We start from the raw sequence: 115,343 nt of genomic DNA on the forward strand, positions 1-115,343 counted from the left end.
GCAATCCCGGAAATCAGCTCCACGATTCTGCCGATTTCATCCGAGCTCTTCGCCAGTTCCTTAATGGAGTTTTTCACCGTAGTGGTACTGTCACTGATGGCATTCATGGATTCCACCACATTCTGAATGGAATCGCGCCCCGTATTGACACTACCTACGGTTTGTTCCGTAACAATGGCAATCGCATCGGCACTATTGGCCACCAGCGTAGTGCGCTCAGCAATTTCCACAGCCGTTCTATCTGCATCGGCTGCCGAATCCGACTGCGTGGCAATACCTGCAGCAATATCCGTAATCTGCTGCGCAGCCTGCGTAGCTGCATCAGCGGACTGATGGGATGCTGCAGAAAGTTCTTCTGCCGAAGCCGAAACCCTCTCCGCATTCTTCTGAATATGACCGATAAGTTCCCGAATGGTGCGGCGCATCTCCTTGAAGCCCCGGGCCAAATCGCCCAGCTCATCATTGCTGTCAACAGCCAGCGGACGGGAACGCAAATCGCCGGTGTTGATGATGTTGCATTCTTCCCGCAAAGCCTCCACAGGAGCGCAGAGCTTCTTCCCCAGGAACCAGATGATGCCGCTGATAATCAGCACCATGACAACGGCCACGGCGCTCATAATCTTCATCAGCGAATAGGCATCGGCCCGCACTTCAGAAATCGGCGCTACCGATACTGCCACCCAGGTACGATGGGCCAGATGCACCGGCGTGAACACAGCCTGTGATGCTTCTCCTCTGGAGGTGGTATATTCCGTTGAAACCTGCTTATCCTGCTGTATAGCACTGGTAAAACCATTGACTAGCGCAATATCGATTTTCTTACTGGAAACCTCCTTGGTCAAATCCATCTTGCCCACTTCCTCGGGAAGCTGCGCATAAGCGATGCAAAGACCATCCTGGTCGGCCAGATATACACGGCCGGTTTCCTTATACTTAATCTTGCCAACCAGTTCCGTCAAATCATCCAGTTCAACGGTACCATAGACAATACCCGTAAGCTGGCCGTTTTCCAATACCGGGTAAGCCAGAATGGTGATGAGCTTGCCACTGGTGCCCGATACGGATGGTCCCGTCATAACCGGCTTCTTGGTCTCCCGCACCTGCTTGATATAATCGCGGGTAGTACGGTCCATATCCTTATTCTTGTCGCTGATAGCATGGCCTTCCGGGTCTGAATAAGCCAGCATGGTAAAGTTCTTGCGCTTGGCCAAAGTATCAGCCAATACCTTTACCCGTTCTTCCCGCGTACCGCGCATGATAATCGGGTTACTGGCCAGATACTCCACCGTGAGCTCTCGCTGCTGATAGAGTTTTTCCAGCTGCTCGGATGTACTCTTGCCGATTTCCTGTGCCAGCAAATCCGTATTACGGGTCAATGCCGAACTGGACATATAATAGCTGATGGCAAAGAATACCGCAAAACTTCCCACGAACAGAGGTATGAATCCTGCCAGAAACTTAAAGCGTAAACTGTTAAAGTTCATGTTCTCCTCCTTGTTATATAAAATCCCATAAATCCTACATCTGAAAAAAGCATTGCACACATAGAGGTTGCGTACAATGCTAATTTCACTTTAGTATAACTTTATTGTTGTTCGACTGCGATATCTAATTCTACGACGTGACCCGCTAAATCCATTTCCACCGTGAGATAATTATCATCGCTGATCTTCACCTGGAAATTCTCACCGATGGACAGGGATGGTGTGGAAATATCCACTTCAAGCCCCATACCGGTAAGGTTGGTTGCGGCATTAGCTGTAAGCATGTTACTCATTTCCGAGATAGCACTTTGGGCCATAGCATCAAATTCTGCTACAGGCATACCCATCATCATGGTCGATGCAATAAATTTAGCGGTGTCTTCTGACATGTTGTAAACAACGTTGCCACGAATCTGTTTGGTGAAGCCCACGATAACCGAAACCCCCAGGCTCACCGCATTCTTTGTCTTTACTCCCATCTTCAGCCGCTTAGGCTCCGGAAAGCCCATCTGCGGCATTACGGACGTGAATGCATCGACGAACGGATTAACTAATTTTGCATCCATCTTATCATTCTCCTTCCGCAAATCCCACACTCATATTAATATCCCCTAACCGTGTTCTGGCGCATATACGGAAGGTCGTAAGTTTGGGGCTGGCAATGCGGATTTTGCTGCCCACAATAGTCCCCGGCGGCGTAATGCGCATTTCCTTATCCTTGAACACATCATTAATATTGGATACCCCACGGCCCACAATGATGTTCACCGCTTCTTCTACGGATTCACTTGCTTCATCTTCCGTAATCTCGTCATTTTCCTCGGCATCCAGCATCACCGTGGCAAAATCCTTCATGGTTTTGTCATCCATGTACACGATAGCCCGGCCATTGGGAATCCCCGTCAGGCCTACAATGACAGCGATACCGCTGATGTCCAGAAAACTGCGTTCCTCTTCCTGCAGTTCCACTTCACTGTGTACACCGGTCATGCTGAAAATGCCCTGCTGCAATGCCTTCACAAACGGTTTTGCGTAGGACTCACGCAGGACAGCCACCTTCCCTGCCTTGCTCTGGCAAAGAATCATCAATGTATCGATAAGTTCATTGATGCTGACCGGTTTTTGCAAGAAGGCACTGATGCCCACTTCACGGCCCCGGGCCACAAGGCTGGCATCCTTCATGGCACTGATCATAACGATCTTGGCTTCAGGATCCACAGCACGAATCCGGCGGCTGCATTCAAGGCCATCAGCATCCGGAAGATTCATATCCATGGTAACCACAGCCGGCTTGAATTGCTCATAGAGCTCCACTGCTTCAGCAGCATTTTTGGCTTGCGCGCATACTTCGAAGTTCGTCCTTGCCAGATTCCCTTCAATCATCGCACGGCTGACCTTCGAATCATCGACGATCATTACTTTGACTTTCTCCACAAATGCTCACCTGCTTCTCTACATTCCTTACATTTGCCAACACTTAAAAATAGGAACTCGTTACTGTTACAATTTTCATAACTTAACTTTTCGCTATAGTGTGAGAAAATCCCTGCCTGCCAAAAAAATAATTTTAGATTTCGCTTTTGCCTACGGCATCAAAAGTTTTCACGATGGAAGCTGCCGGTTCCTTATCCATTTTGCTGACCACATAAACGGCCAGCAGCGAGAGCAGGAATCCCGGCACGATTTCATAAAGCCCCAGCCAGTCAATCTGCTTCCAGACGAGCACCGTAATGCCCCCCACGATGATACCGGCCAGCACCCCATTGCGGGTGGTACGGCGCCAGAAGAGAGCACACAGCAGAGCCGGCCCGAAGGCAGCACCAAATCCCGCCCAGGCATAGGCCACCATGTCTAAAATAAAGCTGGAAGGATTCAAACCGATAAAAATCGCCAGTGAGGCGATAATCAAAACCGAAGCCCGGCTGATCCAGATAAGTTCCGTAGTCTCCGCTTCCTTGCGCAAAAGCGTGCGGTAAAAATCCTGAGCAAAGGCAGATGCCGCTACCAGAAGCTGTGCCGAAGCCGTACTCATAATGGCTGCCAGTACAGCCGAGAGAATCAAGCCTGCCACAATCGGCGGGAAAAGTTCATTGGTCATCACCAAAAATACCGTTTCCGACTCCGTGCCCGCCAGTTCATGGGACAGGAACACGCGGCCCACCATACCCACAGCGACTGCCGCAGCCAGAGAGAGCACCACCCAGGTCATGGCAATGCGGGTGGCCTGTTTGATTTCCTTGGAACTGGAAATCGCCATAAAACGCACGAGAATATGCGGCTGGCCGAAGTAGCCAATGCCCCAGGCCAGCAGGGAAATCAGTTCAATCGTGCCCAAGGTCGAACCATCCGGTTTGGTGAAAGGTTCCAGCATGGAATGGCTTACGTTGTCAATGGCATTTACCGTAGCCGTATAACCTCCCATCTCCATAGCCGCCGTAATGGGCACCACCAAGATGGCGAAGAACATCATAACACCCTGAATAAAATCCGTGCGGGACACAGCCAAGAAACCGCCCACCAGCGTATAGAACACCACCGAACCGGCACCGATAAAGATGGCATACTCATAAGGCAAACCGAACACCGTTTCAAAGAGACGGCCGGAAGACACAAACCCCGAGGATGTATATATAGTAAAGAAAATCAAAATAAACACCGCCGGGATGGTGCGCAGCAAGCCGCTGTTATCCTCAAAGCGGTTCTCCAAAAATTGGGGCACCGTCAGGGAATTCTTGGCCAGCTCCGTGTACTTTCTAAGGCGGGCCGCCACAAAATGCCAGTTGGCCCAGGTACCGAGGGCAATGCCCACCGCAATCCATCCGGCATTAAGTCCGGCCAGATACGCAAAGCCCGGCACGCCCATAAGCATCCAACCGCTCATGTCGGAAGCCTCGGCACTCATGGAAGTAACCCAGGCTCCTAATTTACGGTTGCCCAAAAAATAATCGCTCATATTGCGGGTACGGCGGTAATAATAAACACCAATGGCCATCATCAGGCCAATGTAGAGAATAAAGGTATTGATAATCGCTAATTGACTTGTCAAAAAGTTTCCTCCTCCTGCTTTCAGGTTTTCAAGTTTACAATAACAGCTTAAATTATACTTGCTTTTACCCCCATTTGGCAACTTTATTTTTATAGGAGCTATAATATTATCGTTATAGTTGACAAAATGCGTCCGATTTTTTCGCGATTTTTTTCATTTTGCAGGAAAAAACACTTGCATTATCGAAAATCTTCCCGTATAATAGCTAAGGTTTTTCGGAAAACGCTAGGAATAAACGCAGATAGCCTTAGTCTAAGTATATCTTGGTACAGGCTGAATCTGCGCTCTTTTCGTGTGTGTAAAATTAGGAGGAAGTACCTATGAAGAAGTATGATGTTGTGATTGTGGGCGGTGGCCCCGCCGGTATCTTTGCCGCTTATGAACTGGCAGAAAAAAGCCCCGAGCTCAAAGTATTGCTGCTCGAGAGCGGTAAGGATATCTATACCCGTGTCTGCCCCATTTCCGCAGGCAAAGTGAAAGGCTGCATTGGCTGCAAGCCCTGCAGCATCATGCGCGGCTTCGGTGGTGCCGGTGCTTTCTCCGATGGCAAATACAACTTCACCACTCAGTTCGGCGGCTGGCTCAATGAATACCTGTCTGACGAAGAAGTCATGGACCTCATCTATTATGTAGATAAAATCAACATGAAGCACGGCGCTCCGGCTCAGGTATTCAGCACGGAAAACAGCGACATCGGCTACAAGGCCATTCAGCATGATTTGCACCTGTTGGCTGCCAGCGTCCGCCATCTGGGCACGGAAAACAATCTGGAAATGCTCAAGGCTACCTATGAATACCTCAAGGACAAAGTGGAATTCCGCTTTGAATGTCCCGTAGCCCATATCCATTCGGACGGTCAGGGTGAAAACGAAGTGGAACTTACGGACGGCGAAAAAATTGCCGCCGAATACCTGATTGTCGCTCCCGGCCGCGCCGGTGCCGAGTGGTTCTCCACGGAATGTGACACCCTTGGCCTCAAGCAGGAAAACAACCGCGTAGATGTCGGTGTCCGTGTGGAAGTTCCCGATGAAATTTGGAACCCCATCACGAGTCAGGTTTATGAAGCCAAGCTCGTATACCGCACCAAACGTTACGGCGACCAGGTGCGCACCTTCTGCATGAACCCGCACGGTCATGTCGTTATGGAAAACACCGACGGCATCATCACCGTCAACGGCCACTCCTACAGCGACCCGAAACTGCAGAGCAAGAACACCAACTTCGCCCTGCTGGTCAGCAACCGCTTCACGGAGCCCTTCCACTCCCCGCATCAGTACGGCAAGCGCATTGCCTCCTTCTCCAACCTCTTAGGCGGCGGCATTATCGTGCAGCGCTTCGGCGATTTGATGAAGGGACGCCGCTCCAACGCCCATCGCATGAGCAAGAGCTTCACCCGTCCGACCCTGCAGGCAACGCCGGGCGACCTTTCTCTGGTTCTGCCCAAGCGCCATGTGGACAACCTCATTGAAATGATTCAGGCGCTCGACAACATCGCGCCGGGCATGACCAATGACGATACCCTGCTCTACGGTGTAGAAGTAAAATTCTACAGCTCCCGCGTAAAACTCACGAATCAGCTGGAAACGGAACTCAAAAACGTCTTCGCCATTGGCGATGGCGCTGGCGTAACCCGCGGTCTTTCTCAGGCAGGTGCCAGCGGTGTCTATGTAGCCCGCCAGATTATTGAACGCAGCAAGAAATAAATTAGCGACAATATGTAAGACATACGAAAACAGCCCGGTGGCTGATGATGCTTTCCCATCTATCAGCCACCGGGCGTCTTTTATTGCACGTTATTCATCTATCTCGTCTTCCTGTCCGGCCAGGAACGCATTCACTGCCCGATAAATCGCCGAGCTCTGATAGCCCCGCCGAAACAGGGCCGCCATGAGTTTCTGCTTATCCTGGCTGCGCTTATACTTGCTCGTAAGTACCCGAAGCGCTTTTTCGTATTCGCGCTCACCAACCGCTTCCCGATCATCGGGAATGCAGGACTTCACCAATGCGGAAGGATAGCCCTTCTGCTTGAGCTTTTCGCAAATCTGCCGCACGGAATAGCTGCTGTCCATGTAGAGATAGTTAAAGCGCCGCGGGCAGGATTCGGCATCATTTAGGTAATGCTTTTCCTGCAGGCGGGCAATGGCTGCAGATGCCTCTTCTTCCTCATAGCCCTTGGCCATGAGTTTTTCAAAGAGACGTTTCTCGCTGTACTCCTGCCGGGCCAGCATATCCACAGCGGTCACGAGGGCAGGTTTCACAGGCTTGCGTTTGGGCTGCCCATAACCTTGGTTTCCCCACATGGATTATTCCTCGTCCATATCGCCACTGGCCTCAGTGGGTGCTGCTTTTTCCAATGCCTCGGCATCGCTGACCAGCTTTTCGCGAACCTTGCGCTCGATTTCTTCGACCATGGCCGGATTGGCTTCGAGTTCCACCTTGGCTTTTTCCTTGCCCTGGCCTAAGCGCGTACCTTCATAGGAATACCAGGCACCGCTCTTGTCCACGATTTCCAGTTCCACGCCCATGTCGATAAGCGTCCCCAGACGGGAAACACCTTCGCCGTACATGATGTCAAATTCTGCGGTCTTGAACGGCGGCGCAATCTTATTCTTGACGATTTTAACTTTGGTACGGTTACCTACCACATCAGCCCCCTGCGTAATCTTTTCACCCTTGCGCACTTCCATGCGTACGGAAGAATAGAACTTCAGCGCACGACCGCCGGTGGTTACTTCCGGGTTACCGTAGGTCACGCCCACTTTTTCACGAATCTGGTTGATGAAAATGGCCACGGTCTGGGACTTATTGATGACACCGGTGAGCTTTCTCATAGCCTGGCTCATGAGGCGGGCATGAAGGCCCACATGACTGTCACCCATTTCGCCGTCAATTTCCGCCTTGGGCACGAGTGCCGCTACGGAGTCCACTACGATGATGTCAATGGCGCCACTGCGCACCAGAGCATCCACAATGTCCAGCGCCTGTTCACCAGTATCCGGCTGAGAAATCAGCAGTTCGTCAATATCGACCCCCAGCTTCTGCGCATATACCGGGTCTAATGCGTGTTCCGCATCGATGAAAGCGGCAATACCGCCATTTCTCTGCGCTTCGGCAATCATATGCAGAGTTACCGTCGTCTTACCGGAAGATTCCGGGCCATAAATCTCAATGATACGGCCGCGGGGAATGCCGCCAGTACCCAAAGCAATATCTATGGGCAAAATCCCTGTGGGGATGACGGACACATTCATCTGGGCCCGGGCATCACCCAAGCGCATGATGGAACCTTTACCAAAATCCTTCTCAATTTTTTTCATGGCGTTAGCCAATGCTAATTTTTTGTTATCATCTACAGCCTTGCGGTCAGTTTTCTCTGCTGCCATTCTATCTGCATCCTTTCTTACATTTCATTACCTGTCACAACAGTTTTTATTATATTAGAAATATCCTTTTTTGACAATACACCATGTGTGAAATATTATTTCACAGTATTTTTTATAATGCGCGCAAAACGAGGCCATCAGCTCTTGTCAGCTGACGACCTCGTTCTTTAACGTTCAATTATTTCTGGTGACGAACCACTTCGACCTCTACATAGTCAATGGGGCCGGAGATGGGTACAGACGGTTTGCGGATTCTGGCCATAGCGGTTTTGAAATGCGGATATTTTGCCAACAGTTTATCACCAATGGCTGCGGACAGGGAGCCCAGCATGGTATAGCGTTTGTTTTCCGTAATATCCTTAACGATGTCATAGACAGCTGCCGTATCAACGCCATCTTTGAGCTCGTCCGACTCTACCAGCTTGTCGTCCTTGGTTTCAATTTCGACATCAATGTAGAATTTCTGCCCCTGCTCACGTTCATACTCGTAAACACCATGGAACCCATAAAACATCATGTTGAGAATTCTCACTTTTGCCATTGTGGTCACTCCTATCACTTGTAATTCAGCTGAACCTGTATCGTTTATTACAGGGCTTTCTACATGTGTATTTCGCTAACCTGTGGCAAAATCCTGCCGAATACGCAAAATATTCTCGTTAATCGTTAAACATTTCTTCCCACATGCCATACGCACAGACTAAAAAAATCAATAACACTACAAATAAGTCACCCATTTGCCTATCCCTCATCATATAGAAAAAGAGGAGAGGCTAAGCCTCTCCCTAAAAGCTCATTACATCACCCGACGGGCACCCAGGTAGCAGCCACCCCAATAGGAGCTGTCCAAAGATGCTACGCTGACCCCGATGCTGGAGGACGCATGAATAAACTGACGGTCGCCGAGGTATATGCCCACATGGGACGCTCCCGGTGCATACGTCGAAAAGAACACTAAATCTCCAGGCATGAGTTCACCAGCAGGCGAACCTACTTCATACTGAACATCTGCCGTACGCGGAAGATGTACACCAGCATGAGCAAATACATACTGTACATAGCCAGAGCAGTCAAAACCGCTAGGGCTGGTACCACCGAATACATACGGTACACCAAGGTACTGCATGGATTCCGAAATGATGGTACGGTTGATGTAGTTGCTGCCATGAGATACCACCGGCATGGATTTGCCGAGAAGCGCCGTATAGGTGGACGGCCCTACCTGTCCATCTGCAGCCATCCCATGGGAAGACTGGAATACCTTAACTGCCTCAGCCGTGGCCGGACCGAAATCCCCATCAGCCGATACATCGTAACCAAGACGGACCAATTGTCCCTGAATCTCGGCTACTTCCGTGCCCTGGTCCCCTACGCGGAATGCAGACGCACTACACACAGAAAACATGGACATAAGGATCATGGACAGCGCAAATACACGCTTTGTTGCTTTTTTGAACAAAAAAGCCAACTCCTCTCTCTGTTCGCTTACGAGGTTAGCTGCCGGGCTCGGGTAGAGAAGACCACCCGCTACAATCCTTACACTGTCAAATAATGTAATCTTGAAGTTCGCCCCGAAAAATTGGTTCCCCCGCTCCTGGGCTGGATTCAGCTTAATCCTATGTATTTTTGAATACCCATTTTATATAATACGACAAAAGTCGTCGTATTCCTGCAAATTTTTTAATAAGATTTTAATTTTTGCACAATTCTAAATCAACTCCGATTTTTTCAGTTTCTTTTCAGAATTCATGCTGACATGAAAAGTGGCTGTCGTGACGACAGCCATCTTATTTACATTTAGGTTGAATAAGCAATCAATAAGCCGAGTTTTGTTCCATCCGCAAGCGGAGGCGACAATCATTTATCTAGGCACGGCAGTTGCCTGCCGGCTCAAGCGACTCAACCCGGAAGGTTCCGCGGGCCGCATCATCCCTTCCCTATTTGGTCTTGCTCCGTGTGGGGTTTACCCAAGCCAGCCAGTCACCTGACTGCTGGTGCGCTCTTACCGCACCTTTCCACCCTTACCTGACATGTCAGGCGGTCTAAATCTCTATGGCACTATCCCTAAGGTCACCCTCGCTGGACGTTATCCAGCACACTGCCCTATGGAGCCCGGACTTTCCTCATCTGGTGTCTAGCACCAGCCGCGATTGTCTTGACAACTTATTTCAACACGAAAAAGTATAACACTTTAAGAGGACTCTGTCAAATCAGGTGCTAATTTGACATTTGTTGCTTTGTCCATGGTAAGTTCATCCCAGGAAATTTCATGCATCATAAGCAGTGGCTGCATTCCCAGCAGGGCGGCCGACAGCATATAATTGCCAAGGTTGAGACTGCAAATCCCATACGCCTTTCCCGCATATTCTATTAACTTTTTTTCAGCCACAGGCATGGTACTGATTTCCCCAGGCGATAACGAAAAACCGTGTCCCTCGCATTTTACCAGACTTTCCTTTCTTGTCCATAAGCGATAAAACCGTTCCTGTCGCTCGCTTTCATCTTTTCCCCGCAGCATCCATTCATATTCCGAGGAAGTCAGTGCCTCCCGTACCCAATCGCCATAGGAAACCATTTTCTCGATATCCACGCCCACAGAGCTGTCTGCCTCAGCCAGCACAGCATATGCTCCACTATGCGATAGATTGAAAAACTTTCCCTCTGCCAAAGGTTTTCCTTCTTCATTATAGGAAATACTGCGACCCTGAGCTGCTTTTTGCAGCAACAGGGAAGACGCAAAGCACCTAAGCCTGTCCTCTTCCTGCCGATAACGCATCATCTTTTCATAGCGCGCTGCCGGCAAAAGTCTTGCAGCATCCCCCAGATGGGAACGCAGACAGTCCACCGGCAAGAGCGTTATCATCACTTCGCGCATACTTCTTCCCCACAATCTTTACTATGCTTCATCAAAATATCCCAAACCGTTCAGCGCGCGCATGAACCTTTGCAAATAATCCCAGGAAGTAACCGGCCAAGCCATCCCCCAGCGATAAAGAACCTGTAGCGTATACTCCCGGCTCATGTTTAAGGATTTCCTTTATTTTTTCGCTATCCAAGATATATTTCCTGCCGTAAAATCCATCTTGCGCCCGCAAAAGCTATTTGCTACAATTTACTATGAGACTGACGGTCAGATGACCTTTTCTTGTTTGTTATTTTTTCTTATAATAACATTATCGTTTGTAATTCATTTCAAAGAAAGAAGGAACTCAACATGGCAACTCCTCATATTGCAGCAGAAAAAGGCGACGTAGCAGAACGCATCCTGCTCCCCGGCGACCCCCTGCGCGCTAAATTCATCGCAGAAAACTTTTTGGAAGATGTAAAGCAGTACACCTCCGTTCGCAATATCCTGGGCTACACGGGTAAGTACAAAGGCGTGCCCGTTTCTGTACAGGGCACGGGCATGGGCATGCCCTCCATCTCCATCTATGTCCATGAGCTCATTCACAGCTTCGGCTGCAAAAAGCTGTTCCGCGTAGGCACCTGCGGCGGCATGCATCCGGATGTTAAGCTCCGTGACGTGCTCATCGCTCAGGCTGCCAGCACGGATTCTTCCATGATTCGCAATATCTTCGGCGGCAACATCAATTACTGCCCCATCGCTGACTACGAGCTGCTGTCCAAGGCCGTTGCCAATACCAAAAAGCTGAACCTCAAAGCCACGGTCGGCAATATCATTTCCGTTGACCGCTTCTATGATGAAGAAATCGACAACGACAAGCTGCGCAAGTACGGCATCCTCGCTGTGGAAATGGAAGCTGCTGCTCTCTACACGCTAGCTGCTGAAGCCCATGTACAGGCACTGGCCCTCTTCACGGTCAGCGACCACCTCGTAACCGGCGAATCCTGCACGGCAGAAGAACGCCAGACCACCTTCAACGATATGATTAAGATTGCCCTCGAAACGGCTATCGAAGATTAAGATTAAAAAGCCCGGACGAACTGCGCTAGAAACAGTTCGTCCGGGCTTTTTCTATTTCTTTAACCAAACGCAATCAATCTTCTTCCGTTCCCAGCAGCGGCATTTTCTTTATCAGGAAAGCCGTGCCAAGAATAGCTCCGACCACCGTAGCCGCCGGGGCAGCGTACCAGATATTGTCCGCACCGAACAGCACCGGGAACAAGTAGATGAAGATAATCGGCGCAATCAGCGACTGACAGACGGCAATGACTGCCGAAATCGTTCCCCGGTCCAGCCCCGTAAAAAAGCCTGAGGTTACAAGGCAAAAACCATACAGGAAAAATTCCAGTGCGCAAATTCTGAGGGCTCTAGTCGCAAAAGCATGTGCTTCCGGGTCGTAGCCGAGATACAAGGTGGCAATGTCATCGGCCAAGGAAACACCGACAGCGGTCATGACGAAGCCCAATCCCAGCGTCAAAACGATGTTCTTCTTCATCAAATCTCTTATGCCGTCAAAATCCCCTGCACCATACTTGTAACCGACCACCGTCACCGTCGTCGTATTGATGGCAAAGAAAACGGATAAAAACACCTCGCCGACATAGCTGTGCACACCGATAGCGGCCACGCCCAATTGTCCCAGCAGCAGCATGAGCTGCAGATTGTAGACAAGCTCCAGAATGTTGACCGAAACGGCATCGACCATCTCGGATATGCCATTGTAGCAAATCTTCGCCAGACGATAGAGGTCAAAGCGGAAACGCACAAAATGCAAGCCGGAGGCATTGGGACGGGAGAAATACCACAAGGTAATGAGCGTGTTCACGATAGTTGCCAGACCGGTTGCCGTCGCCGCTCCCTCAATCTCATATTCCAGCACGACGATGAACAGCCAGTCCAGAATAACATGTGTCACGCCCTGCACCACCGAAAGATAAAAACCTGTCTCCGATTTCTCGGCCATGACCCACAGACTTTGAAATGACGTGGTTATGAGGAGTGGCGCAATGAACAGGAACAGAATGCGCCCATATCGCAGACAATAGGGCACAAGTTCTTCCGATGCCCCCAGCATGCGGACAATCTCCGGCAGGAAGATAACCATCAGGGTACTAAAGAAAGCGCCCCAGATAAATATCACCGCCACCAGCAGCGTAAAATACTGCCGGGCTTTTTCGATATTGCCCTCCCCCTTGAGCTTGGAGATAAAGGCACTGCCGCCCTCACCAATCATGAAGCCCGGCGCCACCAGCATCATCAACAGCGGAAATACCAGATTGACAGCCGCAAAGGAGCTTACCCCCAGCCAGTTGGATACGAAAAAACCATCTGCCATCTGAAACGAAGTAATCGCCAGCATGGTGCCGATATTCGGCAGGCTGTAAAGTAAGATTTTTTTATACGTAAAATGTTCGGAAAGCTCTATTTTCATCCAGCGGTCCCCCTCCCATCATCCATTTACCAACTGTTTGAAATGCTTGATGTAGATATCCAGGAATTTCCGGATACTGCCCTCAGCATAAGCATGGGCCAAATACTCGATATGGATATTGACCTTGCCGTTTTTCTCCTGCAGATAGAGATCGGCATGTCCCATCATGGATTCATCCACACCGGCCAAAGGAACTTCCGTCGGTTCAAAGCCTTCCATATTGGAGGCATCACCCAACTGGGCAACGTAATTGACCACGATGGCATCTTCCTCGGCGATGTTTTCCTTGGCGCTATAGTCGCAAATACTGTTGGCAAAACTCTCAATGACCTGACGGTTCACTTCCTGCAGCAACACTTCCAGGGAAGAATATTGCTGCAAATCCACAGCCAGAGGCAGCATCTTGAAGACCAGTCCTACCGTATTCTGCAGGTATTTTTCCGTACGGTTGCTGTTTAGATAATCGACATTGATTTCGTCCTTATGACAGTATTCCTGCAGGGCGAGCATGGCTGCCGTAATGGCCAAAACAGTACGGGAATAGCCCCGGCGTTTTTCTGCCGCGTCCACCTGCTGAACGGTCACGACGCCATCCTCTGCCTCTATAAGCGATTCCGTCTCCCATGTCTCGAAATCCGGGGTAGGAATCCTGCACCAGTCATGACCGGCCAGGAGATTCTGGAAATAGGCCTTGGCCTCATCAAATTCCTTGGTTCCCTGGGCTTCCCATTCCTGCCGCAGATAGCTGTAATAGTAATCGCGCGCCAGTGGTTTTCCCCAATAGGCCTTGGCAATATCTGCCAGCAATACGCCCTGCGAAGTGCCATCAGAAATCATGTGATGTACATCCATGAAGAGATACAACTTTTCACCGCAGCGGAAAATCTGTGAGCGGAAAAGCGGTGCATTGAAGATACGGAACGGCTGCACCAGCGTTTGGGTAAGCTGTTCCAGTTCCTCTTCTGTAACATCCTTAACAGTCGTTTTTGGCAGAATTCCCGGCTCTATATGCTGTCTGATTTCCCCTTCCCCATCCAAATCTATGGTAAACACGGAGTTGAGGGCGGGATGATGGCTTACCGCCTCATCCACCGCCTTGGCCAGCTTTTCTGCATCCAGTTTTGCATTCAGACGATAGAACACGGGAATATTGTACATAGGCGAACGTACGTCCATGAATTGGTCATCCACCATCAACATCTGCGCCAGTGTTGCCGGGATGGCCTTGCTCCGCGCCTCTTCATCGTATTCCTGCAGATTCCCGAGCATCTGTCCGGAAAGTTCTTCTGCAATACGCCGTGCTGTCTTACACTTGAAGATGGTCTTGGCACTCAATCCTTCAATATCCGCCGTTGCCATGACCCGCATGGATTTTATAGAGTCACCGCCCAAAAGATAGAAATCATCATTTCTACCCACACTGTTTTCTTCCAAGCCTAAGACTTTGGCAAAGACTTCACAGAGTTTTTTCTCTATTTCGTTGGTCGGTGCCTCATAGGCAACGTGCTGGCCCTGCAAGTCCGGCACAGGCAGGATTTTGCGGTTGATTTTGCCATTGGGCGTCAGGGGCATGACTTCAAGCGGTATATAGACGGTTGGCACCATATATTCCGTAAGTGTCCCAGACAGGAAGTGCTTAAACTGTTCTACATCTATCTTGGTACCCTCTGTCTGCGTGTAATAAAGGACAAGCTGCTCCTTTACCACAGCTGCCACGACCTGTTCAATGCCATCATACTGGCTGGCGCAGTTCTCAATCTCACCGAGTTCAATGCGGAAGCCGCGCAGTTTGACCTGATGGTCTATGCGGCCTAAATATTCCAGAACCCCGTCTTCATTGTAGCGAGCCAAATCGCCTGTGCGGTACATCTTCTCACCCTTCAGGAAAGGACAAGGCACAAAGCTTCTGGCCGTGATTTCCGGCTTGTTCCAGTAGCCATCCGCAATCTGGTTTCCGGCCAGACACAGTTCGCCTGCCATGCCCTGTGGCAGCAGATGGCCATAGGCGTCACAGATAAAGGAATAAGTGTTGGGCACGGGACGGCCGATGGGAATATCGATGTCTTTTTCCTGGTCTACCCAGTGGCAGGACGAACAAACGGTGAATTCCGTGGGGCCATAGCCATTGACAATCTGGATATCCGTCTTTCTGCAGGGCAGCATCTTTTCACCGCCCATCAACATATAACGCATGGGCAGTTCCGGATACTGATTAAGCATAGCCATGCCCATCTGCGTGGAAAACGAGGCATGGACGATGCCATGCTCGATGATGTAGTCCTTCATCTCCTCCATATTGCGGCGCAATTCCTCCGACAGGATATGAATTTCAGCCCCAGCGGCGATTGGACAGAGCAAATCCTCCAAAGATGCATCAAAGGAAAAACTCGGATGCACAGCATGAACGCTCTTTTCGGTGATAGCAAAATCAATCAACCGCCATTCCACATAGGCACGCAGGGAACGGTGACTCTGCACGACTCCCTTGGGACGTCCCGTGGAGCCGGAAGTATAAATCATATAGGCGCGCCCCTGCGGCACTGCGCGGTTAACCGACTCTGCCTTTGGATATTTTGCTATGGCCTCCGCCACCGCTTCTTCGGTCAAAACAGCCCGCGCAGCCGAGTCCTCGAGCATGTAAGCAATACGGTCCTCCGGATATGTCGGGTCGATGGGCACATAAGCTGCCCCGAGTTTTTCCACAGCAATCACGCCGGCCAGGAATTCCTTCACACGGTCCATGCGCAGAGCTACAAAGTCGCCCGCTTTTGTCCCCTTTTCACTCAGCCAGGCTGCTATGCTGTTGGACACCTGCTCCAATTCCCCGTAGGTATACTTTCCTGTGCTGTCCACAACGGCCGTATGTTCCGGTCTTTCTTTCACCTGCTTGAGGAACATATCCACCCATGTTTCGGACATATCATACACATAGGTCGGCCCTTTGGACAGAGCTATAAGCTCCGCTTCCTGTTCCTTGTCTAAAAGCGGCATGGAATGAAGTGAACGTTGAGGCTGCTCCACCATGCAGGCAATGTAATGTTCCATAAGGGCAAAGATGCGTTCCATCTCAATCTTGCGGTAACGCTGCGGGTCGAAGGACAGAATCACCTCGATGCTACCATCGGCCAACGCCGTTGCATCAATGCCGACATAACTGCCCACATGCTCTTCCTTGACGAGCATGGGCTTCAGCATGGACAAACCATCCTCATCATCCCCGTAGTTTTCAAAAGAGAGAATGGAATAGACCAAGCCCTCGGACATGCCAATCGCTTTTTGTACATCAGCCAGCGGACAGAAATCAAACGGATTGCCCTCCAGAGACTGTTCATGAAGATTCTGCAGAAGTTCTGCCGCGGTAGAATCCTTGCCCGCCTTGAGCCGTACGGGAACCGTATTGATGAACAGGCCGACCAGGTCGGACACATCGGCGGAGGTATTATCCCTGCCGGAAACCACCTTGCCAAACACCACATCATCCAGACGGCAGACGGTCTGCAGCACCATCCCCCAGGCCAGTTCCATACCACTGGAAAGTGTTGCGCCCGCATTGCGGCACATCTGCTCAAACTGCCCAATCAGCCCGGCATCCAGATGCCTGATAATCCGATTGTCCTTATACCGCTCATGTTCGGCAATCTTGCCATAAGCAGGAATCTCCGCCTGATTCTCATACCCCTCCAAGAGATTGGCAAAGTACTTTGTAGCTGCTTTCCTATCCTTGGCGATGAGTTCCCTGACCATGGTCTCATAAAGCCCAGTCTTGTCGGATAGAATCTCCGGCTGCGCTATACCTTCTCTTGCCATCTGCAGGAAATGCTCGAAGTCTTTCAGATACGTGCCTACACACCAGCCATCGACGATAATATGATGAACTGCCGTAATCAGGCAGGCAGTATTCTCCGAAGTTTTGGCACAGATAATCTGGAACAAAGGTTTTCTCTGCAGGTCAAAGCCCTCATGAAGCATTTTCTCCCGCAGCTTGTTTGCGGCGGCAAAGTTGTCCTGCTCTTTGCTGATATCCACCAGCGAAAGGCCAAGTTTCCTGTCTGTGATGGCCTGGCGATGCACCGCTACCCCCTCATGGATGATGGCCGTACGCAGGACTTCATGCCTCTCAGCCAGTGCATCCAGAGCCAGACGCAGTTCTTTTTCCGTGGGCAGGAAGTTCAGGGCATAGATATCCACCAGACGATAGGCGGAATCATGGGGGTCCATCACATGGGACAGCAGCATCCCTTCCTGCAGCGGCGTCAACGGATAAATCCGCTCGATATGCTCACCTCGTGCGGCGAATTCCTCCACAACAGCGTTGAATTCTTCCTCGCTCCAGGAAGTTTCCCCTAAATCCGAGGCCGTGACCACAGGTTCACGGACACTGTCCAGATGAGCTGTCAGTTCCCCAATCTCCTTCAGAATTCCCTGTGCAAAGGCCTGTGCTGTTTTTTCATCATACAGCCCCGTATTATAATCCAAATAAAGGTTGAAACACCCTCCGTCAATCAGACAGTTAACCGCCAAATCCGGGCCGTCACAATTCTTCACCGCTTGATAGTCCAAGCCCGTGGAAAAACCATCCTTGCTGTCCGGGGCAAAATACGTTCTGTTTTCCTCAGCACCTGCCACATCACCGAGATAGTTGAACACCATTTTCGGGATGAGATTCTTTTCCCAAGCGAGCTTATGCTGCCCCTCCACAAACGCGAGGACATTATAGCCGACACCTTTGTTGGGAATGCGATGCAGAGTCTCCTTCACCCGAATGAGGTCATGCTGCGCTTCCCCATTCAGCTTTTCCAACACGACAGGAAAGATGGAGGTAAACCAACCAATGGTGCGGTCGGTCAAAAGTTCCTTGCCGATGTATTCACGGCCATGACCTTCGAGCTGCAAAGACAGGGAGTCCTTGCCAAAAGTCTGCCGATAGCTTCTGCCGACAGCCGTCAGCAAAAGGTCATTAATTTCCAGCTGATAGGCGGAAAGTTTTGCCGCGAGCATTTTGTCTGTCCCGGGCTTGTCCATAGAGACGGTAAGGTGCGCAAAATGACGGCTGTAGTCTTTCCCCTTGGAGGTCTCCATCGCCAGAACCTTGCGAACCGTTTCCTGCCAATAGGGAATCTCCAGCGACAGGGCATAGCTGTCCCGATACTCCTTCATAGCCTGGGCATAATCCTGATAAGTATGCGTCTTTTCCGGCAGCTTCACGCTTTCTTTTGCCAAAGCCTGCCCATAAGCCGTCTCCAAATCCTCCAGCAGGATACGCCAGGAAATGCCGTCCACAATCGTATGATGCGCCGTAATGAAGAAGAGGTCCCTTGCGCCTGCATGCAGGAGAGCCGCCCGCACTAACGCTTTGTCCACCACCAGATGAGACTGGATATCCTCGCAGAGTTCCTTTATCTTGTCGGTATCATCAGTTAGTGTATACTCTTCCAGCGTCACGCCATGTTCGCCGGCCACTGCAGGCTTTACAAAGAGATGGCCCTGCTCAAACCTAGTGCGGAGCATATCATGCTGGAAGGTGATGCCATCAAAGGCCGCCTGCAAGACTGCCAAATCGGCCTTGCCCTTCCACTCCAACAGGGTGGACTGATTGAAATAGGCACTTTCCGGATAATCAAGGTCCTTGTAGAAGAGGAAGATGCCGCTATCCTCAACCAAGCCTTCTATCGGCTCCTGACTTACCTGCATTTCTTCAGCGCCATATTTGGCAAACTGGGCAATCTTTTCCACCACACGGTGTTTTAATACATCATTAGCCTTCAGCAAAATTCCCTGTGCCCGCAGGAAGCTGACCATACGGATAGCCTTGATGGAGTCGCCGCCAATCTCGAAGAAATTATCGAGCGCGCCAATCTTCACATCTCTTTCCAAAGCCTTCTTCATGCAATCGGCTATCGCCTGCTCCAGTTCATTACGCGGTGCGATGTACTCTACAGAACGCTCCATCACAGGCTCCGGCAGGGCTTTGCGGTCCAATTTACCATTAGGCGTTTCCGGCATCTTATCGAGACGGATGAAGCAGCCGGGAATCATATAATCCGTCAGGCTTTCTTCCATGGCAGACTTCCAGGCCTGTTCGTCGATATCCGTTTCCGCCGTGTAGTAAAGGCAAAGGGTATCGTGCTTCACTTCCGCTGCCACCTGAATGATGCCTGGATATTTCAGCGCCGCACTCTCCACTTCCCCAAGTTCGATGCGGAACCCCCGCAGCTTCACCTGAAAGTCGATGCGTCCGAAGAATTCCAGCTGGCCCTCCTCATTGTAACGGGCCAAATCCCCCGTGCGATAGACGCGCCGCACATCATCATCCGCAATCTTGATGTCAATGAATTTTTCCGCCGTAAGTTCCGGCCGCTTCCAATAGCCCTTGGCCAGCTGCGGGCCGGACAGGCAGAGTTCACCCACTTCCCCTAGCGGCAGCAGTTCCTGTTTTTCGCCTAAGATAAATGCCGCGCAATTGAAAAGCGGACGGCCAATGGGGATGGGATTATATTCTTTCCCCTTCTCCAATTCAAAATACGTAGCATCCACCGTAAATTCCGTGGGGCCATAGGTGTTGTAAACTGCACCGCGCGCTTTGACAGTGCTCGTCATGGCCTCGCCGCCCAGCACAATGTAGTCCACATTCAGCGGCTCATCTCCTGCCAGCATCTGGCCAAAACGGGTCGTATAACAGCCGCCGGTGATACCGTGCTTTTCGATGAACTTTTTCATTTCAAAGATGTCCCGCCGTGCTTCCTCGGGAACAATATAGACACAGCCGCCAGCCGTAAGGGCAGGATACAAATCCTCCACCGAAGCATCAAAAGCAAAATTCGAGTGGCAGGCAATCCGGCTCTTTTCCGTCAAATGCCAGCGTTCCCGAATGAAGTGGACAAAGTTTACGAGCGCCTTGTGCTGTATCATGACTCCTTTGGGCTTTCCCGTGGAGCCGGAGGTATAAATCATATAAGCAAGGCCCTCAGGGGATTGCTTATAATCCTGTGGGGCAAGGGGCGGACACGTTTCTACGGCCTGTTTTACCGTTTTTTCCGTGATGACCATCTTGGCCTCGGAATCTTCCAGCATATAGGTCACACGGCCGGCCGGATAATCCAGGTCAAGAGGAACATAAGCCCCGCCTGCCTTATGCACGCCCAGAGCAGCCGCGATGAATTCCTTGGAGCGTCCCATGCGGATGGCCACAAAGGTATTTTCCTTAAGGCCCTCATCCATGAGATACTTGGCCACCCGGTCAGATGCTTCATCCAGTTCCTTATATGTCATGCCGCCGTTTTCATCAGCCACGGCCATTCCGTCAGGATATTTCTCTGCTTGTTTGCGAAATAAATCCACCCAAGTCTCAGAAGTATCATAAACATACTGCTCCCCTTCTGACACTGCCAAAATTTTTTCCACTTGTATATCCATCTTCATTCCTCCGTTAATCATCCTTCAGAAATCAACGGCCTTACAGTTACTGCTGCAAGTTATTCCTTATTTCTTCTTTTTTCGACATTCCCCGTCTTTCTCCTCTAAATTATCGCCTCACTGCTTCTTTCCTATTTCCGATTAGCAAAAAAGCGGGCGAATTGACATGTCAAATTTGACAGGTCAAACCACCCGCTTTGCGTTTTGCGTATTTAATTATGCTTCCTGCAGGAAGGCCATATAGCCTTTCTTCACTTCGTATACGTCAATCTTGCTGGTCACTTCCCAAGGTGCATGCATACTCATTACACCCACGCCACTGTCAATAACCTGCATGCCATAGAGGCTCATGATGTAGGCGATAGTGCCGCCGCCGCCCAGGTCAACCTTGCCGAGTTCTGCCAGCTGGTAATGGACATTGTGCTTGTCCATCATGGCGCGCAGTTCACCGAGGTATTCCGCATTGGCATCGTTGGAGCCGGATTTGCCACGGGCACCGGTGAACTTGTTGAACACCATGCCCTTGCCCAAGTAGGCCACGTTCTTCTTGTCGTAAGAGCCGACATAGAGCGCATCATAAGCACTGGATACATCCGAGGAGAGCATCTTGCAGTTGGCAAGCAGACGGCGCAGGCCCAATTCGCTGTATGCACCGCAGGCATTCATAACCTCTGCTACCGTGTTCTCAAAGAAGCGGGACTGCATGCCCGTAGCACCGACGCTGCCGATTTCTTCCTTGTCTACAAGTAAGCAGCAAGCCGTGCGCTTAACATCTTTCATATCGAGCATTGCCCGCAGGGAAGTATAAGAGCATACACGGTCATCCTGTCCATAAGCCAAAGTCATGCTGCGGTCAAAGCCGAGTTCTCTGGCTTTGCCTGCCGGCACTAGGCAGAGTTCTGCGGACTGGAAGTCGGCTTCTTCCAAACCGTATTTATCCTTAATCAACTGCAGGACGCCGTCTTTGACACTTTCCTTATCGTCCTTTTTCAGCGGGTAATTGCCCACGAGAATATCGAGGCTTTCCCCTTCAATAACCTTAGCGGCATTTTTCTTCATCTGTTCCTGCGAAAGATGGATGAGCAAATCCGTGACGCAGAATACCGGGTCGTTTTCGTCTTCACCAATGCAGATTTCCACCACAGAGCCGTCTTTTTTCGCTACGACACCATGCATAGCGAGCGGAATCGTCACCCACTGATACTTTTTGATGCCACCGTAATAATGCGTATCCAGGTAAGCCAGGCCGCCATCTTCATAGAGCGGATTCTGCTTGACATCCAGACGGCAGGTGTCGATATGGGCACCTAAGATATTCATGCCCTGTTCCAGCGGTTCCGTACCGATATTGAAGAGGACCAGTGCCTTTTCCATATTGACGGCATAGACCTTGGCGCCTGCCGTGAGTTTTTCGCCGCTTTTGATGATGTCCGTCAGATTGCGGTAGCCAGCAGCTTCCGCCTGCTTTACCGCCTCTTTGACACTTTCCCGCTCGGTCTTGCAGGTGGTCAAAAATTCCCGATAGCCTTTATTCAGGGCTTCTAATTCCTGTTTTTCTGCATCGCTGTACTGGCTCCAGAGGGAGTCTTTTTTTTCGTCGCTCATTTCGATTTCTCCTTATCTTTATGCTTTCAGCAGATATTCGTTGATGATATGGATAAAGTCTTCGCGTTTTTCAGCCTTGTTGAATTTATCGCGGAGAATGGCGCCGTGAGTTATGCCGCGCGTATACCAGGTGGCATGCTTGCGCATTTCCCGCGGGCCGATATAATCGCCCTTGTATTTTAGGAGCAGGTCCAGATGGCGGATAATGACCTCCGCCCGCTCCTGCATGGTCGGTTTGGGCAGAATTTCGCCCGTGCGCAGGAAATGGGTGAGCTGTTTGAAAATCCAGGGATTGCCCTGCGCGCCGCGGCCAATCATCACACCGTCTGCGGAGGTTTCGTCAAGAATCTTTTGCAAATCCTGACAGGTGCGCACATCGCCATTGGCAATGACCGGCACCTTGACCGTCTTTTTGACCTCAGCGATGATATCCCAGTCCGCCTTGCCGCTATAAAACTGTTCACGGGTACGGCCATGAACGGCGATGGCATCAACGCCTGCCGCTTCAGCGATTTTGGCAATTTCCAGCACATTGACGTGTTCATCATCCCAACCCTTGCGCATCTTCACCGTAAAGGGCATTTTCACCGCCTTGCGGATGGCCGAGAGAATAGCATAGGCCTTATCCGGGTCACGCATCAGCGCCGAGCCTTCGCCATTCTTGACGATTTTCGGTGCAGGACAGCCCATATTGAAGTCCAGAATATCCGCCGTGCCCAAATCTTCCACGTATTTTGCCGCTTCCGCCGCCATTTCCGGCGTGTTGGCAAAAATCTGCATGGCCAAGGGGCGTTCACCCGGCTCCGACTCCAACATAGTCAGCGTGCGCTCATTGCGGAAGTGAATGCCCTGCGAGCTAACCATTTCCGCATAGCAGAGCGGACAGCCCATATCGTGGGCGATAATGCGGTAAGCCGTGTCCGTAACGCCCGCCATGGGCGCCAAAAATACCGGCTCGTTGAATGTAAACTTTCCTATCTGCATGTTTTAAGCGTTCCTCTCAGCCGGTTCGCGCTTGTCGGCATTGCGCTCGTAGAGTGCCTGCAGGCCCGTCAGCGTCAGGAAGTGGTCAACCTTGTCAATGGTCGAGGATTCCTTGGCAATCATGCGGGCAAGGCCGCCTGTGGCGATGACCTTCATATCCTTGCCGAACTCGGCCTTGATGCGGCGCACGATTTCATCAATCTGGCCCACATAGCCGAAGATAATCCCGGCCTGCATGCCCTGAATGGTGTTGCGGCAGATAATCTGTCGGGGCGGAACCAGCTCGATACGCGGCAGCTGCGCCGCCGTCTGGAACAGGGCATCGGCGCTCGTGCCGATACCGGGCGCAATCACGCCGCCCATAAAGTCGCCATCATCCCCCACCACATCATAGGTGGTCGCCGTACCGATATCAATGACAATCAACGGGCCACCGTACTGCTCATAAGCACCGACCACGTTCACGATACGGTCAGCACCAATGGAACGGGGATTTTCGTAGTGCAGCTTAATACCCGTCTTAATGCCGGGGCCTACGACCAGCGGCTTTAAGTGGAAGTAACGCTCGCACATCTTGACCATCGGCACCACGAGCGGCGGCACAACCGAGGAAATGATAATCGCATGAATATCGCTCATGCTGATGCCTTGATAGCGGAACAAATCATTCATCAACATGCCGTATTCATCCCCGGTCTTTTGCCTGTCCGTGGAAATACGCCAGTGCTTCATCAACTTCTTGCCTTCATAGGTGCCCATGACAATATTGCTATTGCCGATATCCAAAACTAATAACAAAGGATTTCCTCCTAATAAAATTCACTTACCACTTGCCACTGCGGGGACGAATGGATACATCACCGGCCAACACTTTTTTCCGGCCGTCTTCCGTATCCACGAGCAAAGCGCCATCTTCATCAATATCGACCGCCTTGCCAAAATAAACCTCGCCGTCCCGCACGCCGATAACCTTGACTTCCTGCCCGAGCGTGATGCTGTACTTGCGCCATTCCTGCAGCACCGGTGCAAAGCCTTGTGCCTGCACCTGCGCATATAAATCATCCATAGCCCTGAGCACCGCCTGAAAGAACTTCACGCGCGGCAAAGGTTCGCCCTTCATCATGCACAGCGATGTTGCCACGTCGCGAATATCCTCGGGAAAATCCAACTGGTCAATATTGACGTTAATACCCGTACCGATGACGATGTAATTGATGCCGTCCATCTCAGCACTCATTTCCGTCAAAATGCCCACAAGCTTTTTATTCTCATAAAGCAGGTCATTGGGCCATTTGATGCCCGGTTCAAGGCCAAACTCCTCCATGGCTCTGGCCACGGCTACCGCTGCCATCAACGTGCATTTCGGCGCTTCCTGCGGCAGGAACTTAGGCCGCAGGATGACGGAAAACCAAATGCCCTTGCCCTTGGGCGAAAAGAACTGACGTTCGAGCCGGCCCTTTCCCCCGGTCTGACATTCGGCCACCACCACTGTTCCTTCTGCTGCGCCCTCACGCGCCAGCCGTTTGGCTTCGTTGTTGGTGGAGTCAATTTCCTCATGGCAGATGATGTTCTGCCCGATAACATTTGTCTGCAAATCGTGAGCGATTTCCCCAGTAAGCAGCGCATCCGGCGCTTCTTTCAGCACATAGCCTTTACGGGCATGACTTTCGATATCGTAGCCCTGCGCCCGCATTTCCTTGATGTGCTTCCAGACCGCCGTCCGGGAAACACCCAACTTATCAGCCATTTCCTCGCCGGATATATAATTATCCCTGCTTTCCCGCAGGATTTGCAAAATCTTATTTCGCACAGCAATCCCCCTCGGATTGGTCAATTTTTCACACTATACGATTATACCGCCAATAGGCAAATTTTGCCATAGGCAAAAAAAGAGGAATGTAGAGAATCTCATGGCCGCACGAGCTTCTCTACATTCCCTATAAAATATTTATGGTCAGGATTTCTTCAATCCTTTTTGACTAAGCGTGATATTGGCGGGCAGATTTTCCACCGTATGTGCCTTGATTAACATCGCGCCAATTTTACTCTGAAATTTCTTGGCCTTTGCCGATTGCTGATACTGTTCATAGGCTGCCTTGTCCCGATAGAGCTCCATCGTATGGATGATGTTCGGATTATCGTGCTCAGCCGTCACAAACATGCCCATGACACCGGCATCTTCCCTTACGGCGCGAACCGCCTCTGCCGTTGCCAAATGCTGATATTCCGCCAGCTTTTCCGGTGCCACTTCATAACGGTGCATATAGGCGACAGTCGCTATACCGCTGTCTTTCTGTTCCAAGGCAATGCCGTTAGCTTCCATAATCCGCAAACTCTTTAACATCGGCAACCTTGCCGCCCGGTATTCCTGAAAAGCCTCACTGGTGCTGTGAATACGATAGGCTTCATAGCTTTCGTAAATTTCCAGCAGACGCATTAAGTCATGGTTCTTCACATCAATAGCGCCATAAAGCGCATAAGTACCCGCCTCCTTGGCTGTCTGCGGGCCAACGGTCTTGGCGCCGATTGCGCCCATGGCCTGCATAGTGCCCGGCGTGGATTCCAGTACAGCCCAATGTACCATTGGCATATTGCCTTCCGGCGTGCGGATGGGATGTGCACCAACAACTGAACTAGCCATTAACATTCCTCCCAGACAGAACAGTAAACCTTTTTCCCATACATTCTTCATTTTCCCGTCCTCCTTACTCCATCTTCTTTTCCCATTCGCGAATGGTCGAAACCTCTGCCTTGTCAGCCAGTGTTTCCAACCGCTCGATTTCTTCTGCCGTGAGCACAGCACTTGCTGCTTGTGCCGCATCTTCAACATACTGCACCTTGGTCACGCCAATGATGGGCAGCGTTCCTTTGGCAATGGCCCATGCCGTTCCTACCTGCGCGACCGAAAGCCCATGTTCAGCACAAGCCCCAGCACATACGAAAGCAGCCGCCTGCGTCCGGAAAAATGTTCCATGCGCTTACTTGGCCTCGTAAACTTCCTTTGCCATGCGGAAAGCTCCCCAAGCCTTCGGCCAGCCCGCATAGAAGCCCAACTGGGTGATAGCTTCCACCATCTCGGCCTTGGTCACGCCGTTCGCTTTAGCGGTCTGAATATGGTACTTCAAAGAACTGTCAATGATACCACTGGCTACTAATGCCGAAATCGTAATCAGGCTGCGGTCATGCAGGGAAAGAACATCATTCCGCGACCATACCTCACCAAATAAAATATCATCATTGTAACGGGCAAAATCCGGTGCAAAATCCCCCAACGCATCACGTCCTGCTGTCTGTACGATTTTCTTTGCCATATTTTTTTCTCCTTCCTGATTTGCTGCCATATGCTTACCAGTCACCGCCATCATCATAGGAATCACTGCCCCAGTCGGAGCTGCTGTCATAGCTGTCATCCTCATAGCCTGTGTAATCGTCATCATCATAACTATTGTAGCTGTCATCATCATCCTCGTCGTAAGCCAGCATATCATAGTCATCATCCCAATCCACATCCTCATCCTGTGCCAGATGCTCATGGTCATAGTAGTCATTGTAGACATTGTAATTGTTAACCGTCTCATGAGCCTCCGTCTTGTGGTCACCGCTAAGCATATGCCCCAGGACAGCTCCCGCCACCATTCCGCCTGCTACGTTGCGCAAGGTGTGGTTGCCGCTATTGTTCTCTCTGTGCTGCAGAACAGATGCCACCTGTGGTCTTTGACCAGTCGCCATCTGCTGTTTCGTCTGTTGTTGTTTTGTCAGTTGTTGTTTCTGCGGTAAATCAGCCGAACTCATACGCCTGTTATCATTTTTCGGCCGAAACATCAACCAGCCCAAAAACACACCAATGCCAATCAGCGCTATCGTTCCCATAGAAAGTCCCCCCAAAAACACCATGCTGTAACGTTTATTATTTCGACCTTTCTATCTCATTTCCCTGCAAAAAAATAACCGCGCACCATACTGTACGCGGTTAGAAAAATCATATTTACATGTAATCGGCGGAAGTTTTCTTCTTCTGCTGCTTAAACATACCGAGCTTCGCGGCAATCCATTCCATGGCTACGAAGAACACCGGAATCAGGAAGATACCGAGAGCGGTTGCAAAGAGCATACCACCGACAACGGCCACGCCCATACCATTACGGGCAGCCGCACCGGCACCACTGGCCACAGCCAGCGGCAGGCAGCCGATGATGAACGCAAAGGATGTCATGAGGATAGGACGCAGACGCAGGCCGGCTGCTTCAATAGCGGCCTTGACCGGCTCCATGCCTCTGTCCACACGAACCTTGGCGAACTCTACAATCAGAATAGCGTTCTTGGCTGCCAGACCGATAATCATGATGATACCAATCTGCATGTAAACGCTGTTCTGCAGGCCAGCATTCTGAATGCCGAACATCCCTTCCAGCATGGACAGGCCATACTCGGAGATAAGAGCACCCATAATACCAGTCGGCACCGTCAGTAGGACGGCGAACGGAACACTCCAGCTTTCATAAAGTGCTGCCAGGCACAGGAATACGAATACCAGTGCAAGTGCCAGCACCTGGAAGGTGGAGCTGGTTGCCTTAGCTTCCTCACGGCTCTGGCCGGACCATTCGATGTTGAAGCCGTTGGGCGCATTCTGCTCAACCACTTCTTTGATGGCTGCCATGGCCTGACCGGAGGAATAACCTTCACCGGCATTACCCTGAATGTTGATGGCGCGTGCACCGTTGAAACGGGAAATCGACGTCGGGCCGGAACTTACACGCGGTTTTAAGAGCGTATCGAGCGGCACCATCGTGTTATTGGAGGATTCCACATACACAAACTTCATGCCTTCGGCTTCACTGCGGTAGCTTACATCCGACTGCAGCATAACCTTGTAGGTACGGCCGAACTGGTTGAAGTCGTTGACCTGGGCACCACCGAAGTTCACCTGCATAGCCGTGAACACATCAGACATCTTGACGCCCAACTGCTTGACCTTTTCACGGTCAATATCGTATTCATAGGTCGGTGCCGTCATCTTAAAGGTCGTACGCACGCCCTTAAGTTCCGGACGCTGGTTGGCTGCGGCCACGATTTTGCCCGTGATATCAGCCAATTCTTCATCGGTATGACCGGACATATCCTGCAGCTGCAGGCTCCAGCCGCCTACTGCACCCAAACCAGGCAGAGCCGGCGGGTTCATGGCGATAACCGTAGCTTCCGGTGCCAGTTTTGCCCCGATGCCGAACATAGCACCAACCGCTGCCCCAACGGATTCATCACCGCCGGGACGCTGTGACCAGTCCTTCATGCCCAAAACCACAAGGCCGGCACTCGGCTTAGCGCCGCCGCCCAAGATATCAAAGCCCGTGATGGCCATGACATTTTCTACACCCTTGACGTCTTTAGCTGCCGCAGCCACCTTGTCGATGGACTGCTGGGTGACATTCATGGATGTACCTTCCGGCAGCTGTACTACCGCAAAGAGATAGCCCTGGTCTTCGTCCGGAACGAAGGTGGACGGAAGGACCTTGTAAAGTGCACCGGAAATGATGCACACAATGACCATAAAGAGTATAGCCAGGCGGGTGCGGCGGATAAACTTAGCCACAATGCCCATATAACCACGCTTCGTGCGTTCAAACCAGTTGTTGAACTTCACGAAGAACTGACCGAGAACACCTTCATCATCCTTGGCTTCATGACGCTTCAGAATCATAGCACAGAGCGCCGGTGTCAGCGTCAGAGCCACAAAGGCGGAAAGCGCCATGGACACCGCAATGGTCAAAGCGAACTGACGGTAAAGGATACCCGTCATGCCGCCTAAGAAAGCAACCGGGACGAACACGGCGGCTAGAACGAAGGCGATAGCCACAACCGGGCCCTGCACTTCGGCCATGGCACGCTCGGTGGCATCAATCGGCGTCAAGCCTTCTTCCATGTGCTTTTCGACGTTTTCGATTACGACGATAGCATCATCGACGACAAGGCCGATAGCCAATACCATGGCGAAAAGGGTCAGTGTGTTAATGGAGAACCCTAGCACCACAAACGCCGCTAGAGTACCGATAAGGGATACCGGCACAGCCAACAGCGGAATCAGCGTTGCACGCCAGCTCTGGAGGAACAGGAAGATAACCAGCACCACCAGCAGCAGGGCTTCGACGAAGGTTTCCACTACTTCCTTGATGGAAGCGTTGATATAGTTCGTGGAGTCGAAAATCTGCGCCATTTCAAGTTTCGGCGGCAGGGTCGGCTTAGCTTTTTCAAGCACTTCACGCACACCGGCTACCGTCTGCATGGCGTTGGCATCACTGGTCAGGTTGATACCGAAACCAACGGAAGGATAGCCGTTGAACTTGGAGATAATCGCACTGGATTTTTCCCCGGTTTCCACACGGGCTACGTCCTTCAGGCGGACAAATTTACCTTTATCGGAACGCAGCACAATATTACCGAATTCCTCAGCCGTTACCAGGCGGCCGGAAATCTTACCCGTGTACTGCTTTTCCTGACCATTGTTTACCGGCATAGCGCCGACCGTACCGGCCGGAGCCTGCACGTTCTGTTCCTTAATGGACGAGGTTACATCGGCAACGGTCAGCTTGAGCTCGGCCAGCTTGTCCGGATTGAGCCAGACGCGCATGGCGTAGTCAGAACCGAAAATCTGCACATCACCGACGCCGGATACACGCTTGAGTTCATCGAGCAGATAAATATCGGCGTAGTTTTTCATGTAGGCACGGTCATAAGTGCCGTCCGGAGAATAAAGGGACAGCATGTAGGCCATGTCGTTAGACGATTTTTTGGTCGTAACACCGACCTGCTGTACATCGGAAGGCAGGCTGGCGTTGGCAATGGCGACATTGTTCTGCACCTTTACGGAGTCCATATCGCCATCCGTTCCCGTCTCAAAGACTACAGACAGGCTGTAACGGCCGCTGTCGTCCGAGTTGGAACTCATATAATCCATACCCTGAGTACCATTGACCTGCTGCTCGATTATCTGAGCCACCGTATCGTTGATAACGGAGGCGCTGGCACCGGTATAGCTGGTACCAACGGAAACCGTCGGTGGCGAAATCTGCGGATACTGGGCAATTGGCAGCTGGAAGGCGGCCAAAATACCGACAATCACGATGATAATCGAGATAACAATGGCAAATATCGGGCGGTGAATAAAAAACTTAGACAAATCGCCGCCTCCTTATTTCGTTGAAGAACCTGCTACTTTATTGGAGTCGAACTTGCTCGTATCCGTAATCAGCGAGAAGCCCATATCATCAGCCGTTACCATCGTAACGTTAAGAGGCACTCCTTCCTGCAGGTTGGACAGACCTTCTACCACGACTACATCAGCAGTAGTCAGACCATCCTTAATAATATAGTAGCTGCCTACCTTGTTGCCCAAGGTCACCGGGCGTGCTTCCGACTTGCCATCGCCATTTACAACCATGACAAAGGATTTGCCCAGAAGCTGCTGAACCGCACGCTGCGGTACGAGGATGGCATTTGGAATCGTCTGGCCGGACAGGCGCACGCGGGCGAACATGCCCGGCATCAGCATGCCGTTCGGATTGTCAAAGAGTGCCTTAAATGTCAGCGTACCCGTGCTGTCGGAAAGGGCTCTGTCCTGTTCGACAATTTCGCCTTCCAGCGGATATTCCGTGCCATCCGTCAGGGTGATGTTCACAATCGGTTTAACCTGATTGCCACCCTGCATGATGGCATTCATATAGGTAATGTAATCCGTTTCGGACACGTTGAACTTCGCATACACCGGATTAGAGGAACCAATCGTTACCAGCGCAGTCGTACCCGCCGTAGCAAAAGTTCCCACAGCCACATCATCGACGGCCAGCTGACCGCTCATCGGAGCATAAATCGTGGTATCGGCCAAATCCTGCTGTGCCTTTATGAGCTGCGCATGAGCCGCATCTGCTGCTGCCTGATAAGCGTTCACCGTGGAGAGCTGATTGTCGTAAGTCTGACGGGAAATGGCATTGGAAGCGACCAGCTGTTCATAACGGCCCAAATCATTCTGGGCATTGCTCAGCGTGGCCTGCGACTGGGCAAAGTTAGCCTGTGCCTGCCATACAGCGGACTTATACTGACGGTCATCGATGCGGTAAAGCGGCTGGCCTGCTTCCACCCACTGACCGCCTTTTACATATTTTTCTACCACATTGCCGGAGACCTTGGACTGAACCTTTACTTCGTCCTTGCCAATAATCTGGCCGGCAAACTCACTGGTCAGCGGCGTGTCCTGCTGGATAACCTGCATGGCCTTGACCTGTGCGCCCTGCGTCTGAGCCTGCTGCTGTTTATTGCCACAGCCTGCCACCACAAAGCTTGCAGAAACAGCCAAGGACAGGCCAATCAGCAATGCTTTAGTCTTCTTGTTTTTGGACAAAAACAATTTATGAACCTCCTTTTTTAGCCTAAACACAAAGAAAAGAGCGCACTGCTCCCCTCCCATGTTTATGACAACAATTCATTTCTTATTCCCAAAGGAATAGTAAATAAATGTTTACTATTTGTGTTATCTATAGTATATTATATTCATGTAAAAGTCAAGGAATAAAGGAGTCATATCATGGAAGCCCAAGTATCACCCAGTTTATCCCAGCAATTTGTGGAAATCATGGTGCTCTTGCATAATAATTTCGGCAGACAGACACAGGTGCCGCTGCCCCTCAATCAGTTCGGCGTATTGTGTGTTCTCATGGACACGCAGGGACTGACGATTACGGATATCAGCCGCCAGCTCAATATCTCCAAGCAACAGATGACCAACATCATCGACAAGCTGGTCAGTGCAGGTTATGTAAGCAAGGAACCAGACCCAGTTGACCGGCGCCGCCTGGTCATTACCATCAGCCGCAAGGGCAAGAAACTGCTCGAAGAACATATGGAACAGTTCCGCCAGCGCTTTGAAAGCCACGCCCAGAATTTAACACGGGATGAACGCCAGGAACTGGCCACCATCCTGCGCCGCTACTATGAACTGATTAACAAAATGTTTGCATAAGAACCCCAAAAGCCCGCTGAACAAAAACGTCAGCGGGCTTCTATTAAATTGCAGTTTGTTAGTTCGTGGTAAAGATATCCCGTTCATACGAAGTTGAGGGGTGAACGAGGAGTGATTTTTCTGTTTTCCGCTAAACGACCCCCTCGCAAAAGAGGGATGTCCAGTTACCTGCGCCGGGCAAGCCAACGGCGCTGCTTTCAGCATATTTGCTTAGCTGATTTCTATAGGGGCCGGCCTTCACTTCGTTCAGGCAGTCGCTCCCTACAGAAAAATCACTCCTCGTTCGCCCCAAGCCACAAACTATACTATTGCCACGAACTCGTTACTCCCGTAACAAGAACATCGATGTACTTGCTGCTTATCGCTGCGAAAATGACGGTTTGTACGGACATCACTTAGGGGGAGGTGGTGATGCTTTTCGCCGTGGAACGACTGTCCGAACGCAGTGAGGACTGGCCCACAAACGGCACTGACTAAAAACTAGGATGAACATACGCGCCGCCGGTCTTGCCCGGCGCAGGTAGCTAAAAGTCCATACATTTACTTGTGGGTCATTCAGTGCAACGGCGAAAAGTATTACCACCTCCGCCCAAACTGAGCTGTAACAGATTGCGTTTAAGCTCGTATGGTCGAACTGCAATTTTAGATTTCGATTACATCCAAATCATCCGGCACGAAGATATTGCCGTGATAATATTCCTTAGCTTCAGCGGTGTAATCCGCCTTGCGCGTGGCAATGTGCTTGTCCTCCGTATGGTAGAGCACGAGATTCTTCACGCCCAGTTCTTCAGCCAGTTCGCTGGCTTCTTTGACCGTGCTGTGATTTTTCTCGTAGGGTTTGAACACATCCCGGTCCTTGTACTGACAGAAGGCTTCGGCCAGTAGCCAATCAGCTTTTTCCGCATACTGCCGGGCGTGTTCGTTGTAAGGTTCATCGCCCAGACAGGTGAACTTTAAGCCATCGGCAAACTTGAGTTCATAGCCGAACTGCTTGGCCTTGGTGGACATGATATCAAAAGCCGTCATGCAGAACTGTGGCAGGTCAACACGCTGGCCGTCTGTCACTTCATGAAGCAGGATATCCGTGCCCACCCGCGCAAAGTCTTTTTTCTTGAGCGTCATAGCCGACATCTTTTCGAGCATATCCTTAACTACATCATGGCAGTAGATATGGAACTGGCCCTCGAATTTGCCTTTGTTCATGAGGTCAGCCACCTTGCGGATAATCCAGACCACACCAAGTACATGGTCGGTATGGCCATGGGTTACGAACATATGATGGCATTTATTGTAGTCAAACTTCGTGACTTCGAGCTGGCGCAGAATGCCATTGCCACCGCCGGCATCGGTCAGGAACAGACTGCCGTCCTCCAATTCCAGAAAGAAACAAGTGTTAAAGCATTTCGTGGCCATGGCAAAGCCAGTGCCGAGGATAACCAACTTTCGCATAAAAATCTCCTCCTCCAAGCCTTCCTTTCAAGGGGAAGGCTTTACTGCTTACCTCGTTGGTGCTATCTTTGCCAACGCTTCCTTCGCAGCTTTTTGTTCGGCCTCTTTTTTGCTCCTGCCGGTGCCGGTGCCCATAACCTTGCCGGTAATTTTGACATGAAAGGTAAAGGTCTTGTCATGGTCGGGGCCGGATGTACTCACCAGTTCATAACTGACCGTCTGCTGGGCTTCCTGATAGACCACTTCCTGCAGGATGGTCTTGTAATCCTTGAGGATACCTCCCTGCTCCACCTGTTTGAACAGAGGCATAAGCTGACGAGTGACATAATCCTTGGCAACTTCCCAGCCCTGGTCCAGATAAATAGCACCGATTACCGCTTCGAACACGTCTTCCAAATTGGTCTGGCGGTCGCGGCCGCCGCTCATTTCTTCGCCGTGCCCGAGCAGCAGGTAATCGCCCAAATGAAGCGTCCGCGCAAGTTCCGCAAGGCTGGTGGAGCAGACAATGCTGGCTCTGGTCTTGGTCAGCTGACCTTCGGGCATCTGCGGGAACTGCATATAAAGATAGGTGCTGGAGGCAAGCTCCAGCACCGCATCTCCCAAAAATTCGAGACGTTCATTATGGACGATGTTTTTTTCTTTGGCTTCATTGGCATAGGAAGAATGTATCAAAGCCTTATGCAGCAGGGTTAAGTCCTTAAACTCCACACCCAAACGTGCCGAAAGCTCCAAAAGCTCTCCCTTGCGTTTAGCCGTTAATGTATCTCCCATCGCCCGTTAACCTCTTATTCTGCGTACTTCTTCAGCAGCAGGCAGGCATTGTGGCCGCCGAAACCGAAGGAGTTGGACATAGCGGCACGAACCGTCTTAGCTTTGGCCTTGTTGGGCACATAGTCGAGGTCGAGGCCTTCGTCCGGAGTTTCGTAGTTGATGGTCGGCGGAAGCATATCGTTTTCGATAGCCATAGCCGTAGCGATTGCTTCAACACCACCGGCAGCACCGAGCATATGGCCCGTCATGGACTTAATGGAGGAAACGGAAACATTCTTTGCTGCTTCGCCCCATACAGCCTTGATGGCTTCGGTTTCGCCCTGGTCGTTGAGGTGCGTGGAAGTACCATGTGCATTTACATAGTCAACTTCTTCAGCCTTCATGCCGGCATCATCAAGAGCCAGCTGCATGCACTTAGCCTGGAATTCACCATGGGGTGCCGGGCTCGTCATGTGGTAAGCATCGGAGTTTGCACCATAGCCGACTACTTCAGCGTAGATATGTGCACCGCGAGCTTTTGCATGGTCGAGGCTTTCGAGGATTACGAGGCCTGCGCCTTCGCCCATAACGAAACCGCTGCGGTTCTTGTCGAACGGACGGGAAGCATGCTGCGGGTCATCGTTGTGATCCATGCAGAGTGCCTTCATAGCAGCAAAACCTGCTACAGCAGCTTCGGAAACAGCAGCTTCCGTACCACCAGCTACCATTACATCGGCATCACCGCGCTGAATTACACGGAAAGCATCACCGATGCAGTTGGAACCCGTAGCGCAAGCCGTAACCGTGCAGCTGGACGGACCATGGAGCTTGTAGGTGATAGCCACCTGACCAGCAGCCATGTTCGCAATCATCATCGGCACGAAGAACGGGCTGATGCGGGAAGGTCCTTTGGCAAAGAACTTCTCATACTGGCTATGCATGGTTTCGATACCACCGATACCCGTACCGATGAAGGTACCAACGCGGTCCAGATTTTCCTTTTCAAGATCCAGGCCGGCATCTTTGATGGCGAGATCTGCAGCTGCTACAGCAAACTGCGTGTAACGGTCCATACGCTTGGATTCTTTCTTGTCAATGTACTGGGTCGGGTCAAAGTCCTTAACTTCACCAGCAATCTGCGCCGTGAATTCAGAAGCGTCGAAACGGCTGATCTTATCAATACCGTTGCGGCCTTCCATCAGGCCTTTCCAGAATTCATCCTTGCCCGTACCGATCGGGGTAATGGCACCTACACCAGTGATAACTACGCGATTACTCAAAACGAATAACTCCTCTCATTATATATAGCGATGTCAGTTGGCAGCTTCGGCTTCTGCTACAAGCTGCTCGAAAATTTCATGCACGGTCATAATCTTGTCGATACGCGGCATATATTCGCCCGTAAAGACCAGACCTGTTTCCACATCGCCCTGCTGTGCCCGGGTCAGGGCACGAATGATGCAGAAATTGTGCTTGCACGCCTTCAGGCAGGCATCACACTGCGTCGGAGGTACAGGACCTTCCATAACTCTGGCCGAGAACGGCGTGCGTACAGCACGGCCTGGCAGGCCGACAGGGCTATGGATAACCACAATATCCTCCGGTTTGGATTTCAGATAATATTCTTTGAGGGCCGGTGCCGCATTGCTTTCCTCGCAGGCTGCGAACCGGGAACCCATCTGAACGCCAGCTGCGCCCAGCTTTATAAAATCAACGATGTCCTGGCCATGAAGTGCACCACCAGCTGCAATCACAGGAATCTTTACAGCGGAGCTGACATCAGCGATGAGGTCACGCACCGAAGTATCGGTTCCCAGATGGCCGCCAGCTTCCTTGCCTTCCAGCACGATAGCGGCTGCGCCAAGACGCTCTGAAATTTTAGCTAATTTAACGGAAGAAACGATAGGAACGATCGGCGTTCCGGATTCCTTCCCCAGTGCAAACATATCACGGGAAAAACCAGCTCCGGCTACCACAAGGTCGATGCCTTCATCAATAGCCACCTTCACCACTTCGGCAAAGTCGTTAGCTGCTACCATGATATTGATACCGATGATACCAGACGTAAGCGAACGTGCGAGCCGGATTTCATAACGCAGTTCGTCATGGCTCATGCCCGATGCCGCAATGAGGCCGATACCGCCCTCATTGGCAACTGCTGCCGCCAGACGGGCTGTGGACAAGCGAATCGCCATACCGCCCTGTTGGATAGGAATGCGGGCGACTTTATTGCCTATTTTCAGCTCTGGAAGTTTCAATGTTACTCCTCCAATCAAGCTTACCTACCTTGAAAAATCCCGCGAAAACAAGTTTCACGGGATTTTCAAACAGGTAAGACGCTCAAACTTATTTGTTCTGGTCTATGTAGGTAACTACGTCCTGAACGCTCTTGATCTTCTCAGCAGCTTCGTCCGGAATTTCAATGTTGAATTCTTCTTCGAAAGCCATGATCAGCTCAACAATATCCAGGGAGTCAGCTCCCAGGTCATCGATGAAAGTGGACTCGAGGGCAACCTCGTCAGCCTCAACACCTAACTGCTCAACAACGATATCTCTTACTTTATCAAAAGTCATGAAGTTTCACCTCCTTAAATTGATGTCCTATATAGTTATATCACATTACCATGCCACCGTCTACATTGATGACCTGGCCGGTGATATAGGATGCATTATCCGATACCAGGAACGCTACAGCGTTTGCCACATCTTCCGGCGTACCCATGCGGTTCAAGGGAATCCCCGTCAGCGTCATTTCCTTTGCCTTGTCCGTCATGGCTGCCGTCATATCCGTGTCAATAAAGCCCGGTGCTACCATGTTCACCGTAATGCCGCGAGCCGCCAATTCCTTAGCTGCGGATTTGGAGAACCCAATTACGCCAGCCTTGGCAGCTGCGTAGTTGGTCTGACCTGCGTTACCCATGAGGCCAACGACAGAAGCCATATTGATGATACGGCCGCTGCGCTTCTTCATCATGAGCTTGGAAACAAGCTTCGTGCAGTAGAACACGCCCTTGAGGTTCGTATTGATTACTGCGTCGAAATCCTCATCCTTCATGCGCATCATGAGACCATCACGCGTGATACCGGCATTGTTTACCAGAATATCAATCTGGCCGAAAGCTTCTACCGTGGCATTTACCATGGCTTCAACAGCGGTGCTGTCTGCCACGTCAGCCTGCACGAGAATGGCCTCGCCGCCATTCTTCTCAATTTCCGCCTTGACTTCTTCAGCCTTGGCCGTGTTGCCTGCATAGTTGATGGCAACCTTGGCGCCTTCAGCGGCCAGCTTCAAGGCAATGGCCCGGCCAATGCCTCGGGAAGCACCCGTAACGAGGGCAACTTTTCCGTCTAAAAGCATATTAGCGAACCTCCTTGAAATAGTCAAGAGTTTTTTGCAGGGATTCGATATTTTCCACGTTCATGCTGGTAAGGCTCTTGTCGATACGACGGTTGAAGCCGCAGAGCGTCTTGCCTGGGCCAGCTTCTACGAAGGTATCAGCGCCGAATTCCTGCATGGTCTTCACGCAGTCAATCCACTTAACCGGATGGTCTGCCTGAGCCACGAGGTTAGCCTTGATATCAGCAGCGCTTTCTTCAAGCTTGCCCGTGTAGTTGGAAACTACGGGAATCTTCGCATCGCGGATGTCAACCTTGTCAAGTTCAGCAGCCAGCTTCACAGCTGCAGGTTTCATCAGAGTGGAATGGAACGGAGCGGATACCGGCAGGATAACTGCCTTCTTGGCACCAGCTTCTTTAAGCATTTCCACAGCAGCTTCAACGCCTGCAGTAGTACCGGCGATAACCGTCTGGCCGGGGCAGTTGAAGTTAACAGCCTGCACTTCGCCAGCTTTTTCCGTAGCCTTGGCGCAAGCATCCACGATTACTTCATCGGAAAGGCCGATGATGGCTGCCATGCCGCCCTGACCAACAGGTACAGCTTCCTGCATAAACTGACCGCGCTTATGCACGAGCAACACTGCATCCTGGAAGTTCATGACATCAGCAGCAACGAGAGCGGAATATTCGCCCAGGCTGTGACCGCCAACAACATCCGGCTGAACGCCATGTTCCTTCAAAATTTCATTGGCAATTACGCTCATGGTGAGGATTGCCGGCTGCGTGTTCGCCGTCAGCTTCAAATCCTCTGCCGGACCTTCAAAGCACATGTCCTTAATGGAATAGCCCAGTGCTTCATCCGCTTCCTTAAAGAGCTTCTTCGCTACTTCATACTGCTCACAGAAGTCCTTGCCCATGCCTACGGCCTGAGCACCCTGACCTGGGAATACAAATGCTAATTTATTCAAGAATATAACCCCCAATTAATTACTTGCAATTCCCCTGAATAGAATCTATAACATTTGGCAAACCGCCAACAATGTCTTCAATAATCTGTTTTACGGGCTTAATATCGCTGAGCATACCGGAAATCTCGCCAATCATGACGGAACCATTTTCCACATCACCTTTGTGCGTAGCGAGGTGCAGCGTGCCTGCGCCCAACTTTTCCAGTTCTTCAGCAGATGCACCGGCTGCCTCCATCTCCTCGTACTTGCGGGAGAGTTTGTTGGCGATAATACGTGCCGGATGGCCCAGGCTCTTACCCGTAACAACCGTGGAACGGTCTTTGGCCTTGAGTACCAGCTTCTTGTAGTTCTCATGCGCAATGCACTCCTCACTGAGTACAAAGCGGGAACCCATCTGTACAGCCTGTGCGCCGAGTGCAAAAGCTGCTGCCATACCACGGGAATCACCGATACCGCCAGCACCGATTACCGGTACATCAACAGCATCCACAACCTGCGGCAGCAGGGCCATGGTCGTAATTTCACCGATATGACCGCCAGATTCCGTACCTTCGGCGATAACGGCATCAGCACCAGCACGAACCAGACGCTTAGCCAGAGCAACGGAAGCTACTACCGGAATAACCTTGGTACCGATTTCCTTAAGTGCCGGCATGTATTCGCCAGGGTTACCAGCACCAGTCGTGATGACCGGAACTCTTTCATCGATAACAACCTGCATTACTTCCTTAACAAAGGGGCTCATCAGCATGATGTTCACGCCGAAGGGCTTATCCGTCCAACCCTTGCACTTCTGAATCTCTGCCCGCAGAACATCTGGTGGCATATGGCCGGCACCAATAATGCCGAGACCGCCGGCATTGGATACTGCCGAAGCCAGTTCAGCCGTACCAATCCAAGCCATGCCGCCTTGGAAAATCGGGTACTTTATGTTCAGTAACTTACAGATTGCATTGTTTTCAAACATTAAATACGTCCTCCTTAGCCTCTCTCAACGCTGGATTCCTCGTCCGGCCACGATTAAGACTCTTTCGTTAACATTTCTTCTTGTTCCAGGGTTTCCTTGATATGCTCCAGCACCTTGCCGTTCACATAATCATTGGCTACGCCAATAGCACTGCAAATGGACTTGGCATTGGACGAACCATGGCTGATGATGCAAACGCCGTTAACACCTAAAAGAGGTGCCCCGCCGTATTCGGAAGCATCCAGACGCTTGCCCAGCTTCTTGAGCGTCGGCATCAGGAGCAGCGCTCCAAGCTTTGCCAGAATGCCGCCATCTTTGATGGCTTCCTTAATCAGCTTCATGATGGTCTTTGCTAAGCCCTCTGCAAATTTTAACACAACATTGCCCACAAATCCATCACAAATTACAACATCGAAGTTGCCCTTGGGAATATCACGGCCTTCTGCATTGCCGCAGAAGTTTATACTGTGCAGTTCCTTCAGCAGAGGATAAGTCTCACGGGCCTGTTCGTTGCCCTTCGTCTCCTCCTCGCCGATATTTAAGAGCCCCACCCGGGGATTTTTGATTCCGAACACATACTCGGCATAAATAGAACCCATCATACCGCTCTGTACCAAATGAATGGGCTTGGAGTCCACATTGGCACCGGAGTCGAGCATCAGCGTTACGCCCTTGGTCGTCGGAATCGGCGTTGCAATGGTCGGACGGCCAATGCCCTTGATGCGTTTCAAGATGAGCTGGGCTGCTGTAACGGCTGCCCCTGTACTGCCTGCGGAAAGCACTGCATCACACTGCCCATCCTTGACGAGCCTCGTCGCCACAACCACGGAAGAATCTTTCTTCGTCCGCACTGCATCAGCAGGATGTTCATCCATCTCAATAACCTGACTGGTATGGTGAATCGTAATACCAAGCTTTTCCCAGCCCGTTTCCCGCTTCAATACCTCGCGGATTTTTTCCTCATCACCAACCAGTACGATTTCACAACCGTATTTTTTCGCTGCCCGTACGGCACCGAAAACGATTTGTTCCGGGGCAAAGTCCCCGCCCATTGCATCAACTGCAATTTTCACGAATCTATTTCCCCCTTACTTTTCTCCCCACGAAACCACGATGAATTTCGCTCGGAAAACTTCTTGGGTCTCATTATGGGTCTTGACCCATATAAAATATTTATTGCCGCGTACCTTGACGATTTCCGCCTTGGCAATCAGCTTTTCGCCCACATGAACAGGCACCTTGTACTTCACATTGGCCACACCAGTAACCGCCATTGGCGCATCGACAATGGCCATGGCCAGCGAATCGGCCTGGGAGAACATGAAGTGTCCCTTGGCAATTTGGGTCTTGCCAAAGACCATGTCCTCCGTGATTTTCAACAGGGAAATGCCCGAATGACCAAGCTCCAGGTCGATAAGCTCACCCACCACTTCATTGCTCTGGATGGCCTTTACCTTGTTCTGCGCATTTTCCGCCATCTTCCTGATACGTCCGCGTAATTCAGGAATGCCCAATTCCAGACGATCGAGGCGGATGGTCTGAACGCTGACGTCCAGCTGCTTGGCCAGTTCCTCATCGGTGAGGAAGGGCTTGTTCTTGACCTTCTCAATCAGCTGTTCCTGACGGATTTTCTTCTTCACTCTTGCCATTCGTACACCTCCTTCCGAAATTAGTACCTGCTATTACAATCTCATAACATTGCCTATTATACGTTGTACATACTAAAAATGCAAGGGGCAAATGTCATTTATTTCCAGAAGCCCTTATCCGGCAAAAGAAATAAGCAGGACTATGCCGTCCTGCTTATATATTTTTGCTTATTCAGCTGCAGCAACAACCTCTTTGCCGTCATAGTAGCCGCATTCAGGGCATACATGATGGGGCATCTTCGGTTCGTGGCACTGGGGGCAAGCAACGTAGCCCGGAGCCTCCAGCTTCCAATTAGCACGGCGCTGGTCGCGGCGAGCCTTGGACATTTTTCTCTTTGGAACTGCCATTTCGGATACACCTCCTTGAAACTAGCTTTATGCTTAGTCTTTCTTCAATAATTGCTGTAATGCTGCCATGCGCGGGTCCGGCACAAAGCGGTCACAACCGCAATCGCCTTCATTTAAGTTATGCCCGCACTTCGGGCAAAGCCCCTTGCAATCGGGCTTGCATATATTACTGAGGGACTGGGCCGCCAGCAGGGTATCCCGTACCATATCCTCAATGTCCAACAAATCCCCGCTAAAGACATTTACCGAATCGTCCTCGCCTTCATCACGGGTGAAGTCCTCGGAAAATTCATGTACCTGCTCCTCACGGCAATCTGTCAGACAGCGATTGCAAACGAAAGTCTTAACCACTTCTATCTTGCCGCTGACGCGCCAACGCATGCCTGTATAAACTACAGTCCCTGTGACCTTTATGGGGTCTTCGAACTTGTAATCATCACTTAGGGCATCCAATTCAGCTGCTGTCACCGCAAAAGAAAAGGGCAGCTCCCTGCCTAAATCAGTTTGTAATTCAGCAATATTAATATTCATCATTTCAGCATCAACCTCGAACTATTTTAACAGTTGCTACCCCGTTTGTCAACGCATTTTACTTGACGGCTACCGTATGCTCTGCGTCAATCTGCTTAACCTTTTCTACGCGGCGCACATATTTTTCGGCCGTCAGCGGGTCCGTATGCATCCAGGTCTTCACCGTTTCCATCGCGATAGCGCCGCCAATAATCTTGCCGCCCAGGCAAAGTACGTTGGAATCGTTATGCTGACGAGCCAATGCTGCACAGAACGGGTCCTGGCAGACAACGGCAAAGATGCCGCGCAACTTGTTGGCAATCATAGCACTGCCATAGCCTACGCCATCCACAAAAATGCCGCGCTCACATTCGCCCTTGGCTACAGCCGTTGCTGCCGGCAGGACAAAATCCGACAGGTCGCAGGATTCTTCATCATAAGTACCAAAATCCTTGACCTCATGGCCTTCGCTTTCCAGATACTTCTTGATTTCCTCTTTAAGCCGCGTTCCGGCATGGTCATTGGCCATTGCAATTTTCATTAGAAAAACCTCCCGTTACAATCCATTAACGATAATATGATTGTAGCGAGAGGGAAATTGTTTGTCAATATTTTCAGAGGTTAAGTTCGTGGCACGAGACGGCGGGTAGGGATATGTAATGTACGCAATAAGCCCGGTGACTGATGATGCTTTCCGTCGCGTTAGGCAAGCCTGCATAAGCAGAGGAAAGTATTATCAGCCACCGGGCGTCTTAGAACAGCAATGTTAGCCGAATCCTAAAGCTGTGGTAATTTATGCCTGAGCCCCAGCTGCACTGCTGTCATATTTCTTTTCTTCCTGATCCATCACGATGGTCACTGCACCATCACCCGTGATATTCAGGCAGGTACGGAACATATCAAGAACACGGTCGATACCAGCTACAAGAGCCAGACCTTCAAGTGGCAGGCCTGCCGTCTGCAGTACCATGGCCAGCATGATAAGACCAGCGCCCGGAACACCTGCGGTACCGATGGAAGCCAGCGTACCCGTCAGGATAATCATGAGCATCTGTCCCATGGTCAGGTCAATGCCGAACACATTTGCCACGAACAAGGAACAAACGCCCATGTAAAGAGCCGTGCCGTCCATGTTGATGGTAGCACCCAGCGGCAGAACGAAGGAAGAAACTTCACGGGATACCCCGAGTTTTTCCTGGCAGTTCTTCATGTTAATCGGCAGAGCTGCTGCACTGGAGCAGGTAGTGAAAGCAATCATCATCGCTTCACTCATACCGCGGAAGAATTCCATCGGCGTATGGCCGCCCCAAACGCGGGCCAGCGAGGAGTAAACCACAATGGCATGAATCACGCAGCCAACAGCTACACAGCCGATAACAGACATCAGCGGCAGAAGGACTGCCGGACCATTTTTCGCTACTACCGGCAAAAGCAGGGCAAATACACCAATGGGTGCAAACTGCATGACGATGCCGATGATTTTGTAGGTAACTTCAGCGGCAGCATCAAAGAACTTAATCAAAAGCTGTGCGCGTTCGCCGCCCACCTGGACAATACCAATGCCCACGAACAGGGAAAAGACGATAACCGGCAGAATCTGTGCTTTCGCCATGGCATCAATGGGGTTCGCCGGAATCATTGCCACCAGCACCTGCATAAGGCTAGGAGCTTCTTTCACTTTTACTGCAGCATTACTCGTGAGATCCAGCCCCGTCCCCGGGCTGACAATACCGGCAATACCGAAACCAATCAAAATAGCCACAGCCGTGGTCAGCAGATACAGACATACGGTCTTAGCACCAATACGACCCAGCTTTTTGGTATCCCCCAGGCTGGTCATACCAACCACCAATGAGAAGAACACTACCGGTACAATCATCATCTTAATCAGATTAATGAAGATGGTACCAATCGGTGCAATCCACCAGTTGATGAAGGACAGAGCGGGCTCGCCAGCAATCAGGCCAACCACTACGGAGAGAACCAGAGCGATAAAAATTTTGATGGAAAGATTCATACTATCACTCCCTTTACAATAAAAACTTAATAAATGCGCTTCCATCTGTCTTTATTATACGGAATATTGTAACAACAGTCTAGCATTTACAGTTATGTGTACATGTATACTTGTTCACAATAATCTCTCCAATAAAAAAACTGACATGTCAATTCGGAATTGACATGTCAGGAGAGTATTTCTTTCTATTTACAGAGTTGCCAGTATTTCTTTTACTTTATCGAGATATTCTTCGCGGCTGACGGTGAACATTTCGCCCGTCTTGCGCACCTTGATTTCAATCTGATTTTCTTCCACAGCCTTGGGGCCGACGACTACGCGCAGAGGATAGCCAATGAGGTCACAGTCCTTGAACTTGACACCGGCACGTTCCTTGCGGTCATCGAGCAGCGTATCAAAACCTGCAGCCTTGCATTCCTTGTAGATTTCTTCGGAATAAGCCAGCTGGTCTTCCTTCTTGGCGTTGACGGCTACGACAACGACTTCGAACGGCGCAATGGCACGCGGCCAGATGATGCCGTTTTCATCGTTGTTCTGCTCGATGGCAGCAGCCATCGTACGGCCTACGCCGATACCATAGCAGCCCATGTAGAGCGGCTGCTGCTTACCCTGCTCATCGAGGAACATGGCGCCCATAGCCTGGCTGTACTTCGTGCCCAGCGTGAACACCTGACCAGCTTCAATGCCGCGGGTCATCTTCATCGATGCACCGCAATGCGGGCAGGCGTCGCCTTCCTTGACCATGCGCAGGTCGGTGACGATAATGCCTTCGGCGTTGAAATCACGCTTGGGGTTGACGTTCTTGTAGTGTGCATCCACTTCATTAGCACCGGCTACGGCATTGTGCATATTCATAACCGTCGGGTCAACGAGCACAATTACATCTTCACTCGGCTTAATGCCAATCGCACTCATAAAGCCCGGACAGCCGCCAGCATTCTTGATGGCTTCATCTTCGGCCATCGTGAGTTCCAGCGCACCCTCTACCTGATTGATAACCTTGACTTCATTGACATCATGGTCACCGCGGACAAAGGCCAACACAAGCTTGCCGTTATCAGACTGGTAAGCGACAGCCTTGATGGTCTTTTCGATAGGCACGTTCAAGAACTCTACAAGGCTTTCAATCGTGTTGGTACCCGGCGTAGCCACTTTTTCCAAGGGCAGTTCGTTTTCGTCAGTAGCTTCGATGGGGCTAAGTGCAGCTTTTTCATCGCTGGCCGCGTAGTCACACTTCGTGCAGTATGCAATGTTGGATTCACCGGCTTCAGCCAGCACCGTGAACTCGTGGGAGTGGCCACCACCGATAGCACCGTTATCGGCCTCTACCGGACGGAATTCGAGGCCCATGCGGGTGTAGATGTTCGTATAAGCATCATACATCTTCTGATAGGACACATTCATGCCCTCAATATCCTTATCGAAGGAATACAAATCCTTCATGATGAATTCGCGGCTGCGCATGAGACCGAAACGCGGACGGCGCTCGTCGCGGAACTTATCCTGAATCTGATAGAGCATCAACGGCAGCTGCTTGTAGGAGCTGACTTCGTCACGCACCAAATCCGTAATCATTTCCTCATGCGTCGGGCCAAGGCAGAAATTACGGCCATGACGGTCTTTAATGCGCATCATTTCATCGCCATAAGCTGCCCAGCGGCCGCTTTCTTCCCAAAGCTCGGACGGCTGCAGAATCGGCATACCGATTTCCTGACCACCGGCGGCATCCATTTCCTCGCGGATGATTTCTTCAATCTTACGGATGACGCGCCAGCCCAAAGGCAGGTAGGTATACATACCACCGGCAACTTTACGAATCATACCCGCACGGTACATAAGCTGATGGCTGGCAATCTCGGCTTCTGCCGGCGTATTGCGCAGCGTAGGTGCATATAAATTACTTGCTCGCATTGTTCTTTCGTTCCTCCAATATGGCATCTATTTCTTTGAAGAGTTCTTCTACTAATTTATCTTCCGGCACTTTGCGGATGATTTCCCCCTTGCGGAAAATCAGGCCTTCGCCATTGCCGCCGGCAATGCCCACATCCGCACCGCGGGCTTCGCCCGGGCCATTGACCACGCATCCCATCACGGCTACATCAATGGGGTCTTGAATCCCTTCAAGCTTCTTTTCGATCTGGGCAGCAATGGCCGGCAGGTCGATGCTCGTGCGGCCGCAGGTCGGGCAGGCCACAAGAGTCGGCCCGTATTCTTTGAGGCCCAACGACTTCAAGATTTCATTGGCTACTTTTACTTCCACCACCGGGTCACCGGTCAGCGAAATGCGGAAGGTATCGCCAATGCCTTCTGAAAGCAAAGCACCAATGCCCACAGCGGATTTGATGATGCCTGTGTTCACCGTCCCTGCTTCGGTAATGCCCAAGTGCAGCGGATAATCCACCGTCTTGCTCATCAGACGATAGGCCGCCAGCGTCAAGGGCACATCATGGGCCTTAAGGGAAATCTTGAGGTCATGGAAATCCAAATCCTCCAAAATTTTCACATGCTGCATGGCCGATTCCACCAAAGCCTCCGGCGTAACTTCACCGTATTTGGCCAGAATCTTCTTGTCCAAGGACCCCGCATTTACACCGATACGGATGGGAATATGGGCTTCTTTCGCGGCTTTGACCACAGCCCGCACCTTTTCCTCACCGCCGATATTGCCAGGATTCAGGCGCAGGGCGGAAATCCCCTGCTTGATGGCTTCCAGAGCCAGTTTGTAGTCAAAATGAATATCAGCCACCAGAGGAATGTTGATTTCCTTGATGATATTGCCGAGATTCTGAGCAGCTTCCATATCCGGCACCGCCACCCGCACGATATCGCAGCCCGCATTCTGCAGAGCTTTTATCTGCGCAACCGTGGCTTTCGTATCCGTGGTCTTGGTATTGCACATGGACTGCACGGAAATCGGTGCGCCGCCGCCAATGGCGACATTACCGATATGAATCTGCCGGGTAATCTTGCGTTCAAACATTTATCTTAGCCTCCTGTAAAGACGCGTACTATGTCGTTTTTGGTGGCCAAAACCATGAGCAGGATGAGCAGCACAATGCCCACCTTCTGGGTGTATTCCAAAGCCTTGGGGCTCATGGGTTTGCCCCGCACGGCCTCGACACACAGGGTCACAAAGTGGCCGCCGTCAAGCGCCGGAATCGGGAACAGGTTCACGATACCAAGGTTCAGGCTCAGGAACGCCGCAAAGTTCAAAAGCGGCACAAAGCCCATCTGGGCCACTTCTCCTGCCATCTGCGCCACGCCAATGGGTCCAGCCAGTTCCGAGCCAGAGAGCTTCAGAATAATCTGGGCCAGGGCTTCCAGCATCATAGCCACAATCATGGCCGTTTTCTGCAGAGCCAGTCCCATGGAATCAATGATTCCCGGATGCTGGGTATCCACCGAACTCATAACCCCCACCATGGCCTTCTTCGCCTGCGTATCATACACCGGCGTCATGGTGGTTTCAAAGGTTTCTTCCCCACGCTGTGCAGTCACCTTGATGGGCGTACCTTCGTTATCCTTGATATTATCCACGAACTCGGTCCAGGAGCCAATAGCCTTGCCATCGAGGCTGATAATCCGGTCACCGGCCTGCAGCCCCGCCTGCGCAGCGGCCTTATCGGCCAATACCGTGCCCAGTATCGGTTCAGGATTGGGCGTGCTGACCCCCACAAAGAAAAATATCCCAAAGAAAATCACAATGGGCAGGATGAAGTTCATCACGGAACCTGCCAGAATGACAATCATGCGGGAAAGCACGGGCTTTTCGCAATAGCCGCGGCTCCCTGCTTCATTGTTGCTGGGGTCCATGCCCGCAATATCATTAAAGCCCCCCAGAGGGATAGCCCGCAGGCTGTATACCGTTTCTCCTCTGGTGAAGCTAATCAGTTTCGGTCCAAAGCCAATGGCAAATTCATCCACCCGCATTCCCGTAAGTTTTGCGGTGATGAAATGCCCCAACTCATGTACCAGCACCAGCAGGCCAAAAACAAAGATAGCTGCTGCAATGGTTAATACCATAGTGTCACCGTCCTTTATTTCTTCCGCAGGACTTCAGTAGCAAACTCCCGCGCCCAACGGTCTTCCTCAAAGAGTTCCTCCAAAGTGGGTTCCATAATACATTCCCGCTTCAGCATCGTCTCTTCGATAATATCGTAAATATCCAGGAACTTGATTTCGTCTTTCAAAAATGCCCCAACCGCAATCTCGTTGGCAGCATTGAAGATGCAGGGCATACTGCCGCCCATGGCGCCAGCTTCATAGGCAAATTTGAGGCCCTTGAAGGTGTCCGTATCAGGCTTACTGAAGGTCAAATCCTTCATCTGCCAGAAGTCCAGACGGTCAAAGCTCGACTGCACCCGGTCCGGATAAGTCAAAGCGTACTGAATGGGCAGCTTCATATCCGTAGAGCCGAGCTGGGCAATCACCGCACCGTCACGGAACTGAACCATGGAATGCACAATGCTCTGCGGATGCACGACGACCTGAATCTGGTCATAGCTTACATCATAGAGCCATTTGGCTTCGATAACTTCGAGCCCCTTGTTCACGAGGCTGGCCGAATCCACAGTGATTTTCTGTCCCATATTCCAGGTGGGATGCGCCAGCACCTGCGCCTTCGTGGCATCGAGCAAATCCTCCCGCTTCTTGCCACGGAAGGGACCGCCGGAACAGGTTAACAGAAGCTTTTCGATGGAGTCCATCTTCTCGCCCTGCAGGCACTGGAAGAACGCACAATGCTCACTGTCCACCGGCAGAATCTTTACTCCCTGCTCCTTGGCGCGGCGGGTGACAATTTCCCCGGCTACGACCAAGGTTTCCTTATTGGCCAGTGCGATATTTTTCTTCGCATCGAGCGCCTTCATGGTCGGTTCCAGGCCCGCAAAGCCCATCATAGACGTAACCACCGTGTCCACGCCATCCAAGGCTGCGGCATCAATGAACGCCTGACGGCCGCCAGCCAGTTTCGTCTTGCCGCTGTAACGGCTCTTTAATCGGTTATAGGCATCAACATCAGCCAATACCGCCAGTTCCGGCTCAAACTCACGAATCTGCTTTTCAAAGAGTTCGTCGCTGGAATTGGCCGCGAGTACGCTGATATGGAAAAGCTCCGGGTTGCGGCGCACCACATCCAGAGTCTGGGTGCCGATAGAGCCCGTGGAGCCCAATACTGCAATGTTTTTCATCATCCAATCTCCTTACTTATTTGCCCATAAGATTTACAAACTGGACAAAATAGTAAACCAGCGGTGCCGTAAAGAGCACGCTGTCAAATCTGTCCCAGACACCACCATGGCCGGGAATGATATTGCCGGAATCCTTGATGCCCACGTAACGCTTGGCCACGGATTCCACCAAATCCCCCAAAGTGGCAAGGATGGCAATCAACAGGCCCAATACCGCCATCTCTTCCAAAGGCAAATTCAGGAAATAACCCAAGCCAGCCACTACAGCTGTGGTCCCCAAGAGAGAACCCATAAAGCCTTCAATGGTCTTGTTCGGGCTGATGGACGGGCAGAGCTTATGACGGCCGATGGCCGTGCCCGTAAAGTAAGCAAAGGTATCGCTGGCCCAAGTGCCGATAAACATAATCCACACAAAGGCATTGCCAAAGGTGAACGTGCCGATTTCCGTAGTGAAAACCGTCTCCGGCATAAGGTTGCGCAAAAGCAGCAGGCAGGCAAACGGAAAACCGATATAGATAAGCCCCGCCCCGGATGCCAGCGCATCCAGGATGCTGGTGCCGCCGCGCAGCAGCACACTTTCGAGCAGCATCACCATGATAATCAGCGGGCAGGCAAGTGCCAGAAATTCCGGTCTTTGCCAGGCCGCATACCACATGAGTCCCAAGGCGATAAAGCCCGTAAACAGGGCAATGCCCATGCCCCGCTCCGCAAAGGCCCGGGCATATTCAAACCAGGCCAAAAACATCAGCAGCAACGTAAATCCGGCAAAGACCTCTCCGCCCGTCTGAATCACAAAGGCAGCAGCGGCAATGCCCACTATTCCAGTTATTATTCTCAGTAACAAAAAGCAACGCTCCTATTATTTCTTGTCCTCATTCAGACCGCCAAAGCGGCGGTCACGGCTGGCAAAATCCCGCAGAGCATCCACAAAGCACTCCGGGGAAAACTCCGGCCAGTTCACATCGGTAAAATAGAACTCGGCATAAGCGGCCTGCCATAAAAGGAAATTGGACAGACGCATATCGCCACTGGTGCGGATAACCAAATCCACCGGCAGATTGCCATAGGTGTCCAGATTCTCCTCCACCAATGCTTCATCAATATCTGCCGGAGCCAGTTCACCAGCCTGTACCCGGGCAGCGATTTTCTGCATCGCCCGCACCAGTTCATCCTGCCCGCCATAGTTGGCCGCAATATTGAACTTCACGCCGGTGTTATTTTTCGTCAGTTCCACTGCCTCACGCATCTGCTTCTGCAGGGAATCTGACAGACCATCCAGACGGCCAATGAAGTGAATCTGCACATTGTTTTCATGCATCTCCTGCAATTCCTTGTTCAGATACTCCGAGAACAGATTCATCAGGAAGTCCACTTCCACTTCCGGACGCTTCCAGTTTTCCGTGGAAAAAGCATACACCGTGAGTGCATCCAGTTCCAGACCACTGGCTGTCTTGAGGATGTTCTTGAGCGTCTTGACGCCAGCCTTGTGGCCCGCCGTACGCATGAGCCCCTGGCCTTTCGCCCAACGGCCATTGCCGTCCATAATCACCGCTACATGTTTGGGAAGCTTCTCCCAATCCAAACCTGCAAACAGCGGTGAATCATGCTTGGGAATCGCAAAATCATCACGTCCAGCCAGTGTGGTAACCGCTTTTCCCAATATTTTCTTCAACATATATAATCCCTCACTAGGAAGTAATGACATAATGCAAAACAAGCCCCTCTGCCTAAAGCACCAGAGGGGCTTGCAAAGTCGCGTCAGGGAGCCTCGATAGCAGATACCGGGCAGCCAGCAGCGCAAGCGCCGCACTCTACGCACTTATCCGGGTCGATTTCATAACGTTCTGCACCCTCGCTGATTGCCTCTACCGGGCAAGTAGCAGCGCAGGAACCGCAAGAAATGCAATCCTCACCAATTTTGTAAGCCATGTATTACACCTCCTTTACAGGCAGCTGTTTTGCAGCCAGTGTCAAGAGCAGCTTGCCGTCTGCCTGCTGACGCTGGCGCACAACATAAAGTCTATCCTCGTCCACCGGAAAAAAATTCCGGGTGGAACGGGTTATCTCTGTTTCATAGGAGATATTTGCCTCCCGAAGCTGCTGTTCAGCAGTCTCCCAAGGAAGGGCCATCACATCTAAAGCCATCAGACTTCCATTACTTCCTTTTCCTTGCCGGCACGGGTGGTGTCTACCACTTTAACGTACTTATCGGCCAGTTTCTGCATGGATTCCTGTGCCTTCTTGGACTCGTCTTCGGTAATTTCCTTGCCCTTTTCGAGCTTCTTGATGGCATCATTGCCGTCACGGCGGATGTTGCGGATAGCTACTTTCGCTTCTTCAGCCTTCTTGTTGACGGTCTTTACCAGTTCCTGACGGCGTTCCTGCGTCAGAGCCGGAATAGCCAGACGGATAGCCGTACCGTCGGAGTTCGGGGACAGGCCCAAATCAGACTTCATAATAGCCACTTCCACTTCGTGGAGCATGGTCTTTTCATAGGGCTGAATCATAATCATGCGCGGTTCCGGAACAGCAACCTTGGCAATCTGGTTTACCGGCGTCGGCGTGCCATAGTAATCTACCATTACCTTGTCGAGCAGGGACGGATTCGCACGGCCAGCCCGCAGGGAAGCAAATTCGCGTTTCAGGGCTTCGATGGATTTCTGCATACGCTCTTCGTGGGAGCTAAGAATTTCTTTTACCATTATTTGTTACCTCCTACAGTGGTGCCAATCTCTTCACCCAGAGCCGCACGCACGATATTTTCATGGTCATCAATGTTAAAGACAACGAGAGGAATCTTGTTGTCCATGCAAAGGCTGGTAGCAGTGGTATCCATAACCTGCAGCCCTTTGCTGATGATTTCCAGATAAGTCAGTTCATCAAACTTCTTGGCATCAGGGTTCTTGTTGGGGTCGGAATCATAGATGCCGTCAGTGCCCTTCTTGGCCATGAGAATTACATCGGCCTCGATTTCAGCGGCACGCAGAGCTGCCGTGGTATCCGTGGAGAAGTAGGGGTTACCCGTACCAGCGCCAAAGATAACCACACGGCCCTTTTCCATATGACGGATAGCCTTGCGGCGGATATAGGGTTCAGCGACCTGGCGCATTTCGATAGCGGTCTGCACCCGGGTATCCACGTCCATCTTTTCCAGAGCATCCTGCAGAGCAAGTGCGTTCATTACCGTAGCCATCATGCCCATGTAATCTGCCTGAGCACGGTCCATGCCTTTGGCAGAACCAGCAAGGCCGCGCCAAATATTGCCGCCGCCCACAACTACAGCCACATCTACGCCACGCTCACGGATCGTCTTAATCTGCTTGGCGATATCTTCCACGATAGGCGGGTTAATGCCAAAGCCCTGTTCACCAGCCAGAGATTCACCCGAAAGCTTCAAGACAACACGTTTATATTTCGCTGTTTCCAAAACTAATACCCTCCATACTAGGCTATGCACCTGATTCTTACTCACACTTAGTATATTATACATGAAAACCGCCGAGAACACAAAAGTTTTGTGCTCCCGGCGGGAAAATTATGTACGCCCCGATTCCTTGCCCTGATAGAAGTACAGGAAGATAATCGGAATCACGAGCAGGGTGAATACCGTGGAGGTCAGAAGCCCGCCGATAATCACCCAGGCCATGGAGACGCGGGTCTCGGCGCCATCACTCATAGCCAGCGCCATAGGCATCATGCCCACCATCATGGTAATGGTGGTCATGCAGATGGGCTTCAAGCGAACACAGCCGGCCTCTACAATGGCTTCGAGTGCAGTCTTGCCTCTATCCATCAGGGTCAGCGTATAGTCAATCAACAAGGTGCCGTTCTTGGCTACGATGCCGTCCATCACCAATATGCCAATCATAGAATAAAGATTCAGCGTGTTATGGGTCAGGAACAACAGAAGCACGGAACCAATGAGCCCCAACGGCAGGGAGAACATGCGGATAAACGGCGTCAGCACGGATTCGTAGAGCACTGCTAGCAGCATATAGATAAGCACAAGTGCTAGCAGCAGGGCGCTTAAGAGCTCGCTGAAGGTATCGTTCATACGGCTGGCCTGTCCTTTGAATTTATAGGTGATGCCCTCGCCCAAGTCTGCCTGCTTGAGCGCCTTGCGCACATCACGGATTACATCCCCCACTGGCCTGCCCTGCAGATTCGCGCCCAGACGAATGGAACGCTGTTTATCCACCCGCCGGATGCTCACGGGGCCCCGCCCATCTTTAATGTCGGCCAAATCGCCCAGATAGGCAAGTTTCCCATTTGACCAGACAGGCACGCGGGCCACATCCGACGCCTGATAACCATCGGAACCTTTGAAGCGCACCTTGATATTCGTATCCTGCCCACCGTTTAAGGGGTCATTTTTGAGCGAACCCGCTGAACGGCCGGAAATAGCGGAAGAAAAAGCGGTATCGATATCAGCAATGCTGGCGTTGAACGCCTTGAGCTTATCCCGGTTGACGGTAAGCTGCAATTCCGGCATACCTTCCGTATAGGAACTGTTCACTCCACCAATGCCTTTGATGTCGTTGCGCAGGATTTTTTCCACTTTGTCTGCGGCAGCGCTCAGCTCCTGCATGTTGTTGCCCCGCAGTTCTACCTGCAAGGCACCGCCGCCACCACGGCCACCTCCGCCACCGGAGATACCGGCCACATTGGACTGAGTTTCCGTCACGCGGATATCGGCGCTCTTAATCTGCTGCGCAAACTCGCGCACCTCCTGAGTAATCTCCCAAACAGAACGGCTGCGGTCATGGCGGCCAACCAGTTCCACCTTAATGCGTCCTTCATAGGCACTGGCCGCACCGCCCGCCTGCGTCATATAGTATTTCACCTCGGGAATTTCCGCAAGCTTAGCCTCCAAAAGTTTGGCCACCTTATTGGGTTCCTCGGAGGATGCCCGCACCGGGCACTCAATATTGATGGTAAAGCTGGACTCATCCGTCTGGGGCATATACTCCATGCCCACAATCCCCAACGGAACCATGGCCATAACGCCGACAAAAACAGCCAAAATGGTCAGCAAAAGTTTCTTCTGATGGGCCAGACTCCAATGAAGCGCCCGCCGATAAAGGCCCACCGCCCGTTCCTCAGTCTTATCCATAAACTGCCAAAGGAAACGGTTGTCCACATGATAGCCTTTGCGGAAGAACTTAGCCGCCAGCATGGGCGTCAATGTAAAGGAAACGAACAGGGAAAAAGCCCCGGCAAAGACAATGGTCAAGCCGAACTGGCGGAAGTACTGCCCCGTCATGCCCTCCATAAAGGCAATGGGCATAAAGACCGCCGCATCGCAGAGGGTGATGGCAATAGCCGCCATGCCGATTTCCATACGGCCCCGCTCGGCCGCGACTTCCGGTTCGGCACCGTTTTTCAGATAGCGGATGATGTTTTCCAGCACCACAATGCTGTCGTCCACCAAGATGCCCACGCAGAGAGTCATGCCCATCAAAGACATCATATTGAAGGTGAACCCCGCCAGATACATGACAAAGAATGTAGAAATCAGCGATGTGGGAATGGCAATCATCACCGCCGCGGTGGAACGCCAGCCGCGCAGGAACAGGAAGAGGACCAGACCTGTTGTAATCAAACCTTCCACCAATGTCCCCAAGGTGTCATGGAGGGAGGTTTCCACATACTCCGCATCATTGGACACCACCACGAACTGATAATCCGGGTAATCCTGACGCAGTTTCTTCACGGCTGACAGAATGTTGTTGGCCGTCTCCACCACATTGGCGTCGCTGTTCTTGTAAATCAGCACGTTGACTGCCGGTTCCCCGTTAAGGCGCCCATAGCGCACCTGCCGGGCATCCTGCTCCTTTACCGTGGCGACCGCCGTCAAAGGTATCAGTTCCCCACTGCCGTTAGCAATGCGGATTTTTTCAATATCGCTGGCCTTTTTGTACTCAGCTACCACCCGCACATCGGCCTTGGAGCTATCCGTATACACCGGGCCTGAGGGCAGCAGCTGGTTTTCATTCTTGATGGCGCTGGCAATCTTGGGCAGGGTCAGCTTATAGGCGGTGAGCTTTTCCCTGTCCACCTCCACGGCCACTTCCTTGTCCCGGCCGCCATGCAGTTCAATTTCCGAAACACCGCCCGCCTGCTGCAATACATCCTGAAAGACGTGCTCCGTCATGGCATAGGTGGTCCCCAGCCCCTGCTGGCTCATCACCGCCAGTTCCATAATGGGTTTGGCATTGATATCCCGCTTGATGACTACGGGAGCATCGGCCTCATCGGGGAGTTTATTTTTGATGGCCTCGACTTTTTTCGTGGCTTCGATGGCCGCCAGGTCTGCGTCCGCATCAAAGTTCATTTCCATCATGACCCGTCCCCGCTCATAACTGGCAACGGAGGTGATGGATTTCACATTGGACACGGAGGATACCGCATCTTCCACCGGCTTGATGATTTCCTGTTCCACGGATTCCGCACTGGCGCCGGGATATTTCACCGTCACCGTCACATAGGGCGTATTGAGGGCAGGCAGCAGTTCCACGCCGATGCGGTAGTAACTGTAAAGCCCCAGCACCACGAAAAAGGCCACAATCATGGATATGCCTACCGGGCGGCTGATGGATAAACGAGTGATATTCATGATTCTGCCACCTTGACTTTCATGCCGGACTGCAGCTTATCCTGATTGTTCAGCACCACTTTTTCACCTACGGCAAGGCCCTCGATAATCTCCTCGCTCTCGTCATTGAGGAGCCCGATTTTTACAGCCCGCTGTTCTACGGTGCCATCGGCCAGCAGGACAAAGACGTACTGCATACCATTGCGGGAAAGCACGGCCGACTGGGGCACGAAAATAGTCTGACGCCGCTGCAAAATGTCCACTGCCGTATGCGCAAAGAGCCCCGCCTTGACGGAATCATCCGGGCTGTCCAAGGAAATGCGCACCTTGTAGCTCTTGCTGTCCTCCTCCATGGCAGGACTCACAAAGATGACCTTGCCCGCAAAGTCCCGGCCCAAAGCATCGATGGTGATATTCACCGCCATGCCGGAGCTTAAGATGGCCGCATCATTTTCCCCGATTGTGCAGTCCACATTGATATGGCCCGTGTCCACCAGCGTAAAGGCTTTGGAATTGGCCGCAGCCAAGGCTCCCACTTCCGCATTGCGGTAAGCAATCACGCCGCTGCGGGGTGCTCGCAGAATCATGTCCTCCCGCTGTTTCTGCAAAGCCTCCGTGGCCCGCTCCTGCTTGACGGCCGTCAGTTCCTTGGACTCCACGGCCGCCGGTTCGCCGCCAGACACCTGATTGGCCAGCACCTCATAGGCCGCCCGGGCCGCACTGAATTCTGCTTCCCTGCTGTCCAAGGTATCCTGCGAGATAGCCCCAATGGAGAACAGATACTGCTGCCGCTCGTATTTAGCCTTGGCCAGCTCATAGGCATTGCGCTTGCTGATGATATTGGCATTATAAGCAGCAGCCGCCTCCCGCGCATCAGCCCGGGCCGCGCCTGCTGCCGCCCGGTTCTGGGCAATGGAGATATCCAAATCCCCCAAGTCCTGCACCATGAGCACCTGGCCTTCTTCGACCCAGTCACCCAGATTCACATAGACTTCGGCAATGCGGCCATTGTACTTAGGCGCGAGGTTAATGCTGGCATCGGCCACAGTCTGGCCGGACAGCACGATATGACGCTGCATATCCGCCCGCTGAATTTCCTGCACCTGCACCTCCGGCAGTTCCCGGCGCACGCCACCGTCCTTCTGCTTGCCGCTGCCCATATAAAAATAGAAAGCCACCGCCAATAGCAGCAGGCAGACACCTGCTGCTGTTATTTTTTGCTTTCTGGTCATTGCCGTAAATGTATGGCGCATTATTCTTCCTCATTTCATTCAATTTATATTCGCTGGTTTATCTTGATTAAATTCTGCTTTTCCCGGTCAAAATCCTTTAGCAGGCAGGAAAAACATTACCTGCGCCGAAGTAACGAAATAGGTTTCGTAACCACTGCAGAAAGGAATGACGATTATGCAAGCAATAGAAATCCGGCCAAACATCTACTGGGTAGGAGCCATCGACTGGTCCATGCGCAGTTTCCACGGCTATCAGACAGGGCGCGGCACAACCTACAACGCCTATCTCATCTTAGACGAGAAGATTACCCTCATTGACACGGTGAAGGAAGGCTTCGCCCCGGAACTCCTCGCCCGCATAAAATCCATTATTGACCCGGCTAAGATTGATTATATCATATCCAGCCATGTGGAGCCCGACCATTCGGGGGCCATTCCCTTTATGATGCAACACTGCCCCAAGGCAAAAGTCATCACGAGCCTGCCCAACGGCGAAAAGGGCCTCAAAGCGCATTACGGGGATTTGCCCTATCAAGGCGTTAAGGCCGGGGACAGTCTGAGCATTGGCCAGCGTACCCTCCAGTTCGTACCCACGCCCATGCTTCACTGGCCCGACAGCATGGTGACCTACTGTCCCGAGGAAAAAATTCTCTTCTCCAACGATGCCTTTGGGCAGCATCTGGCCTCCAGTCAGCGCTACGATGATGAAGTTGACAAGTCAATTCTGTTCTTTGAATGTCAGAAATACTACGCCAACATTCTCATGCTCTACGGCAGGCAGGCTCAAACCGCTCTCAAGGCCCTCGCGAGACTCGACATCAGCCTTATCGCCACGGGCCACGGCATTATCTGGCGCTCCTATATCCCAGAAATCATGGCCTGCTATCAGAAATGGTCAACGAACGAAAACGAAGAACGCGCCGTTATCGTCTTTGACAGCATGTGGCACTCCACCGAGAAGATGGCCCGTGCCATTGCCGAAGGCTTTGCCCAAAAGAATATCCCCTTGAGCTTCTACGACCTCAAGGAAAATCATCTTTCCGATATCGTCACGGATATCCTCACGGCAAAATATCTGGCCATAGGCTCTCCCACCATCAACAATCAAATGCTGCCCACCATGGCAGGCTTCCTCTGCTACCTCAAAGGACTTGCTCCCAAGGACAAAAAAGCCTTGGCCTTCGGCTCCTACGGCTGGGGTGGGCAAAGCATCGGCCAGATTGAAGAAGAACTAAAAAACATGGGCTGCGAGATAATCCTCGACAAAATCCGCCTGCTGAATGTGCCTACAGAAGAACAGCTGCAAAACATCACCACACAGATAGCCAGCAGCCTCTAATAGAAAATCGCTGACAGACAAAACTGCCAGCGATTTTTTACTTTATCACCTTGAAATTTTTCAATAGTTTTTTCTTTTCTTCTTCCGATAAAGCCGACGATTTGTTTTCTCCCTTGACCATCTGCAGCTGTACCTTTTTGATTTCCGGCTGCCGCTTGGAGGATGGTTTTACGGTTTTAATATGGGTTTCCTTCTGCAGAAGCTCCGACATGTTCATCTCATCCAGAGCCTCTTTCAGATAGCCGCGGGTGCGGGCCTTGCGCAGGCGATATGCCATGGCCACCGCCGCATCATCCTGCAAATCCAGCAGGCTTCCCTTTAAGAGTTTTTCATCGTCAATATACTTTGCCAGACCAATCCGTTCCAAATACTTAATCAGACTTCCCCGAAAATAGGCCAGCCGCATTCGTTCTTCCAACCGCATAGCCGCTCGCACCAGAATTGCGTCCAATCGTTCATCCAGGCCCGAGTGTTTCATACGCATCCCCCCGGAAACTTTTCCTCATTACTTATTTAAGTTCGTCATCATTTGCCTATTTCCTGCATAAATTCACAGAATTATTAAAACATGTGCAGATTTCTTCCCTTGGTCTTAGCCTTGAGTGTCACCAGGAAGGTCGTTCCCTTGCCCAGTTCACTGTCAATGGCAATGCTGCCATGGTGGAGTTCCACAATTTCCTGCGCGATGGCAAGTCCCAGACCGTTACCTCCCATTTCCCGGGAGCGAGCCTTGTCCACCCGATAGAAGCGGTCAAAGATTTTTTCCTGGTCTTCCTTGGCTATGCCAATCCCCGTATCCTGCACCGCCAGCGTCACCTTGCCCTTTTCCGCCGGGCGGAAATCCACGGTAACTTTGCCGCCGTCGGGGGTGTACTTAACGGCATTGTCCACCAGAATCAGCACCAACTGACGGATTTTTTGCTCATCGGCATGAATCATCGTCTTGGGCAGGTTGTCCGCAACAATATTGATATGCTTCTGCTCGGCCAATGGCTGCATCATGCGGGCAGTCTGCGCTGCCACCGCCCCCAAATCAAATTTGGAAGGTTTCAGCTTCAACGCCTTATTATCGCTGCGGGCCACCACCAACAGGTCGCTGACCAGCTTGGTCATCTTCTTGACTTCGTCATGGACATCTTCGACCACCTGCTTGAGGAAGGGCGATTTGATTTCCGGGTCATTCTGCAGGATTTCTGCAGAAGCCATAACTACAGCGAGCGGCGTGCGCAGCTCATGGGAAGCATCGGCGGCAAACTGGCGCTGCTTTTCATAGGCGGACTTTAGCGGCACCATGGCCTTGCCAGAGAGGATATGGCCCATCATGGTTGCAATAATAAGCGCGAGCAGCCCCAATCCTGCCATGATGGATGTAGCCTTTTCCATACCATTGTAGAGGGCCGTCACATCCTTGCCCACATAGACCATCTGCACCTTGCCGCTGCTGTCGGTGATTTTCTGCGTCGTCATCATGATTTCCGACTTATGGCCGTTTTCCTTGGGCTTGGTCACGACCACCACATCCCCTTCCGGGGCTTTCCATTGGGACATGACATCCAAAATAAAAGGCTCAATGCGGAAAGAAGCCCGCGAAAAGTTCAGCAGCCGGCCGTCCTCGTCAAAGACATAGAAAAACAAGCGGTCATTGGTGTTCTTATAGGCCAGCGTATCATCAATCACCAGTTCCGGATGCTGATTGAGATATTTCTGGGCTTCGGCCACATTATCCGCCGTATCCCAAAGTTCCCTGGCCTGCTCGGAGCGAATCGACCAGTCCATGGACTGATGCATGGCGAAAATCAAAATGGCCAGAAAGATAATCATGACCAGCGAATAGAGCATGGTCAGCCGCTTGCGGCTCTTGCCAAAAAGATTTTCTTTCACTGCCCGCCGACCTCCAGCTTATAGCCAATGCCCCGGACGGTCTTAATGGCGGTTTCCCCGTCTCCCAAATCGAGTTTTTTCCGCAAAATCTTGATGTAGGAGTCGATATTGTTGGAGCTTACATCTGCCTCCATGCCCCAAATTCTGTCCAGCAGAATGTCGCGGGGCACCACAATTCCCAGATTCTGCACCAGCAAATCAAAAATCTGGAACTCACGGGGCGAAAGCTGAATGATTTCGTCTTTCTTCTTCAACACTTTCGTGGTACGGTTCAGTGTAAAGTCGCCCACTTCCACCTTGTCCTGCTGAATCTGCTGCGTGCTGCGGCGGCCCAAAGCCCGCAGGCGCGCCATAAGCTCTGCAAATTCAAATGGCTTCACCAGATAATCGTCTGCCCCGGCATCCAGCCCCGACACCCTGTCTTCCACAGAATCTCTTGCCGTGAGCATGAGAATGGCTTTGGCGTAGCCATCACTGCGCAATCGCTTGCATACGTCAATGCCGTTTTCTCCCGGCATCATCCAATCGAGAATCAATATATCGTAATCGGTGTACATGGCGTACTCATAAACTTCACTGCCATTGGTCACCCAATCGGCTTTTATCTTATTCTGCTCCAGCATATACTGCACTAATTTGCCCAAGCGACGGTCGTCTTCTGCCAATAAAACCCGCATAACCGCACCTCCAAAAATTATTTTCATTTCTATTATAAGCATCTTTTCTTGAAAATCCAATGAAAAGCTGTCTTTTTCTGGATATATAAATATGATTTATCCATCATTGGAATTATCTATAAGATTTTTTATAAAAACCTCTTGCAATTTTTTTAGTACCTGCTATAATGTATTTCTGTTAGCAGGTACTAAGATGTACCATAAATTTCAGGAGGTGAAACAAACCATGCGTGATTGCGAAAAGATTCTTGACCAGAAGCTGGGCAGCCGTGAATTTGCTGAAGCTTTCGAAGCAACTTCCATGGAGTATGATTTTATCGACCGCATTGCTGCTGCTTGCGCAAAACTTTCCAAAGCTGAAAAAGGCGAAAACTAATTTCCTAACATATATCGAAGTACGGCAAGAGGGGCTGACATGTCAAAATTTGACATGTCAGCCCCTCTTTTTCTATCGACTTTTTAATAGCGCTTACGCTTCACCGAAGATGGATAGCCCAAAGCCTCACGGTATTTCATGACCGTGCGGCGGGAAATCTCCATCTTTCTTGTTTTCAAAAGTTCACAGAGTTTTTGGTCGCTCAAGGGCTTCTGCGGATTTTCTCCTTCGATAAGCTCCTTGATGACGTCCTTGGCCTGACTGGCAATGAAATCTTCGCCGTCACCGCTCTTGGCCAGATTCGCGGTAAAGAACTTGCGCAAGGCGATAATGCCCCCCGGCAGTTCGGCGTACTTATTGGCCACAGCGCGGCTGACTGTGGACTCATGGACACCGATGGCATCGGCCACCTCCTGCATGGTCAGGGGGTGGAGTTTTTTCATGCCCTGTTCCAGAAAGTCCTGCTGTACGCGCACGATTTCTTCCACCACCTTCTTGATGGTGCTGCGGCGCTGTTCAATGCTGTTAATGAGCCAGGATGCGGCACTCAGCCGCTTGTTGATGTACTTTTGCGTGTCCTTGTCGTATTCCTCAGCATTTTTGTAGATGGAGGATATTTTGAGCTGCGGAATATATGTATCGTTGAGGTTTACCTGATAGCCGTTCGCGGTCTTGGACACCACCACATCGGGCGTGATGTAACTGGCCGCCTCCCCGCCATAGGCGCTGCCGGGCTTGGGGTCGAGCTTGCGGACGATATCCACGGCCACCTGCACATCAGCAGGCTTGCATTTTTCCGCCGCAGCAATTTCCTTAATGCGGGCATCGGCCACCTCCGGCAGATGCTTGTCGATAACGGCAGCCACCAGCCCCTCATAAATGCCCAAGGCCTTAGCCTGAATCCGCAGGCACTCCGCCAAATCACGGGCGCCAACGCCCAACGGCTCAAAACTCTGAATAACCGCCAGTACCGCCTCAGCCTTTTCCTCCGTCACCTGCATGGTGGCGGCAATTTCCTTTAACGGCAGGGTCAGATATCCCCAATCGTCAATCGAACCAATGATGAAGGTCGCAACGGCCAAATCTTCTTCCGCCTGAAAGGCAAATTCAGCCTGCTCCAACAGTTCCCGCTCCAAAGTCGTACTGACCGGCGTAGCCGATTCAAAAACGTGTTCGCGGGAACTGGCATCACTAAAGCCGCCATTGGAGGTATTGCCATCTCCTTCGAGATACTCGGCTAAAGCAGAAAGATTCTCCGCCCGCAGATTCTCCATCTGCCGCGTATCGGCGCCATCGCCATATTCCATCTCCAGAGCGGGATTTTCCAAGTATTCCTTTTCTATCTCAGCCTTCAAATCCTGCGCCGACAGCTGCAGAATCTGAATAGCCTGCTGCAGCTTCATGGTCATCGCCAGATGCTGCGACAGGTTCATATTTAGTGATTGTTCCTGATGCATGGGAAAAACGCTCCTTCAATGAATAGGCGCACCTATGGTCTTACTTCTGGGACATGGCTGCGGCAATCGCTGCGCCCAGGCCGCTGCCGCCGTTTTCCAGTACCGTATCAATAACTGCGGCTTCCTCACCGAGAAGTTCGGACAGCGCGCGCATAATGTTTTCTTTGGCCAGCGGCATCTTTTCGTAAACCGAACCGTCAATGGCAATGTGCTGTTTCTGTGCCTTGCCGCTGCCAGCCTGCTGCCAGATGATGCCCACAAAGGACGCCGTCACGAGGCGGGCAGAACGGATAACCAGCGTACTGGCCAGTTTCTGCACCTTCTCCACATCTTCGGCTGCAATATCATGGCCCGTCTTAGCCTTGATGATTTCGGCAACCTTATCGGCTTCATTGATGATATTGCTCATATCAATGCTCGTAAAGCCGTAGTTCTGGCCCTTTTCTTCCAGCAGTTCAGCCATAGCCATGCCAAAAAGCTCGCCCATGTAACGGCCGGAAACCATTTTTTCCAAACGCTGTTCGCCCGGCTTTTCGGATGCTTCATCATATTCGATATCCAGACGGCTCGGCACGAGCTTCATGAAGCCGCCGGATTCCAGATTGAGAATCATCGGCGCATCGCCGCTTTCCGCATAGGGTTCGAGGTAGCAGGTATTGTGGCCCGTAGCATAGATGGAACCGATGTAGATATCCGGCTGTTTGTAGGCTGCAGCCAGGAGAACGGCTACCGTATCGTTGATGACAGCCGTCGGTTCAACATTGTCAATACCCTGACGATGCAGAGCTTCTTTTAAGAGGTCATTGACCACCTTGCCCTCAACACCCGGCGTAGCAAATTCCTTCGTCCAGATGATGAGTTTGGCATTGTAAAGGTTCGTCTGTTCCGAGGGGAAAGAGAAGGTATGACCCAAGAGATATTTTTTCTCATGGTCGCCGTCAATGGCTTCATCTACGAGTTCAGCGATGAAGTCAAACATTTCCTCAGCCGTGGAATCTGCGCCGATGAAATCGTATACACCTTCCACCTTCAGCGGCTTAGCCACCTTTTTGAGAACTTCGAACTTGCCTTCGCCCATGAGCTTAATCCGCAAAACACGCAGGTTCGTGCCGCCGAAGTCCAGTGCCAGATATTCGCCAGTCTCCTTGCCGGAGGGCAGGCCCAGATAGGATTTGAGCATACGAAGCGAAGATTCGTCCGGATTCTTGAGCCCCAAACGCAAATCATAACGGAAATCAGCGGCAATCTCCCTAAGCTGCTCGCTGTTCACCGTGAATTCATCAATAAGCTGTGCAAAATGTTCCTGATTAAAAGCCATTTTCTATTCCCCTTTAACATTTTTCTAATAGAAATACATTTCTTATTATAGCGTTTTCCCGCATTTTTTCCTAGTACTTATTCTGAAACTGTTTTCTTATTGCAAAACGCCGGCTCCATTGAAATCCGGCACATATTCTTCCGATGCACTGCGGCGCTCCTGCACATAGACATTTTCCATGCCCAAATCCAGCACATAATCCACCACGGACTCATATTCAAACGTCGTCAGGCGGCGGTTGATTTTCTTATGCTCAGAGGCTTTATACATCGGCGTATACTGATTCATCAAACTCACCTGAATCGTCCGGCCAAAGTTTTCCCAGAGCCATTTCATGAGTTCCATGCTCTCATGGCGATGTCCCGGCAAGACCATATGGCGCACCAAAACGCCTTTTTTCATTTGCCCGTTATCTGCATACTGCACCGGCCCCGTTATTTCCACCATCTTTTTAATGGCTGCACTGGCATGGGAAAAATAATCTGCCGCAGCAGAATACACCCCGCCACTCTCTGCACTCATGTATTTCAAATCCGGCAGAAAAATATCCACATAGCCCCGCAGGGCCTCAACCGTTTCTACCGTTTCATAACCGCTAGAATTATAGACCACAGGCAGGTGAAAGCCCCTCTCCTTTGCCATATCTAGCGCCGCAATAATCTGCGGTACATAATGCGTTGGGGTCACGAGGTCGAGCGTAGCTGCCTCCCGCGCCTGCTGTTCGAGAAAAATCTCTGCCAGCCGCTCCACAGAAACTTCCTGCCCTTTGCCGCCATGACTGATTTCATGGTTTTGACAATATACACAGCGCAGATTGCAGTAGGAGAAAAAGACTGTACCAGCGCCCCGCTCTCCTACTAGACAAGGCTCCTCCCACTGATGCAGGGAAACCAGCGCAATGCACACCTTCTCCCCCGCACCGCAAAAGCCCGCCCGCTGGGTGCGATTGGCACCACAGCGGCGCGGGCAGAGATTACAATTCGTAATATCTAACATTTGCGTTATCTTCCTTTAAATCTGTTTTCATTAAAAAGGCTCGTTTAAGCGTTTACCATTTTTTTATACCAATCTTGTAATAAAGCTTCGTAAACATATATACGCTCTGCCAGCTCTTTTGCCATATCTTCATCATAAGTATGAGCCGTCAGATTGCGGTCGTCTACCATTTTTAATGCCTGCTCTGTTTCCTCATCGCTAAAAATACCAACATCACGAAGGCTGCGAATCACCTTCTTCGGCGAGGCCGCATCCAAACCTTCGCGGTCATACAGATAATCCTTGCCGCATTTCCACATAATTTCAAAACAAAATTCAAACCGCTGAATCAATCCGTCACGCTCGATTTCGCTTAGATTATCCTTGCTTACCGCTTCATGCAGACGTGCCAAAGCTCGAGCCGCCCCTTGAAAACGCTTGCTGTCCATCAGTTCCATCGAATACCATCCTTTCTGATTTCCTCGCGCAATGATTCTGCGGCTCTGCTCATATCTACAATATCCACACGATAAGGAATGGTCGATTCTTCTAGTTGCTCCCGCAGGTCAGCGATTTTCCGCTCATTAGGCACACCCAAAAATTCTACCGCCACATCCACATCCGAACCATGCCGTGCAGTACCTCGTGCCCAGGAGCCGAAAAGATATATATTTACTTCTTCATCAGCCAGCACAGACAGTACCATCTGGCGTATGCGGTCTATGTAAATATTCATAAATATTCTCCCTCAAGAATCTCCTTTCCTGCTTTTTCTTATGGTTTGAACTCCTCTATACTTTGTCTGATGAACGCCACCATGGAATCCATCATAAATTCCACAAATACTGTGCTGTCCTCACTATCCTGACTCATAGCCAACGCTTCAATGTACTTAGCCTTGTTTTCCTTCTTCAAAATGCTAGGAAGCAGCCCCTTCTCCATCTGTATCATATTCATCAGCAGACGGCAGGTGCGCCCGTTGCCATCCACCCACGGATGAATAGATACAAGGCGATAATGCGCTTCAAAGGACAAAGCATAAATTGCAGCCGCATCTATGAATGGCCTTTGTCGTTCAACATTCAGCCATTTACAAAAGTCCTCCAACCGTTGTGGCACTTTCTGATAGCTAAGATAAGACTTTCCGCCCCGGCCTGCGCTGACATTGACCAGCCGCAAATCTCCTGCTGAGGAATCAAAACTTCCCAAAGCTGTAGTATAACTACTGCCCGTATTACGCATGACAAGTGCCGACAAATGCTTTAGAAAGTCCACCGTGATGGAAGGCTTCTTGTCCAATAAGCCATTCACATAATCATAAGCCCGTTTAAGGTCAAGATTCATCATCTGTTCCGTGACATTATGACCGCCAGGAACTATCCCCTCGTCAAACATAAGGGTATTTTCTATCTCTGTTACGGTTGAGCCCTCGATAGCTGTAGAATGGGTAATAATCGAATACAGATAAAGCTTTTGAAAATCAAATTGCTCCGCTATCCCCAAGCGATTAAATTCTTGTAAAACATTATTCAGTTCATTGTAAATTGTATTCATCCTGGATACTCCTCAACCTTCACTGCGCCTCGCTATCCTTCCACATCCAGCCGCAAGTTATTCAGCCGTGCCCGGATTTCCTGCCAATCCGGCATATTCTTTGCCACATAGCCATAAAATCTCGCATTATGGTGTTTCTCAATCAGATGGGTCAATTCGTGAAGAATCACATACTCCAAACATATCGTTGGCTTCTGCGCTAACTGCACGTTGAGCCAAATTCTTTTGGCCACGATATTGCAGGTGCCCCAGCGGGTCTTCATATACTTGGTACGCCATTCCTTAGATTTCAGCCCCGTAATCTTTTCCCATTTAGGCAGCAGCACTTCGACTTTCTTAATCAGCTCCGCCCGATAGACTTCCCGCATAAACTTCTCCCGCCAGTCCACACTGGACTTTTTCGGCAGATACAGCAGAATTTTATCGCCCATGATTTGATAGGCGGGCTTCTGCGACTCGATAACCACAAGGCGATAAGGCTTCCCCCATAGGTAAAACGTCTCCCCTGACACATACTGCCGCTTGGCTGCGCGGGGCTGCTCCTGAAACTTCTTTATCTGCCGCCGAACCCAGGGAAGATTACTGCGGGCAAAGAGTTCAATGGCTTTATTCGGCACACGCAAGGGCGCAGAAATAACCACCCTGCCACAGGGTGGTTTGACATAGAGGTGCATATTCTTGATTTTCTTCTTTTGTACTTCAATGGCAAATTCTGCCACCTGCATCTGCATCAGTAAAACCTCATTCTGCAGCGGTTAACCGCTGTCTCAATTCTTCGCGCAAAGCCTGCAAAGCTGCTATATAAACGGAAAAGACCATTTCCATCACCGTTAATGCCCGTTCTTCATCATAAACATGAATGGCCACATTCCGTTTTTTCAACATATCCAACCAGACTTTTTCATCTTTAAGCCAGCCCAGTTTATACGCTGCCTTAAAAATCTCTCTGGGAGAACCCGTAGTCGCTTCCATCACACCATATAATTCCAATGTTTCCTTCAGCGATTTCCACGCCAGTTCAAAAGTGAGATTAAACTGGCCAATTATCCCCATACGATAGATCTCATTTTTAGCCGCCATTTCCTTGTCTGCCTGTTCCAGCACACTTAAGCAACTAGCAAATGATTCATATTTTTTCATTTCAGCTACTCCCAAATGGTATAAGTCGATTCCATCACTGTCAATCTCGCTGCGCAGAGATTCTGATATGGACTCATCCATATCAACTACATCAAATGATAACAGCGTATTCGTCTTTTCTTCTACGGCCAAAGAAAACCCCAAAATATCTCCGCCCGCCACAGCTAAATCTATATCACTATGTGCGTGATTATCGCCGCGCGCCCTAGAGCCAAACAAAAGAAGTTTCGCTATTTTATAGGACTTCGCTATGCTAATAATTTCTATTAAGATTTCCCTGTCAAGATTATAGTGGCTCATTCTGTTCCCCTTAAATACCTGTTCACAAGTTCTTCTATCTGTACAGCTATCTTCCCTTTTCATCCAAAATCTTCTGGTCGAGTATTGGCCCATATTTTGGCCGCCACCACGATATAGCTCGGATGGCGTTGATATAATCCTGCATGGCCAGGTCGTCGATAACGGGTGTTTCGCCACCCGCAATAGCTTCCGGCACTAATGGTACAGTATCGGCCTTGCCGATGGCTGTCCGTGTAATCCAGAAGCCGTAGTTTACGCCTTTTGTGCTGGTAGTGGTAAGGCTCTGCCCCAATGCTATATAACCTGTGCCTTTAGGCGCAGTGAGTTCCATCAGTGTTGGGAATATATCAATCTGACTGCCCGCACTGTCGGCCAGCAAAGTGCCCTTATGGATATTTTTCCCCGTCACAATAAAAGGAATGCCGTAGCGGGCATACATATCCGGCTGTTTTTCGATATTGTAGCGGTCACCATGGTCGCCGACAATGACAAACAGGCTGTCAGGATATTTTGCCTTGACCTCCCGCACGAATTTGACCAGTTCCCGCTGAGCATACCAGTAATGACCGAGTTCCCGCAGGAGTTCTTCGTCCTGCTGATAAGCCGCAGGCAGTGACACCCGCACCTTTTCCTTGTCAAAGCCCTTGGCCTCTACATCCACATCATAGGGTGAATGATTCGACGCATTGAGGATGATAGTAAAGCTGGGCGCATCTGTCAACCGTTCCATGATATTGGCATAAAGGCATTCATCCTCACAGCCCCAGACACTGCCCGGCACATCACCGAAATCGCCGCGACTGTAGAAATGCTGAAAGCCCTGCGCCTGCGTAAAGGCACCAATGCGCTCCCAAGTGGCCGGCCCAGCATAGAAAAAGTTCGTTTCATAGCCGAGTTTTGCCATCTGCGGTGCACTGGCTGTCGGATAGGGTGCCGCAAAGGATTCCGGCATGGTGGTCAAATAGAGGTTAGCATCCGCTACACCTGCCACCGAACCGGTCACGGCCGATACGGTGCTTGCGCCATTGGGCAGGAAGGTCGGACAATAATCCGTATCCTCAGCCGCCACTAGCCCGCGCAAATCTTCGGCAATCGGAATATCCTTATACTTATCCAACAGCGGCCAGTTGGCCAGACTTTCGGAGAGAATCACAAAGACATGGCGCGGCGGCTGTTCCGTTCCCTGTACCACATTTCTTTGCAGGTAAACATCGAGATTATTCGTATCCGCAGGCTTGCCGCTTAGGTTGGCGGCCAACTGCTGAATATCCTCCATCGTGAAATCCAGCCCATTGCAGGCCATCATACGGCTGTTGAGGTTATAGGCACGGTAGATGGCCTGTGGATTGTCAAGGATTGCTTCATTTAAGAACTCATCCTTGGTCACACCGGCATTTTCCCAATCCACCGCCGTCTGCCAGCCCAAACTGCCGCCGAAGATGCCCAGCAGCACCGCTACATACACGAGCGCAAGGAAGGCGGTACGAATGACCAGCTTTCCCCATAACGGCCAATGGGCAATGGGCAGTAAGGGCATTTGCCAAGCCAGCAGTCTGCGCAAAAGTTGCCAAAGTACAAAGGTCAGCAGCATTGCCCCCGCAAAGCGGGCCGGCAGTGCATACTGGTCAACCATGGTCCAGAAGAGTGCGCCCCAGTCCTCATTCATCCCCGTAAAAATCATCTGATTGAAATTCATGCGGTAGATGCGGTAATAGGGAAAGCTGGCCATATAGAGGATGGATAACGCCATAAGCAACAGACCGTTTATCCCCAGCCATAGATATTTCTCGATTTTGGGCAGGAGATAATGCGCCGTAAAGGCAGGCACAAAGCTAATGAGCGTCAACGCCCCTGCCGTCTGCATACTCAGACGACTGCCCCGCCAGAGAGCCAAGGCAATATCTGCGCTACTTGTCTGTGGCCCCCAATAGTCATTGAGCCACAGAATAAAAAAGAGCCGGAAAAGGGAAAGGACTGCCAGGTAAAAAGCATATACCTTCAGTCCTTCTACAATAACCCTATGAAAATTTTCCCAACTCAAACGTGTAGGGAAATTTATACTCATGGCAGAATGATTTCCACGCCGTAAGAATCAGCGGCCTCCTGAATATCCTGTGCCGGCAGGGTATCGGTAATCAGACCCGAGAGCGTATCGAGGGTCGTATAGTTGTAGTTGCCGTCCGTGCTGAGCTTGCGGGCTTCGGCTACTACATAGGCCTTCTTGCTGTGGCGGATAATGGCGGCCTTGTTGATGCCGTCATCAATATCGTAAGTGGAAACACTGTTTTCCTTGACATCAACGCCTACGGCACCGACAAAAGCGATATCCGGTTTCAGACGGGAGATGAAGTCCAGCGTCATGCCGCCCCAGAAACCATCGCGGCTCTTGTTGATTTTACCGCCGGCAAAGACCACGCGGATTTTCGGATTGCGAGCCAGTACCACGAGAATGTCAATCATGTTGGTCACAACCGTGATATCCTGGTCCATCTTGACCAAGAGTTCTGCAATAGCCAGGTTGCTCGTGGAGATATCGAGGAATACCATATCGCGCTCATGGATGAGCTTTACAGCGGCCTGTGCAATGCGCTGTTTTGCTTCCACGTCGGTGTTGCGGTGCTTGCTGACTTCAAGCATATGGCTGTTCTCGCGAATGCGGACAGCGCCACCGTAAGTACGTTTGAGCTTGCCTTTTTTCTCCAGCGCACCCAAATCCTTGCGGATACAATCTTCGGTTACCTTAAATTTTTCACTGAGGTCGCGGACACGTACCTTGCCATCACGGGCAAGCATGTTCAGGATAATTTCCTGACGTTCTTCCAAAAACATCTGCAATTCACTCCCATTAATTTTTTCCTTACAATACGCTTGGGGAAGAGGTAAGGTATTGTTTGTTATTATTGTTGTACAATTAGTTTACTAGATTTGCGACAAATTATCAAGCCCAAATTACGACAAATTATGCCGGCTTTCCTTAATATAGGTCCGAGCCCTGTCCATCAGCCCTAAACTGCGGTTCAAAAGCATATCGTAAACCGGTTCGCTGCCCGCCCACTCGGCGACCAGAAAGGCCGTCATGGACACCAGCATCAAAGACAGCAGATGCTGGTAGGAGCCGGTCATTTCCATAATCAGAATGGCTCCTGTAACGGGTGATTTGACCACGGCAGAAAAATACGCCGCCATGCCAAAGACAATGCAGGTCACAGCCCACTGGGCATCCATCAGCTGAGCCGCAATGGCCAGTTTCGCAAAGATGGCCCCGCCCAAGGCTCCGAGCACGAGCATCGGCAGAAATATGCCGCCCGGCACGCCAGAGCCGAAACAAAGCATGGTGAAGAAAAATTTTCCCGCCAAAAGCAGCAATAAAAAGCCAATCGCATATTCATGTTCTACGAGCGCATCCACCAAAGGACTTCCGCCCCCTAAAATCTGCGGCAGGAAAAAACCGATTACGCCAGCGGCCAACAGCGGAAGCAACGGCTTTTGCCAGGCTTTCAGCGGCGACTTGGCATAGCTGTCTAGCGAAATGGTGAGCATGCGGTTAAATCCCAGCCCCAATACGCCCACAAAGCCGCCCAGCAAAATCAGCATCACATAGACATTGCCCGCCATCACCACGGGAATCTCGCCCATATGGAACACCGGCTCCATGCCAAAGAAGAACTGGGTTACGGTGGTCGCGGTTACCGTAGCGGCAATGGCTCCCATCAGCACATAGGGCGAAAAATTTTTCGTCAGCTCCTCCAGACAAAAAATCGCTCCCGCCAGCGGTGCATTAAAGGCCGCCGCCAGACCTGCTCCGGCACCGGCCGTAAGCAGGTAATGGTTTTCCTCATAGCTGCGGTGGGTAAGACGCCCTACGCCCTGACCTAAGCAGGCCCCGAGCTGGACGCTGGGGCCTTCCCTGCCCAGCGACAGGCCCGCACCAATGCCCAGCACAGCTCCGGTAAATTTGAGCAGCAGCACCCGCGCCCAGTGCATGTCCATTTTCCCCATGAGCACGCCCTTGATTTGCGGAATGCCGGAGCCGGAAATCATGCCGTCCATCCGCAGCAGCCAATGGAGAATACAACCGATGGCCATAAGCACAATGAACCAGCCGGGAATATAGGCAGGATTTTCCTGCAGTAACTGATAGAGCCGAGGCAGATTCGCCTCGGACAGTTCCAGCAGATAGCGAAACAGGGCGATGGTCAGCCCGGTTAATACGCCAATCACATTGCCTTCGATAAAGAGCCGCAGTTTCAGGCGCTTAGGGTCGGTAAGGGCTTGCAAAATATCTTCGAATCGTTTTTGCATAAACCTCTCCTATAAATGAAAAAGCCTTCCCCGAAGAGAAGGCTTGCATTTTGCTTATTCAGCAGTGAACGGCAGCAATGCGATATTGCGAGCACGTTTGATGGCAACAGTCACCTGGCGCTGATGCTTAGCGCAGTTGCCGGAGATACGGCGGGGCAGGATCTTGCCGCGCTCCGTAATGAAGCGACGGAGTTTTGCCACGTCTTTATAGTCGATATGTTCGACCTTGTCTACGCAGAACGAGCAGACCTTTCTACGAGGTCTTCTGCTTCTGTCACGTCTCATCAAAGTAATTCCCTCCTAACTTAAAACGGAATTTCTTCGTCAGGGATAGACGGGCCGAAACCATCAACAGGCGCAGACTGCGGTGCTGCCGGTGCCGGTGCACCGAATCCGCCAGTCTGAGGAGCAGAACCCTTGGAATCCAGGAATTCTACTTCGTTTGCTACGATTTCCGTCACATAACGCTTCGAGCCATCTTGTGCATCATAGCTTCTAACCTGAATGCGGCCTTCCACAGAAATCCGGCGGCCTTTCACCAAGTTGTTGCCACAAACTTCAGCCAGCTTGCTCCAAACAACAATGGGAATAAAATCCGCCGTCGGCTGACCATCGTTAGCATCCTTACGTGCAAAGCGGCGATCCACTGCCAGCGTAAAGGTGCAGACTGCTGTGCCGGACTGCGTATAACGCACTTCCGGGTCACGGGTCAGGCGGCCAATCAGTATTGCCTTGTTCATGGTACATCCTCCCTGACGCCAAATTGGCGTACTTCTAAATTACTCTTCGTCGTTTTTCACGATCATGTGCTTGAGGATGCTGTCGTTGATCTTCATTACGCGGTCGCATTCTGCAACGCAGGACGGTTCGCAGGTAACGTAGAGCAGTTCATAGAAACCCTCAGTGCAGTCTTTGATCTCATAAGCAAGACGCTTCTTGCCCCAACGATCTTCTTTATCGATAGTACCGCCGTTTTCGGTGATGAGCTTAGTGAACTTGCTGATAACAGCGTTCGTAGCTTCTTCTTCCATCGGTTTCACGATAAAAATGACTTCGTACTTTCTCACGAAATCACCTCCCTCTCTGGTCTTTGGCTCCTGCTCGCACAGGAGCAGAGGTTGAAATGTTATTTCAACTCAAAACTTATTTGTCTCACGACTAGAAGATTATACCATTATTAGCAGACCATTGCAAGAAAAATTTTCCACAATTTCTCCCCTTGTCATTGCATGGTTCCTGCATAAAACTTGGCCAGTTTCTGCATCTTATGGATGGCCTCGACGCGCCCTTCATTGCTGTTGCTTAGCGCCACCAGAATAAAATCTTCCTGCGGCCCATAGAAAATGCCGCCATCGGCATAGACGCCATTGACCTCGCCGGTCTTATGGGCGATATCATAGCCGGATACCACCGCAGGGAAACACTCTTTATCCCGCTGCTGTTTCAGGATATCGAGCATAAAGGCATCTTCTTTTTCGCCAACGAGCTGATGGTAGTAGAGATTCGTCAGCAAATGACCGATATCCCGTACCGAGGAAAGATTCTTATTGCTGGCCTTTTTATTGACCATGAGTTTATGCACCAGCAGGGTATCCTTATAGCCATACTGCTGCAGGTACTGATTGATATTTGCCATGCCCAGTTTATCGATCAGCATATTGGTGGCGGTGTTATCACTTTCCACCACCATCAGCTGAATCAGCTGGGCAATGGTGCGCTTTTCACCGGCATTGTACCAGGTGGTAACCCCGGCGCCGCCCACCACATCCTGCTTGCGGATGGTAAGCTGTTCCTCCAGTGACAATCTGCCATCATGAACATCCTGCATAGTCTTGGCCATCACAAAGAGTTTAATCATGCTGGCCGGAAACATCCGGCGCTGATTGTAGATAAAGGGTTCCACTTCCCGGCCCGGACGCAGGAAGTACACGGCAAGCTGCTTATTATTAGCACCTATAACCTGAGCTGTATAGGCAAAGAGCTCGTCTTCGTCCACTGCCCTGTCTGCCCGTACCAAGGGCATATTTTCTTTTCCCATCATCTCGGCCGCCAAAGCAGCAGCCTCCCGGCCGTCATGGTGCTGCCAGAGGAAGGCCGTTGCCATGCCCCCGGCCTCCAAAATCACGACCAGGCAAAAAAATGTAACGATTCGCTTAAGTTTTGTAGAACGGCTAATCTTCATTTTCATGAGCAAGTCCTTGAATGCTAGAAATTACCAGGGCTGCGGCGTAATGGGCGTCACCACGCCAAAACGGTAGCCCTTGGCCTTGAGATTGTCGATAATTCCCGGCAGCGCTCGCACCGTTTCTTCCTTGCCGCCATTGCAGTGCATGAGCACCAGCGCCATATTATCTTTGAGATGTCCAGCCGCCCGCCGGTCGATATAATCAATCTGCTGCTCTGCCGAAGGTTGTTCCGGTGTAGCATCTTCCGTGAGCACATTCCAGTCGTGTTCCACGTAACCCAAGAGATTCAGATGCTTATAATAATCGTCTGCAAACATGCCAACCGTGCCGCCCGGCGCGCGGATGATAAAGGGCCGCATGCCAATGACCTTAAAGACAGCCTCGTCGGTCTGCTCCATCTCCTCCACAAAACTTTCCTTATTGGCGTAGAGTCGCTCATAATCGTGGTCGTAACTGTGATTGCCAATGGCATGACCCTCGGTAAAAATCCGCTTTAACACCGCAGGGTTCTTTTCCACCATGCCGCCTAACACATAGAATGTCGCATGAACCCCCTTAGCCTTGAGCACATCTAAAATGGCCGGGGTATTCACATCATCGGGGCCATCATCAAAGGTCAGGTAAGCCACCTTCTCTGCCGTATAGCGCGGCAGCGCCGGCAGCATGGTGGGCAGCCCCTTGGCCAGCCGCTGTTTCAAGGTATAACGGTCATAAACCGGCCGGTCCACACTGATATTGTCATAAGTGAGATTACTGTAATCACCCTTCGCCAGCGTATAGGCCGCCGATTCCACGCCCGGCTCCGCTTCCACTTCCTGCGGCTGTTCCGTAGCCCGCACCTTCGCATGCCAGGCTGCCCCCGCCATGCCGCCAAATATAACCAAAACCGCCAAGACACCGATAACCTTGGCAAACTTATCACGTTTCACCGTAATCGCGCCCCCACTATTCTTCCTAAATTCTCAGCTTCTTCATTATACTACATCTTTATGACAAAATAAATTCAGCAAAGGCCAAATTCCCATATTTGAAGCCTTTTTCCGTCAAGCGGCAGCCTGCCTGATCAACCACCAATAACCCCTGGCCGCGCAAATCTGCCATGACCTGACCATAGACTTCATCGAGTTCCCGCTGGAATTTATCACGAAACGCCTTGCGCGAAATTCCCTCTGCCGTACGCAGCGCCAGAAAGGCAAATTCTTCCATGGCATGCTCAAAACTCGGTTCTTCCTCCAATTCCCAGATTTCCTGTCCATTTTTTATCCCGACAGTATACGCCTCAATATCCGTCACGGCAGCATAACGCTTCCCCTCCAAATAGGAGTGGGCCGCTGCCCCCAATCCCAGATAGGGCACATCATGCCAATAACTCCGATTATGACGGCTCTCGAAGCCCGCCTTGGCAAAGTTGGACACCTCGTAGCGCTGATAGCCCAGCTGCGGCAACTGCTTGGTCATATAGTCATACATGGCCTCTGCCTCATCCTCTGTTGGCAGAGGCAGTTTGCCCATTTCCTCCATGCGGGCAAAGGCCGTCCCCTCCTCCACCTGCAGACCGTAGATGGAAATATGCTGAATCCCTAGCGTATCTGCCTGCGCCACACTCGCCTGCAAATCCGTTAGATTCTGTCCCGGCAGGCCGTACATCAAATCCACGCTGATATTTACAAAACCTGCCTGCTGCGCCAGCTTCACAGCCTCACAGGCCTCGGCACCACTATGAATCCTGCCGATTTTTTTGAGCAGTGCGTCCTGAAAACTCTGCACGCCAAAACTCAAACGGTTGACACCGCCAGCCTGCAGAATTTTAAAATAATCTCCATCCACCGTACCGGGATTGCATTCCACGGTAAACTCACCAATTTCAGTCCCAAAAGCTTCCGTCACTGCTGCTAGAACTTTTTCCATAAGCGCCTGCGGCAGAGCCGTAGGCGTGCCGCCACCGATATAGATGGTGGCAGGTATTCCCCATTTTTGCCGATAAGAAAGGCCCTGTATCTTCACTTGCTGACACAGGGCCTCCACATAAGCCTCCATGCGATTTTCCTTCCCCGCAAAGGAGGGAAAATCACAGTAGAAGCACTTTTGCCGGCAAAAGGGAATATGTATATAAACTCCCCATTGCATAATCTTACTTCCTTATTTTAGTCAATCTTCAAAATCGCCATAAAGGCTTCCTGCGGCACTTCCACCGAGCCAACGGCTTTCATGCGCTTCTTGCCTTCCTTCTGCTTTTCGAGCAGTTTGCGCTTACGGGAAATATCGCCGCCATAGCATTTGGCCAAAACGTCCTTGCGCCGTGCCCGCACGTTTTCACGCGCGATGACCTTGGAGCCAATCGCCGCCTGAATGGGAATCTCAAACATCTGCTGCGGAATGATTTCCTTGAGCTTGGACGCCAGCTGACGGCCACGGCTCTGGGCTCTATCCTTGTGCACAATCGTCGAGAGCGCATCCACCGGGTCGCCGTTCAAGAGGATATCCACCTTCACGAGCTTCGATTCCTGATAATCTGCCAGTTCATAGTCCAGCGAAGCATAGCCCTTGGTCGCCGATTTCAGACGGTCAAAGTAGTCAAAAATGATTTCGTTCAGCGGAATATGGTAGGTAATCATGACACGGTTGGTATCGAGGTAGTCCATATTCTTGAACACGCCCCGCTTGTCCTGCGAAATCTCCATAACCGCACCGACAAAATCATTGGGCACAATCACCGTTGCCTTCACAAACGGCTCCTCAATATGCTCAATCTCCGTCTGCGGCGGCAATTCTGCCGGATTGCTGACATTTAAGACAGAACCATCCGTCTTAAACACATGGTAGATAACCGAAGGCGCCGTCGTGATAAGTTTCAGATGATACTCACGCTCCAAACGCTCCTGAATAACGTCCATATGCAGCAAGCCCAAGAAGCCACAACGGAAACCAAAGCCCAAAGCCACAGAAGTTTCCGGCTCAAAGACCAAGGCCGCATCATTAATCTGCATCTTTTCGAGAGCGTCCTTGAGGTTGTCGTAATCAGCACTTTCCACCGGATACAGGCCGCAGTAGACCATCGGCGTAACACCACGATAGCCCGGCAGCGGCTCTGCCGCAGGCCTGTCAGCAAAGGTGATGGTATCGCCTACCCGCACATCGCGGACGTCTTTCAGAGAACCGGCCACAAAGCCAACCTCGCCCATATTGAGCTCACCGACATCCACTGGCTGCGGCTTAAAACAGCCCACATCCGTGACCTCAAAAGTCTTGCCCGTAGCCATCATCTTGAGTCGCATGCCCTTCTTGATTTTGCCCTGCTTTACGCGCACATGAGCGATAACACCCTTGTAGGAATCGAAGAAGGAGTCAAAGATAAGCGCCTGCAGGGGTGCCTCTTCATCCCCTTCCGGTGCCGGAATGCGTTCAACGATGGCATCGAGGATTTCTTCAATGCCGATACCAGTTTTGGCCGAAGCCAACACCGCATCCGTGGCATCAAGCCCAATGGTATTTTCGATTTCTTCCTTTACGCGGTCAGGGTCAGCACTAGGCAGGTCAATCTTATTGATAACCGGCACGATTTCCAAATCGTTTTCGAGCGCCATATAGACGTTCGCAAGCGTCTGCGCCTCAACGCCCTGTGCGGCGTCTACTACGAGCAGCGCCCCTTCGCAAGCGGCCAAACTACGGGAAACCTCATAGGTAAAATCCACATGGCCCGGGGTGTCGATGAGATTGAGCTGATACATCTCCCCATCCTTGCCCTTGTAATCGAGGCGCACAGTCTGCGCCTTAATCGTAATGCCGCGCTCACGCTCCAAGTCCATGCTGTCGAGGACCTGGGCTTCCATCTCACGCTGCGTCAGCGTTCCCGTATATTCAATCAATCGGTCCGCAATGGTCGATTTGCCATGGTCGATATGTGCGATAATCGAGAAATTGCGAATATGCTTGTTCTGCATTGTCATTTTCCTTTCGAAAGTTCTATCCATATAAATGACATTATACCCCATCTGCCCCCTCTCCTGCAATAAATATACTTTCCTTTTCCAAAAAACTATTGCATTTTGAAAAAGGGCGTGCTAAAATAGCTAGGTAACGAATCAATTGAGGGGGGTGAACTACTTGCCGAATATTAAAGCATCTATTCTTAGTGTAAAATCTGACGCTAAGCGCCGTGCGAAGAACGCTGCTGAGAAGTCCCGTGTACGCACTGCTTCCCGTCGTGTTCTCGACGCTGTTGAGGCTGGAAACGTTGATGAAGCGAAATCCCTCCTCACGGCTGCTTGCAAGACTATCGACATGGCTGCTGCTAACCACGTGTTCCACAAGAACTGCGCAGCTCGCAAAAAGTCCCGTCTGGCTCGCAAAGTGAATGCACTCGCTAAGTAATTCTCAGAATGAGATAGAAAAGAACCGTCCTTCGGGGCGGTTTTTTTGTTTATCCCTTCTTTTTCTCTTTCATTTGAAATACCTGTAGATTATGATATACTTTATGTAGAAAACATACAGGGGATGATTTTATGCATGTTCGCCATAGCAAGTTACTGAGCCTTGTCAATCAGCACAACCGCATTGCGGTGACGGATTTAGCCAAGGCGTTGGACGTTTCCGAGGTCACCATCCGCAAGGATTTGAATCTGCTGGAAAAAAAGGGCTTATTGCGCCGGGAACACGGTTATGCCCGGCTTACCACCAGTGATGATATCGGCAACCACCTTTCCTTTAACTACGAAGTGAAACTGCGCATTGCCCGCCGGGCAGCAGAGAGCGTCCATAACGGGGAAACCATCATGATTGAATCCGGCAGCTGCTGCGCCCTGCTGGCAGAAGAAATTGCGGCTAACCGCCGGGATGTAACCATCATCACCAACTCCGCTTTTATTGCCGACTACATCCGCAAATATCCCAATGTACGGGTGATTCTTTTGGGCGGCGAGTATCAGAAGGAATCACAGGTCATGGTGGGTCCTATGATTCGCAGCTGTGTCCGGGATTTCTATGTGAGCAAATTCTTCGTGGGCATTGACGGTGTGGATAATCTTGGCTTTATGTCCAATGATTTGATGCGCGCCGAAGCCGCCCGCGTTATGGCTGAACGGGCAGAACAAACCATCATCCTCACCGAGTCCGCCAAATTCAAGGTTCACGGTACGGTAATGCTGCTTCCCTACGCGAATGTCTCCGCCCTCTTTACCGATGACCTGGCCGCAAGCAATACCTTGAGCAACTTACACGAACAGGGCATTCACGTTTATCCGGTAGGCAGCAAATAAACTGCAATAGCCAAAAATAAGGTTTGAAAGCACATTCGGCTTTCAAACCTTATTTTTATTCCAAATCCCGTTTATTCATTTCCTGTAGAAGTTCAATAGCCCCACGGCCCATGCCCGTTTCCCGGGCAGTCTCCTCTATAGAATAGCCGCTCCGCAGCAAGGCTTTTGCCTTGGCCGCATTGGGAGAAATCGCCTTTTCCGGCTTACGCTGTGGCTCTTCTGGTTCCGGCTGTTTTTCTTCCGGTTCTTCCTCAGGCACAAGGGGCTCCGGCATATCCTCCGGGCGACGGTTCATCGCTTCAGCCAGACCTGCGGCCTGCTGCGCATTGATTGCCGGTTCCGCACTTTCTTCCCGGTCCAGGGAATTCTGCAGCACCGTAGCAAAATCCTGTGAGTTCACACGCTGTAAAGGAGCCTGCGCCTGCATCTGCTGCGGCATATTCTGGGTCATGTTCATCACAGGCACAACCGGCTGATGTGGTACCAAAGGAACAGACTGATAAGCCGCAAGTTCAGCAATCGTCTTGCGGGCTTCGGTGAGCTCGCGATTCAGTGCCGCAGAGCGTTCTTCCATCTCGCCTGCCAGCCGCTTGTATTCGTTTAGACCTGCTTCGAGCCGTACATTGCGCTCATCGGCCTGCCGCAAAAGGTTTTCCAAATGCTGGATATGATTACCCATACGGGCGATAACGGCATCGGCAGAGCGGGTCAGTTCCGCCTTGAGCTGTTCTGTGGACTCACGCAGTTCTTCTGTGTCCACGCCTTTCTGCCGCTGGGAGATAAAGCGCACCACCAGGACCAACAGTGCCCCTGCGATAATGAGAAATCCTAATATTTCTGGAACCATAGGCTAAAAATAACACCATCCTCAAAAATTTTCTATTTTATTATACGCTATTTACAGGCTAATGTCTAATAGCTGTCCCCGTGATGGGTCTGTTGCCATCTTCACCGCTGGCTGCTCTTCCATTTCTTCTTCTGGTGCCGTTTCTCCGGCACTGCGTCCTTTGCCCCCCTTGCCACCGCGATTGCGCTGGCGTTCCGGGTCATCCTTTATGCGTCCATCTTCGAGATTTTCTTTTTCCCGCACCTGCTTTTGTTTCAGCTGGTCCTCCCGCTTCTGCTCTACCGCCTGATAATCCGCCTGCAGGGCATTGGCCTGATTGAGATTATGCTGTACCTGACCGGCATCTGTGGCCCGTGGCACTATCATCTGCATACTCATTGGGCTGACATCCATGCTATTCCCTTCTTTCCTGCTTGCTGATACAAACTTGAGGGCATCTAAAAGATGCCCTCCTTGATTTTCTTAGTATGTGCCGATATCGATACGCTCGTCTTTCACCGTGAGCAGGCAGCGCCGGATGCTGCTCTGCACGTTCATAATCACCGAATTGATGGTGATGCGGACACCGGGATAAACCGTATCCGCCACGCGAATCTTGCCATCCTTCATGCGGCCCATAGCTTCTTCCAGACTCTGTATTTCCTTTTCGGCCCGCTTGATTTTCCCTGCCAGTGGGAACTGTGAGCGGGTCAGGACGTTAATCTGGTCTATGCGCTGCTGCGGCAGACGGCTCACATCAATCTTACTCAGAGTATTGAGCATTTGCGTAATCTGTTTAAGCCTGCCGCGGTCTTCCTTGCACTCCCGGCAAATTTCAATATAACGCTGCTGTACCGTGGGGTCAACACCTACGGCCATGCGCGTCACTACAGCGGCAGCATTGCCTACCATCTTGCAGCGAATTTCTTCCCCGGCAGCGACACTGCCGCCTGTGATAATTCCCCGGCGTTCCTCAACGTACACCCGGTTGCCCGCCCGCACGTTGGAATGAAGGATAGCATCTACGATGCTGACATCACGACCGGCTTCGATATTGGCGTTCTCTGCGAACTGGGCCTGCACATCCTCAACGGCTTTGACAATGCCCCGGTTCTGCCCGTTGATACCGCCCTTGATCATCACATTGCGTCCATAGACTTCGGCGCCATTTACCATGCCGCCAATCTCAATATCGCCCGTAGCCTTGACCACAAAACCAGCTTCCACATTTCCCTTGATGGAAACACTCCCTGTAAAGTCAATATTGCCGGTTCCGGTACCTACGCTCGAACGAATATCCAGATGGGGGTCAATGTCTATCTTGCGGGTGGAATCCACAATCTGCCCGTCAATCATGGCATAGAGCTCATTTTCATTGCGGACTTCGGTATTCTTCCCCTGTGGCATAGGAATCGGACGCCCTGTACGGGCCGGCACATCGAGTCCAAAGATGTTCTTTCCGGGCGTGCCTTCCGTCTGAGGAATTCGCACCGCCAGCAGGTCACCCTTTTTGACTAGTACAAAAAGTCCCATGTCCTTATAATCGGCTCGATTGAATTCATCAATCTTCGGCCTGTTTTTCTGCGACAGGTCAAACTTGCGCTCAATGCGGGCATTCTCCCCATGCTGTACCTGTTTGCCTTCAGCTGCCACAAAGGGGGTCAGGCTGGTCACCCCGTTTTTGATGGTCTCTTCGTTAATCCCGTAGACCACCCCTTTTTCTTCCAAAGCAGCCTTAATATCCTCTACTTGCGGCAGTTTCGTACCTTTGCTGGTATCGTAACGCACTGTAGCAATCATCTGATCCCGGCTGATGTCAATTATGATACCAGCCAATTCCTCGTTTTCTGTATCCGCTTCTGTCTCCGGTGCATTTTCCTGGGAGCTAAACTCCTCTTCTTCCTCCGGCATCACTTCCACGAATTCGTCTGCCAGCTTGCGGCGCTCCCCCGCAGCTTCACGGATAATCTTGGACAGTTCGATAACATCGTAGTCGATAACACCATTATCCTGTAAAGTCTGCCGCACATCCGAAAGCTCAAAAAGCATCTCCGTGCCATCACTGGGATATACCGTCACGAAAACGCCATCCTGAAGGAATTCAAGCAGATAACCTGCGTCTGGACCGCCGACTGCTGGGCGTAATGTCTGGTCATCCATGATGTGTCCCCCTTAGGCTATTCTATACTAAGCTTGCCTTCATCCGAGCCAGATACCCCCGCATACGGAAAATCGCTTTCGTATGCAGCTGGGAAATCCTGGCTTCCGATAGGTTAAGGATTAAGCTGATTTCTTTCAAAGTCAATTCTTCGTAGTAGTACAGCGCCACTACCTTTTTTTCTTTTTCTGGCAGGCGCTCAATGGCTGCTGCCAAAGTCTGCCTGAGCTCCTCCCGCTCCATGCGGTCAGAAGGTCCCGGCTCACCTGTGAGCGGCGAATCTGCCCGCAAATAGTCATCCAGAGGGATGACTGTAGCCACACTTATCTGTCCCTCCAGAGCCTGTAATTCCTTCAGCGACAGCGAGAGTTCCTCCGCCAATTCTTCATCCGTAGCAGGTCTGCCCAAACGATTTTCCAAATCATAGACCGCCTGCTCATAGCGCCGGATACGCTGACGTATGGCCACAGGCAGCCAGTCCTTGGCTCTGAGATAATCCAGCATAGCCCCGCGAATGCGGATGCCTGCATAAGTTTCAAACTTGTTCTTGCGCTCGATATCATAGCGGTCAATGGCATCCAACAGGCCAAAGAAACCACTCGACAGCAAATCATCCCTATCCACGTGGGATGGCAGGCTGATGGCGAGCCGCCCGGCAACCAGCCTGACCAAAGGCAAATAAAATTCAGCCAGCTGGTTGCGCAGCTCTACACTCTTACTTTTCAGATAATCTTGCCACAGGGAAGCGACATCAACAGCCGGCGTATCATTTGTAAATTCAAAAGACTCCACCGAACGCCCTCCTCCCATCAACATCTAAGTTCCAAGTTAGGTAAATTTAGCAAAATACGAACTCATTGCGGCGAATCCATACGCGTCAGTTCCTCACTGCTCAAAGGTTCGAACTGCGCGGGTTCACCTGTTTCTGCTGGTTCCGCTTCATCTGCCTCCGGCTGCTCCCCTTCGGCGGCCTCATCATCAGCCGCCGAAGGTTCCGCTCCTTCTACTTCTGCCAATGCCTCTTCGTCCTTTGCCTCAATGAAATCGTCAAAGTCCATGATATCATTGGCAGCCAAAATTCTCAGCACGATGTAGACAATCAAGCCGGCGCTAACAAAACCAACTATGCTGCGAAAAAACACCGTTATAAGCCGCGCATCGCTTGATAGTCCCGTAATCACGATCACCACGGCGGCGATAAAAGCGAAAACCACTGCCACATATAATTTAGCCAAAATCTTTTCACCTGCAAATCTAGTCTAATAATTAAATCTCTTTTTCGCCTTTATCAATAGTCTTAACCTTATACACACCAGTATTCAAGTCGATGGACACCGTGCGACCATAAGTTCCGCCAGTATCTTCGGCAATGATTTTAATTCCCTGGTCCTTTAGAATCTTCTTGGCTGCCTCCGCATTGCGGCTGCCGACACGCATGATATCGGTAGCGTTCTGGAAGGCAAACATCTGCGCTCCGCCGGCGATTTTAGCCACCAGGCGGGTTTTCACCGCGCCCAGAGCCAATACATCCTTGAGCATCAGCGGTAATCCTGTATCCGCAAATTTTGCCGGATTGTCCGTAGGACGAGCCTGCGTACTATCGGGAAGCATGATATGCAGGAGCCCGCCGACTTTCGTCTGCGGGTCATACAGGGAGATCCCGATGCAAGACCCAAGACCATAGCTGATGATTGTTGACGGAGCAGAACCAACTTTATAGTCGGCCATACCGACTCGGATAAGATCTGCCATATCACTCAACTCCTACAGCTTTTATAATCGTCTCCAACGAACCCGGGTCGGGAACCAGGAAGAACTGGCCATTGATGCCATCATCCTCTGAGAGGAATTCCGTTTCAATAACCAAAGCCTGGTCACCCATCTGGCCCAGCTGGGCCAGAACCACATTCAAAAGCGCACCTGCCATATCCATAGCCAAAGCCGGGATAGAGGGCAGCATGGTAATCTTCGTAAAGGTAAAGAAGGCATTGAGATACGCACCGGACAGGATGTTGCCGATTTCCATCAGGGCCGATTCATCCATGAAGTCCAGACTGTTGGTCTGCCCATGGGGTTTGCCCATCAGCGTATCCACCAGATAAAACGCCGACTTCTGAGGAAGCAGGAACAGGATGTTACTGGGAGCCTTGCCATAAACACGAAGGAAAATACCCACTACTACAGCATCGGGGCCGCCCACCAAATCCGGCACCATTTCCAAAGGCACCAGTGCCACCTTGGGCACATTCATATCAATTCTCCGGTTGATGACCTGGGACAGGGCCGTAGCCGAGTTCCCAGCACCAACGTTACCAATCTCGCGTAATGCATCCAGCTGATTGGCGGAAAGGTTTAATTCTTCGGTCATAGTCGACACCTCATTTTTACTTTACTTCCCATCGCCAGTTGCACCAATAATCTCTTCCAGATTCAGCATGATGATAAGTCTGCCATCCACATTGCCGATACCGTTGAGGAAACGGGAACCGCTGCGGTCATTGGTAGCCTTCTTGGTATCCACTGTCTTGCTGCCAATGGTAAGCACTTCCGTCACCGCATCCACCAGCATACCTACATGCAGTTCATCAATCGTCACCGTTACAATGCGGGTATTTTCCGTATAGGGAGTTTCTGCCAGCCCCAGACGCTTTTTCAGGTCGATAACCGGCAGTACCGAACCACGCAGGTTGATAACGCCTTTGATAAAGTCCGCTGCAAAGGGAACGCGGGTGATATCCGTCATGTTGCGGATTTCCTGCACATTCAGAATGCTGACACCATATTCTTCATCACGTAGCTTAAAGGCTACGACCTGCACTTCATCATTCTGTTTGGTTTCTTCGTTTGCCATGGTTACTGCCTCCTTACTGCTGCATCATCGTAGCCACATCGAGAATCAAAGCCACACGGCCATCGCCGAGGACCGTAGCACCGGAGAACATCTTGAGTCCGGTGAAGAGGTTGCCCAGGGTCTTGATTACGATTTCCTGCTGTCCGATAAGGTTGTCCACTACGATACCTGCTTTGGCTTCGCCAGCATGAACAACTACGACGAAAATCTCATCCGAATCCTTCACATGAGGTATCTGCAGGGTTTCTTCCATGCGGATAATCGGAATAATCTCACCGCGCAGAACGATAACTTCACGGTTGCGTACCGTCTTGATGTCCGTGGGCTGAATGTTGATGGTGCTATCGATGGAGCCCAGCGGAATTGCATAAATTTCTTCCTGAACCTTAACCAGCATGGCCTGAATGATAGCCAAGGTCAGCGGCAGTTTAATCTTAAATACCGAACCTTCGTCAATCTTGGTTTCTACGTCAACGTGGCCGGACAGAGATTCAATCTTGCTACGTACAACGTCCATACCTACGCCGCGGCCGGAAATATCGGTAATCTGCTCAGCCGTAGAGAAGCCCGGCAGGAAAATCAGACGAACAGCATCGGCATCATCGAGCTTATCCGCATCTTCCTGCGAAATCATGCCCTTTTCAACGGCCTTTTTGCGAATCTTGCTGGCGTCGATACCTTTACCATCATCTGTAACCATGATGACGACGTTATTGCCTTCATGACGGGCGATAAGTCCGACTTCACCAGTACGGGGTTTGCCCTTGGCTTCACGTTCATCCGGGTGTTCAACACCATGGTCGAGGGAGTTACGCAGCAGGTGCATGATCGGATCGCCGATTTCATCGATAACGGTACGGTCAAGTTCTGTTTCCTCACCTTCGATGGTCAGGTTTATCTCTTTATTCAGTTCCTTGGATACGTCACGCACCATGCGAGGGAAACGGTTAAATACCGCACTTACCGGCACCATGCGGACCTTCATAACGATGTTCTGCAGGTCTGTGGTTACTCTGTCCATCTGCTCCAGCGTTTCTGTGAGTTCGCTTAAGCGGTGAGCCTGGCCAATCTGCTCCAGACGGACCTTATTGATAACCAACTCGCCCATAAGGTTCATAAGCGTATCCAGCTTGTCGATATCTACGCGTACCGACTGGCTCTGATGGCCCTTCTTCTGTGCCGCTGCGGCGGGTTTGGCAGCAGGCTTGGCGGCTGGCTTCGGTGCAGCTGGTTTTGGTGCTACGGCAGCCGGTGCAGGAGCAGCTGGTGCTGCTGCCGGTGCAGGCGCTGCGGCCGGTGCTGCAGCTGCCGGTTTATCGGGGTCAACCACTTCCACGACAATCTTATCGATTTCTGAAATGGTACTCAGCGAATCTTCTACAGCCTTCTTGTCAGCCCCTGTAACCATCAGAATGTCAAAGCTGTGCTCAAATTTTTCTTGTTCCAAATCCTCGGCAGGCGGGATGGATTTAATCACATCACCCAACTCATCCAAAGCATTCATAACCATGTAGGAACGGGCCGACTTCAGCAGGCAGGTTTCCGACAGGGTTACCTGAATATGAACGCCCACCATGCCGCCGGACTTGGCCTGACGAAGCATATCTTTATCCGTATCGGTAAGTTCAATGCCGATGCCAGCATCTGCTGGTGCCGGTGCAGCCTCTGCAGCAGGTGCCGAAGCGGCAGGTGCAGCCGGTGCAGCAGCTGGTGCCGGTTCACCCTTGGAAATGGAGCTGAGTTTTGCCACCAAATCGCTGACATCGACTACATCTTCCGAATCACCATTTGCGACACTGTCAATCATCTGCTCCAGGGAGTCCAGACATTTGAACAGAGTATCGATAATATCTTCATCCAGTTTCAGCTGTTCCTTACGGATAAGGTCCAGCACGTCTTCCATTTCGTGGGTAAGTTCGGCAATCTTATTATATCCCATGGTTGCCGACATGCCCTTAAGTGTATGGGCGTTACGAAAAATATCATTTACTACCGAAATCTCTTCTGGATTTTCCTCCAAGCTTAAAAGGCCTTCGTTCAAGGACTGCAAATGCTCATGAGATTCATCCAAAAACATATCCATATACTGATTGGTATCCATTTGTATTCCCCCTATATCCTTTTATCTCTTTACAGCCTCGACAATAGCCTGGGCTATGTTTTCCACGGGTTTGATTTCATCAGCCAGCCCTGCATCCACTACGGCTTTTGGCATACCGTAAACTACGCATGTTGGCTCATCCTGAGCGATGCTGTAGCCGCCTGCTGCCTTGATTTTCTTCATTCCCTCACAGCCATCACAGCCCATGCCGGTCATGATTACCGCCACCAGATTTTTGCCAATGCCAGCGACGGAATCGTACATGACATTTACTGCAGGGCGGTGATTTCCCACTGGGGGGTCCTGCCCCAAGATAATCTTGCGGCTGCTGCCCTCCTCCTTCACGCGCAGGTGATGACTGCCCGGAGCTATATATACATGACCCGGCTGGATTACATCTCCGTCTTCCGCTTCCTTCACGGACACCTGCGATATGGTGTCCAATCGGTCAGCCAAAGCCTTGGTGAATCCTGCCGGCATATGCTGTACCACGACTACACCGCAGGGCAGGTTTCCCGGCAGGCGGGTTATCACCTGCTGCAATGCCTGTGGCCCGCCAGTTGATGTCCCAATCGCCACCAGTTTCTTCGCGCCATTGCCTGCGCTGGTCATCGTCACAGGTGTTACCTTGCTGGACGCCGGTGGCTGAGGCTTGCCTCTGGCCTGCAGGAAGGGATTCGCACGTCTGATGCCGAAGCCGCTGCCTGAATTTTGTGACGAAGCTATGGATGCCGCGCCGGGAAGTTTCAAGCCTTGCCGTACAGGCAATTCCACCCGCTTCATCACCGGCGGCCCGGACGATGGACTCGGTGTGTTCATCTGCGACAGTTTCTTTTGCGGTGCATACGGCATTTTTCGCACCCTGGCCTTAGCCGCATTGCGGCATTTTTCCAGGAGCTCATCTTCAATGGTATCCAGCTTGGATATACTGCCGCCAGCTTTGCTGATAAAGTCCACCGCTCCCAGACTCAGTGCCCTCACTGTAGCTTCCGTTCCCTGCTGGGTCAGGCTGCTCAGCATCACCACCGGGGTAGGCTGCTTTTCCATGATAACGGCCAAGGCGTTGAGTCCGTCCATAACCGGCATATTCACATCCATGGTCACCAAATCCGGGCTGAGCTCTAAAACCTTGTTAATGGCCTCCTTGCCGTTTATCGCCGCGCCTGCCACTTCAAAATCCGGTTGCTTATTGAAAAAATCCGTTAATATCTTGCGCATGAAAGCAGAGTCATCAGCGATCAAGACTCGAATCATCCCGCTCACCTCTTTTACATCCGGCTTAAAATTCCCTTACACTTTTCTATACGAATTGTCTTATACCCTTATTCTTTGAACCCTTTGGCAATGTTGGCCCGCTGTACGCTAAACAGATAGCGGACCAGCTTATTGACTGTGCTCCGGGGCAAATGCAGAAAGGCCGCACCCACATGATAGACGATGGATTCATCCGACCGCTCTACAGGCGAACAACGCACAATACGGCACATGACATCGATAATCCCTACGCCGGGAATCCCATTAAGTTCCAGCACCGCCTTGGTTTCGGGTTCGACCTCATGCGGAAAGGCCAGACAGATTCCACTGCCGCTCAAATCCACCACGGGTACGTTTTCGCTATCATGGATAGTCCCATCCTCATCCACCAAGCTCACCGTGGCTTTGAGATTCACCTTTACCCGCACGAATTCGCGATTCTGGAAACGCTCCATTTCGCTTGGCCTGTCCACATACCAGACAGGGATTCGGCCATCCTTATAGCCTTTTCCCTGATACACTGTGAAAAAACGAAAACGGCAGTGGTCGCCAACGGCTACACCATACAATTTTTCATGGTCCTTGGGGATGATTGGTACCCCCTGCCGAGTCATGGGCATAGCCACTTCCAGCGTATCCTCGGTCATGTCCTCAATGCGGCTGGCATAACGGGTTTCATCAGCCTCTACATAAAACTCGACCCGCTGGCCAATCTTTAAGTATTCTTTTGCCTTTACTAATTCGCCCGTCATAATCAAGTTCCTCCATGTTTAATGCGCAAAATTAAATATTTGTCGCAAAAATCCCTTCCAGCCGCGCTTAACTTTCATTTTACTGCCAAAAAGCAGGCTGTTTGCCAATCCTTGAATGCAGCGGGAAGCCACGGCTCCCGGCTGAGCAGCCAAAAATGGCTGTTGCTGGCGCACCGACCTCATCACTGCACTATCTTCAAAAACATACCCCAGACAATCTATGGGCATATTCAAAAAACGGGTGGATGTCTGCTGCAGCTTGGCTACCACCTCACGGCTTTCTGCTTCATCGTATACACGGTTCACCAATAGCTTGATGTTCTTACTGGCAGCATACATACTGTAAGCCTTCAGGACTGCATACGCATCCGTCAGGGCCGTAGGTTCAGGTGTGGTTACCAGCAATACTTCATCGGCTGCCAGAATGAAATCCATCACATTCCGGCCCAGCCCCGCACCGGTATCAATGAGGATGATGTCTGCCATCTGCCCGCAGGCCGTAAGCTTCTGCATCAGCCGCTGGCGTTCCTCATAGGTGAAATCCGCTGCTTTTTCAATGCCGGAGCCGCCGGAGATGTAGCGGACACCATAAGGGCCGTCTATCATCACATCCTGCAGCTTTGTATCCTTCTCCAAGAGATTCAGTAAATGTTTCTTTGACATGCTGCCCAGTACCACATCCACATTGGCCATGCCCAGGTCAGCATCAATCACCAGTACCCTTTGTCCAGCCTGCCTTAAAGCAATCGCCAGATTCACCGTAATGTTGGTCTTACCCACGCCGCCTTTGCCACTGGTTACGGCAATTACCCGTGGGCCGAGCGTTGACAGGGTTGGTGCATCGGGCACAACTGACATCTTTACTTCGTATTCACTTTTATCCACTAATTGACGCAGTCTTGCTGCCTGATCACCCATATCATTCCCTCAACAGTAATGCGGCCAGTTTATCAGCAGTAGCAGGTACAATATCATCCGGAACGCTCTGCCCGTTAGTCATAAAGGACAGCGATATATCCTTGTCGGCCAGCAGGTTGACAATCATGCCCAGACTGCTGGTTTCATCGGTCTTGGTAAAGATAACCCGCCCTGGTTCACAAACGGAAAACTTCTGCAAGATGTCTTCCACATCACGGTTCTTCGTAGTGGCACTCATAACCAGATGCTTCTCAATTCGTGAATCCACCGCCAGGAAATCCTGCAATTCCTTCATCTGATATTCATTGTGTTGGCTGCGGCCTGCTGTATCAATCAAAATCAAATCCTTATCCCGGTGCTTGTGAATAGCCACCTTCAATTCATCCGGAGAATACACGATTTCCAGAGGCAGGCCAATAATATCAGAATACGTCTTGAGCTGCTCCACTGCAGAAATGCGGTAGGTATCGGCAGTAATCAGAGCGGCCCGGATATTCTTCTCCAGGACGAAGCGGGCAGCAATCTTAGCCAAGGTCGTGGTCTTGCCCACACCAGTAGCACCGATAAGGGCCACGATGCGCACACCGTGCTTATTGAGCTTGATGCCTTCGGCAAAATTCATCTTGCCTTCCAGATAGCCGGCTACCACTTCCGGAGCCCTTTTGTCCAAAGAGTCCATCAGCATATCCCCAGCGGCCGTCTTGGCAGCCATATCCTTCAGAATATCTTCATCGACTTCCTGACGGCGCAAAGCCTCCTGCAGGGACACTTCATCCTGCGGCTGATCCTTGCTCATCACCTGGGTCAAAAGAGTCTTCATCTGCGCCAGTTCCGCTTCGAGCTTCTGAATCTTTTCTGCATCCTCAGGATTGGAGGCAATCATCACAGGCTGCACGACGGACTGCACATCATTTACGCCATTGGGATTCACTTCTTCATCTTCCTTTGCTGCTACATTTGCTTGGGTTGCTTCTTCGATTGTTTCTGTGGTCAGTACCCTGGGAGCCTTGGGCTGCGCCGTCGGTTTATCGGGTATCAGCGGCTGAAAATCCGGTGCTGCAATAGGCGCTTCTGCCATGCGTACACCGGTTTCTGTGCCATTCGTCTTGTACTGGGACAAAACCGTGTGTGGCATCGGCGCTGCCTTGGACAGGACATCAAAATTGCTTCCCGTGGCAGGCTGGCGCTCCGGCTCAGCATGCAGGCTGCGTCTTGGGCGGCTCTTTACAGGACTTTCCGGGGCATTTTCTTCGATGGCGGCCGTAACCTCCACCACTTCTTTGCCCTTATAGCCCATAAAACCGCCCTCACGGTATTTCTTCGTATGCAAAATGACTGCATCACGGCCCAATTCTTCTTTAACTTGCTCCATGGCCTCCTTCATAGAAGGAGCCTTAACTATTTTTATCTGCAACTTAAATCTTCACCACCCCAAGAATTTGAATCTCTACGCTCTGCTCAATTTCCGCATGGGACAGAATAATAAGCCCCGGTACGGAACGTTCCACCAATTTGCGGAAGTACAGGCGTACAGCCGGGCTGGTCAGCACAATTGGCTGATAGCCCATATTGGTAAGTTTCGGCAGCTCTTCATTGAGTGCCGTAACCAGTTTTTGCATGGAATCCGGGTCGATGCTGACGTAGGAGCCGTGCTCCGTACGCTGTACACCGCCCGCAATGCGGTTTTCCAAAGCCGGGTCCAGCGTGATGCAGGGGAGCGTCCCATTCTGCACATTCTGCTGGGTGATATGACGGGCCATGGCATGACGGACATACTCGGTAAGTATCTCCGTGTCCTTAGTTGCCCGCCCGTAATCGGCCAGCACCTCCAAAATGGTGCTCATATCGCGGATGGAAATGCGCTCCCGCAGGAGATTGGCCAGTACCTTCTGAATCTCACCCACGTTGAGCAGGTCGGGAACAACCTCGTCCACCAATGCCTGATTGGATTTCTTGAGGTTATCGATAAGGTTCTGGGTTTCCTGACGGCCGAGGATTTCATCTGCATGCTGTTTGATGACCTCGGTGAGATGGGTGGCGAGAACCGACACCGCATCTACTACTGTATAACCATTTAATTCTGCCTGCTCACGCTCGTTTTCCGGAATCCATAAAGCAGGCAGGCCAAAGGCCGGCTCTGTGGTTTCAATGCCCGGCACTTCCTCAAAGACCGTACCGGAGTTCATAGCCAGATAATGGTCAAGCATTAACTCGCCCTTGGCAATCTCAATGCCTTTCAATTTGATGATATAGGCATTGGGTTTTATCTGGATATTATCGCGAATGCGGATGGTGGGCACCACAAGGCCCAATTCCAGCGCACACTGACGGCGAATCATGACGATACGGTCCAGCAGGTCACCGCCCTGCCCCGTATCCACCAATGGAATCAGCGAATAGCCAATTTCCAGTTCCATGGGGTCCACCTGCAGGAGAGAAACAATATTCTCCGGCGTGGTGGCCTTGCGTTTTTCCTGTACCTTCTTTTCCTCCTGCTGCACTTCCGTCTTGACTTCGGTCTGCTGCTGCAAAAGTCTGCCAATGAGGAAACAGAACATGGACAACGCAAAGAACGGAATCCCTGGAAGCCCTGGTACCAGCGAGAAGAAAATCAACACGCCGCCCAGGATATAGAAGATGCGGTCATTATGGAAGAGCTGTCCCACAATGTCGCTGCCCAGATTGCCTTCCGCACCGGCACGGGTAACGATAAGGCCCGTAGCCGTGGAAATCAAAAGGGCCGGAATCTGGCTGACCAGACCTTCACCGACGGTCAGCAAAGTATAAGTCTGCAGCGCCTGAATAGCCTCCATGTTGCGCTGCATCATGCCGATGACAAAACCACCGGCAATATTTATCAGCATGATGATGATAGCGGCAATGGCATCCCCTTTGACGAACTTGGAAGCACCGTCCATAGCGCCGAAGAAATCCGCTTCATGCTGGATTTTCTCACGGCGGATTTTTGCTTCTGCATCCGTGATGGCCCCCTGATTGAGGTCGGCATCAATGGACATCTGCTTACCAGGCATAGCATCCAAGGTGAAACGGGCCGATACTTCAGCCACACGTTCGGAACCTTTGGTGATAACAATAAAGTTAACGGCTACCAGGATGACGAACATGATAAACCCGACAACGGGATTACCACCGACAACGAAGTTACCGAATGCGGTAATAACTTCCCCAGCGTAGCCATCCAAAAGGATCAAACGGGTAGAAGAAATATTCAGCGCCAGCCGGAACAAAGTGGTAATCAAAAGCAGGGACGGGAAAATGGATAAATCCAAAGCTTCCTTGTTGTAGATTACCGACATAACCAGCAGCAACGCTATGGTGATATTCAGACAGATCAGCATATCCAGCAGCAGCGTCGGCAGCGGTATAATCATCATGACAACGATAGTGACGATAGCAACCGCTATCATAACATCGCTGTATTTTTGAATGAAACTGCCCTTGCCGAATACGGTATTGGGGGCAGCTGCCTGTTGTGCAGCCATAGTGCTTCTCCTTCAACTTTATTTATGCCCGACGGCGGCGGTTGTTTTTCAGACGATATACATAAGCCAGAACCTCGGCCACAGCCTGATACAGTTCCGCAGGAACAATATCTCCTACATCTACTGCAGCGTAGAGAGCACGGGCCAGTGGTTTATTCTCCACTATAGGTACCCGGTTATCCCTGGCTAAATCCTTAATGCGCTGCGCCACCAAATCCTGCCCCTTGGCCACCACCAACGGTGCCACCATGCCTTTTTCATATTTCAAGGCCACGGCGAAGTGGGTCGGGTTAGTCACGATAACATCGGCCTTCGGCACTTCCTGCATCATACGGGACATAGCCATTTGGCGCTGTTTCTGCTTGATTTTGCCTTTAATCTGCGGGTCACCTTCAGACTGCTTCATTTCATCCTTGACTTCCTGCTTGGACATTTTGAGGTCCTGCGTAGTCTGCCATTTCTGATAAGCATAGTCGATAAAACCAACAATCATAATGACGCCAATGACTTCAAAGGCCATACTGAAAATTATATCAGAAATCTGCGCTAAACTGGTAGGCAAATCAAAATAAATAAACTGAGGCATCTCCATCAAGTGGTCCGATAAAAAATCATAAAGAAAAAATCCAATAATTGCAATCTTCATCAAAGACTTGAAGAGTTCCATCAGGGAGCGTTTGGAAAAGATACGCCCAAAACCATTGATGGGATTAAGCTTGTCCAGCTTGAATTCAATGGCCTCTGTATTGAAATTCAAGCCGACCTGAAACAGGTTTATCGCCAAGCCAATCATCATTATCGCCAACATAATGGGCAACGCCGTCTGTGCCAGCAGTTCAATGATACCGATAAAGATGCGCACCACACTCTCTGTATCCACCGTCTGATTGAGATGGGAAAATACATAGGTCGTGTAAGTTGCTATCTTATGATAGATAAACTCCCAGAGCATCTTGATGATAAAAAAACCCATGAGCAGCACAAAGGCTGCACTCATATCTGTACTGCGGCCTACCTGCCCTTTTTTACGGGCATCGTCGCGTTTTTTCTGCGTTGGTTCTTCCGTCTTATCGTCGCCAGCAAAAAGCTGCAAGTCAAAGACAAAGGAATTTCTATTGCAAGGCCTCCAACGCAATGGTAATGTTTCCATACATTTCATTGAACAACACATCCAGAAACAAGACGTAGAAAGGCAGCACCATGGTCAGAATCAACATTCCCACAGTCAGCTGCATCGGAATGCCCACCACGAAGATATTCATTTGGGGCATTGTTCGCGCCAATATTCCCAGACCAACATTGGTCAGCAAAATGGCAAAGGTTACGGGCATGGCAATTTTCATGCCGGTAAAAAAAATTCCGGTCGTAAAGCGCGCAATAATCAGCGGCAAAGACAGATCCGGATTGGCACCTAAGATAGGCACCAGCTTAAAGCTCTCAAACAGAGCCGAAATAATCATGTGATGGCCGTTGGTCACTACAAAAACAATAATGGCCAAATTATAAAGAAAACTTCCGATAAGCGGCATTTGCTGACCGGAAGTCGGATCCATTACGTTTACAACGGCAAAGCCAGCCTGCATATCCATAACCTTGCCGGCCATGGTGATGGCAGCAAAGGAAATATACGCCACAAACCCGATAAGCCAGCCTACAAAGAGTTCGCTAAGCATTGCTCCTGCATAACCAAGGATGGTAGCTGGAGCAGCCACGCCCTGAAAATTATCCACTACGGGGAAAAGTACCAGCGCAAAGGCAAAGGAAGCCGCCGCCCGAAAATATACCGGTATATTCATACTGCCAAAGAAAGGCGAAATCACAAATATACCACTAACCCGAGTAAGCAGGAGCAAAAACACAGCCGCATGACCTTGCAGAAGTTCATAAAAGTCCATAGACTGCTCCTTTAGCCAATGTAGCCAGGCAAATTAACCAAAATATTGGTCAGATACTCCGTCATAATCCGCAGCATCCAAGGACCAAAAATAAGAATTGCCACAAACACAGCGATAATCTTAGGAATAAATGCCAAGGTCTGTTCCTGAATGGAGGTAGTTGCCTGAAAGACACTGACCATCAGACCTACAATAAGCCCCAGCCCCAGCATCGGAGCTGCAACAATCATTACGATGAACAGGGCTTCCTGCCCCAGCTGTACAACTAAATCACCAGACATACGCACCCGCTCCTTCCGCCTTGCCCCAATGCAACGCTATTTGAAACTGACAATCAGCGACTTTATCAGCAGATGCCAGCCGTCAACCATAACGAAGAGCAAAATCTTGAACGGCAAGGATATCATTACCGGTGGCAGCATCATCATGCCCATAGACATCAAGGTACTGGCCACAATCATATCAATGACGATAAAGGGCACATAAATCATAAAACCGATCTGAAAGGCCGTCTTTAACTCACTGATAACAAAAGCGGGAATCAAGGTAAAGGTCGAAACATCATCCTGTGTTTCCGGGCGTTCATCATCAGCCAAATTCACGAACAATGCCAAATCGGATTCACGGGTCTGCTTGAACATAAACTCGCGAATCGGTGCCACCACATTGGTAATGGCCTCCTCCTGGGTTATCTGCCCAGCCATATAAGGCTGAATGCCGTTTTCATTGGCCTGACTCCAATAAGGAGACATAATATAAAAGGTCAAAAACAGCGATAAAGCGATAACCACCTGATTCGGCGGCACATTCTGGGTAGACAAAGCATTGCGCAAAAAGCCGATAACTACCACAATACGCACAAAGGATGTGGTCATTATGAGGATGCCCGGTGCCAAAGACAAGATGGTCAGGAGCGCCATCACCTGCAGCGTCACCGCTACATCCTGGGGCTTATTTGACGAGCCCACATCGACATTTACCGAGGGTATAAGCGGTGCAGCTAAAGCAGCGTCCTGTGCCATAAACAGCAAGAGGGCTATCCCTCCTAGCATGATAAAAACATTTCGGCGGTTCAACTGCCCACAACTCCTTTATTAACTGTTACTTTGGATGGTCAATCACTTGCGGAATAACGGCGGCACCTTCTGAACCAGTCCCGCCAGCGTACCAAACTGCTGGGAAAACATATCCGGCATCTTGCCAAAGGCCAAATCCTCGCGGTGCAGGCGGTCAATCTCATCAGGATCGGTTATTTCCGACAACAACGTGATGGAATGTTCCGTGACGCCAAGCATAAACACCCGACCACTCATTTCAATCACACACACCGAACGATTTGGTCCCAAAGGCAGATGGGACAGGATTCTGCCACCATAGCCCAACTTCTGCTGGGCAAATTTGCCGCCGATAAACCGGGCAGCAAAATAAGCCAGCCCTACTACAAATACAAAAATAGCAAAGAGGCTGACCAGATAAGCAATCGTTGACCACCAGGAAATCGACGTTGGCCGCGGGTCGCTATTCTCATACCCAGCCAGATACCCGCCCTTGGCAGCCTCTTCGGCTGCCAAGGCTGGATCTGCCATTACTAAAAGTATGAGTATACCCACGAAACACGCCAGAAAAATACGTTTTCTTTCCATCAGCCCACTGCTTTACGGACAGCCTCCAATACACGATCAGCCTGGAAGGGTTTTACAATAAAGTCCCGGGCACCAGCCTGAATGGCTTCAATAACCATGGCCTGCTGGCCCATTGCGCTGCACATAACGATCTTGGCGTTGGGATCAACCTTCTTGATTTCCTTAACGGCACTGATACCATCCATTTCCGGCATCGTGATATCCATGGTAACCAGATCCGGTTTCAGTTCCTGGTATTTTTCCAGAGCCTTCATGCCGTTTTCTGCCTCACCCACGACTTCATAGCCGTTCTTGGACAGAATATCTTTAACCATCATTCTCATAAATGCCGCATCGTCAACGACCAATACTCTTACTGCCATGTTCCATCTCTCCTCATCTTAAAAACATCCGACTTGGTTCAATAATTTAATTATATAAGAAAGTCTTGTTTTAGACAAGAGCCTCTCTACCCTAACGCGGTGTTACTGAAGCTTTGCCGCCCGCTCTGCGGGGCTGGCAATTTCGGTGATTCGCACACCGAAGTTTTCATCAATGACCACCACTTCACCTTTGGCCAGGAATTTACCATTGACATTGATGTCCACTGGCTCACCAGCCAACTTATCAAGTTCCACAATGGAACCATTGGTAAGCTCCAATATATCCTTGATGGATTTATTGGTACGCCCCAATTCCACCGTTACCGACAGGGGTACATCCAAAATAAGGCCAATGTTGGCATCATTCACCTGTACCGGCTGCATATTAAGTGGTGTAAACTGGGCTGGCTGTACCGGAATGTTGGCCGCCATGCCCTGCATGGGCATTCCGTAGCCATACCCTCCGCCCGGAGGCGGTGCCATAACCGGTGGTGCCATCTGTTGGGCAGGTGCAGCCGCCGGCGGGGGCGGTGGTGCTGCCGCTGGCTGTGGTGGCGGTGGTGGTGGCGGAGCTGGCGCTGGAGCCGGTTCCGGCTCTGGTTCTTCTGCCGAACCATTTGTCAGCGATTCCACCATTTCCTTAGCCACTTCCACGGGCAAAATCTGCATGATTTCACTATCGATAAGACCATCTACCTCCATGCGGAAGGAAGTACACACGATAGGATCATCCGTCCCGATTACCTCAGTAACCTTCTCCTCATTGCCAAAATCAATGAGGTTTACCTTAGGCGGGGAAATATCGATTTTCTTATTGAACATCGTGGACAAGGACGTAGCCACGGTACCCATCATCTGGTTCATGGACTCGCCCACGGCGCTCATGGCGATTTCATTAATTTCTGTATCCGGGTTAGTACCATCACCGCCCATCATCAAATCGGCGATAATAGAAGCATCCTGTGCCTGAATGGCGAGGACATTGTTGCCATCAATACCGATGGTATACCCAACTTCCACGATAAGGTAGGGCATGGGGTACTGTTCCTGAATAATACTCATGGAAGAAACAGAAACCGCCGGTGTCGTAATGTTAACCTTATGCCCTAACAACACGGAAAGCGTTGTTGCAGCACTGCCCATGGAGATATTGCCAATCTCTCCCAAGGCATCCTTTTCCACATCCGTAAGTACATCATCAAACTGAGATGAACTACTGTCGGAGCCTGTTGCGGCTTCAGCTAGCGCTTCTGCCGGTGCTTCGGACTCTCCCGCCGGTGCTGGACTGTCGTCTGCTGCTGGTATCCCACCGCCATTAAGCAGGGCGTCAATCTCCTCTTGCGAGATCATATCGTCACTCATCAGTATTTTCATCTCCTTCGCTTATAATTTTGGTAACCTGAACCGCCATTTTCTTGCCCGATTTACCCGGGCGGCAGTAAAACTTTGGCTTTTTGCCTACCAAACATAATAAATTATCATCCACACGGGTGTCCATTTGCAGGACATCCCCAAACCCCAGTGTCAGGAACTCATGAATCGTAAGATGGAGTTCACCGAGCTGTACCACGAAGGGTACCTTAGTACGCTCAATCTTCTTTTGCAGGAGTTTGACCTGCTCGGGGTCATCATCCCTGGATACTGATGCAGCTACCCAGAAGGTAGTTGTGAGTTTTGACATAACCGGCTCAAGCACCAGATAAGGAATACAGATATTCATCATCCCCTCAACTTCCCCCACCTTCATCTGAATGGTGACGATGACCACCATATCACTAGGTGGTACGATTTGGGTGAATTGCGGGTTTGATTCCGTTGTTTCCAATGCGGGGAAAAATTCCACCACATTTATCCAAGCTTCCTTCAAATGGCCCAGCGCTGTATTGATAAAGCGCTGTACCACCACTTCCTCAATTTCTGTAAGGACGCGGGGTTTTATTCCCACTCGTCCTTCGCCACCAAACACGCGGTCGATAAAGGCAAAGGCAATCTCAGTATTGATTTCCATGATGATATTGCCTTTTAGCGGTGGCACAGCCACGATGCTGATAACCGATGGATTTGCCAGTGACTGGACAAATTCCTGATAAGTCAGCTGTTCGACGGATGCCACTTCCACATTCACCAGCGTGCGCAGGTGGGTAGACAAATACGTGTTCAAGAGCCTGGAAAAACTCTCATGAAGCATAAAGAGCGTTCGTATCTGGTCCTTGGAAAATTTGTCTGGTCGCTTGAAGTCGTATGTCTTAACTTTCTTTTGTTCTTCGTCTGCTTTGACTTCTTCTGCCGATACGGTTCCGTCTGACAGTGCGGAAAGCAGTTTATCTATCTCAGATTGAGATAGTACTTCATCTGCCAATCTTACGCCCTCCTCCCTGCTAGAATACGAACACTTTTACTGAAGCAGGAAGCTAGTTATATACACATCATACACCGAACCAGGCCCCAGCTTGTTGTTCAGTTCATCCTTAATCTTCTTTTTCAGCTCATCCTGACGGGTTGCATCAAACTCATCCAGCTTAGCGCTGCGAAGGATTTGCATGGTGGTATCGAGAATCTTCGTCTCGGCCTCCGGCAGCAAAGCGCCTTCCTCCGTCATATTCGCCTTCTTGCCAGGATTCATCTCCAGGACGATTCCCGCTTTCAGGAACTTGCCGGCTTTTTGTCCGCCGACATTGACCATAATGCCATCTTTGGCATCCCCCAGCTTGATAAACTTACCGGGGTCATGGTGTTCATTTACCTGCTCTGTCGCGGTATCTGCCATCATCTTAGTGGTAATAAAGAATGAGATGCCGCCGGCAAGTACCAGTCCAATCAGAACCAGCACCACGACAAGGATTATCGGAGATTTCTTCTTCGGTTCTTCCTCCGCCACTTCCTCTGTGTCTTTTTCTTCGTCAGCCATAGGTTTATCCCTCCATAAAAAGTTACTTTCCCATTATACCAGCTGATGAGGACTTGTCCACATCAAAATCATTGATGAAGCGCCCGGCGGTACTTCATCACCCGGCGGACGATTTCGTCCATGGGTTCCTCCACAATGAACTTTTTGCCGTTAGTCAAAGTTATGACTGTATCTGGCGTTTCTTCTATCGTTTCTATTATTTCGGCATTGAGCACGAATTCTCCTTTTTTATTTGTCTGCGAATTAAACTTTGTCAGCTTAATCATTTTTTCCTTTCCCCCTTACATCCTTGGCATGCTTTCTTATTCTCTTAAATTTCGTCACGAGGCCGCTTTTTCCCTTTTTCAGGTTGAAAGTTTCTTGGAAAAATTCAAAAAAATTTACCTGTTAAGCAGGGGGATAGGCTGTAAAAAATCATTTTCCCTTTTGTACACACATATAATTGCAATTCGTGGGAAGTTCGTGTTAAAGATATCCCGGTCATGCGTTGTCAGGGGCGAATGGGGGAGTAATTTTTCTGTTTTCCGCTAAACGAATTGAGCTATCCAGCTACTCGCGCCGGGCAGGCCAACGGCGCTGCTTTCAGTGTATTTGCTTAGCTGTGTCCTACAGGGGCCGGCCTTCACTGCGTTCAGGCAGTCGCTCCCTACAGAAAAATCACTCCCCCCATTCGCCCCAAGCCACGGCCTATACTATTACCACGAACTCAATGCTCCCGTAACAAGAACATCTATTACAAATGGCTGACTAAACTGCATTTGAAAAGCCCGCTGATACTTTCCATCAGCGGACTTTAGCTGGCAGAGAATAGTCTCAGCCCCTATGATATTAACGTTTCATGTTGATGAGCGTCTCCAGCATCTCGTCACCGACAGTGATAACTTTGGAGTTAGACTGGAAACCACGCTGGGTGATAATCATATCGGAGAATTCGTTGGCGATATCCACGTTGGACATTTCAAGTGCCGATGGCGTAATACTCACACCCAGATCGGCAGCCGTCTTGACATTTGCCGTACCGGAGTTGTTGGATTCCTGATAGAGGCTGCTACCCGTCTTGGTCAGACCGGAGGCATTACTGAACTGCGCAATGGCAATTTGTGCTTCTGACTGACGCACACCATTAGTGTATACACCTGTGATAATACCAGACTGGTCAATAGATACACTCTTCAATGTACCTGCAGCATTACCATTAGCCTCTCCCTTCACTGTGTTGCTACCAGCATATTGGGTAAGGGTAGATAAATCAATAGCAACACTTTGCGTACCCAAAGCACCATTCGTTAAGGTAAGTGTAGTGGAACCAGTACCGCTGTTGTACTTACCGGAAGTCGTAAAATTGATAGTTACTGGTTTCAACGTAAGCGTGGTCGTGGAACCATCCGTCTCTGTAATTGTCGTACTGGTCTTCGTAATATCGGAATCTAGCGATAATGTCCATTCATTACCTGTGGAACTAGAAACCTTCGTCTTAGTAAAGAAAAGATTCAACGTATGGACGTTGCCTAAAGTATCATAGACATTAACAGTTGTCGTAATCGGCAGACTGTATCCAGTAGTGTACGTTCCCGAAGTCTGAGTCACAGTAGAACCATCACTCATAGTCAATGTTACGGGCTTAGTCGTACTGGCCGTGGAGCTTTTCAGGGGACCACTCACACTGTTCACACTAGTAGAAGCAGGAATTGCAGCGGTTGTAGCAGTTGAAAGGGTACATGTTACAGCAGGATTGGTACCATCTGTTATAGTAATGGTAGTGCCACCGGCCGCGACGGCCGCATTCACTGTCCATGTTGCGCTAGTATCTATATTACTTGTAATACCTGTTACTGTATAGGTTGTACCATTAATATCCAAAGTCACTGGATTGGACGCAGATACATCAGCAGCTTGAATAGTACCATTTCCTCCAGATATCTTACTAATAGTTAATGCCGCCGAATTAAGATTGTTCTCATATGTTATCTTTTCCGATGCCTTAGCCGCCATGCTTTTACCGGCCTTGACCACGATATTTTCTATGCCGCCATTTGTAGTCAACACACCGTCTTTAGCCATCCAGCCCTGTACATAGTGGCCGCTTCCCGGCAATACATAGTTACCATCCGCATCGAATTCAAAAGCGCCATCACGAGTATAATAAGTATCTTTGCCGCTCTTTACTACAAATAAGCCATTGCCAGACAAAGCCACGTCCGTATTTTTGCCTGTCTGCTGGGCACTGCCATCGGTAAAAAGCAGGTCAATGCTGGCTACGCCCGTGCCTAAGCCAATCTGCTTGGGGTTCGTGCCGCCCAAAGTATCCCCCGGTGCTGAAGCTGCTGTCTGCGTCTGGCTAAGTGTATCAGCAAAAGTTACACGACTGGACTTAAAGCCCGTGGCATTTACGTTAGCAATATTATTACCAATAACATCCATTCTCGTTTGATGTCCCTTCAAGCCCGAAACACCAGAAAAAAGCGAACGCATCATAATGAATCTTCCTTTCCTTACATGAAAAGATTTTTTCTTATGATGCAGCAATCGCAAGATACCTCAATCGGTCAGTATCTCCAAGTCTCCTTATCGGTCCAACTCTTAGATGATTGCTGCACTGTCAATATTCGTTATTATGTTGTCTGTGCCCTGGAGTTTTTCCAGAGCGGTGATTACCGTGCGATTGGCTACGCTGACCACCAGCGCCACCTCCTGCATGTAGATGAGGGATTCCCTCGCTCCCTTTTGGGCCAGCTTGTCAACGGCTGACTGCAGGCGAGCCAAATCTTCATGGCTCAAATTGATATTCCTTTCTTGCAAGCGGTTCTGCGCATGCACGGAGAAGGCAATCTCTGCGCCTTTGGCAGATTCCTTCTCCTGCGCACTTTGCAGAAAATCTTGAAAGCTGATTTGGCTCGCATTATGCGTCTGTGCAGTACCTTGCAAACTGGTTATTCGTCCTTGAAGCGGAAGGATGGGGTGCATGATTCTCTCCTCCCTTATTCATAGCCAAAATATTTTAGCTTCCCTGTACACCTTCTCCAATACGGATGATGTTGCCAATAGCGACCTTATAGGACTGGCCGCCGGCACTGGCTACAATCGTGGGCGAGCCATCGGAAATGCTTACCCCTGTAACCTTGCCTTCCATCTTGGAGGTTGTCGTACTAACCTTGCCATTTGCGTCCGTGCTGGTGGTGTCAATGGTCCACTGGATATCTTTGCCAATCATATTGCTGAGCTGGCCTACCAGTACCGAAGTGTCAATGTTGCTGACCAGTTTCGATACATCACTGAGGCCATCGGCTACATTGGTCATCTGTTCCAATGCGGAGAACTGTGCCAACTGGGCCAGATATTCGCCATTATCCTGCGGGTCCAGCGGGTCCTGATACTTCATCTGAGTAACCAATAACTGCAGGAATGCATCCTTGCCTAAGGCACTGTTATCCTTGTTGGCCTGCGTCTGACTTGCCTGATAGTTTTCCAGCGTCTGAGTTACACCATCCACTGTGATTGTGTTTAATGAATTTGCCACCTTTTTCACCTTCTATGCTTTAGACTCGGTAATCGACACCATCAGCAACGTCAGCTGTACTTTGCTGACTAACAGCTATATTTTCGGTCTCTTCCCCATAATCTTCCACATTTCCTATATTCCGAATGCTGTTGCCACTGTGTCCCTGATTCTGCTGCCATGCCTGCTGTCCCTCTCCCTGAGGAAGCTGCCCGTCCGTGAGTCCGGCATAGACATCGACGTTATCCACTTTGAGTCCCTGATTGTTGAGTTCTTGTTTCAGCTGTACCAGCGTGTTTTCAATGATAGCCCTTACCTGTGCGTTGTCGCTGTGGAAGGAGGCGTTGATTGCACCGCCCGCCGAAACGGAAACCTTAAGGGTAAGTTCGCCTAAATGGTCGGGGTGGAGTTTAATGACCATCTGGGTATCCTGCCCCCGCCGCAAGAGCCTTGCCTGTTCCACAATTTGACGGGGAACACCAAAGTCTTCCTGCACGTTCTGGGACTGATTCACATCCGCTGTCCCCTTGGCTCCTGTCAGGCTCTCATTGAGGCTCTGCTGGAACATGCTGATGGGTTCGTTATTGGCAGACTGCTGAACCGGCGCCTTATCGCCTACAGCTTCTTCCGGAAGCTGCGTTGTCGGGCGCCCCTCGCCATCGAGCTGATTCTGCTGGGCGTTCATGGACTGCGTTACCACCGGCACTTCATCTTCAACCGTTATGTTGACACCTGCCAGCGGATTATTCACGGGCTGCCCTTCTTCTGTCTTTAGGGGCTGCACCATGACTTCAGGAATTTTTCCCTGACCTGCCGCCTGTTGCAACGTCACTGAATCATTCACCTTCCCAGCAGGCATGGACGGCATCGTCTCTTCGCTCTGCTCAAAAGGCGCCATTCCCTTGGCATCTGCTCTTTCCTTGCCATTATTCAGTACCGTTAAGGACGGCATTTCCGTTTGGTTTGCGGTCAACTCATCCGCTGCATTTGCTACTTGATTAGCAATCTGGTGATTGCTTAACTGGACTTCCAATAAGGTCGCCGGTTTTGCTGACTGATTGATTTCCAGTGAACCTGCCTGCGGATTCTGGTTAAGTTCCGGCTGAATATTCTCCAAAGCCGTTTCTTTGCCCGTTGTCTTCACCTGCTGTCCCGAAAGCATTGCCAGGAAATTCTTATTTTTCTGAGTATCTTCCGCTGACTGGGGCAATAAACTCTGCAAATTCACTGTGGCTGCCGCTTCTGCCTGCTGTGGCACTTCTTCCATGACCAATGCGGCCTGCCCTTCCGGAGAAAAGTTCAGCACCACTGCCTGTGCGGCCAGTTTGCCTAACTCCTGTTCTCCTGCTGATGCTTCGCTGCCTTCCGTAGCTTTTGCTCCCTGCGCATCCTTTCCATCCTTGACTGCTTTCCCTGCCTTTTGCTCCTTGCCCTGCTGCTTATTCAAAGCAGACTCCGTTCCGTCTGGCATATCGTCTTTTATATCAGCTTCCTTAGCCTCAACATTTCCTTGTTCACTTCCCTGTACTGCCGATTTTGCCGTTTTTCCTGCTGCATCTTCTCCAGCCTTGCCCAGTACCTCACCGAAGGAATCCTTGGCACTGCCTGTGGAATTCCTGCTCACCGTCCTTGTGGGCTGAACTTTAGGCGCGGCACCGGCTTTTGGAGAAATTGCCATTACATTTGCTGTGTTCACTGAATCACCTCCTTCTCATGGTATTTATCGGCGAAAAGTGACTTTTACTTAAATAAAAAATTCTCCTTCTTTGATGAAAAGGAGAATTTTCATAGCAAATAATTATTGTTCCTGTTGTGCCGACGCTTCCTGATTTTCCTGCTGGGCCTTTTCTTCCATCATCTTACGAACATCTTCTTCCGTGTTGACTTCTTTCTTAGTGCCGGCATACATGATACGGGTAATGCGGGCAGTCTTGCCTTCATCAAATTCCGTCATAATCTTAGCCACAACCGCTTCATCCATGCGCTGTAAAATGGCAATGCACATATCATCATCGAGCTGGTCCATGGCCTTGGCAGCATCCTTGGGCTTCATCTGATTGTACAGACGAGCCAGCTTAGAAACGCGTTTCTTTTCCTCGGCTTCGCGCTGCTTCATTTGCTTTTCGATTTCTTCCTTGGCTATGACAATTTTCTTGGATTCTTTTTTATCCTTGTCGTCTTTCTTTGCTTCTTTGTCCTTATCCTTGCCCGGTTTCGCATCCTCCACGGGAAGATTTTCCATGTCATCCTTACTCGGTGCCGGACGCACAAAGTATTCACCAATCACCGGCAGGTCGTAGAGCTTGAGTTTCTCATTGGCCTCCTGGGTATCAATCAGCTGCAGGTAAACGCCCAGGGCAAAGCCTCCCAAAATCAGTACTAATAGCAGGAAGAGCACTAATAGCACTTTCACTATTTTACTGCCTTTTTTCTTTTTTTTCTTCGCTGCCATTGTCCAACCCGCCTTTGTTATCTGTAAATATCAAGTACCTTGCTTACATAATTCTGCGTCTCTTTGTACGGTGGAACACCGCCATAATCCTTCACCGCGCCAGGGCCGGCGTTGTACGCTGCCACTGCCTTCTTGAGGTCACCTCCAAAGGTATCCAGCATCTGCCGCAGGTATTTGGCTCCACCTTCGATATTTTGCTGCTTATTATATGGGTCAACCCCCAGAGATGCCGCTGTATCCGGCATCAGCTGCATAACGCCAATGGCGCCCACGGAGGAAACAGCATCCTGATTGCCATTGGATTCCACTTCGGCCACAGCGGCTACCAGCTTGGGGTCTACCTTATATTTGCGGGCCGCCGCTTCAATCAATGTGCTGAGGTTCTGGTCAGCCAGCGGCATATCGTCCAGAAGTTTACTGGAAACCTTTTTGGCCGCTTCTGTCTGCTGTACCTCCGGAAGCTGCTGGCTTTTATCCTCTGCAGCCGCTTTTGCTGTATCCTGCACCTTTTCGGTATTGGCAAGGCCCAGAGATTTTTGAATCTCCTTTTCCAGTTTTTGGGAGAAGCCTGTTCCGGGCATGTTTCCCGGCATTCCAAACTGCTCCTGCAACTGGGCAATTCTTGCCTGTACATGGCGTACACCGGTTAAATCCATCATGAGCTTACCCCTTCCCTCTTACGCCGCATCGTGAGCTGGAGTCCGATTTCGTCCAGCATCTTTTGTTCTTCCTGCAGGGCCTCTGCCTGATATTCCTGCCAGCGGCGTTCCTTCAGCTGTTCTATACTCTTGAGATAACTCATTACATCCATCAGGATTTTGAGTTTCTTCTGCTTCTCGGCTTTCATCTGCAGAATGATGTTCTGCTGCATTTCAATCTGTTCCCGCTTCCAGGCAAAAAAACTATTGAAGGTCATCAGCCTGCCTACGGTAACCCGAATGCCTTCCTTAGAAAGAGCATCATAATCCTGCTGGCCTTTCTGCATTTCTGCCAGCAAAGTATTGAGCCCCTCCCGGGCTTCCTCCACCTTGCGGGAGGCATCAGCAAAGTCACGCTCGGCATCATCCTTCTTGCGCCGGGTGACCCTTAAGAGGGTTTCCAGCTGAAACTTAAACTTCTTCATGGCCTATCACCCGGAAATCCCGATTAATTTCTTTTCGGTTTCCTCATAGGAATCCACTTCATAAATTCCCTGACAGAGGAATTCATTTATGGCATCAATCTTTTGGATGGACTCGTCAATCTTGGCACTGGAGCCCTTCACATAAGCACCGATATGAATGAGGTCCTCTGCGTCCCGGTACACCGCCATAAGCTGCCGCATCTGCTGGGCTGCTTTCAAATGTTCCGGTGACACTACTTCATTCATAACGCGGCTGACGCTGGGCATGATGTCAATGGCGGGGAAGTGATTCTGCGCCGCAATGTTGCGAGAGAGCACGATGTGCCCGTCCAAAATGGAGCGCACCGCATCGGCAATGGGCTCGTTCATATCGTCACCATCGACGAGCACCGTATAGATGCCTGTAATGGAACCGGTGGAATTTGTTCCCGCTCGCTCCAGCAGCCTTGGCAGCATGGCAAAAACCGAAGGCGTATAACCACGGGTAGCCGGCGGCTCCCCAATGGTCAGCCCGACTTCACGCTGCGCCATGGCAAAGCGGGTAACCGAATCCATCATCAAGATGACCTTGCGCCCCTGGTCGCGGAAGTATTCCGCAATGGCCGTGGCCGTCATCGCGCCCTTGATGCGTACCAGCGCCGGCTGGTCAGATGTAGCCACCACCACCACGGAGCGCTTCATGCCTTCTTCGCCCAAATCGCGCTCGATAAAGTCCCGCACCTCACGGCCACGTTCCCCTACCAGAGCGATAACGCTGATATCCGCTTCGGTATTTCGGGCTATCATGGAAAGAAGGGTGGATTTACCCACCCCGGAACCAGCCATAATACCGATACGCTGCCCCTCGCCCATGGTGATAAGGCCATCAATAGCCCGCACCCCTACATAAAGACTGTCATGGATACGAGGCCGCGACAGCGGATGCGGCGGGTCAGCGTTAAGACCATACTCCGTCTTGCAAAGGATGGGGCCCTTGCCATCAATGGGATTGCCCAATCCGTCCAAGACACGGCCCAGAAGTTCTTCGCCCACCCGGACATTCAGCATTCTCTGGGCGGCAGTCACTTCACAGCCGGGGCCAATGCCCTGCATCTCACCGACAGGCATCAGCATGACATACCCCTCACGGAACCCCACCACTTCGGCAGGGATGGGCGGCACATCGGGATTATGGGAACTTACATAGCATAACTCTCCCACACTCACCGTCGGCCCCTGTGATTCAATGACCAGACCGATAACCTGCGTAACCTTCCCCGTCAGCTTGACGCTGGAACACTCATATACCGCTTCGGTAAATTTGTCGATATTCAGTTTGAAAGGCTTTCCCTGCATATCTTCCATAGCGCCATACCTCAAGGGAAACGCTTAAAGCATAACATTTTTTACTGCCTGCCGTACCAGTTCTATCTGGGTGGCAAGCCTTGCATCCACTGTGCCATTAGGCGTTTCAATCAGACAATCCCCCGGCTTCATGCTTTGGTCAGAAACCAAATCAATGGTGGCATCCCCATAGGTTAAGAGACCCCGGAACTCATTGCGGGCCATCAGCACCAAATCATAGTCCTGGGGCGCAATATGGATTTTCAGTTCCTTCTGGTCCTTTACCTTGGAGATGGCCTCCCGCACCACAGGCAGTACCACTTGTGGTACATCAATGAAATGCTGCGGCAGTATCTTCTCCACCACTGCCATAACGATGCGCACCACATCCTGCTCGGCCTGCTGCACATAGTCACGTGTGGCCGCCTTGGCATCACGCAGGGTCTTTTCCGCCTGAGCACTGCCTTCGGCAATGGTTGCTGCCATTTCCTCACGGATTTTGGCTTCCCCATCTTTTAGGCCTTCTTCATAGCCTTCCTGATGGCCCTGCTTTATGGCTTCTTCCTTAGCATCCTGAATCTCCTGCTGGGCTTCTGCTTTCATGCGCTCGCATTCGGCTTTGGCCTCCTGCCGCATGATTTCAGCATCCACCTTGGCATCCTTCAGGAGCTGAATTGCACGCTGCTCCTTGGCAGCAATTTCTGCCAACATACGGGCCTGGGCTTCTTCATCTATGCCAAAGTTCTCCGCCGCAGATGCCTCGGGCTTAGGCGGCTCGGGGGTATGGATAAGATGAGGATTCTCCTCCCATATCGCGGCTTTGATAACTCTAGACAATCATCTCGTCTCCCTGTCCACGCGATACTACGATATCGCCCTTGTCTTCCAGTACGCGGATGACGTTGACGACCTTCTGCTGTGCCTCTTCTACGTCGCGAATCTTTACCGGGCCCATAAACTCGATTTCTTCGCGGAGCATATCGGCGGCACGTTTCGACATATTTCGGTAAACCTTGTCCGCCACTTCCTGAGGCGTAGCCTTGAGGGCCAGGGACAAATCCTTGGTATCCACCTCGCGCAGAACCATCTGCAGCGAGCGGTCGTCCAGCTGAACGATATCTTCGAATACGAACATGAGGCGTTTGATTTCTTCCGCCAGTTCCGGATTGTCCACTTCCAAGGTTTCGATAATGGATTTTTCTGTGGTACGGTCCACCCGGTTGAGCACTTCCACGATGGCCTTGACACCGCCTGCCGTGGTGAAGTCCTGCGTAACCAGAGAGGAAAGTTTGCGTTCGAGCACCCGTTCCACCTCGCGAATAATATCCGGCGACGTTCTGTCCATCTGGGCAATACGCCGGGCTACATCGGCCTGGGCTTCCGGCGACAAGGAACCAAGTACCGTTGCCGCCTGATCCGGATCCAAATAAGCCATGATGAGCGCAATGGTCTGGGGATGCTCGTTGTTGATGAAGTTCATGAGCTGAGAAGGGTCTGTCTTGCGCAGGAAGTCGAACGGACGAACCTGCAGGCTCGTGGTGAGACGATTGAGAATTTCCATCGCCTTTTCCGAACCCAGTGCCTTCTCCAGTACGTTCTGTGCGTATTCCAAACCGCCTGTGGAAATGTAGTCGCTGGCCATGGCCATCTGATAAAACTCACTGACAACTTTGGACTTAACCTCAGAACTTACCTTTTTATGATTCGCAATTTCCAGGGTTATACGCTCAATTTCATCATCGGCCAAATGCTGAAACAATTTCGCCGAATACTCCGGCCCCAGAGCAATGAACAAAATGGCCGCCTTCTCTGTATTAGTGAGCTGTTCGTCCTCACTATCGCCATACATATCTTCAAGTGCCATAGGTCATTCCTCCGCAAGCCAGGTTTTAACAAGCATAGCCACCTCAGCAGGCCGCTGGTCGATAAGCTGCTGCAGGGTCTGTTTTTCGGTGAGGTGCTGCTGTTCTTCTTCAGTAAGTTCTTCAACATCCAAGGCACCAGCGGCGAGGAGTGCTGCGCGTTCTTCTTCTTCCAATTTCTTCCTTGCTTCCTCCTCCTGACGGATTCGCTCCTGCTCGGCCGCAATAGCTTCGAGCTTCTTCTTGCGGCGATAGTAGAGGTAGCCGCCGATAGCAGCCAGAACCAGCAGAATTGCTGCAATGGTACCGTAGAAGATACGGTCCTCGCGGTCTTTTGCCGCCTGTTCCTCAGCTGCCCGCTTATCGCGAAGTTCCGTACTAAATGGCAGTGGTTCAACCGAAACCGTATCACCACGGTCCGTGTTAATGCCTGCCGCACTGCTGACCGTCCGCATAATGCTGTCCTGCTGCTGCGGGGTCACCGTGTCATCCACCAGCACCGCCACCGTCAAACGGCGGATGGAGCCGGGGGCTGCCACAGTCTTGGATTTTTCTTCGTTTATTTCATAGTTTTTCGTGGATTCTTTTTTCTCATACTCGGCATTGGCGTTGGCATTCTGAGCCACATAGCCGGGTACATTGGACTGTACCCCTGCCGCACCGCCGGGCTGAGTGGATGTACCATTATAGGATTCACTCAAATCCTGCTGGCTGCGGATAATACCGGAATCGTCCACCACGGGAGTAAAGGTCTGTTTGTCAGTGGTTCTGTCGTCAAAGTCAAGTTCCACGCTGACCCGGGCAAACGCCTTGCCCTCACCCATGGAATCATCGAGCATGGACTGGATGTTTTTCTGGATATTATCCTGAACCTTTTTGGTCATCTCCAGCTGCGTCATCGTTTTGACACCGACTGTCTGTTCCTCATTTTCATCAGGGTCATTGAGGATTTTGCCCGTGTCGTCCACCACAGTGATATTTTCGGGTTTGAGCCCCTGCACACTGTTAGCTGCCAGATTGACAATGCCCTTGATTTCCTTTTTGGATAATTCCACATTAGGCCGCAAATGAAGCATAATGGAGGCCGTAGCGGGCTTCTCATTCTTCTTATAAAGGCTGTCTTCCGGCAAAACGATATGAACCCGTGCTTTTTCCACGGCAGCAATCTGTTCAATGGTTCTGGTCAGCTCGCCCTGCAAAGCCTGCAGATAGTTGACCTTGTTCTGGAATTCCGTAACGCCCAGCTTGCTGTCATCAAAGATTTCAAAACCTTTGTTGCCCCGGGGCAGCCCCTGAGTGGACAAATCAAGCCGTGCATTATGCACATCCCGTGAGGGAACCATGATGGTAGTGCCTTGCCGCGTTTCCTGTACTTCGTATTCTATTTTGGATTCTTTTAGCTTTGCAGCTACTTCGCCGGCATCCTTGGTTTCCATATTGGTAAACAGGGGAACCATATCCGGTTTATTGCCATACCACGCACTTACACCAATGATGGCAATGAGAATAGCCAAAGCGGAACCCAGCATAATATAACGCTGGCGCTTGCTGAATCTCTCCAGAAGCTCCTTATACCGCTCTTTCCAATCTCCCATGATCTCAATCCCTTCACGTAGAATTACACTGTATTAGCTGTTATACTTGCATGCGCATAATTTCCTGATAAGCACTCATTGCTCTGTTTCTCATTTGAAGGGTCAGCTGGAGGGCTATATCAGCCTTCTGGGCGGCGATAACCACCTGGGAAACATCTTCAATCCGCCCGGCTGCCAGCAGGGCATTCTGCCGATCCGATTCCAGCTGTAAAGCGTTTGTCTTTTTCAAAGCCGCGGTCAGATATTGGCCGAAGCTCTGCACTTCTTTTGGTTCCTGCGTTTCGCCCAAATGACTCGTGGCATGCATCGACACCGGAGTCATCGCAAGTGGTGCAATTTCCATATCTCTATCCTCTCAAATCAAAAGCAGCCTTAATTTCACTTGCCCATTTCCAAGGCCTTGGTCACCATGGACTTGGCGGCATTAATCGTCGTGGTATTGGCTTCATAAGCCCTGGAGGCGGTAATCATATCCACCATCTCTGCCACTACATTGATATTGGGCCGTTCCACATAACCGTCAGCATTGGCATCCGGATGTCCTGGGTCATAGACCAGCGGGCCCTGGGTGTTGTCGCTTTCGATGCGGGTTGCCCGCACACCATCTCCGGCCTCCAGCTTGTTTGCCGCTTTTTTCAAAAAACTCTGAAAGGGGCCGTCATTCTTCGTCCGTGGTTCAAAGACCACATAACGCCGATGGTAAGCTCCGCCCTCCTGCGTCCGGGTCGTATTGGCATTGGCGATATTGTTGGAGATAACATCCATACGCAAGCGCTCTGCCGTAAGTCCTGACGCGGCTGCATCAATCCCTAAAAACATGCTCATCTTCTTATCCCTTTGCACTTTCTACCATCAGCTTAGCTCTGTCCGCTGGTGATAACATTCTTCATCTTGGTCATAAAGCCGCCCAGCTGGGTGGTCATGGCGTTGTAGTACAAATGATTCTTGGAAAGTCCCGCCATCTCAATATCAATATCTACATTGTTGTCATCCACACGCATGGTTGTGGTATCATCCTCTTCAATGACGGCATGAACCTTGCCGTGCAGAGGAATGGGCAGGTGCCGGTCATGGGTGCGGACAATCGCCAGCCGGTTCACATCATCATCTAGATGGAGCTCCTTGGCCAACAAATCTTCAAAGTTCACCGCACTTCGCTTGAAATGAGGCGTATTGACATTGGCGATATTATTGCTGATAACTTCCTGACGCAAATTAGCGGCTTCCAGCCCCCGGGAAAGGTAATCGAAGTTTGGCGAATTCATTATCTGTTCCAGCATGCCGGAATCACACCCTTTCTTCCTGCCACTTTCTAAATATCCTTATAGTTGCCTTTTATTTATTTTCTACATAAGCCCTCTAACTCCTTCCCACTTTATCATTTTTTTCTTAGCAAATCTATAATGACTTCTCAAAAATTTTGCAAAAAAAATAAGACCGGCACCTAAGCGCCGGTCCCAAAGGAATCCGAATCAGATTTTCAGTTTCTGTACTTCTTCGAGCAGATACTCGTTGAGAACCTTGATGTAAGTCCCCTTCATGCCCAGGGACTTAGAAGAGATAACGCCAGCAGACTCGAACTTGCGCAGAGCGTTTACGATAACGGAGCGGGTGATTTTCACCTTGTCGGCAATCTTGGAAGCTACCAGGAGGCCTTCCGTATCCGGCAGAGCTTCGAGAATTGCTTTGGCTGCACGACTCTCGGAGAAGGAGAGCGTGTTGAGGGCAATCTGTACCGTAGCTTTCTTGCGGGCTTCGATTTCGATTTTTTCGGCATGGTCGCGGAGCATTTCCATGCCCACAACCGTAGCACCGTATTCGCAGAGCAGCAGGTCTTCATCACTGAACTCTTCGTCATACTTAGCCACCACCAGCGTACCGATGCGTTCACCTACACCATAAATCGGAACGATGGTCGTGTTCTTGCCGTTGAACAGGCACTTCGTATTTTCTTCATAAGCGCACATGCCCGTCTTAGAATGGAGATTGGCGTTGGTTTCATCCATGCGCATGAGCCAATTCACATAGGTCTTGGGGAACTCACCCTGATTGATAACCTTGTCCACCATCAGGTCGCATTCGAAGTCATCCACAAAGGCATAACCGAAAATCTTGCCCTTCTTGTTGGTAATATAGACGTTCGCATTCAAAACGTTGCTGAGGACGCGGGAAATTCCATCGTATTCCACATTCTCGGAACGCTGCAGGAGCCGGTTGATTTTTCTTGTTTTCTCTAATAAAGATGCCATGTAGCCTTTCTCCTTTACAAAATATTTCGACAGCCTGACACAGT

114 protein-coding genes, 1 other RNA gene, 1 pseudogene and 1 riboswitch (1 of these 117 only partly in view) are annotated in these 115,343 nt (G+C 50.8%); of the genes and pseudogenes, 7 read left to right on the plus strand and 109 right to left on the minus strand.

Annotation, left to right across the window (positions count from 1 at the left end):
- The 4 genes from P157_RS0112320 to putP form a co-directional block, all read right to left on the minus strand.
- Positions 1-1,484, minus strand: partial view of a methyl-accepting chemotaxis protein gene (locus tag P157_RS0112320; protein WP_026761259.1) — the 5' portion only. 523 nt of this gene lie to the left of the window's left edge; only the first 1,484 of its 2,007 coding nucleotides appear in the window; the start codon lies at positions 1,482-1,484; its stop codon lies off the left edge, out of view.
- Between the two features lie 101 nt (positions 1,485-1,585).
- Positions 1,586-2,050 (minus strand): chemotaxis protein CheX, encoded by a 465-nt coding sequence (locus P157_RS0112325; protein ID WP_026761260.1) that lies wholly within the window; start codon positions 2,048-2,050, stop codon positions 1,586-1,588.
- Between the two features lie 4 nt (positions 2,051-2,054).
- Positions 2,055-2,918: a response regulator gene (locus P157_RS0112330; protein ID WP_026761261.1), complete on the minus strand. Its 864-nt coding sequence runs from the start codon at positions 2,916-2,918 to the stop codon at positions 2,055-2,057.
- Between the two features lie 133 nt (positions 2,919-3,051).
- Positions 3,052-4,530: a sodium/proline symporter PutP gene (gene putP, locus P157_RS0112335; RefSeq protein WP_026761262.1), complete on the minus strand. Its 1,479-nt coding sequence runs from the start codon at positions 4,528-4,530 to the stop codon at positions 3,052-3,054.
- Between the two features lie 320 nt (positions 4,531-4,850).
- Here putP and P157_RS0112340 point away from each other — a divergent pair, with 320 nt between their 5' ends.
- Positions 4,851-6,233, plus strand: coding sequence for an NAD(P)/FAD-dependent oxidoreductase (locus tag P157_RS0112340; RefSeq protein ID WP_026761263.1), 1,383 nt, complete (start codon positions 4,851-4,853; stop codon positions 6,231-6,233).
- Between the two features lie 90 nt (positions 6,234-6,323).
- Here P157_RS0112340 and P157_RS0112345 read toward each other — a convergent pair whose 3' ends face one another.
- The 7 genes from P157_RS0112345 to P157_RS15595 all read right to left on the minus strand — a co-directional run bounded on the left by P157_RS0112345 (position 6,324) and on the right by P157_RS15595 (position 10,969).
- Positions 6,324-6,830 carry a regulatory protein RecX gene (locus P157_RS0112345; protein WP_026761264.1) on the minus strand — a complete coding sequence of 169 codons (507 nt, stop codon included), beginning with the start codon at positions 6,828-6,830 and terminating at the stop codon, positions 6,324-6,326.
- A gap of 3 nt (positions 6,831-6,833) precedes the next feature.
- Entirely contained in the window at positions 6,834-7,913 is a 1,080-nt protein-coding gene (recA, locus tag P157_RS0112350) for a recombinase RecA (RefSeq protein WP_026761265.1), read from the minus strand.
- Between the two features lie 178 nt (positions 7,914-8,091).
- Complete coding sequence (gene folB, locus P157_RS0112355; RefSeq protein WP_026761266.1) at positions 8,092-8,454, minus strand: dihydroneopterin aldolase; 363 nt, start codon at positions 8,452-8,454, stop codon at positions 8,092-8,094.
- 255 nt (positions 8,455-8,709) lie between these two features.
- Positions 8,710-9,333, minus strand: a complete 624-nt coding sequence (locus P157_RS0112360) for an NlpC/P60 family protein (RefSeq protein WP_143035158.1) — start codon at positions 9,331-9,333, stop codon at positions 8,710-8,712.
- Between the two features lie 46 nt (positions 9,334-9,379).
- Positions 9,380-9,534: riboswitch (cyclic di-AMP (ydaO/yuaA leader) on the minus strand.
- Between the two features lie 182 nt (positions 9,535-9,716).
- Positions 9,717-10,079: RNase P RNA component class A (gene rnpB / locus P157_RS15020), an RNA gene on the minus strand.
- 25 nt (positions 10,080-10,104) lie between these two features.
- Complete coding sequence (locus P157_RS15005) at positions 10,105-10,788, minus strand: 4'-phosphopantetheinyl transferase family protein (protein ID WP_051598627.1); 684 nt, start codon at positions 10,786-10,788, stop codon at positions 10,105-10,107.
- 31 nt (positions 10,789-10,819) lie between these two features.
- On the minus strand, positions 10,820-10,969 hold the full coding sequence (locus P157_RS15595; protein ID WP_155266755.1) for a hypothetical protein: 150 nt from the start codon (positions 10,967-10,969) through the stop codon (positions 10,820-10,822).
- 158 nt (positions 10,970-11,127) lie between these two features.
- Between P157_RS15595 and deoD the strand changes: the two genes are divergently transcribed.
- Positions 11,128-11,838, plus strand: coding sequence for a purine-nucleoside phosphorylase (gene deoD / locus P157_RS0112375; protein WP_026761268.1), 711 nt, complete (start codon positions 11,128-11,130; stop codon positions 11,836-11,838).
- 73 nt (positions 11,839-11,911) lie between these two features.
- On the opposite strand, the gene P157_RS0112380 is transcribed toward deoD, so the two are convergent.
- The 12 genes and pseudogenes from P157_RS0112380 to P157_RS0112435 all read right to left on the minus strand — a co-directional run bounded on the left by P157_RS0112380 (position 11,912) and on the right by P157_RS0112435 (position 31,640).
- Positions 11,912-13,249 (minus strand): MATE family efflux transporter, encoded by a 1,338-nt coding sequence (locus P157_RS0112380; RefSeq protein WP_026761269.1) that lies wholly within the window; start codon positions 13,247-13,249, stop codon positions 11,912-11,914.
- 18 nt (positions 13,250-13,267) lie between these two features.
- On the minus strand, positions 13,268-20,662 hold the full coding sequence (locus P157_RS0112385) for a non-ribosomal peptide synthetase (RefSeq protein ID WP_026761270.1): 7,395 nt from the start codon (positions 20,660-20,662) through the stop codon (positions 13,268-13,270).
- A 216-nt stretch (positions 20,663-20,878) separates the two neighbouring features.
- The gene (locus tag P157_RS0112390; RefSeq protein WP_026761271.1) at positions 20,879-22,267 is read right to left on the minus strand and encodes an aminopeptidase; all 1,389 of its coding nucleotides are present in this window, start codon (positions 22,265-22,267) and stop codon (positions 20,879-20,881) included.
- An 18-nt stretch (positions 22,268-22,285) separates the two neighbouring features.
- Positions 22,286-23,251, minus strand: coding sequence for a tRNA dihydrouridine synthase DusB (dusB, locus tag P157_RS0112395; protein WP_026761272.1), 966 nt, complete (start codon positions 23,249-23,251; stop codon positions 22,286-22,288).
- 3 nt (positions 23,252-23,254) lie between these two features.
- Positions 23,255-24,049 (minus strand): type III pantothenate kinase, encoded by a 795-nt coding sequence (locus tag P157_RS0112400; RefSeq protein ID WP_026761273.1) that lies wholly within the window; start codon positions 24,047-24,049, stop codon positions 23,255-23,257.
- Between the two features lie 25 nt (positions 24,050-24,074).
- Positions 24,075-25,061: a biotin--[acetyl-CoA-carboxylase] ligase gene (locus tag P157_RS0112405; protein ID WP_026761274.1), complete on the minus strand. Its 987-nt coding sequence runs from the start codon at positions 25,059-25,061 to the stop codon at positions 24,075-24,077.
- 144 nt (positions 25,062-25,205) lie between these two features.
- Positions 25,206-25,943, minus strand: a complete 738-nt coding sequence (locus P157_RS0112410; protein ID WP_026761275.1) for a putative quinol monooxygenase — start codon at positions 25,941-25,943, stop codon at positions 25,206-25,208.
- A 13-nt stretch (positions 25,944-25,956) separates the two neighbouring features.
- A pseudogene (locus P157_RS15180) lies at positions 25,957-26,166 on the minus strand (aldo/keto reductase); the annotation flags it as partial.
- A 63-nt stretch (positions 26,167-26,229) separates the two neighbouring features.
- Positions 26,230-26,652, minus strand: a complete 423-nt coding sequence (locus tag P157_RS0112420) for a carboxymuconolactone decarboxylase family protein (protein WP_080695456.1) — start codon at positions 26,650-26,652, stop codon at positions 26,230-26,232.
- On the minus strand, positions 26,597-27,121 hold the full coding sequence (locus P157_RS15010; RefSeq protein ID WP_051598628.1) for a hypothetical protein: 525 nt from the start codon (positions 27,119-27,121) through the stop codon (positions 26,597-26,599). Before P157_RS15010 ends, P157_RS0112420 begins: the two co-directional genes overlap by 56 nt.
- Positions 27,122-27,236: 115 nt before the next feature.
- Positions 27,237-30,422 carry an efflux RND transporter permease subunit gene (locus P157_RS0112430; RefSeq protein ID WP_026761277.1) on the minus strand — a complete coding sequence of 1,062 codons (3,186 nt, stop codon included), beginning with the start codon at positions 30,420-30,422 and terminating at the stop codon, positions 27,237-27,239.
- A gap of 12 nt (positions 30,423-30,434) precedes the next feature.
- Entirely contained in the window at positions 30,435-31,640 is a 1,206-nt protein-coding gene (locus P157_RS0112435) for an efflux RND transporter periplasmic adaptor subunit (protein WP_230578511.1), read from the minus strand.
- Between the two features lie 183 nt (positions 31,641-31,823).
- Here P157_RS0112435 and P157_RS14620 point away from each other — a divergent pair, with 183 nt between their 5' ends.
- Positions 31,824-32,258, plus strand: a complete 435-nt coding sequence (locus tag P157_RS14620; protein ID WP_051598629.1) for a MarR family winged helix-turn-helix transcriptional regulator — start codon at positions 31,824-31,826, stop codon at positions 32,256-32,258.
- Between the two features lie 642 nt (positions 32,259-32,900).
- Here the strand turns inward: P157_RS14620 and P157_RS0112445 are convergent.
- The 26 genes from P157_RS0112445 to P157_RS0112570 all read right to left on the minus strand — a co-directional run bounded on the left by P157_RS0112445 (position 32,901) and on the right by P157_RS0112570 (position 57,289).
- Entirely contained in the window at positions 32,901-33,707 is an 807-nt protein-coding gene (locus P157_RS0112445) for an MBL fold metallo-hydrolase (protein WP_037368370.1), read from the minus strand.
- A gap of 48 nt (positions 33,708-33,755) precedes the next feature.
- The gene (rnc, locus tag P157_RS0112450; RefSeq protein WP_026761280.1) at positions 33,756-34,478 is read right to left on the minus strand and encodes a ribonuclease III; all 723 of its coding nucleotides are present in this window, start codon (positions 34,476-34,478) and stop codon (positions 33,756-33,758) included.
- Between the two features lie 14 nt (positions 34,479-34,492).
- On the minus strand, positions 34,493-35,737 hold the full coding sequence (fabF, locus tag P157_RS0112455; RefSeq protein WP_026761281.1) for a beta-ketoacyl-ACP synthase II: 1,245 nt from the start codon (positions 35,735-35,737) through the stop codon (positions 34,493-34,495).
- A 33-nt stretch (positions 35,738-35,770) separates the two neighbouring features.
- Positions 35,771-36,715, minus strand: a complete 945-nt coding sequence (locus P157_RS0112460; RefSeq protein WP_026761282.1) for an NAD(P)H-dependent flavin oxidoreductase — start codon at positions 36,713-36,715, stop codon at positions 35,771-35,773.
- Positions 36,716-36,803: 88 nt separating this feature from the next.
- Positions 36,804-37,031 (minus strand): acyl carrier protein, encoded by a 228-nt coding sequence (locus P157_RS0112465; RefSeq protein ID WP_014423880.1) that lies wholly within the window; start codon positions 37,029-37,031, stop codon positions 36,804-36,806.
- A gap of 40 nt (positions 37,032-37,071) precedes the next feature.
- On the minus strand, positions 37,072-37,815 hold the full coding sequence (fabG, locus tag P157_RS0112470; RefSeq protein ID WP_026761283.1) for a 3-oxoacyl-[acyl-carrier-protein] reductase: 744 nt from the start codon (positions 37,813-37,815) through the stop codon (positions 37,072-37,074).
- Position 37,816: 1 nt separating this feature from the next.
- Positions 37,817-38,761 (minus strand): ACP S-malonyltransferase, encoded by a 945-nt coding sequence (gene fabD / locus P157_RS0112475; RefSeq protein ID WP_026761284.1) that lies wholly within the window; start codon positions 38,759-38,761, stop codon positions 37,817-37,819.
- A 19-nt stretch (positions 38,762-38,780) separates the two neighbouring features.
- A complete protein-coding gene (gene fabK, locus P157_RS0112480) occupies positions 38,781-39,728 on the minus strand; it encodes an enoyl-[acyl-carrier-protein] reductase FabK (protein ID WP_026761285.1) in 948 nt (315 codons plus the stop codon).
- Positions 39,729-39,781: 53 nt separating this feature from the next.
- Positions 39,782-40,801 (minus strand): phosphate acyltransferase PlsX, encoded by a 1,020-nt coding sequence (plsX, locus tag P157_RS0112485; RefSeq protein WP_026761286.1) that lies wholly within the window; start codon positions 40,799-40,801, stop codon positions 39,782-39,784.
- Positions 40,802-40,816: 15 nt separating this feature from the next.
- Positions 40,817-41,377 (minus strand): transcription factor FapR, encoded by a 561-nt coding sequence (gene fapR / locus P157_RS0112490; RefSeq protein ID WP_026761287.1) that lies wholly within the window; start codon positions 41,375-41,377, stop codon positions 40,817-40,819.
- 168 nt (positions 41,378-41,545) lie between these two features.
- Positions 41,546-41,725: a 50S ribosomal protein L32 gene (gene rpmF, locus P157_RS0112495; protein ID WP_026761288.1), complete on the minus strand. Its 180-nt coding sequence runs from the start codon at positions 41,723-41,725 to the stop codon at positions 41,546-41,548.
- Positions 41,726-41,758: 33 nt separating this feature from the next.
- Entirely contained in the window at positions 41,759-42,259 is a 501-nt protein-coding gene (locus tag P157_RS0112500; RefSeq protein ID WP_026761289.1) for a YceD family protein, read from the minus strand.
- Positions 42,260-42,314: 55 nt separating this feature from the next.
- Positions 42,315-42,776 (minus strand): RpiB/LacA/LacB family sugar-phosphate isomerase, encoded by a 462-nt coding sequence (locus tag P157_RS0112505; protein ID WP_026761290.1) that lies wholly within the window; start codon positions 42,774-42,776, stop codon positions 42,315-42,317.
- A gap of 252 nt (positions 42,777-43,028) precedes the next feature.
- Positions 43,029-44,252, minus strand: a complete 1,224-nt coding sequence (locus tag P157_RS0112510; protein WP_026761291.1) for a dicarboxylate/amino acid:cation symporter — start codon at positions 44,250-44,252, stop codon at positions 43,029-43,031.
- A gap of 189 nt (positions 44,253-44,441) precedes the next feature.
- The gene (locus tag P157_RS0112515; RefSeq protein WP_026761292.1) at positions 44,442-46,163 is read right to left on the minus strand and encodes a proline--tRNA ligase; all 1,722 of its coding nucleotides are present in this window, start codon (positions 46,161-46,163) and stop codon (positions 44,442-44,444) included.
- Positions 46,150-47,232, minus strand: a complete 1,083-nt coding sequence (gene ispG, locus P157_RS0112520) for a flavodoxin-dependent (E)-4-hydroxy-3-methylbut-2-enyl-diphosphate synthase (protein WP_026761293.1) — start codon at positions 47,230-47,232, stop codon at positions 46,150-46,152. The genes P157_RS0112515 and ispG overlap by 14 nt, the downstream gene beginning before the upstream one ends.
- Positions 47,233-47,237: 5 nt before the next feature.
- Positions 47,238-48,275 (minus strand): RIP metalloprotease RseP, encoded by a 1,038-nt coding sequence (gene rseP, locus P157_RS0112525; RefSeq protein WP_026761294.1) that lies wholly within the window; start codon positions 48,273-48,275, stop codon positions 47,238-47,240.
- 14 nt (positions 48,276-48,289) lie between these two features.
- Positions 48,290-49,441 (minus strand): 1-deoxy-D-xylulose-5-phosphate reductoisomerase, encoded by a 1,152-nt coding sequence (locus P157_RS0112530; protein WP_026761295.1) that lies wholly within the window; start codon positions 49,439-49,441, stop codon positions 48,290-48,292.
- A 16-nt stretch (positions 49,442-49,457) separates the two neighbouring features.
- Positions 49,458-50,285 carry a phosphatidate cytidylyltransferase gene (locus tag P157_RS0112535; protein WP_026761296.1) on the minus strand — a complete coding sequence of 276 codons (828 nt, stop codon included), beginning with the start codon at positions 50,283-50,285 and terminating at the stop codon, positions 49,458-49,460.
- A 15-nt stretch (positions 50,286-50,300) separates the two neighbouring features.
- Complete coding sequence (locus tag P157_RS0112540) at positions 50,301-51,116, minus strand: isoprenyl transferase (RefSeq protein ID WP_026761297.1); 816 nt, start codon at positions 51,114-51,116, stop codon at positions 50,301-50,303.
- An 83-nt stretch (positions 51,117-51,199) separates the two neighbouring features.
- Positions 51,200-51,370, minus strand: coding sequence for a DUF362 domain-containing protein (locus tag P157_RS0112545; protein ID WP_014423751.1), 171 nt, complete (start codon positions 51,368-51,370; stop codon positions 51,200-51,202).
- Positions 51,371-51,373: 3 nt separating this feature from the next.
- Positions 51,374-51,586 (minus strand): aliphatic sulfonate ABC transporter, encoded by a 213-nt coding sequence (locus P157_RS0112550; protein WP_026761298.1) that lies wholly within the window; start codon positions 51,584-51,586, stop codon positions 51,374-51,376.
- Entirely contained in the window at positions 51,586-52,143 is a 558-nt protein-coding gene (frr, locus tag P157_RS0112555; protein ID WP_026761299.1) for a ribosome recycling factor, read from the minus strand. The genes P157_RS0112550 and frr overlap by 1 nt, the downstream gene beginning before the upstream one ends.
- On the minus strand, positions 52,143-52,868 hold the full coding sequence (pyrH, locus tag P157_RS0112560) for a UMP kinase (RefSeq protein WP_026761300.1): 726 nt from the start codon (positions 52,866-52,868) through the stop codon (positions 52,143-52,145). The genes frr and pyrH overlap by 1 nt, the downstream gene beginning before the upstream one ends.
- A gap of 108 nt (positions 52,869-52,976) precedes the next feature.
- Positions 52,977-56,057 (minus strand): efflux RND transporter permease subunit, encoded by a 3,081-nt coding sequence (locus P157_RS0112565; RefSeq protein ID WP_026761301.1) that lies wholly within the window; start codon positions 56,055-56,057, stop codon positions 52,977-52,979.
- A complete protein-coding gene (locus tag P157_RS0112570) occupies positions 56,054-57,289 on the minus strand; it encodes an efflux RND transporter periplasmic adaptor subunit (protein WP_026761302.1) in 1,236 nt (411 codons plus the stop codon). The genes P157_RS0112565 and P157_RS0112570 overlap by 4 nt, the downstream gene beginning before the upstream one ends.
- 154 nt (positions 57,290-57,443) lie before the next feature.
- On the opposite strand from P157_RS0112570, the gene P157_RS0112575 reads away from it, so the two are divergent.
- Positions 57,444-58,607, plus strand: a complete 1,164-nt coding sequence (locus tag P157_RS0112575) for an FprA family A-type flavoprotein (protein WP_026761303.1) — start codon at positions 57,444-57,446, stop codon at positions 58,605-58,607.
- A gap of 37 nt (positions 58,608-58,644) precedes the next feature.
- Here P157_RS0112575 and P157_RS0112580 read toward each other — a convergent pair whose 3' ends face one another.
- The 3 genes from P157_RS0112580 to P157_RS0112590 all read right to left on the minus strand — a co-directional run bounded on the left by P157_RS0112580 (position 58,645) and on the right by P157_RS0112590 (position 61,165).
- Positions 58,645-59,085: a hypothetical protein gene (locus P157_RS0112580; protein ID WP_026761304.1), complete on the minus strand. Its 441-nt coding sequence runs from the start codon at positions 59,083-59,085 to the stop codon at positions 58,645-58,647.
- Positions 59,086-59,168: 83 nt separating this feature from the next.
- The gene (locus P157_RS0112585) at positions 59,169-60,488 is read right to left on the minus strand and encodes a sensor histidine kinase (protein ID WP_026761305.1); all 1,320 of its coding nucleotides are present in this window, start codon (positions 60,486-60,488) and stop codon (positions 59,169-59,171) included.
- Complete coding sequence (locus tag P157_RS0112590) at positions 60,485-61,165, minus strand: response regulator transcription factor (RefSeq protein WP_026761306.1); 681 nt, start codon at positions 61,163-61,165, stop codon at positions 60,485-60,487. Before P157_RS0112590 ends, P157_RS0112585 begins: the two co-directional genes overlap by 4 nt.
- Positions 61,166-61,391: 226 nt before the next feature.
- On the opposite strand from P157_RS0112590, the gene P157_RS0112595 reads away from it, so the two are divergent.
- Positions 61,392-61,541, plus strand: coding sequence for a hypothetical protein (locus P157_RS0112595; RefSeq protein ID WP_155266756.1), 150 nt, complete (start codon positions 61,392-61,394; stop codon positions 61,539-61,541).
- A gap of 83 nt (positions 61,542-61,624) precedes the next feature.
- On the opposite strand, the gene rpoN is transcribed toward P157_RS0112595, so the two are convergent.
- The 18 genes from rpoN to lepA all read right to left on the minus strand — a co-directional run bounded on the left by rpoN (position 61,625) and on the right by lepA (position 78,714).
- Positions 61,625-62,998 (minus strand): RNA polymerase factor sigma-54, encoded by a 1,374-nt coding sequence (gene rpoN / locus P157_RS0112600; protein ID WP_026761308.1) that lies wholly within the window; start codon positions 62,996-62,998, stop codon positions 61,625-61,627.
- Between the two features lie 40 nt (positions 62,999-63,038).
- Positions 63,039-64,316 carry a hexokinase family protein gene (locus P157_RS0112605; RefSeq protein ID WP_026761309.1) on the minus strand — a complete coding sequence of 426 codons (1,278 nt, stop codon included), beginning with the start codon at positions 64,314-64,316 and terminating at the stop codon, positions 63,039-63,041.
- Positions 64,317-64,412: 96 nt separating this feature from the next.
- Entirely contained in the window at positions 64,413-65,312 is a 900-nt protein-coding gene (locus P157_RS0112610) for a radical SAM protein (protein WP_026761310.1), read from the minus strand.
- A gap of 44 nt (positions 65,313-65,356) precedes the next feature.
- Positions 65,357-65,749 carry an HI0074 family nucleotidyltransferase substrate-binding subunit gene (locus P157_RS0112615; RefSeq protein ID WP_026761311.1) on the minus strand — a complete coding sequence of 131 codons (393 nt, stop codon included), beginning with the start codon at positions 65,747-65,749 and terminating at the stop codon, positions 65,357-65,359.
- Positions 65,740-66,027, minus strand: a complete 288-nt coding sequence (locus tag P157_RS0112620; RefSeq protein ID WP_037368375.1) for a nucleotidyltransferase family protein — start codon at positions 66,025-66,027, stop codon at positions 65,740-65,742. Before P157_RS0112620 ends, P157_RS0112615 begins: the two co-directional genes overlap by 10 nt.
- Before the next feature lie 38 nt (positions 66,028-66,065).
- Positions 66,066-66,845: a Fic family protein gene (locus P157_RS0112625; RefSeq protein WP_026761313.1), complete on the minus strand. Its 780-nt coding sequence runs from the start codon at positions 66,843-66,845 to the stop codon at positions 66,066-66,068.
- A 32-nt stretch (positions 66,846-66,877) separates the two neighbouring features.
- On the minus strand, positions 66,878-67,576 hold the full coding sequence (locus P157_RS0112630) for a M48 family metallopeptidase (protein ID WP_026761314.1): 699 nt from the start codon (positions 67,574-67,576) through the stop codon (positions 66,878-66,880).
- A 10-nt stretch (positions 67,577-67,586) separates the two neighbouring features.
- Positions 67,587-68,348, minus strand: coding sequence for an HI0074 family nucleotidyltransferase substrate-binding subunit (locus P157_RS15335; protein ID WP_196243128.1), 762 nt, complete (start codon positions 68,346-68,348; stop codon positions 67,587-67,589).
- A complete protein-coding gene (locus P157_RS0112640; protein WP_329811772.1) occupies positions 68,332-70,149 on the minus strand; it encodes an LTA synthase family protein in 1,818 nt (605 codons plus the stop codon). Before P157_RS0112640 ends, P157_RS15335 begins: the two co-directional genes overlap by 17 nt.
- A 197-nt stretch (positions 70,150-70,346) precedes the next feature.
- Positions 70,347-71,114 carry a DeoR/GlpR family DNA-binding transcription regulator gene (locus P157_RS0112645; RefSeq protein ID WP_026761317.1) on the minus strand — a complete coding sequence of 256 codons (768 nt, stop codon included), beginning with the start codon at positions 71,112-71,114 and terminating at the stop codon, positions 70,347-70,349.
- A 120-nt stretch (positions 71,115-71,234) separates the two neighbouring features.
- Positions 71,235-72,587: a ClC family H(+)/Cl(-) exchange transporter gene (locus tag P157_RS0112650; RefSeq protein ID WP_026761318.1), complete on the minus strand. Its 1,353-nt coding sequence runs from the start codon at positions 72,585-72,587 to the stop codon at positions 71,235-71,237.
- Positions 72,588-72,641: 54 nt separating this feature from the next.
- Entirely contained in the window at positions 72,642-72,872 is a 231-nt protein-coding gene (rpsR, locus tag P157_RS0112655; protein ID WP_197019434.1) for a 30S ribosomal protein S18, read from the minus strand.
- Positions 72,873-72,892: 20 nt separating this feature from the next.
- Complete coding sequence (locus P157_RS0112660) at positions 72,893-73,327, minus strand: single-stranded DNA-binding protein (protein WP_026761320.1); 435 nt, start codon at positions 73,325-73,327, stop codon at positions 72,893-72,895.
- Between the two features lie 39 nt (positions 73,328-73,366).
- On the minus strand, positions 73,367-73,654 hold the full coding sequence (rpsF, locus tag P157_RS0112665; protein WP_026761321.1) for a 30S ribosomal protein S6: 288 nt from the start codon (positions 73,652-73,654) through the stop codon (positions 73,367-73,369).
- 155 nt (positions 73,655-73,809) lie between these two features.
- Positions 73,810-74,691, minus strand: a complete 882-nt coding sequence (locus P157_RS14625; RefSeq protein WP_051598630.1) for a serine hydrolase — start codon at positions 74,689-74,691, stop codon at positions 73,810-73,812.
- Between the two features lie 108 nt (positions 74,692-74,799).
- A complete protein-coding gene (locus P157_RS0112675) occupies positions 74,800-75,702 on the minus strand; it encodes a polysaccharide deacetylase family protein (RefSeq protein WP_051598631.1) in 903 nt (300 codons plus the stop codon).
- 58 nt (positions 75,703-75,760) lie between these two features.
- Positions 75,761-76,900 (minus strand): radical SAM family heme chaperone HemW, encoded by a 1,140-nt coding sequence (gene hemW / locus P157_RS0112680; protein ID WP_026761323.1) that lies wholly within the window; start codon positions 76,898-76,900, stop codon positions 75,761-75,763.
- A gap of 17 nt (positions 76,901-76,917) precedes the next feature.
- The gene (gene lepA / locus P157_RS0112685) at positions 76,918-78,714 is read right to left on the minus strand and encodes a translation elongation factor 4 (protein ID WP_026761324.1); all 1,797 of its coding nucleotides are present in this window, start codon (positions 78,712-78,714) and stop codon (positions 76,918-76,920) included.
- A 163-nt stretch (positions 78,715-78,877) separates the two neighbouring features.
- Here lepA and rpsT point away from each other — a divergent pair, with 163 nt between their 5' ends.
- On the plus strand, positions 78,878-79,144 hold the full coding sequence (gene rpsT / locus P157_RS0112690) for a 30S ribosomal protein S20 (protein ID WP_026761325.1): 267 nt from the start codon (positions 78,878-78,880) through the stop codon (positions 79,142-79,144).
- A 131-nt stretch (positions 79,145-79,275) separates the two neighbouring features.
- A complete protein-coding gene (locus tag P157_RS14630) occupies positions 79,276-80,028 on the plus strand; it encodes a DeoR/GlpR family DNA-binding transcription regulator (protein WP_037356401.1) in 753 nt (250 codons plus the stop codon).
- A gap of 55 nt (positions 80,029-80,083) precedes the next feature.
- On the opposite strand, the gene P157_RS0112700 is transcribed toward P157_RS14630, so the two are convergent.
- The 39 genes from P157_RS0112700 to codY form a co-directional block, all read right to left on the minus strand.
- Positions 80,084-80,875, minus strand: a complete 792-nt coding sequence (locus P157_RS0112700; RefSeq protein WP_026761326.1) for a hypothetical protein — start codon at positions 80,873-80,875, stop codon at positions 80,084-80,086.
- 51 nt (positions 80,876-80,926) lie between these two features.
- Positions 80,927-81,268: a hypothetical protein gene (locus tag P157_RS0112705; protein ID WP_026761327.1), complete on the minus strand. Its 342-nt coding sequence runs from the start codon at positions 81,266-81,268 to the stop codon at positions 80,927-80,929.
- 69 nt (positions 81,269-81,337) lie between these two features.
- Positions 81,338-83,014, minus strand: a complete 1,677-nt coding sequence (locus P157_RS0112710) for a DUF342 domain-containing protein (protein ID WP_026761328.1) — start codon at positions 83,012-83,014, stop codon at positions 81,338-81,340.
- 22 nt (positions 83,015-83,036) lie between these two features.
- Complete coding sequence (locus tag P157_RS0112715) at positions 83,037-83,804, minus strand: FliA/WhiG family RNA polymerase sigma factor (protein WP_026761329.1); 768 nt, start codon at positions 83,802-83,804, stop codon at positions 83,037-83,039.
- Positions 83,805-83,866: 62 nt separating this feature from the next.
- Positions 83,867-84,247, minus strand: a complete 381-nt coding sequence (locus P157_RS14635) for a hypothetical protein (protein ID WP_051598633.1) — start codon at positions 84,245-84,247, stop codon at positions 83,867-83,869.
- A gap of 31 nt (positions 84,248-84,278) precedes the next feature.
- Positions 84,279-84,764, minus strand: a complete 486-nt coding sequence (locus P157_RS0112725; RefSeq protein WP_026761330.1) for a chemotaxis protein CheD — start codon at positions 84,762-84,764, stop codon at positions 84,279-84,281.
- Position 84,765: 1 nt separating this feature from the next.
- The gene (locus P157_RS0112730) at positions 84,766-85,380 is read right to left on the minus strand and encodes a chemotaxis protein CheC (RefSeq protein WP_026761331.1); all 615 of its coding nucleotides are present in this window, start codon (positions 85,378-85,380) and stop codon (positions 84,766-84,768) included.
- Positions 85,381-85,401: 21 nt separating this feature from the next.
- The gene (locus tag P157_RS0112735; RefSeq protein ID WP_026761332.1) at positions 85,402-85,863 is read right to left on the minus strand and encodes a chemotaxis protein CheW; all 462 of its coding nucleotides are present in this window, start codon (positions 85,861-85,863) and stop codon (positions 85,402-85,404) included.
- Positions 85,864-85,876: 13 nt separating this feature from the next.
- Entirely contained in the window at positions 85,877-87,964 is a 2,088-nt protein-coding gene (locus P157_RS0112740) for a chemotaxis protein CheA (RefSeq protein ID WP_026761333.1), read from the minus strand.
- 21 nt (positions 87,965-87,985) lie between these two features.
- Positions 87,986-89,218 (minus strand): protein-glutamate methylesterase/protein-glutamine glutaminase, encoded by a 1,233-nt coding sequence (locus tag P157_RS0112745; RefSeq protein ID WP_026761334.1) that lies wholly within the window; start codon positions 89,216-89,218, stop codon positions 87,986-87,988.
- A 68-nt stretch (positions 89,219-89,286) separates the two neighbouring features.
- A complete protein-coding gene (locus tag P157_RS0112750; protein WP_026761335.1) occupies positions 89,287-89,970 on the minus strand; it encodes a flagellar brake protein in 684 nt (227 codons plus the stop codon).
- Between the two features lie 18 nt (positions 89,971-89,988).
- Positions 89,989-90,888, minus strand: a complete 900-nt coding sequence (locus P157_RS0112755) for a MinD/ParA family protein (protein WP_026761336.1) — start codon at positions 90,886-90,888, stop codon at positions 89,989-89,991.
- A 1-nt stretch (position 90,889) separates the two neighbouring features.
- Positions 90,890-92,260, minus strand: a complete 1,371-nt coding sequence (gene flhF / locus P157_RS0112760) for a flagellar biosynthesis protein FlhF (protein ID WP_419185404.1) — start codon at positions 92,258-92,260, stop codon at positions 90,890-90,892.
- 43 nt (positions 92,261-92,303) lie between these two features.
- Entirely contained in the window at positions 92,304-94,391 is a 2,088-nt protein-coding gene (gene flhA, locus P157_RS0112765; protein WP_026761338.1) for a flagellar biosynthesis protein FlhA, read from the minus strand.
- A gap of 22 nt (positions 94,392-94,413) precedes the next feature.
- Positions 94,414-95,541, minus strand: coding sequence for a flagellar biosynthesis protein FlhB (gene flhB / locus P157_RS0112770; RefSeq protein ID WP_026761339.1), 1,128 nt, complete (start codon positions 95,539-95,541; stop codon positions 94,414-94,416).
- Positions 95,504-96,286 carry a flagellar biosynthetic protein FliR gene (gene fliR / locus P157_RS0112775; protein ID WP_026761340.1) on the minus strand — a complete coding sequence of 261 codons (783 nt, stop codon included), beginning with the start codon at positions 96,284-96,286 and terminating at the stop codon, positions 95,504-95,506. The genes flhB and fliR overlap by 38 nt, the downstream gene beginning before the upstream one ends.
- Positions 96,287-96,297: 11 nt before the next feature.
- Positions 96,298-96,567: a flagellar biosynthesis protein FliQ gene (gene fliQ / locus P157_RS0112780; RefSeq protein WP_014423704.1), complete on the minus strand. Its 270-nt coding sequence runs from the start codon at positions 96,565-96,567 to the stop codon at positions 96,298-96,300.
- Positions 96,568-96,603: 36 nt separating this feature from the next.
- Positions 96,604-97,338 (minus strand): flagellar type III secretion system pore protein FliP, encoded by a 735-nt coding sequence (fliP, locus tag P157_RS0112785; protein ID WP_037356694.1) that lies wholly within the window; start codon positions 97,336-97,338, stop codon positions 96,604-96,606.
- 66 nt (positions 97,339-97,404) lie between these two features.
- Positions 97,405-97,929: a flagellar biosynthetic protein FliO gene (gene fliO / locus P157_RS0112790; RefSeq protein WP_026761342.1), complete on the minus strand. Its 525-nt coding sequence runs from the start codon at positions 97,927-97,929 to the stop codon at positions 97,405-97,407.
- Positions 97,929-98,291 (minus strand): response regulator, encoded by a 363-nt coding sequence (locus P157_RS0112795; protein ID WP_014423701.1) that lies wholly within the window; start codon positions 98,289-98,291, stop codon positions 97,929-97,931. Before P157_RS0112795 ends, fliO begins: the two co-directional genes overlap by 1 nt.
- Before the next feature lie 102 nt (positions 98,292-98,393).
- Entirely contained in the window at positions 98,394-99,653 is a 1,260-nt protein-coding gene (gene fliY, locus P157_RS0112800) for a flagellar motor switch phosphatase FliY (protein WP_026761343.1), read from the minus strand.
- The gene (fliM, locus tag P157_RS0112805) at positions 99,646-100,650 is read right to left on the minus strand and encodes a flagellar motor switch protein FliM (protein WP_026761344.1); all 1,005 of its coding nucleotides are present in this window, start codon (positions 100,648-100,650) and stop codon (positions 99,646-99,648) included. The genes fliY and fliM overlap by 8 nt, the downstream gene beginning before the upstream one ends.
- Positions 100,651-100,686: 36 nt before the next feature.
- Entirely contained in the window at positions 100,687-101,199 is a 513-nt protein-coding gene (locus tag P157_RS0112810) for a flagellar basal body-associated FliL family protein (RefSeq protein ID WP_026761345.1), read from the minus strand.
- Between the two features lie 68 nt (positions 101,200-101,267).
- Positions 101,268-101,465 carry a flagellar FlbD family protein gene (locus tag P157_RS0112815; protein ID WP_026761346.1) on the minus strand — a complete coding sequence of 66 codons (198 nt, stop codon included), beginning with the start codon at positions 101,463-101,465 and terminating at the stop codon, positions 101,268-101,270.
- A gap of 562 nt (positions 101,466-102,027) precedes the next feature.
- On the minus strand, positions 102,028-103,674 hold the full coding sequence (locus P157_RS0112820) for a flagellar hook protein FlgE (RefSeq protein ID WP_026761347.1): 1,647 nt from the start codon (positions 103,672-103,674) through the stop codon (positions 102,028-102,030).
- Between the two features lie 105 nt (positions 103,675-103,779).
- Positions 103,780-104,163, minus strand: a complete 384-nt coding sequence (locus P157_RS0112825; protein ID WP_037368377.1) for a TIGR02530 family flagellar biosynthesis protein — start codon at positions 104,161-104,163, stop codon at positions 103,780-103,782.
- A 34-nt stretch (positions 104,164-104,197) separates the two neighbouring features.
- On the minus strand, positions 104,198-104,716 hold the full coding sequence (locus P157_RS0112830) for a flagellar hook capping FlgD N-terminal domain-containing protein (RefSeq protein WP_026761349.1): 519 nt from the start codon (positions 104,714-104,716) through the stop codon (positions 104,198-104,200).
- Positions 104,717-104,735: 19 nt separating this feature from the next.
- The gene (locus P157_RS0112835; protein ID WP_026761350.1) at positions 104,736-106,391 is read right to left on the minus strand and encodes a flagellar hook-length control protein FliK; all 1,656 of its coding nucleotides are present in this window, start codon (positions 106,389-106,391) and stop codon (positions 104,736-104,738) included.
- A gap of 102 nt (positions 106,392-106,493) precedes the next feature.
- Positions 106,494-107,147 (minus strand): MotE family protein, encoded by a 654-nt coding sequence (locus tag P157_RS0112840; RefSeq protein ID WP_026761351.1) that lies wholly within the window; start codon positions 107,145-107,147, stop codon positions 106,494-106,496.
- Between the two features lie 17 nt (positions 107,148-107,164).
- Positions 107,165-107,806, minus strand: coding sequence for a lytic transglycosylase domain-containing protein (locus P157_RS0112845; protein ID WP_026761352.1), 642 nt, complete (start codon positions 107,804-107,806; stop codon positions 107,165-107,167).
- On the minus strand, positions 107,803-108,270 hold the full coding sequence (gene fliJ, locus P157_RS0112850; protein WP_026761353.1) for a flagellar export protein FliJ: 468 nt from the start codon (positions 108,268-108,270) through the stop codon (positions 107,803-107,805). Before fliJ ends, P157_RS0112845 begins: the two co-directional genes overlap by 4 nt.
- A gap of 6 nt (positions 108,271-108,276) precedes the next feature.
- On the minus strand, positions 108,277-109,614 hold the full coding sequence (fliI, locus tag P157_RS0112855; protein ID WP_026761354.1) for a flagellar protein export ATPase FliI: 1,338 nt from the start codon (positions 109,612-109,614) through the stop codon (positions 108,277-108,279).
- A gap of 24 nt (positions 109,615-109,638) precedes the next feature.
- Positions 109,639-110,430: a FliH/SctL family protein gene (locus P157_RS0112860; protein WP_026761355.1), complete on the minus strand. Its 792-nt coding sequence runs from the start codon at positions 110,428-110,430 to the stop codon at positions 109,639-109,641.
- Positions 110,423-111,442 (minus strand): flagellar motor switch protein FliG, encoded by a 1,020-nt coding sequence (gene fliG / locus P157_RS0112865; RefSeq protein ID WP_026761356.1) that lies wholly within the window; start codon positions 111,440-111,442, stop codon positions 110,423-110,425. The genes P157_RS0112860 and fliG overlap by 8 nt, the downstream gene beginning before the upstream one ends.
- Before the next feature lie 18 nt (positions 111,443-111,460).
- Positions 111,461-113,050: a flagellar basal-body MS-ring/collar protein FliF gene (gene fliF / locus P157_RS0112870; RefSeq protein ID WP_026761357.1), complete on the minus strand. Its 1,590-nt coding sequence runs from the start codon at positions 113,048-113,050 to the stop codon at positions 111,461-111,463.
- 40 nt (positions 113,051-113,090) lie between these two features.
- The gene (gene fliE / locus P157_RS0112875; RefSeq protein ID WP_026761358.1) at positions 113,091-113,393 is read right to left on the minus strand and encodes a flagellar hook-basal body complex protein FliE; all 303 of its coding nucleotides are present in this window, start codon (positions 113,391-113,393) and stop codon (positions 113,091-113,093) included.
- A 35-nt stretch (positions 113,394-113,428) separates the two neighbouring features.
- Positions 113,429-113,875, minus strand: coding sequence for a flagellar basal body rod protein FlgC (gene flgC, locus P157_RS0112880; RefSeq protein WP_026761359.1), 447 nt, complete (start codon positions 113,873-113,875; stop codon positions 113,429-113,431).
- A gap of 32 nt (positions 113,876-113,907) precedes the next feature.
- Positions 113,908-114,330: a flagellar basal body rod protein FlgB gene (gene flgB, locus P157_RS0112885; RefSeq protein WP_026761360.1), complete on the minus strand. Its 423-nt coding sequence runs from the start codon at positions 114,328-114,330 to the stop codon at positions 113,908-113,910.
- A 192-nt stretch (positions 114,331-114,522) separates the two neighbouring features.
- Complete coding sequence (codY, locus tag P157_RS0112890) at positions 114,523-115,299, minus strand: GTP-sensing pleiotropic transcriptional regulator CodY (RefSeq protein ID WP_014423683.1); 777 nt, start codon at positions 115,297-115,299, stop codon at positions 114,523-114,525.
- Positions 115,300-115,343 lie beyond the last annotated feature (44 nt).

Source organism: Selenomonas ruminantium AC2024 (assembly GCF_000687995.1).
In the GTDB taxonomy this organism is placed as follows: Bacteria; Bacillota; Negativicutes; order Selenomonadales; family Selenomonadaceae; genus Selenomonas_A; species Selenomonas_A ruminantium_B.

Coding starts and splice junctions, on each gene's coding strand:
- P157_RS0112325 (WP_026761260.1), bottom strand. CDS start 2,050: ATGGATGCAAAATTAGTTAATCCGTTCGTCGATGCATTCACGTCCGTA.
- P157_RS0112340 (WP_026761263.1), top strand. CDS start 4,851: ATGAAGAAGTATGATGTTGTGATTGTGGGCGGTGGCCCCGCCGGTATC.
- P157_RS0112345 (WP_026761264.1), bottom strand. CDS start 6,830: ATGTGGGGAAACCAAGGTTATGGGCAGCCCAAACGCAAGCCTGTGAAA.
- recA (WP_026761265.1), bottom strand. CDS start 7,913: ATGGCAGCAGAGAAAACTGACCGCAAGGCTGTAGATGATAACAAAAAA.
- folB (WP_026761266.1), bottom strand. CDS start 8,454: ATGGCAAAAGTGAGAATTCTCAACATGATGTTTTATGGGTTCCATGGT.
- P157_RS0112360 (WP_143035158.1), bottom strand. CDS start 9,333: ATGATCCTTATGTCCATGTTTTCTGTGTGTAGTGCGTCTGCATTCCGC.
- P157_RS15005 (WP_051598627.1), bottom strand. CDS start 10,788: ATGCGCGAAGTGATGATAACGCTCTTGCCGGTGGACTGTCTGCGTTCC.
- deoD (WP_026761268.1), top strand. CDS start 11,128: ATGGCAACTCCTCATATTGCAGCAGAAAAAGGCGACGTAGCAGAACGC.
- P157_RS0112380 (WP_026761269.1), bottom strand. CDS start 13,249: ATGAAAATAGAGCTTTCCGAACATTTTACGTATAAAAAAATCTTACTT.
- P157_RS0112385 (WP_026761270.1), bottom strand. CDS start 20,662: ATGGATATACAAGTGGAAAAAATTTTGGCAGTGTCAGAAGGGGAGCAG.
- P157_RS0112390 (WP_026761271.1), bottom strand. CDS start 22,267: ATGAGCGACGAAAAAAAAGACTCCCTCTGGAGCCAGTACAGCGATGCA.
- dusB (WP_026761272.1), bottom strand. CDS start 23,251: ATGCAGATAGGAAAGTTTACATTCAACGAGCCGGTATTTTTGGCGCCC.
- P157_RS0112410 (WP_026761275.1), bottom strand. CDS start 25,943: ATGAAGAATGTATGGGAAAAAGGTTTACTGTTCTGTCTGGGAGGAATG.
- P157_RS0112420 (WP_080695456.1), bottom strand. CDS start 26,652: ATGACAGCAGCTCCGACTGGGGCAGTGATTCCTATGATGATGGCGGTG.
- P157_RS15010 (WP_051598628.1), bottom strand. CDS start 27,121: ATGGGAACGATAGCGCTGATTGGCATTGGTGTGTTTTTGGGCTGGTTG.
- P157_RS14620 (WP_051598629.1), top strand. CDS start 31,824: ATGGAAGCCCAAGTATCACCCAGTTTATCCCAGCAATTTGTGGAAATC.
- P157_RS0112445 (WP_037368370.1), bottom strand. CDS start 33,707: ATGCGAAAGTTGGTTATCCTCGGCACTGGCTTTGCCATGGCCACGAAA.
- rnc (WP_026761280.1), bottom strand. CDS start 34,478: ATGGGAGATACATTAACGGCTAAACGCAAGGGAGAGCTTTTGGAGCTT.
- P157_RS0112465 (WP_014423880.1), bottom strand. CDS start 37,031: ATGACTTTTGATAAAGTAAGAGATATCGTTGTTGAGCAGTTAGGTGTT.
- fabG (WP_026761283.1), bottom strand. CDS start 37,815: ATGCTTTTAGACGGAAAAGTTGCCCTCGTTACGGGTGCTTCCCGAGGC.
- fabK (WP_026761285.1), bottom strand. CDS start 39,728: ATGTTTGAAAACAATGCAATCTGTAAGTTACTGAACATAAAGTACCCG.
- fapR (WP_026761287.1), bottom strand. CDS start 41,377: ATGGCAAGAGTGAAGAAGAAAATCCGTCAGGAACAGCTGATTGAGAAG.
- rpmF (WP_026761288.1), bottom strand. CDS start 41,725: ATGGCAGTTCCAAAGAGAAAAATGTCCAAGGCTCGCCGCGACCAGCGC.
- P157_RS0112500 (WP_026761289.1), bottom strand. CDS start 42,259: ATGATGAATATTAATATTGCTGAATTACAAACTGATTTAGGCAGGGAG.
- P157_RS0112505 (WP_026761290.1), bottom strand. CDS start 42,776: ATGAAAATTGCAATGGCCAATGACCATGCCGGAACGCGGCTTAAAGAG.
- P157_RS0112510 (WP_026761291.1), bottom strand. CDS start 44,252: ATGAATCTTTCCATCAAAATTTTTATCGCTCTGGTTCTCTCCGTAGTG.
- P157_RS0112515 (WP_026761292.1), bottom strand. CDS start 46,163: ATGCGAGCAAGTAATTTATATGCACCTACGCTGCGCAATACGCCGGCA.
- ispG (WP_026761293.1), bottom strand. CDS start 47,232: ATGTTTGAACGCAAGATTACCCGGCAGATTCATATCGGTAATGTCGCC.
- rseP (WP_026761294.1), bottom strand. CDS start 48,275: ATGGTATTAACCATTGCAGCAGCTATCTTTGTTTTTGGCCTGCTGGTG.
- P157_RS0112530 (WP_026761295.1), bottom strand. CDS start 49,441: ATGAAAAACATTGCAGTATTGGGCTCCACGGGCTCTATCGGCACCCAG.
- P157_RS0112540 (WP_026761297.1), bottom strand. CDS start 51,116: ATGTTGAAGAAAATATTGGGAAAAGCGGTTACCACACTGGCTGGACGT.
- P157_RS0112545 (WP_014423751.1), bottom strand. CDS start 51,370: ATGGCTTACAAAATTGGTGAGGATTGCATTTCTTGCGGTTCCTGCGCT.
- P157_RS0112550 (WP_026761298.1), bottom strand. CDS start 51,586: ATGGCTTTAGATGTGATGGCCCTTCCTTGGGAGACTGCTGAACAGCAG.
- frr (WP_026761299.1), bottom strand. CDS start 52,143: ATGGTAAAAGAAATTCTTAGCTCCCACGAAGAGCGTATGCAGAAATCC.
- P157_RS0112565 (WP_026761301.1), bottom strand. CDS start 56,057: ATGAATATCACTCGTTTATCCATCAGCCGCCCGGTAGGCATATCCATG.
- P157_RS0112570 (WP_026761302.1), bottom strand. CDS start 57,289: ATGCGCCATACATTTACGGCAATGACCAGAAAGCAAAAAATAACAGCA.
- P157_RS0112575 (WP_026761303.1), top strand. CDS start 57,444: ATGCAAGCAATAGAAATCCGGCCAAACATCTACTGGGTAGGAGCCATC.
- P157_RS0112580 (WP_026761304.1), bottom strand. CDS start 59,085: ATGAAACACTCGGGCCTGGATGAACGATTGGACGCAATTCTGGTGCGA.
- P157_RS0112590 (WP_026761306.1), bottom strand. CDS start 61,165: ATGCGGGTTTTATTGGCAGAAGACGACCGTCGCTTGGGCAAATTAGTG.
- P157_RS0112595 (WP_155266756.1), top strand. CDS start 61,392: ATGCGTGATTGCGAAAAGATTCTTGACCAGAAGCTGGGCAGCCGTGAA.
- rpoN (WP_026761308.1), bottom strand. CDS start 62,998: ATGCATCAGGAACAATCACTAAATATGAACCTGTCGCAGCATCTGGCG.
- P157_RS0112605 (WP_026761309.1), bottom strand. CDS start 64,316: ATGGCTTTTAATCAGGAACATTTTGCACAGCTTATTGATGAATTCACG.
- P157_RS0112610 (WP_026761310.1), bottom strand. CDS start 65,312: ATGTTAGATATTACGAATTGTAATCTCTGCCCGCGCCGCTGTGGTGCC.
- P157_RS0112615 (WP_026761311.1), bottom strand. CDS start 65,749: ATGGAACTGATGGACAGCAAGCGTTTTCAAGGGGCGGCTCGAGCTTTG.
- P157_RS0112620 (WP_037368375.1), bottom strand. CDS start 66,027: ATGAATATTTACATAGACCGCATACGCCAGATGGTACTGTCTGTGCTG.
- P157_RS0112625 (WP_026761313.1), bottom strand. CDS start 66,845: ATGAATACAATTTACAATGAACTGAATAATGTTTTACAAGAATTTAAT.
- P157_RS0112630 (WP_026761314.1), bottom strand. CDS start 67,576: ATGCAGATGCAGGTGGCAGAATTTGCCATTGAAGTACAAAAGAAGAAA.
- P157_RS15335 (WP_196243128.1), bottom strand. CDS start 68,348: ATGAAAAGGGAAGATAGCTGTACAGATAGAAGAACTTGTGAACAGGTA.
- P157_RS0112640 (WP_329811772.1), bottom strand. CDS start 70,149: ATGCAGACGGCAGGGGCGTTGACGCTCATTAGCTTTGTGCCTGCCTTT.
- P157_RS0112645 (WP_026761317.1), bottom strand. CDS start 71,114: ATGTTTTTGGAAGAACGTCAGGAAATTATCCTGAACATGCTTGCCCGT.
- P157_RS0112650 (WP_026761318.1), bottom strand. CDS start 72,587: ATGCAAAAACGATTCGAAGATATTTTGCAAGCCCTTACCGACCCTAAG.
- rpsR (WP_197019434.1), bottom strand. CDS start 72,872: ATGAGACGTGACAGAAGCAGAAGACCTCGTAGAAAGGTCTGCTCGTTC.
- P157_RS0112660 (WP_026761320.1), bottom strand. CDS start 73,327: ATGAACAAGGCAATACTGATTGGCCGCCTGACCCGTGACCCGGAAGTG.
- P157_RS14625 (WP_051598630.1), bottom strand. CDS start 74,691: ATGGCAACGGCCTTCCTCTGGCAGCACCATGACGGCCGGGAGGCTGCT.
- hemW (WP_026761323.1), bottom strand. CDS start 76,900: ATGCAATGGGGAGTTTATATACATATTCCCTTTTGCCGGCAAAAGTGC.
- lepA (WP_026761324.1), bottom strand. CDS start 78,714: ATGCAGAACAAGCATATTCGCAATTTCTCGATTATCGCACATATCGAC.
- P157_RS14630 (WP_037356401.1), top strand. CDS start 79,276: ATGCATGTTCGCCATAGCAAGTTACTGAGCCTTGTCAATCAGCACAAC.
- P157_RS0112700 (WP_026761326.1), bottom strand. CDS start 80,875: ATGGTTCCAGAAATATTAGGATTTCTCATTATCGCAGGGGCACTGTTG.
- P157_RS0112705 (WP_026761327.1), bottom strand. CDS start 81,268: ATGGATGTCAGCCCAATGAGTATGCAGATGATAGTGCCACGGGCCACA.
- P157_RS0112710 (WP_026761328.1), bottom strand. CDS start 83,014: ATGGATGACCAGACATTACGCCCAGCAGTCGGCGGTCCAGACGCAGGT.
- P157_RS0112725 (WP_026761330.1), bottom strand. CDS start 84,764: ATGGCAGATCTTATCCGAGTCGGTATGGCCGACTATAAAGTTGGTTCT.
- P157_RS0112730 (WP_026761331.1), bottom strand. CDS start 85,380: ATGACCGAAGAATTAAACCTTTCCGCCAATCAGCTGGATGCATTACGC.
- P157_RS0112735 (WP_026761332.1), bottom strand. CDS start 85,863: ATGGCAAACGAAGAAACCAAACAGAATGATGAAGTGCAGGTCGTAGCC.
- P157_RS0112740 (WP_026761333.1), bottom strand. CDS start 87,964: ATGGATACCAATCAGTATATGGATATGTTTTTGGATGAATCTCATGAG.
- P157_RS0112745 (WP_026761334.1), bottom strand. CDS start 89,218: ATGATTCGAGTCTTGATCGCTGATGACTCTGCTTTCATGCGCAAGATA.
- P157_RS0112750 (WP_026761335.1), bottom strand. CDS start 89,970: ATGACGGGCGAATTAGTAAAGGCAAAAGAATACTTAAAGATTGGCCAG.
- P157_RS0112755 (WP_026761336.1), bottom strand. CDS start 90,888: ATGGGTGATCAGGCAGCAAGACTGCGTCAATTAGTGGATAAAAGTGAA.
- flhF (WP_419185404.1), bottom strand. CDS start 92,260: ATGGAGCAAGTTAAAGAAGAATTGGGCCGTGATGCAGTCATTTTGCAT.
- flhA (WP_026761338.1), bottom strand. CDS start 94,391: ATGGCTGCACAACAGGCAGCTGCCCCCAATACCGTATTCGGCAAGGGC.
- flhB (WP_026761339.1), bottom strand. CDS start 95,541: ATGGAAACATTACCATTGCGTTGGAGGCCTTGCAATAGAAATTCCTTT.
- fliR (WP_026761340.1), bottom strand. CDS start 96,286: ATGGACTTTTATGAACTTCTGCAAGGTCATGCGGCTGTGTTTTTGCTC.
- fliQ (WP_014423704.1), bottom strand. CDS start 96,567: ATGTCTGGTGATTTAGTTGTACAGCTGGGGCAGGAAGCCCTGTTCATC.
- fliP (WP_037356694.1), bottom strand. CDS start 97,338: ATGCTAGGAGGGATAGCCCTCTTGCTGTTTATGGCACAGGACGCTGCT.
- fliO (WP_026761342.1), bottom strand. CDS start 97,929: ATGGAAAGAAAACGTATTTTTCTGGCGTGTTTCGTGGGTATACTCATA.
- P157_RS0112795 (WP_014423701.1), bottom strand. CDS start 98,291: ATGGCAGTAAGAGTATTGGTCGTTGACGATGCGGCATTTATGAGAATG.
- fliY (WP_026761343.1), bottom strand. CDS start 99,653: ATGAGTGACGATATGATCTCGCAAGAGGAGATTGACGCCCTGCTTAAT.
- P157_RS0112810 (WP_026761345.1), bottom strand. CDS start 101,199: ATGGCTGACGAAGAAAAAGACACAGAGGAAGTGGCGGAGGAAGAACCG.
- P157_RS0112815 (WP_026761346.1), bottom strand. CDS start 101,465: ATGATTAAGCTGACAAAGTTTAATTCGCAGACAAATAAAAAAGGAGAA.
- P157_RS0112820 (WP_026761347.1), bottom strand. CDS start 103,674: ATGATGCGTTCGCTTTTTTCTGGTGTTTCGGGCTTGAAGGGACATCAA.
- P157_RS0112825 (WP_037368377.1), bottom strand. CDS start 104,163: ATGCACCCCATCCTTCCGCTTCAAGGACGAATAACCAGTTTGCAAGGT.
- P157_RS0112840 (WP_026761351.1), bottom strand. CDS start 107,147: ATGGCAGCGAAGAAAAAAAAGAAAAAAGGCAGTAAAATAGTGAAAGTG.
- P157_RS0112845 (WP_026761352.1), bottom strand. CDS start 107,806: ATGATGGATTTAACCGGTGTACGCCATGTACAGGCAAGAATTGCCCAG.
- fliJ (WP_026761353.1), bottom strand. CDS start 108,270: ATGAAGAAGTTTAAGTTTCAGCTGGAAACCCTCTTAAGGGTCACCCGG.
- fliI (WP_026761354.1), bottom strand. CDS start 109,614: ATGGAAGATATGCAGGGAAAGCCTTTCAAACTGAATATCGACAAATTT.
- fliG (WP_026761356.1), bottom strand. CDS start 111,442: ATGTATGGCGATAGTGAGGACGAACAGCTCACTAATACAGAGAAGGCG.
- fliF (WP_026761357.1), bottom strand. CDS start 113,050: ATGGGAGATTGGAAAGAGCGGTATAAGGAGCTTCTGGAGAGATTCAGC.
- fliE (WP_026761358.1), bottom strand. CDS start 113,393: ATGGAAATTGCACCACTTGCGATGACTCCGGTGTCGATGCATGCCACG.
- flgC (WP_026761359.1), bottom strand. CDS start 113,875: ATGAGCATGTTTTTAGGGATTGATGCAGCCGCGTCAGGACTTACGGCA.
- flgB (WP_026761360.1), bottom strand. CDS start 114,330: ATGCTGGAACAGATAATGAATTCGCCAAACTTCGATTACCTTTCCCGG.
- codY (WP_014423683.1), bottom strand. CDS start 115,299: ATGGCATCTTTATTAGAGAAAACAAGAAAAATCAACCGGCTCCTGCAG.